The sequence below is a fragment of the Glycomyces sp. TRM65418 genome (assembly GCF_019710475.1).
Classification (GTDB): Bacteria; Actinomycetota; Actinomycetes; order Mycobacteriales; family Micromonosporaceae; genus Glycomyces.
Map to the genome: position 1 here is coordinate 1 of NZ_JAJFAX010000001.1, position 114,899 is coordinate 114,899.

Below are 114,899 nucleotides of genomic sequence, written 5' to 3' on the forward strand. Positions count from 1 at the left end.
CCGGAGGGACTGAGGACGAGGAAGATGACGACCGCCAATGCGGCCGCAGCCAATGCTGACAACGGTTTCAGACGGCGGGTCGAGGAAGGTCGCATGTTCGCTCCGTGATGGGTGTGTCCGGTGAGCCGCCGCGCGGCGGGGCCTCGGAGCCGGCGGCGCGACCGTGCCGGGCCGGCCGATCCGACTCCGTCGATACATCGAATTATATCGATGCAATGACCGGTTCAGCCTAGCGCTGAACGCCCCCGAAATCAACGCCTTCCCAACGAGAATCCACGCAACGAAACAACGAGCGACCCTATGCGCGCCCAGCGACAGCGCTTACACTGGGAGCCTATAAGTTTATATATGTAGATCTATGAACGTTTCTGTGGCGGGCCGCCGCCCGCCTTCGCTCGTCCCCCACCGCACCATCGGGAGTCCCCCATGCCATCTCGCATCCGTCGGCGCCTCTCGGGCCTGGCCGTAGCGGCGGCGCTCGCGCTGACCGCCGTCTTCTTCGCCGCCCCGCCCGCTCAGGCCGCCATCGACACGAACACCTGGTACACCATCGAATCGCGGCACTCCGGGCTCGTCCTGGACATCGCGAACGCCTCCACGCAGCCCGGCGCGGCGTTGATCCAGCAGACCCGCAGCACCGCCGCGAGCCAGCAGTTCCGCTTCATCGACGCCGGCGGCGGCTACTACCGCATCCAGGCCCGCCACTCCGGCCACGTGCTCGACGTGTCCGGGCACAGCACGGCCAACGGCGCCGACATCGTCCAATGGAACGACCTCAACGGCGCCAACCAGCAATGGCGGCTCACCGAGAACGCCGACGGGTACCACTCGATCGTCAGCCGCTCCTCCGGCAAGGCCCTCGACGTCTGGGAGCGCTCGACCGCTCCCGGGGCGAGGGTGTCCCAGTACACGGCGAACGGCGGGACGAACCAGCAGTGGCGCCTGACGCCGGCCGGCGGCTCCAGCGGCGCCGAACCCTACGGTTACCTGTTCGCCTACATGCTCGGCGAAGGCAGCGCCAACGGCGAGCAGGTGTACTTCGCGCTGAGCCGGGGCGACAACCCGCTCGCCTACGACGCGCTCAACGGCGGCCGTCCCGTCGCGACCTCCACGGTGGGCGAGCGCGGGGCCCGCGACCCGTTCATCGTGCAGCACCCGAACACCGGCCGGTACTACATGATCGCCACCGATCTGAAGATCTACGGCAACGGCGACTGGGACCGGGCCCAGCGCCACGGGAGCCGCTCCCTGGTCGTGTGGGAGTCGAGCGACCTGATCACCTGGACCTCCTCGCGCCTGGCGCAGGTCTCGCCGCCCGCGGCGGGCAACACCTGGGCGCCCGAGGCGTACTGGGACCCGGCCCGCAACGCCTTCGTCGTCTACTGGGCCTCGAAGCTGTACGCCGACGCCGACCATTCGGGCAGCTCGTACCACCGGATGATGTACGCGACCACGACCGACTTCCGCACGTTCAGCACGCCGCAGGTGTGGGTCGACAAGGGTTACTCCACGATCGACTCCACGGTGACCCGGGCCGACGGCGTGTACTACCGCTACACCAAGGACGAGCGCAGCGGCACCGCGTGCGGCAAGTTCATCCTCTCCGAGACCTCGACGACCCTGACGAACACGAACTGGGGCTTCCAGCGCGACTGCATCGGCAGCGGCACCGTCAACCAGGGCGAGGGCCCGCTCGTGTTCAAGTCGAACACCGAGAACAAGTGGTACATGTTCATCGATGAGTACGGCGGCCGCGGCTACATTCCGTTCGAGACGACGAACCTGGCCGGGGGCCAGTGGACGCCCTCGTCGAACTACAGCCTGCCGGGGCGTCCGCGCCACGGCATGATCCTGCCGCTGACCGCGGCGCAGTACGACGCACTGCAGAACGCCTACTAGGGCTTTGCCCGGGGAGTGTCCGCGGGGCGGACCCGAGATCGGGTCCGCCCCGCGGTCCGCGCCGTCCGAACGACCGAGCGCTCAGGGGCGTCGTCCCCTCGCATGAGATCGCCGGCGGCTGCGAAGGGCTGGGGGCGCCGGCCTTCGGCGCTCGGTCATCCTTTGCGCAGCAGGGCGTTGCACTCGCGCTGCAGGTCCTCGTCGGCCCACATCGCGTGCTGCGGAGCGGCGTTGGAGCACACCAGGGAGCCACGGGCGTCGACGCCGCCGACCTGGTCCGGACGGCGCACGTGGCGTCGAGCGGCCCCGTCACGCATCTCAGGGACCCGGCGCCGGTGGCGAGCCTGGTCTCGCAGGTCATCGACGCGCTCGACGCCGGCATCACCACTTCGGCGTCGATCCAGGCCACGGGCGCCGCCTGGCACGCGCTCACGCAGGTGATCGCCACCGGTCGGCGCGGGCCCGGGTCGGAGACGAACCCGCTCGAACGCGCCGCCGAGCACCTGCGGGCCACCGCGCCGCGCCGCACCTCGATCACCGCGCTCGCTTCGATGGTCGGGCTGAGCCCGTCGCAGCTCACCGCGCTGTTTCGTGAGCGGCTCGGCGTCACCCCGCTGCAGTTCCAGGTGCAGCTGCGCATGGCCCGCGCCCGGGAGCTCCTCGACGGCACCCGCCTGCCCGTCACCGCCGTAGCCCGCGAGGCCGGCTACGACGACCCGATGTACTTCTCCCGGCAGTTCACCCGCCTCCACGACATGTCCCCGACCGCTTACCGATCCCGGCCGACGGGAACGTGACGACGCGGTCGATTAACTCCACATTGGAGTGTGTATCGGCGATCGGATCGATGCCGACCGGTCAGGTGACCAGGCCGTGGCGGTAGGCGTAGACGACGGCTTGGACCCGGTCGCGCAGGCCCAGTTTGGTCAGGATGCGGGACACGAAGGTCTTCACCGTCTCGGGGCTGATGACCAGGGCCGCGGCGATCTCGCCGTTGGAGCGGCCGTCCGCGATGAGGCGCAGGACCTCCAGTTCCCTCGGCGTCAGGGGATTGTCGGGCGGGGTGCCGTCGGCGGGCCGGATGCGAGCGGCGTACCGGCCGACGAGCGCGCGCGTGACTTCGGGGTCGAGCAGCGCCGCGCCGGTCGCGACGGTGCGGATCCCCTGGAGCAGATGCACTGGGGGCGCGTCCTTGAGCAGGAAGCCGCTCGCCCCGGCGCGCAGCGCCTCGTAGACGTATTCGTCCAGATTGAACGTGGTCAGCACCAGGACCTTGACCGGGTCGGCCACCCCGGCGCCGGCGAGCTTGCGGGTGGCCTCGATGCCGTCGAGCACCGGCATGCGGACGTCCATGAGCACGACGTCGGGGCGCAGGCGCTCGGCCAGGTCGACCGCGGCCTGCCCGTCCCCGCACTCGCCCACCACCGCGAGGTCGGGCTGGGCGTCGACGATCGTCACCAGACCGGTGCGGACGAGCATCTGGTCGTCGCAGACCAGCACCAGGATCGACGCCGTCACGACGGCGTCCCCGCGGGGATGCGCGCCCGCACGACGAATCCGCCGTCCGTGCGCGGACCCGCCTCGAAGTCGCCGCCGAGGAGGTCGACCCGTTCGCGGAGGCCGGCGAGGCCGCGTCCGCTCCCGGCGGCGACCGCGGACGCCGAACCGGGGCCTTCGGTGCTGACTTCCACGGTGATCTCGCTTTCGCGGTGGCGCACGCGCACGGCGGTGGGGGTGCCGTGGGCGTGCTTGAGGGCGTTCGTGAGGGCTTCTTGGACGATTCGGTAGGCCACGAGGTCGGCGCTGCCGGTGGAGACCGGCGGCGTGCCCTCTTCGGCGAACTCCATGGGCTGGCCGGCTCGGCGCGTCTGCTCCACGAGCGTCAGCAGCCTGCCGACCGGCGGGGTGCGCGACTCGCCGCCGTGGTCCGGCTCGAGCAGGTCGAGCAGGTGCCGCAGATCGGTGGTGGCGCGCCTGCCGGTCTCGCCCACGGCCTTCAGCGCCTGGTCGAGGCGGTCGGGCGCGCCGGTCAGGTACCGTGCCGCCTCGGCCTGCACGACCATCGCGGTGACGTGGTGGGTCACGACGTCGTGCAGCTCACGGGCGATGCTCGCCCGTTCGGCGGCACGGGTGGCCGCGGCGACGTGGCGGCGGCGCTCGGCCTCGGCCGCCCGGGTCGAGCGCAGCCAGGCCCCGGTCCCCCATGCGGCGGCGGCCAGGAGGTAGAACACGGCGAAGTCGCCCGGGCTCTCGGTTGAGCCGAGATCGACGAGTGCGAGCGCGACGGCGAGATAGGCGACCGTGAGGAGGGCCGCGGCCGTCCGGCGGTACCGCTCCAAGTGGGCGCCCGCACTGATGAGGGCGATCGCCAGGGTGGTGCCGGCGACGAGGTGGTGGCTGCCGAGCATGGAGACGGCGAACCCGAGCGACACCAGGGCCAGGCAGACCCCCGGCCACCGGCGCCGGACGGCCAGCGGGAGGCACAGGAGGACGAGCACCACGACCGTCATGGGGCCGAACGGGTTCGAGGGCAGATCGCCGACCTGCGTCTCGTGCCCTTCGAGGAAGGGCATGAGCGAGAGGACGGCGAACAGCAGACCGAGTGGGAGGTCCCGGACCGTGACGTCGAGTCGACGCCACCGCTCCGGGAGCCGCCGAAGGGTGTTCACCGGGGCAGTCTAGCGACGGCTTCGGCGCGGGCGGCGCGCCGGAAAGGCACGAGACGGCCGCGCCGCTTCGCCAGCCACAGGAAGACGACGGTCGTCACGATGCCGAACACGACCGCGTAGAGGCTGCCCTCGGGTCCGAAGTCGCCGCCGGAGACGAGCGTCGGGCCGGAGGTGGCCGCGTCGAGGAGGCCCTGCGGGGTGCCGTTGCCGGAGACCTCGGTGCTGAAGATCGCGGAAGCGGCGATGTTCCAGCCGAAGTGGATGCCGATGGGGACCCACAGGTTGCGGGTGGCGATGTAGGCGGCGCCGAGCATGCCGCCGGCCTCGATCGCGATGGCGAGGGCGCCCCACAGGCTCGCGTTGGGGTTGATCAGGTGTATGCCGCCGAACAGGACGCTCGTGACCGCCAAGGCGATCCAGGTCCCCGACCATTGCTCCATGATGCGGAACAGCACGCCGCGGAACAGCAGCTCCTCGGTCACGGCGGCGGCCGCCATGAATCCGAGCAGGCCGATCATGGCCTCGGGATCGCCGATGCCGTCCACTTTGTAGTGACCGAGGAAGGCGATGTTGAGGATGACGAGGCCGAAGAGCACCATGCCGAACAGCGTTCCCCAACCCGTCTTGACGACCGCGCCGTCCCGGCCGAGCTCGGTGACCGCGCGGCGCTCGGTGAGACGGACGATCCACCGGTAGACGATCACCGAGAGCACGGCCGTGGCGAGGCCGGTCGCGAGGGCCGCCCACTGGCGGTCCTCGAACGCCACCATGGCCAGCCCGCCGACGAGCGTGATCACCATGACCGCCAAGAATTGCCATACCAGTCTCATGCACATTTCCTTCCCGGATCCGCGGCGGGGGCGCCGCGGCTGGGAGGAACGCTACGGACGGAACCGGGCGGCGTCGTCCCTGTGAAGTTGACACTTGCGCGTAGCTCGCACGGGGGACGGACCCGGAAAGCACCGCTCCGGCCCGGTCTCGGGCCGCGGGCCGGACTCCGGGCCGCGCACCGCCTCGCGGGCCGAGGCCCGAAGCGACCGGGAGAACCGCGACCGCAGGTCTTGTTTCCCGCCACACATGAGGATATCGTTATCCATCGAAGGATAACGATATCCTCATGGAAGGATCCTTGCGATGATGCAAGTCGAGAGACGTCGGCGACGGCGTCCGTTCGCCCCCCTCACCGCCCTGGCCTTGGCGGTCGGCCTGGTCACGGCGCCCGCCGCGCCCGCTCAGGCCGCAGACTACGAGCACCTGCTCACCGACCACGTGGTGGGGATCAACGAGACCGTCAGCGACGCCGGATTCGTGCACCCCGGCGTGGGCCTCTCCGCCGCGGACCTGCGCAACGCCCAGGAGATGGTCCGTTCCGGCCAAGAGCCGTGGGCCTCCTACTTCGATGCGATGACCCAGGTGCGGCCCTGGGCCGCAGAGGGGTACACCGTGGACAACATGGTCCGCGGCCGACCGGAGGTCCCGGTCACCGCGAACTTCAACGAGGGGACCCTGCGCGGACGCTTCACGCGCGACTCCTTCGGCGTGCTCACCCAGGCCCTCCTGTGGACCATGACCGGCGACGAGATCTACCGCAAGGGCGCGATCATGGGCCTGCGCACCTGGTCCAACATGCACCCCGACGGGTACGCGTACTTCCCCGACGCCCACATCCACACCGGGAAGCCGCTGTCGCAGTTCCTCATGGCCGCCGAGATCGTCCGCGCCACCGATCCGGTCGAGGACGACACGCCCGGGGAGCACGACGGCTACAGCGTCACCTGGACCGCCGAGGACGACGAACGGCTCCTGGGGAACCTGGCGAACCCGATCGTGGAGGTCTTCAACGCCTCCAACGAGCGCTGGATGAACCAGCACAACTTCGGGCTCTACGGCCGCATCGCGACCGCGATCTACGCGGACGACGCCGAGGGCTACGCCAAGGGCGTCGAGTGGTTCACCGTCAACGCCGCCTACGACGGCTACGACAACGGCGCGATGGCCCCGCAGATGCCCTACATCGAGGCCGACCACCCGCTCAACCCGTACGGCGAGGGCTTCGTGCAGGTCCGCGAGATGGGCCGCGACCAGGCGCACGGCGAGTGCAACATCGACAACTTCGCCGCCCTGGCCCGCTTCCTCGACGTGCAGGGCACCGAAGTGGACCCCGACGACGGGACCGTCTCGACCGCCGAGGACGCCGTCACCGCCTACCAGTTCCTCGACAACCGCCTGCTCGAAGGCGCCGACGCGTTCTACGGGTTCATGATGGGCGCCCCCATCCCCTGGGTCGACGAGCGCGACACCGGCGGCACGCTCTCCCAGGCCTACCGGGGCCGGGTGTTCAACCCCCTGTCGGAGCTGTACTACCAGTACCGGTATCGCGAGGGCGTGGACGTCGAGGCGGAGGCGCCGCACCTGGCCGAGCTGCACGAGCGCATGGACGGGCCGTTCTACCACTACGGCACCGGCGTGCAGAACTTCTGGGCCCCCGGCGACAAGAGCGTCGAGTACTGGGTCGCCTTCCCGCCCGAGATCGCCGGGACCGAGCCCGCACCGGTGGAGGCCACCGCGGTCAGTTTCGGCCGCCACGCGCTCCCGCTCGACGACGGCACCGAGATCGTCACCGAGGACGGCGCCGCGTTCGCCCGCGCCACCGCGAGCGAGGACGGCACCACCAGCGCGGTCAGCCGCCTGATGCACCCGGGCGGTTCCCACATGGGGCTGCGGGTGCGGACCGACGGACCGGCCCTGCTCGAAGTGCGGGACAAAGAGGCGCCGTCGGGGCTGAACCCGCTCGAGCCCGAACCGGACACCATCGCCACCGTGGAACTGCCCGATACCGGAGGCGAATGGCGGTACGTGACCTATCCGGCCGCCGGCTCGAACGTGGACTTCTACCGCGTGACCGGCGATGGCGATACCACAGTGGACTTCGATACCGTCGTGTTCAGGGCCGAGAGCGCCCTGACCGCTCCCCGGTTCGAGCAGACCCGGGACCGCTACTACCTCAGGTCCGGCGCGGCTTCCGCGTTCGACCTCGCCGCGGCCGACGAGGGCGGAGGCGTCGCCTACACCGCCGCCGGCCTCCCCGAGGGGGCGTCGCTCGACCCCGGGACCGGGACCCTCGCCTGGACGCCCGCCCCCCGCGATCGGGGCCGATACGACGTCCAGATCGTCGCCGACGACGGCGAGTCCGTCACCGCCCGGACGTTCGAACTGGTGGTGGCCAAGAACCGGCCCAAGATGATCGACGCGGCCGTCGCCGACGGCGTCGACGGGGACGCCGTCTACACCACCGAGACCCGCGAGGCCTTCGAGGCCGCGCTGGCCGCGGCGAGGGACGCGAGCGAGCACGGCACGGATGAGGAGTACCGCGAGGCCTTCGAAGCGCTGCTGGACGCCGTCGACGCGCTCAGACTGCTCAATCCGCGCCTGGCGGACGGGACGTTGGACTACCGGGGCATCGTCACGCCGACGGTGATCACCGCCGGCGCGGTGGAGGCCCTGGCCGACGGCGACAACACCTCGTTCGCCGGCGACCTGCTCGGCACGTTCTTCACCCTCGACTTCGGACCGGATCACCGCGTGACGGCCGAGGCGTTCGATCTCCAGGCCCGGCACGCCTTCCCCACGCGGTACCAGGGAGCGAACGTGTACGGCTCGCTCGACGGCGCGGACTGGACGCTCCTGACCGAGCGTCCGACCGCGAACACCAACGCGATGGAGCGCCTCCCGGTCCTCGCCGAGCACGCGGGCGAGGAGTTCCGCTTCCTGAAGGTCCAGGTCGACGAACCCGGTGAGCCGGTCGGCCACCTCCACATCTTCTCGCTGGCGGAGCTGCGGATCCACGGCGAGCGGTCCGAGGCGGTGAACGACATCGCCGAGGCCTCCCTGGCCTCGGACGACGCCGTCATCGGCATGGTGACGAGCGGCGACACCGTCACCGCGACCTTCACCGGCGACGCGCCGATCAGCGACGTGGAGGTCGCCATCGCCGGGCAGGCCGCCGACGTCACCAGCGAGGACGGTCTGCACTGGACCGCCACTACGGTGCTCGGCGAGGTGACGGGCGGCCGGGAGGCCACCGTGCGCATCGATTACACCGCCGCGGACGGCACCGTCGCCGACACCTTCCACGGCACCACCGACGGGTCGACGCTGTTCGTCTCGGACCAGCGCGACCTCATCGATCTGGCCGCCCTGGGACAGGTCGTCGGCATCGACGGCGCCCCCGCTCCGGAGCTCCAACGGCACGCCGACGCCATGACCGACGGAAACCTGGCCAGCGCCAGCGACGTGCGGGCGATCGGCGGCGAGTACTACCTGATCTGGGACTTCGGAGAGGGCGGGTCCGTCTCGCTCGACCGGGCGGCGCTCCGGCCGCGCCAAGACGGGTACGGCCTCTCCCGCATGTGGAGCCAGGTGCTCGAAGGCTCGAACGACCTGGAGAACTGGACCAGGCTGACCGATCCGAGCCGGCCGACGCTCGACTGGCAGGATCTGCCTTCGCGCGACGACGGCTCCTACCGGTACCTGCGCGTCAGCAACGGCAACATCATCGGCATCGCCGAGCTGCGGCTCTACGGCGACTACCGCGTCTCGGCCGCCGACTCCGGCGGTGAAGCCCTGGAATTCGCCCGCTAGGCGTCATAGGGAAGGGGGGCCGCGACGGACGCGGCCCCCTTTCCGTTCAGACTCGCGCCGGCCCGGGTTCCTCGGTGCCGCTGCGGCCGATCCTCATGCCTGCTTCCAGAGGGTGGCGGGGTCGATCGCGTGCAGGAGCGGTTCGCCGGCGGCCAGGCGTTCGGCCTCCTCGACGATGTACAGGCCCATGCGCGCCAGCTCGTTGCCCTGGGATCCGGCCACGTGCGGGGTGAGGAACACGTTCGGCAGGTCGAACAGGGGCGAGTCGGCCGGGAGGGGTTCGGGCGCGGTCACGTCGAGGACCGCCGAGATCCGGCCCGTCCGGAGTCGGGCCACGAGCGCGTCGGTGTCGACCAGGTTGCCGCGAGCGGTGTTGACGAGCACCGCGCCGTCCTTCATCGCGGCCAGGCGGCCGGCGTCGATCAGGTGGCGGGTCTCGGGGAGGTCGGGGGCGTGGAGCGAGACGATGTCGGACTCGGCCACCAGATCGTCCACTTCGGCCAGACGCACGCCGAGGCGGTCGGCCTCGTCGCGGCGGACGTACGGATCGGCCAGGAGCACGTCGAAGTCGAACGGGCGGAGCAGCTCGATGACGCGGCGGCCGATCCTCGACGCGCCGATCAGGCCCACCGTGCGTCCGAAGTTGCCGGCGTCCGCGTGGTCCCGGCCGATCACGAATCCGCGCTCGGCGCGGAACCGCTCGCGCATGCCGAACAGGCCCTTGCCCGCCATCAGGACGGCGGCGAGCGTGTACTCGGCCACCGGCACCGCGTTGGCCGCCACGGCCGACGCGACCGCGACGCCGCGCTCATGGGCGGCGGCGTCGATCCACTTGACGCTCCCGGCGGCATGGAGGACCGCCCGGAGCTTGGGGGCCGCTTCGAGCACGGCGGCGTCGATCGCCGGCGCGCCCCAGCCGGAGACGATGACCTCGACGTCGCCGAGGCGTGCGGCGACACCGGGTTCGGTGAAGTCCCGCGCCACCAGCTGGGGGTCGATGTCGAGGACGGCGCCGAGTCGGCGCAGGAGCGGTTCGGGGAAGAGCCTGGGAAGGTATTCGGGGCTCATCGCGAACAGCGAGGGGACACGGGCGGTCATGGGAGTCCTTTTTGCCGATAATGAGATAACGTTTTCTAGCATAGGAGTCCCGGTCTCGTTTGTCGAGCCCGGTTCCCGAGCCGGTGCTCGAACGCACCAGCGCCGACCTCGGGTCATGTCATCGCCCGGTCCGACCGCGCAACGCCGCGAACGACGGTTCCGCCAGACCGCCCAGGTGAGCGCGACGCAAATCCATTCTTCCATTGACATGAATAAATGTCAGGGTTATCCTGAACTGTATGGGATATCGATATCCCAGAAATCCAGCGGTGGCGTTCCCCCGGCGTCGCACACCGCGTGACGCAGCAGAGGTGCAGCATGTCCGAACACGACCACACCCCCTCCGGCACTCGCCTGCGGCGACGGCGGCTGCTCGGCGGTTCGATCGCGGCCGGGGGCCTGGCCGCCGCCGGACTCGGCGGTCTCGGCATCGCGGCGGCCCAGAGCGGGAACGCGACCCGAGACGAGCACCCGTCCGCGACTCCGGCTCGGACGGGCCACCCCGCGATGCTCCGCACCCAGGCCGACTTCGACCGCATGAAGGCCAAGGTCCAGGCCCGTCGAGCCCCGTGGATCCAGGGCTGGGAGAAACTGGTCGCCAACGGCCGCTCGCACAGCACCTGGCAGCCCCGCCCCGTCGAAGTGGTCGTCCGCGGCGGCGGCCAAGCGGAGAACTACGCCCAGCTCTTCCTCGACATCGCCGCGGCCTACCAGAACGCGCTGCGTTGGAAGATCACCGGCGACACCGCGCACGGCGACACCGCCCGCGACATCTGCAACGCGTGGTCGCGGACCCTGAAGTCCATCGACCCCACCCACTCCGACTCCCGCCTCGCCTCGGGCATCTACGGGTTCCAGTTCGCCAACGTCGGCGAGCTGCTCCGCGACTACGACGGCTTCGAACTGGGCCGGTTCCAGGACATGCTGCTCGACGTCTTCTACCCGCTGAACAGCGACTTCCTGGTCAGGCACAACAACACCTGCGACAGCCACTACTGGGCCAACTGGGACCTGTGCAACATGGCCTCGATCATGGCCATCGGGATCCTGTGCGACGACCGGACGCAGTTCGACGAGGCGGTGGACTACTTCCACCACGGCGCGGGCAACGGCGCGATCGACCACGCGATCCCCTTCGTCTACGACGGCGGCCTCGCCCAATGGCAGGAGTCCGGCCGCGACCAGGCGCACTCGGTCATGGGCATCGGCCTGATGGCCGCGTTCATGGAGATGGCCTGGAACCAGGGCGTCGACCTGTACTCGGTCAACGACAATGCCTTCGCCAAAGCCGCCGAGTACGTGGCGCGGTACAACCTCGGCCGCGACGTCCCGTTCACCCGGTACAGCTGGGGGCTCGGCGCCAACTGCGACTACCGGGAGCACACCGTGATCTCCTCCAGCGCCCGCGGGGAGCGGCGCCCGGTGTGGGAGATGGTCTACGGCCACTACACCCAGCGGCGGGGATTCGCGATGCCGAACGTGGCCGAGATGGCCGGAAAGGAAAGCCCCGAGGGCGGCGGCGGGGACTACAACCCCAACTCGGGCGGCTATGACGCCTTGGGGTTCGGCACCCTCACCCACGTCCGGCTCCACTGGAACGACATCCCCGACGACCTGACCCCGCTCTGAGGCGGGGCACCGCGCACGGCGCCGGCGTCCGCCGACGCGCCGAACGGCGAGGCCGAGGGCGAAAGGGCCGGTCGTCCCCGACTCGACGACCGGCCCGGCTTCGCCGGCGTTCAGCCCTTGATCGCTCCGGTGAGGACGCCTGAGGTGAAGTAGCGCTGGAGGAACGGGTAGACGAGGAGGATCGGGACCGTGGCGAGCACGATGACCGCCATCTGGAGGGTCACGCCCGGCGGTGCGGGCTGGTCGGGTGAGACCACCGCGCCCGGGATCGCCACGCCCGCGAGCACGTACTGCTGGAGCACGACCTGGATCGGCCACTTCTCGCTGTCGTTGATGTACAGCAGCGCATTGAAGTACGTGTTCCAGTAGCCCACCGCGTAGAACAGGCCCATCACCGCCAGCACCGGCTTCGAGAGCGGCAGGACGATCCGCAGGAAGATCCGCCATTCGCCGGCGCCGTCGATGCGGGCCGCCTCGATGAGCTCCTCGGGCAGGTTCTGGAAGAAGTTCCTGATCACGATCATGTTGAACGCCGAGATCAGTCCCGGGACGATGAGCGACCAGGTGGAGTCGAGCAGGCCCAGGTACTTGATGAGCATGAAGTTCGGGATGATGCCCGCGCCGAAGAACATCGTCGCCAGCACCATGATGAGCACGGCCTTCGCACCCGGGACCTGTCTCGTGCGGGCCAGACCCCAGGCGAGCGTCGAGGTCGCCGCGAGGGACAGGACCGTGCCGACCACGGTGATGAACAGGGAGTTCTGGAGACCCTGGGTCACAGTGCCGCCGTTGAATATCGCGCGGTAGGCGTCGAGCGAGTAGCGGGTCGGGAACACGACGCCGGAGCGGGCCTGCTCCGGAGCGGCGAAGCTCATCGCGATGACGTACACCAGCGGGTAGAGCATCGTGATCACGATCAGGGCGATCACCAATGCCTTGATGCCCCGGACCAGGGGCGAGGGCGGGTTCATCCACGGCGGTCGCCCTCCTTCGGCCTGCCGGGAGCGCGTCATTGTCGTCGTGGCCATCAGAAGATCCCCTCTCCGCCCATCCGCTTGGCGAGCTTGTTCGCGGACAGCACCAGGATGGTGCCGATGACGCCCTTGAGCAGCCCCGCCGCGGTGGCGATGCCCCATTGGCCGCCGAGCACGCCTCGGAAGTACACGAAGGTGTCCAATACCTGGGCCGCGTCCGCGCCGACCATGGGCTGCTGCAGCAGCAGCTGTTCGAAACCGACGGTGAGGATCGAGCCGATGTTGAGGATGAGCAGGAGTGTCGTCACCGGGATCAGCGCGGGGAGGGTCACGTGGCAGGTCCGCTGCCACCCCGACGCCCCGTCGATCGCGGCGGCCTCGTAACGCTCCGAGGGGATCCCCGCGATCGCCGCGAAGAAGATGATGGTCCCCCAGCCGCAGTCCTTCCAGACGTTCTGGGCGACCACGAGGAACTTGAAGGTGTCGGCGTTCGTCATGGCGTCGAAGCCGCCCATCCCCCAGTCCTGCATGAGGCCGGCGACCAGCCCGCCCCCGCCCAAGACCTGCTGCCACACCGAGATGACGATGACCCACGAGAGGAAGTGCGGCAGGTACACGATGGTCTGCACCAGCCGCTTCACGCGCTCGGAGAGCAGCGAGTGCAGCAGGAGCGCGAGCGCGATCGGCGCCGGGAACGCGAACACCAGCTGCAGGAACGCGATGATCAGCGTGTTCCGCAGGGCCGTCAGGACCTCCGGGTCCTGGAAGATGGCCGTGAAGTTCGCGAAGCCGACCCAGGGCGAGCCGTCGATGCCGCGGAACGGCGTGTAGTCCTGGAACGCGACCACGTTGCCGAGCATCGGCACGTACGCGAACACCAGGAAGAAGAGGGCTCCGGGGAGGATGAAGGTGTAGGTCCAGCGCTCGCGCCAGATCCGTTGCCGCAGCGAGAGTCGGCGCCGCGGACGGCGTGGTTCGGGCCCCGGGGCCCGCGAGGCGCGGGTCCCCGGGCCGGCGGCGGTCTGCACGCTCACTTGCCGGCGTCCTTGAGCGCTTGCGTGTACTCGTCGCGCACCATGGTGCCCCCCTGCGACATGAAGTTGTCCACGAAGGACTCCAGGTCGTCGACGCTCTCGCGGCCGGTGATCACGCCGCGTTCGAAGTCGTCCCAGAGCTGCCGGAGCTGGGCGCCCTTCGTCACGAAGGTGTCCGACGCGCCTTCGAGTCCTTCGAGCGGCCGCGCGATCGAGTGCTGCGCCATGGACTCCATGACCTGGACGAACGAGTCGAGCCAGACGCTCTGGTTGGGGTGCACGCGATAGGAGTTGTCACCGCTGGTCACGCCCACGTACTGCACGCCCAGTTCGTTCAGGTCGTCGCCGGTCGGCACCGGGATGCCGTTCGCGTCGAACTCGTAGTGCCGCCCTTCCTGGCCCCAGGCGACGAACAGCGCCTCCTCGGAGCCGAACGGCGCCGAGAGGTAGTCGAGCACGTTGAGGATCTCGGTGAGGCGGTCCTCGTCCTCGGCCGCGGCGGCGGACACGCAGGTCGACTTGCCATAAGGGATGTTGCGCACGACGAGCTGCCCGGAGCCGTCGAAGCCCGGCATGTCGAAGAAGTCGTAGGCCGCTCCCGGGAGGTCCGCCTCCCAGAGCGCGAAACCGTCCGCGCTGACGGCCGTCTCGCCGACCGCCTTGTAGGCCAGCGCCGCCCCGGAGACGATGTCGGCGGGGTTGGTGGTCATGGCGACCGGATCGAACACGCCCTCGGCCCACGCCTGCGCGAGCCAGGTGAGCATCTGCCGGTACCGGTCGGTCGTCGCCGACAGCACGAGCTCGCCGTCGTCGTCGAGCTGCCAGTCGGGGCCGACCTTGAACAGGCGGTACCACATGATCGGGTCGTACTTGTTGACGCCGTAGACCTGCTGGCCGCCGGGGCCCGAGCCGAGCGCGGACACCTCTTTGAGCATGGCGAGCAGCTGGTCGGCGTCGGCGGGGGCGCGTCCCACGGCGGTCTGGTCCACCAGGTCGGTGCGCATGACCGGCAGGTTCGTCAAGGCCCACACGGGGGAGGGGATCTGGTAGATGCGGCCGTCCTTGAGACTGGCCTGCCAGATCTCCTCTTTGCGCGCGGCCAGGTTGGGCCACTTGAGGATGTTGTCGCCCGAGAGGACTTCGGAGAGGTCGGCGAAGGCGCCGTCGCGGATGCCCTGGAGGTTCACCGCAGACTGGTCGTTGACGAAGACCAGGTCGGGGACCTCGCCGGAGGCGAGCATGGTCGCGAACTTCTGGTCGAACACCGGCTGCGGCACGAACTGCGGCTCGAAGCTGACGCCGAGACGCTCGTTGAGTTCGGCCCAGTACTGGTTGCCGTCTTCGAGGGGTTTCGACGGGTCGCCCCACGTGAGCTGGAAGGTGGTGACCTTCCCGCCGGAGCCGGGTTCGCGGTCGACCGACTTGAACCAGGTCTTCGGGTAGTCCGTGTAGACGTGCTCCATGCCGGGCGTCTCGGTGGCGAAATGGGGCTGCACGTCGAGGTCGGGCGCGGGTTGGTACGTGGGCATGTCGTAGTCGCCGCCCGCGGAGCCGCCGGCGCTGCCCGAGCATCCGGCGGCGGTGCTCCCGACGGTGGCGGCCGCGGCTGCGGCGCCCACTGCGCCGAGGAGCCTGCGGCGTGAGAATTCGACCATGAGAGGGGTCCTCCTGATGATGGTGGGATCGGCGCGCCGGATCGAGGGGAGGCGCCAGGGCGGATAACGAAGCAACCGAGCTCGGGTGGACTTCAGTGGGAGAAGGTTATCAGCGACTTCAACGGCGGTCAATGGTGTGACTGAGGAAAGCTCGGCATCGCTAGAGTCCGATGCGTCAGGATTTCATGTAACACCTGTTCAAGACGCTGCATAGAGAGACCTTCGATCGCGAAGGCGATCGACCGCTCTGCCCGATCTATGAGAAAACGTAGATCCCATAGATCGACTCGGCGTCTTTCCTGATTTCCCGATCTCGTATCCTGGGGAGCATGACCTCCTCGAAGCCGTACCGCGCTCCCGTGCTCGCCGACGTCGCCAAGGCGGCGGGGGTGTCGGTGCCGACCGTCTCGCGCGTGCTGAACGGGACGAAATTCGTCGCCCCCGAACTGACGCAGCGAGTGCAGGCGGCCGTGAAGCAGCTCGGATACCGCCCCAACAGCGCGGCTCGCTCACTGCGCTCCAAACAGCGCACCCTCGTCTCGATAGTCGCTGGGGTCACCACGTCGAACTACGGTTACGCCCGCACCATCCAGGGCATCGAGACCGCGGCCCGGACGGCGGGGATGGCCGTGTCGATCGCGGTGGTCGAGTCGGCCGACGACGAGCGGGTGATGCGCGCGATCGACTTGGCGCTGTGCCAGCCCACCGCGGGCGCCGTCGTGCTGGAGTTCGACCTCGCCGGGATCAGAGCCGCCCAGTCGCTGCCCGAGGGCCTGCCGTTCGTCGTCGCGGGAGGCGGATCGGGACGTGCGGACGGCGTCCCGGCCGCGCTCATCGACGAGGAGGCCGCCGGGCGCCAGTTGACGGAGTACCTGCTGCGCCTGGGGCATGAGACCGTCCACCACATCGCCGGTCCGACCCATGGCAAGCGCTCGGGCCGGACCGAGGGCTGGCGCGCCGCCCTGCAGGCGGCCGGCGCGCCGGTCCCCGAGGTCATGCCCGCCGACTGGGACGCGAGGTCGGGCTACCACTGGGGCGAGCGGCTCGTCGGCCGCGACGACGTCACCGCGGTCTTCTGCAGCAACGACGAGATCGCGCTCGGCGCCATGCGGGCGCTGTCCGACCGAGGGCTCGACGTCCCCGGGGACGTCTCAGTGGTCGGCTTCGACGACCAGCCGCTCGTCGGCCTCTGGCGCCCTTCGCTGACCACGGTCGACCAGGACTTCGAGGACCTCGGTTCGCGGGCGTTCCATCTGCTGTCCCGGCTCCTCGACGGAGAGACCGACCTGGAGACCTCGGTGGCGACCCCGCAGCTGGTGGTGCGGGAGTCCACCGCGCCGCCTCGCCGCTGACCGCTCCCCAGGCGCCGTTTTCACCGTGCGGCTCGCCTCGCCGTGGGGGATGCCGATGTGATGATCATTTTTCGAGCATCGTGGACGCCCCGGTCGATGAGGTCGTCGCCCGGCACTGCCGCTCATGATCGCTTCGGGGGATCAGTTCGCCGTCGCGGCTGAGCGAGACGGCGCCCTCATCGTCCGCGCTGGAGCCGCAGGCGATCCGCTCGCGTCTCAGAGCGAGCGGGGCCGCGGGGTCCGGGAGATGTCCTCGTCCTTGGCCTTCCACCTCGGGTAGCCCTTGAGGAGTTGCTCGGTCTTGTACTCCAGGTACGGCATGGCCTCGAGCGGGACGTCGGTGACGTTGCCGGCCCAGGTCACGAAGTCCGGCATGAGCTCCTTGACCGCGCGGACGACCGGGTCGCGCGGCTCGTACTTCGCGGGGAGGTAGCGCTCCAGGAAGACGAACGCGCTGACGGGGCTGACCGAGAAGCCGTTGAAACCGTGGAACCAGCACAGCTCGTCGATCGCCTTCATGTGCGGTTCGTCGAGCTTGCGGCGCCCGCTGACCAGGTACATGAGGAAGGCGCCGTTCCGCAGTCCCTGCTCCTCGTCGGTCGGGGCGATCATCTCGCCGGGGTCCACCTCCATCTGCGGGAGCATGCGCATCCGGGCCTTCCACATCGCACGGACCGCCACGTAGCTGAAGTCGAGCCTCCTCGCATCGCCCTCGACGCAGAAGACGTCCCAGTCGGTGAGGGACCTGCAGGTGCCCTTGTAGACCTCCTCCGGTTTGCACGGGCGCGGCACGTAGAGCCGATCGGTGAAGACCGCGTTCCGCTCCCGGTGCGGACGGAGCAGCTCCTCGATGTCGGGGTGGTGCCCGCACGCGGTGACCATGTCGAAGTGGAAGTCGGAGTAGTCGACCGTGTACGACAGGGCGAAGTCGCCGCTGGGCGCGTGGAAGGACATGAAGTAGGTGCGGCAGTCGCCGTAGACGTCGCCTCCCTCCCAGCACTCGCCCAGGGTCAGCTCCTCGCCGTGCCAGCGGGGTGCGCGGACGCCGAGCCGCTCCAGGCGGTCGAGGGCCTTGATGGCGGCGCGCCGCCCGCCCGGCGTGTCGGCCAGATCGGTCATCGCCGCGAGGCTCGCCGCCGCGTACGCGTCGGCCCGGTTGAGGAAGTACTGCACGGCGACCATCTGCAGCTCGGGCATCGAGACGCCCTGGACTTCGGGGATCGTGGCGTTCACCCACATGTTGCCGAGGAAGGCGGACATGTTGGCTTCGACGGCTATGCGGTTCTCCGGGTCGGGGGTCTGCTCAGCGGGCAGGCCGTCGAGCGTGTCGATCCACCGCTTCCGGACTTCCTCGGTCATCGGCATGGCAGACGTCCCCTTCGGTAAGGCATGCAGACGAGTATGCCCATCGGCACACAGCGTGTTCGACCCGTGCCCGCCGGACGTTCCGCACCGCGTTCCCTCGCCTGGGACCAGGCCCGGAGCCCGGTGAGGCCCGGCTACGCAGGGCGGTGCCGCGCCGTGGCGGCCGACCGGTTTCCCTCCGAATCCCCCCGCGCGCCCCCGCGAAGCGCGACTTCGACGGCCCTGAATCTCCGGCGGTGTGCCATTCAGGTTGTTCCGGCCCGGAGGAGGCGGCTCGGCGAGATAGGATGAAGAGTAGGAGCATCGCGTTTGAACTGTGGGAACGCATGATCCGGTGCGCGTGTTCCAGCGAGTGCGCGCCGTTTTCACACCGCTTTCCCTGACTCGACAGATAGGACTTCATGTGCTGAACCCGACCCCGCACGTCATCGTCTGGCCCGGCCTCGGCGACATTGTGCCCTCTCGCGCACGGGTCTTGCGGGACGCGTTCCGCGGCCAGGGCTACACACTCTCACTCTTCTGCATCGCGACCTGCGACGTGGTCGCCGAGATGACCTCCACCGGCGCCGGCGAGGTCTCGGCCGCCGTGGGGTCGACCGGCGGCTCCAGCGGCTTCGCCACCGCCGACGCCGAAGCCTTCGCAGCCGACGTGGCGAGCTTCATCGAACACGAACACGCGGCGGTCAGCGCCCGACGCTGACCTCGCTCCGGAAGACGAACGCCGACCCGGCCGCTGCGGCGCGAGCCGTCGCCACCGGGGCGGCCCCTCAGCTCGTCCGGACGAGTTCGATCATCGTCGAGGCGTAGTCGGCGGGATTCAGGTCCAGATCGAGGCCGTGCGCGGCCAGGATCGCGCCGTGGTGCACCCGGCCGGTGCGTTCGTCGCGGTACACGGCGTCGGGATCGAGGCCGGCGAGTGCCACCAGCGGGTCGCGGTACCCGAGGCGGCGGGCCCGGCGCCATGCCAGCACCACCACCTTGTCGGCCCGGCTGTACTGCACGCCCGCGACCGTCCCGGCCTTGAGCGGGTGCCTCCTGCCGAGTTGGACGGTCGATCGGATGCGCTTGTAGTCGGCTACCAGCTCGGCGCCGCGTTCGAGTTCCGCCTCCGTCCACGACAGCAGGTCCCCGCCGACGGCGAGCGCGCCGGCCATCGCCACATGGAAGCGGAAGTCGAGCGGGACTTCGCGGCGGGTGAACGGGTTCGGCGAGTCGGTCACCCACGTGCCCATGACCCGGGCGGGCAAGACCTGCGCGAAGCCCTCCTGGATCTCGATCCGGTCCGCGGCGTCGGTGTTGTCGGAGGTCCACACCTGGTCGGTGCGGCGCAGGATGCCGAGGTCGGCGCGGCCCCCGCCCGAGGAGCACGACTCGATCCGCAGGTGCGGATGGTCGGCGCGCAAGCGGTCGATGATCCGGTAGAGGTTGCGGGTGTGCTCGAACCAGAGCCGGTCGGGGTCCTCCTCCCCCGGCCAGCCCGCCTCGGTGAAGGGCCGGTTCATGTCCCACTTGAGGAAGTCGATCTCGTTGACCGTCAGGAGCTCGTCGAGCCAGCGGTGCATCCACTCGGCCACGTCGGGCCGGGCCAGGTTGAGCACCAGCTGGTGGCGGATCTCGGTGCGGCGGCGATGCGGCTGGTGGTAGACCCAGTCAGGGTGCTGCCGGTACAGGTCCGAGTCGGGGTTGACCATCTCGGGTTCGACCCAGATGCCGAACCGCATCCCCGCCTCGTGGACGCGTTTGATCAGGGGGCGCAGTCCGTCGGGGAACCGGTCGGGGTTCGGGGTCCAGTCCCCGAGTCCGGCCCGGTCGTGGACCCGGGCGCCGAACCAGCCGTCGTCCATGACGAACAGCTCGCAGCCCATCGCCGCGGCTCGGGTCGCCAACGCGATCTGGTCCTCCGCGTTGATGTCGAACTCGGTGGCCTCCCACGAGTTGTAGAGGACCGGCCGGACTTCCTCCGGGTGCGGCAGGACGTGTGCGAGCGCGTACGCGTGCCAGGCGGCGGCCGCCCCCGCGAAGCCGTCCTCGGTGTACAGGCCGGCCGATACGGGGGTCTCCAGCCGCTCGCCCGCGCCGAGCTTGCAGGTGATCGGGTCGTGCCCGAAGCCCGTGGAGACCGCGACACGGCCGGTCGGGGCCTTCTCGATCGTCATGCGCCAGGTGCCGCTCCAGGCGAGCACGGCGCTCCAGACGCGGCCGTGCGACTCGCTCGCGGTCCCGTCGTCCAGGGCCGCCCAGGGGTTCGCCTGGTGGCCGGTCATCCCCCGCCGCGAGCCGATGAGGGTCTCGCCGAACGGCAGGGCGGTGCGCGTCAGCTGCGTCTCGGCGCCCCACTCGCCGTGGAGCCGGCTGAGGCGGTAGTCCTCCAGCGCGGGCACCACCCAGGTGGCCGAGTCCGCCCTGATGACCTCGATCGGATCGCCGCCCTGGTTGTGCAGGGTCATCGAGCGTTCGAGGACGTCGGTGTCGGGGAAGGTCCGGTAGTGGACGCGCGCTTCGAGCCCGTAGTGGGCGTCGGTGAAGACGAGTGTCAGTTCCCGATCGGTCGCGACGTCCTCGGTGAAGGCGAACTCCAGGTCGCGGGTGCCGTCGGGGAAGCGCACCTGCAGGCCGGTGGGGCCGAAGCGCAGTGCGGAGGCCGGGTTGAAGTCGAGCACCGCGTCCCTGCCGTCGGTGAGCGACCGACCGGTGGGCTCGGGCAGCGACAGCAGTGTGACGGCCTGTTCGCGGGTGAGCCTCGGTCCCCAGTGGAGTCCGTGGAGTCGGTCGTCGTCGTCCAGGGCCACGACATAGCTGGTGTGGGGCGTGTCGATGGTCCAGAGGCGGGGTTCGCGCGCTGGCATGCAGCGTCCTTCCAAGGGTGTCGGCGGTGCGGTTTCCGTGCCGAGAGCCCGCCCCGAGGGTGGGGCGGGCTCTCGGCGGCGATCGTCAGTTCAGGAGCGGTGCGATTTCGAAGTGGTCGAAGTCCGCAGTGCGGCCTTGGCGGTCGCCGATCTCGGTGTGCAGACCGGGGTTGCCGATCTCGATGGTGTTGGCGCCCGCTTCGAGCTCGACGATGAGCGGGTAGGACCAGAAGTCGTTCCAGCTCCAGGTGCCTCGCATGGGCACGGTGCGGACCGCGTCGCCGTTCACGGTGAACTGGGCGTAGCGGGAGATGATGTCGATGTTGTAGTCGTGGTTGCCGCTGCGCTCGTCGTTGGCGTAGTGGACGAGCAGCAGGTGGGGCCCGGCCTCTTCGGCCTCGACGGTGAGCGTCGCGGTGTTGCCCTCGCCGCCGCCGACGCCGGTGACGGTCCGGCCGCCGGTGGCCCACTCGTTGTCGGTGAGTCGGGCGGTGCCGGCCAGTTCGACGTCGTCGGCCGCGATCTGCGTGAAGCCGTCGTCGCCGCCGTCGCCGGTGACGGTGAGGCCGTGCACGTGGAGGCTGCGGCGGCCGTCGGCGGCGACCGCGATGCGGTTGATCCCCTCGTGGAGGGCGAGGGTCTGCCCGGCGGTGCCGTCGAAGGCCGCCAGGTCGAAGGCGGCGTTCTCGCCGTGCGGGCCGACCAGGGTCAGGTCGCCCTTGCCGTCGGCGTCCACGGCCACTTCGTAGTAGCCGTCGGCGGGCGCGTAGACGTCGAAGACGACCTGTTCGTCGCCGCGGACCACGACGCCTTCGTGGCGGCCGTACCGGTAGTCGACGTCCCCTTCGGTGCGGGCGAGGACGGCCGGATAGGTGTGGGCGTCCACGGTGGCGGGCGTGAGGTCGATCTTGTCGAGTCCGGCCTCGCCGTAAGCGGTCCCGGCCTCGGGATCGGATTTGGCGAGCGCGAGGATGTTCTCACCGGCTTCGAGTTCGACTTGGAGGATGACCTGGCCGCGCGAGCCCCACTGCATGGTCGACGGGTAGGTGACCGTGGCGGCGGGTCCGCCGTTGACGGTGAGGAACTGCTCGGTCGGCGAGGCGCCTTCGGCGAGGTTGCGGCCGTAGGTGTTGCCGTAGGTGACGGTGAGGTCGTAGGTCCCGGCCTCGGGGACGTCGACGGTGAAGGCGACGCGGCTGTCGGCCCGGTTGAGCGATCCGACGCTCTTGCCGCCGGAGGCGGGGAACGCGAACGCGTTGGTGGCGCTGCCCTCGTTGTAGACGGTGCCGGCGGTGATCGCGGCGTCCTCGGCCTCCCAGGTGCCGGTCCACGGCAGGTCGACCGAGTCGGCCCTGCCCGTGCCCGGGGTGAGGGTGATCCAGTAGGCGGACATGGGGTCGAGGTCGCTCAGATCGACACTGGCCGCGCCGTTCCGGTCGGGGCGCAGGGCGACCCGGTCGATGACCTGCGGCGCGGGCGAGGAGCCCTCGTTGCCGGTCCAGGCGATCTCATGGACGGTCGCGGTGACCTTCCTGCCCAGGTCCAGCCCGGTGACGTCGACGGTGGTGTCGCCGGAACCGCCGCCGAGCAGGATCTGCGCCTGGTCCTTGGCCGCGTCGAACGTGGCGATGCCCTGCAGGGTGTCCACGGTGTTGTCCTGCGGCGGGGTGACCAGCGCGGTCTGGCCGGTCATCTGCGAGTAGGTCTTCAGGAACCACCAGCCGCCGTTGGGGACGTTGGTCTGCGGGGCGTTGCCGGAGAAGCCGCCCGCCGCGGTCCAGTAGGCCATGTCGGCGAGGGCGTCGGTGTCCTCGAACATGGCGGCCCACTGCACCATCTGGCCGGGCATCCCGAAGTCGCGGTTGTTGCCGTACTCGTTGATGTTGATCGGGCGCGGCTCGACGCCGAACTCGGCCTCGAGCGCGCGGTAATGCGCTTCGTTGCCCGCGTAGTGGCGCAGCGAGTCCGGTGAGAGCTCATGCCAGGTGATGACGTCGGGCACGGTGCCGGCTTCGGCGACGTGCGCCATGAAGTCGCGCATGAACCGGGCGTCGTAGTGGGACTCGTTGGGGCCGGCGATGGGCGTGTCGGGGGCGATCTCGCGGAGGCGCTCGTAGGCGAGGTCCCAGTCGCGGAAGAAGCGCGCCGTCGCGCCCTCGTAGTCGGCGCCTCGGTGGTACCAGATCCAGTCGGGCTCGTTGAACGGCACGTAGACGAGCCGGTCGGCGTGCTCGGAGGCCTCCATGATCGGCACCATCTCCTCGATTTCGGCGAGGTAGGCGTCGATGCCGTCGTTCTGGTACGGCCAGTCGGGATACCAGTCCTGGAGGTTGACGAAGGCGTCGCCGCCGTCGTGTTCGGCGAGCGCCGCGAGCACGTCGTCGGCGTCGCCGTTGGGGTGCTGGGTCCCGCCGGTCGGCTTGGCGGCCATGGAGGCGACGTGGAGGGGGTCGAGCAGGTTGTCGCCGGGCACGCCGGACTCGGAGATCCCGTACAGGGAGCCGATCGCGCCGTGGGTCGGCTCGCCCGTCAGTTGTCCGAAGTCGACGGACAGGACGGGGGTGTCCCGGGCTTGGGCGGGCGCGGCGGCGAGGCCGGCGAGCAGCCCGGTCGCGGCCGTGGCCGCGAGGCCTCTGCGGAGGAGTGGATGCATTGCAACCCTTTCAATAATCGTCGTTGCGGAGGTCCGGAGGTCTCCCGGACGATGAGCTCGGGTGACCGCCAGATGGGTCGAGGGCGTTCGCCGCCTTCGAGCTTGTCGCGGAGCAGCTCGAAGGCGCCGCGGCCGACGCCGCGGAAGTCGAGGTCGACGGTGGTCAGCGGCGGGACGTGGTAGGCGGCCAGGGGGCTGTCGTCGAAGCCGACGACGCTCAGGTCGGCGGGGACGGAGCGGCCGGCGCGGTGCGCGGCGTACAGCACGCCGAAGGCGAGATCGTCGTTGCCGCACAGGATGGCGGTGACGTCCGGGTCGGCGACCAGTTCGATCGCGGCCTCGTAGGCGGAGGCCACGGTCCATCCCGAGGGGACGACCGGAGGCGCCTCGATGCCGGCTTCGGCCAGGGCGGCCGCCCAACCCGCCTGGCGGCTGGCCTTGGAGGGGATGGCGAGGTAGTGGACCGTGGCGTGGCCCATGTCGAGCAGGTACTTCGTGGCGCGGGCGGCGACGGTGCGGTCGTCGAGCGAGACGAGCCAGTCGGACGCGGGCTGCTCGACGCCGAGGTGCTCGCCGCCGGTCGCCACGGTGGCGTGCGCCTGCGTCTTCTGCAGCGCCTGCATGGCGTTGGCCGTCGTCTCGTCGTGCGCGATGACGATGGCCGGGGCGCCGTCGTGCGGGAGCCGGGCCAGGATGTCGGAGTCGGAGTAGGTCTCGTCGGGGTCCAGGACCGAGATGAGGATCGTGAACCCGGCGGCCCGGGCGGCGTCCTCGATGCCGCGGAGCGTCTCGGCGGTCCCGTACAGGGAGGTGTCGGTGGTGAGGACGGTGACCGACCGCACGGCGCCGCCGGCGAGGGCCCGCGCCGAGCGGTTGGGCCGGTAGCCCAGCTCGCTGATCGCGGCCTTGACCTTGGCACGGGTGGCGTCGGCGACCATCGGCGCGTCGTTGATGACCCGCGAGACGGTCTGGTGGGACACCCCTGCCCGCTTGGCCACGTCGAAGATGCTGACGGACTTGGGTTCGGCTGCGCTCATGGCGGTCGGTCACCTTTCGTTCGGGTACGGCTATTCGGCGTTGGCGATCTCCACGACCGCCTCGGCCGCCTCCTGGGCGTCCTTCTGGCCCAGCCACACCTGATTGAACTCGTCGAGCGCGGCCGTGCCGAACGCGGCGTCGTTCATCGAGAGCGGGTAGCCGATGGTGGTGCCTTCGGCGGCGGTCTGGAAGCCGGTGACGTCGATGCCCTGTTCGGCCCAGTAGTCGGCGAAGCCCTCGTTGAGGGAGGACACCCCCGGCCACACCGAACCCATTTCAGTGGCGATGGCCTGGACCTCTTCGGAACCGAGGAACTTCACGAGCTCCCAGGCCTCGTCGGGGTGCTCGGTCCCCGCGTAGATCGCGTTGGACAGGCCGTTGATGACGCTGCCGGAGCCGGCGGGACCGGAGGGGTTGTCGGCCACCGCCCACGTGCCCGGTTCCAGGCCGTCGCGGTAGAAGCTGAGCATCCACGAGCCGTCGAGCGTGGTGGCGGCCTGACCGGGGACCACGTAGTCGCCGGGGATGCCGCCGTTGGGCTGGTTGGTCGACTCGGCGGGCACGGCCACATGCCACCGGTTGTAGAGGTCGGCGGTGAACTGGATGGCCTCGACGCACTCGGGGGCGTCGATGGCGTAGTCGCCCCACGGCTCGGTCTGGAGCGAGCAGCCGTTCTGGACCGCGTAGTTCCACCAGTCGGTCTGGCCGGTGGACGAGGCCATCGCCGTCCCGTACTGGACCACGTTCTCGGGGTCGAAGTCGGGGCTGAGGGCGTTGTCGCCGTCGGCGTCGACGGTCAGCTTCTGCAGGAACTCCACATAGGTGCCGCCGTCGACCGGATTCCATTCGAGGTCGTTCACGGTGGCCGGGTCGATCCCGGCCGCTTCGAGCGCGTCGAGGCGGTAGACCATGGCGATCGAGTCCCAGTCCTTCGGCAGGCCGTACTGGTCGTCCTCGAACCGCCACGAGTCGTAGAGGTTCTCGGGGTAGATCGAGGGGTCGACGCCGTCCTCCTCGATGAAGTCGGTGAGGGGCAGCAGCACGCCGTTGTCGGCGTAGGTCGGGAAGCGGGACACGTGGTTCCAGAACACGTCCGGGGCGTTCTCGGCCGCGAACTGGCTGTCGAGGCCGGGCCAGTAGTCGTCCCAGGGGTTCTGCTCCAGCTCCACCTCGATGTCGGGGTGGTCCTCGTTGAAGGCCGCGATCATGGCCTCCAGCGCGGGCCGCTGGTTGTCGTCCCAGAAGGCGTAGCGCAGCGTCACCGCTCCGTCGTCGTCACCGCCGCAGGCGGCGGCGACGGGGAGGGCGAGCGCGAGGGCGGCGAGGGCCGCGGTGCGCGTCTTGTTCATCCTTCTTGCCTTTCATGGTCGAGAGGTCGGTCGAGCGGTGCCGGCGTCACTTCATGCCGCTGAGGGCGATGGAGCGGACGATGTGGCGCTGGAAGATCAGGAAGACGACGACCAGCGGGAGGAGCGCCATGGTGGAGGCGGCCAGGATGAGGTGGTACTCCTGGTTGAACTGGGACTGCATCTGCGCGATGCCGCGCGTGATGACCTTCGTCGACTCCGAGTGGGTGATGATCAGGGGCCACAGGAGGTTGTTCCAGGTGTTGACGAAGCTGATGATCGCGAGCGTCCCGAGGATCGGCTTGGCCATGGGGACCATGACGCGCCACAGGATCGTGAACGTCCCGGCGCCGTCGATGCGGGCCGCGTCCTCGATCGAGACGGGGATGGTCTTGAAGTACTGCCGGACCAGGAACACCCCGTACGGCATGAGGAAGCCGAACACGAACGGCAGGATCAGACCCACGTGCGTGTCCACCAGGCCCAGTTCGCGCACGATGATGAAGGTGGGCACCAGCGTCACGATCTGCGGCACCATCAAGGTCGCGATGTAGGCCCAGAAGAGCTGGTCGCGGCAGGGGAAGTCGAGGCGGGCGAAGGCGTACGCGGCGAGGGTGGAGAACACCAGCTGCCCGACGGTGACCGCGACCGCGACGACGCATGAGTTGAGCACGAACGTGGCGAAGTCGTAGCGACTCCAGACCTCGGCGAAGTTCGTCAGGATCGGGCTCGCCGGCGGCGCCCAGGGGTCGGAGGTCAGGATCTCCTGCTTGGACTTGAACGCGGCGTTCACGGTCATGAGGTACGGCCCGAGCGAGAGCAGGGCGCCGGCCAGGAGCACCAGGTAGAGCGGGATCTTCTTCATCGGAGGCCCTTAGCTGAAGTCGTAGACGGTGCGCTTGCGGAAGAACGAGACCTGCGCCAGGGTGATGAGCGCGATGATCGCGAAGAGGATCACGGCGAGCATCGAGGCGTACCCGGCGTTGCGCTGGGTGAAGGACTCCAGGTAGATCTGGTAGTTCAGCGTCGCGGTGGAGCCGGCCGGACCGCCCGCGGTCATGACGTGGATGGTGTCGAAGACCTGGAACGAGCCGATGACGCTGGTGATGAGCACGAACAGCATCGACGGGCGCAGCAGCGGCAGCGTGATCTTGAAGAACCGGTACGGCGCGGAGGCGCCGTCCACATCGGCCGCCTCGTAGAGCTGCGCGGGGATGGCCTGGAGGCCGGCGAGGAAGAACAGCATGGTGTAGCCCGTGTACTGCCAGACGTTGACCGAGGCGATCACCGGCATGGCCCAGGCCGAGTCGGTCAGCCAGGACGCGCCGTCGACGCCGAACACCTCGAGGAACCGGTTGAGCGCCCCGTAGGCCGGGTCGAAGACCCATCGCCAGATGACGCCCAGGGCGACGGGCATCGCCATCCACGGCAGCACGTAGATCACGCGGAAGGCGTTGCGGGCCTTGACTTTGGAGTTGACCGCCAGTGCCAATGCGAGGGCGAGCACGGTCTGGGCGGGGATGTTGAGCAGGACGTAGTAGAAGGTGTTGCCGATCGACTGGAGCGCCCGCTCGTCGCCCGCCAGCTCCCGGTAGTTCTCGAGGCCGATGAACTCGGGGTCGGACAGCAGGTTCCAGTCGTAGAAGCTCAGGGCGACCACCACCACGATCGGCGCGATGAGGAAGACCGTGAAGCCGAGGATGCTCGGGGCGAGCATCCCGTAGGCCTCCAGCGCGGTCCGCGGATGCCACCGCCGCACCCCGCGCGGCGGCTGTCGGGGAGCGCTCACCGGCCTGGGGGCCGGCTCGGTGTCGAGAAGGGTTCGCATGGCACCTGGCTTGTCGAGTCGGGATCGGGGATGCGAGGAATGTTAGCGCTCACGGCGATCGTGAGTCAAGACCTGCGGAAAATATCTTCATTCATCGATTCATAGCAGCTGAAATAGCTGGTCAGTATGAACTATCGGAACCGAAAATCAGGTGCAGATCACTTGAGCGATGCGTACTGCCCGTTCGACGCTGAATTTCCGTTAGCGCTCACAGTTCAGGGACCATCCTCGACACGCAGCCCTCGATGACCGCGAACCCTCCGTCCGCCCGGCCCCGGCGCGCTGCGACCGGTCGAGGCCGGCGAGTGCCCGGACGTGCCCGACTCGTCGACCACGCCGGGAACCCGGTTGGGACTGTGGAACCGCAACGGCGGCGCCGACCGGCAATGGAATCTCTCGTGAGGACCGCCCCGTGACCGACCGGTTCGGCGACACGCTCCAGGCCAGAGGCGCGGACCTCTGGCCTGGAGGCAGGTCGATCCCTTGAGGACGATCCTATGTGAGCCCTCGCGGTCAGCGGGCGGAGACGGCGGGGGCTCGGGCGACCGCGATGCGCGGGGCGAGCGCACTCGACGGGTCGACGTCGGGCAGGAGCTGCGCGCCGTCGAGCGGCTGCGACTCGCCGATCGCCACCTCGGCGCCGGGCAGGTCGACGCGGACCTCCGCGGCGAAGGCCTCGGCGAGACGCCGCGCGCCGAAGACGCCGCCGAGCCCGCGGACCTGCGGCACGGCGGCGTCCGCTTCACCGGTGCGGTGCAGCCCGGCGAGCGCGGACAGCGCGAGTTCGCGTCCCGCGTTCGCCAGGATCGTGTCGGCGACCGTGTCGCCCTCGACGGCGGCGACCGCCACCGCACGGGCGTACGCGGCGATGCGGCTGACCCTGTCCTCGTCGGCCTGGAGCTCGAGATACGCGCGCTCCAAGTCCGGGAAGTCGGCCCGCACCGCCGAAGTGAGCGCGGTCGGCTCGCCCCGGCCGTCGTGGGCGCGCATCACGGCGTCGAGCGCGGCCCGGCCGATCCAGAATCCGCTCCCGGCGTCACCGATGAGATGGCCCCAGCCGTCGATCCGGGCCACGTTCGTGCGCCCCACGGCGAGCGTGACCACGCCGGTGCCCGCCGCGACGACCACCCCGCTGCCGGTGCCGAGGGCGCCGAGGAACGCCGTGACCGAGTCGTGAGCGATGTGGACGGACACCACGCCGTGCCGCTCGGTCGCATCGAGCAGCCGCTGCGCCGCCGCGGCGCCGGATTCGAGGCCCGAGACGCCGAGCGCCAGCCGCTCGAAGGCCCGCCCCTCGGCGATCGCGGCCTCGACGACCGCGGCGAGTTGGGGCGCGAGCGGCCGGTCGGTGCGGATGCCGGGGGCGGTCCACTCGGCGGGCGCGGGGCCGCCGATGTGGCGGATCTTGATGTCGGTCTGGCCGGCGTCGAGCACCAGCGTCCGGGTCGCTCCGGTCACGAAGCGGTCCTTTCACGGTAGTGGCGGGCCATGAGGTCGCCCGCCGGTTTGCCGTAGGGGCAGTAGTCGTCGTTCACGGCGGCGTCGGCCGCGGCGTACAGGCGCGGCGGCCAGTCCCAGAGCATGAAGCCGCGCATCCAGGGTCGGCGCTCGCAGGCGTCGAACATGGCGCGGTAGTAGCGCAGCTGCTCCTCCCCCGACGGGAAGCCGGGGAGGCTCCAGTCGTTGGGCCTGGCCGGGGAGCCGGTGCGGGAGGGGCAGCCGGCCTCCATGAAGAAGAACGGCTTGTCCGCCGCGGCGACGACCTGCTCGATCCGGTCGAGTTCGGCCTCCCAGCGGTCGATCGGGTAGTACCCGCTGGAGCTGATCACGTCGACCGCGTCCCACCAGCGGACGTGGTCCTCCTGGTATTTGTCGCAGTTGTACGTCACCAGTCCCGAGTAGACCTCCCGGACGGCCGCGATGAGCGAGCGCCAGTCCTCTTCGCGTGAGTCGGCGCGGACCATTTCACATCCGACGCAGAGCATCTCGCAGCCCTCGGCTTCGGCGATGCGGGCCGCGTGGAGGAGGAACTCCCGGTACGAGACGAACCACTCCGCCCAGCTCGGCTCGCCCGGGACGTCCCAGTCGAAGAAGCCGATGTAGGCGCGCCAGGTGCCGTCGCCGACGTTGACGACCGGCTTGAGGCACACCTTGAGGCCGTGCGCTTTCGCTTCCCTGATGGCCCAGACGATCTCGTCGTCGGTCACGGTGGGCGCCTCGCGGAACGGCACCTCGGTGGACTGGGCGGTGTCCTGGACGGCCGCGTAGGCGAGCGCGGTCCAGTTCACGCCGTGCTCGGCCATGGCGCGCATGGAGTCGGCGGCGGCGGGCCTCGCCCAGGTGCCGCGGACACCGGTCCAGCCCCATGTCATTCCGGCGATGAAGGGATCGGCGCGCAGATCGGTGCGGATGGGGGGAAGTGTCATTTCACGGCTCCGGAAGTGAGGCCCTTGTAGATCCAGCGTTGCAGGAACAGGAAGGCGATCAGGGTCGGCACGATGACGATCAGGGTGCCGGCCGAGATGACCTCCCACTGCGCGCCGAACGGCCCCTTGAAGCGGAACAGGGAGGTGGAGATGAGGCCTTCGGACGGCAGGTACAGGAAGGGCGCGTAGAACTCGTTGTAGATCGCGATGCCCTTGATGATCACGACCGTGGCGATGGCCGGTTTGAGCAGCGGCAGGACGATGCGCCAGTAGATGGTCCAGCGGTTCGCGCCGTCGATCATCGCGGCCTCGTCGAGCGAATTGGGGATCGCCTGCATGAACTGGATGAACAGGTAGATCGCGATGATGTCGGTGCCCATGAACAGCAGGATGAGCGCGGCCTTCGTGTCGTACAGGCCCATGCCGTTGATGACCTGGAACGTCGCCACCTGGCTGGTGACGCCGGGGATGAGCGTGGCGATGAGGAAGAGCCCGAAGACGAGCCTCTTGCCGCGGAACTCGAACCGGTCGAGTCCGTAGGCGGCCATGGTGCCGATGAAGATCGTGCCGGCGAGCGAGACGGTGAGGACGATCGCGGTGTTGGCGAAGCCTTCGAGCATCTTGCCGCTGTCGAAGGCGGTCACGAAGTTCGCGAAGTTGAACCAGTTCGACGGGGGCGTGAGCGCGCTCGTCGAGCCGTACTCGGTCGGCGTCTTGAGGCTCGCGAACAGGACCGTCACGAGCGGCACGAGGGTGACGACCGCGGCGATGACCAGGCTGAGGTACTTGGCGGTGCCGACGGTGACCCGCTGGATCCGCGCCCCGGGTCTGGGAACACTGTGGATGGTGGTCATGTCAGGTCCACCTTCTCGTCGGGGAAGAGCTTGCGCTGCACGAAGGTCACCGCGAGCACGATCGCCAGGAGCACGATCGCCATCGCGGAGGCGATGCCGACCTGCCGGTGGGTGAACGCGGTCTGGATGGTCTGGATGACGAACGTGGACGTGCCGTTCGCGCCGCCGGTCATGATGAACGGGATCTCGAACACGCTGAGCGAGCCCGCGATCGACAGGACGAAGCACAGTCCGAGGATGCGGCGGATGCCGGGCAGGATGATCGCCCAGAACTGCTGCCACTTGTTGGCGCCGTCGAGTTCGGCGGCCTCGTAGATGTCGCTCGGGATGGACTGGATCGCGCCGAGGAACAGCACGAAGTTCATGCCCATGTACCGCCACACGCTGGTGCCCGCGAGGGACCAGTTGGCGATGTCGGGGTCGCCGACCCATTGGGGAGGGTCGGCCAGCCCGAACCAGGACAGGACCGTGTCGAGGGTCCCGTCCGGCTGGAACAGGTACAGGAACACGAACCCGATGGCGACGCCGTTGATGAGGTAGGGGAAGAACAGCACCCCGCGGAAGAAGTTCTTGAACCGGGTGTTGAAGCTCAGGATCGTCGCGAAGTACAGCGCGAGTCCGATCTGGATGAACGAGGCGCCGAAGTAGTAGAGGCTGACGTAGAAGACCTCGAAGATGCGCGGATCGGTGAAGACGCGGACGTAGTTGTCGGCGCCGACGTAATTCAGGTCCTGGTCGAGCCCGTCCCAGTCGGTGACGCTGAAGTAGAGGAGGTTCGCCGCCGGCCAGTAGGTCAGCAGGACCAGCAGTGCCACCGCCGCCGCGATGAACAGGTACGGGGTGAGCCGCCGCAGGATCCGCCGCCGCCGGGCGGCCCCGGAGGGCCGCTGGACGCGGCCCTCCGGGTGGAAGCGGTCGACTGCGACGTCCACTGCCGTGGAGTCCTTGATCGCCATGATTGCTGCTCCGTCGTCCTCGATCAGCCCGCGAGCCGTTCGACCGACGCGCCCCAGCGCTCGTTCAGATCGGCGAAGAAGCTCTCCTTGTCGCCGTCGGCGGCGCCGCGGGCGACGTCGACCAGCTCCTGGCGGTAGATGTTCCCGAACAGGTCCACCTGCGAGTCGCTCGACACCTCGTTGAGCAGGCCCTCTTCACCGGCGGGGGCGGGGTTCATCTCCATGAGCTGTACGCCCGCCTCCTCGAGCCCGGCGAGGTTCTCGGGCAGCGGCGCGGACGCCATGGTGGAGATCATGGCCTCGTTCTCCGCGAAGCCGGACTCCTCGATGAACCACTGGATCCAGGCCCAGGCCGCGGCCTTGGACTCGGAGTGGCGGCTGATGCCGAGGTTGTAGTCGCCGGCGATGACCGAGTACTGGGCGCCGTCGACGTTCGAGGGGAACGCCATGTAGCCGATGTCGTCGGCGGAGGCGCCGTTCGCCTCGGCGGCGTCCTGGAACTGGGAGATCGCCCACGAACCGAGGGTCATCGCGCCGATCTTCCCGGTCGCGAGGTCCACCTTGGACTGCTCCCAGTTCGTGGTGAGCGGGTCCTCCTCGGTGAGGCCGGCCGCGACCGCGTCGTAGAGCAGGCCGTCGATCGCGTACATGTCCTTGCCCTCGGACCACGGGGCCGGGTCCTCGGCCATCTCACTGGCGGCGTCGGGGTTCGCGGTGACGCCGCCGAGGTTCCCGAAGGACTGGCCGAGGGGCCAGCCGTCCTTGTAGTTGGTGTACATCGGGATCGCGTCGGTCCCGTCCTTCACCTGCTGGAGCGCGGCGAGGAACGCCTCGGGGGTGGTCGGGAGGGCGGTGACGCCCGCCTCCTCGAACACCCGCTTGTTGTAGAGGACGCCGTTGGCGTTGCCGCCGATGGCCAGTCCGTACTGCGTCCCGTCGTACGAGGCGCCGTTCAGGAACCGGTGCGTCTCCGCGAAGTCGGCCTTCTCGCCGATCGGTTCCAGGAACTGCTCGAACTGGTCGGGCTGGACCGAGGCCGGGATGCCGATGACGTCGCCGTAGTTGTCGGTGGTGAGGCGGGTCTGCATCTCGCCCGCGTAGTCGGTGATGGCCTCGACTTCGACCGAGACGTCGGGGTATTGCTCCTCGAACGCCGCGATGTACTCGTCGAACTGGCCGTTCTCGACGAGGTCGGTGCGCCACGTGATGATCGTGAGATCGCCCGCCACCTCGCCGTCGATCGTGTTGGAGGGGTCGTCGTCCGCAGCTCCGCCGGTGCAACCGCTCAGTGCGATCGCGGCGGCGGCGAAGGTCGCGACACCGGCCAATGCCTTCTTGGTCATTCGGGGACTCCTTGTCCGGTTCAACTCTGAACTGGCTCCGCTCGGCCGTTTCAGCGGAGCCTGAGGCGAAGATTAAGTGATGAACCGGTTAAGAACAAGTGCGATGTCAACGTTGTCCTGTCCCCGGACAACGGCGAAGATGGATACATATGAGCCATTGACCTGCGATTTAGCGATCTGCAGCGTCTCGGTCATTTTCATGAATGTCCCATCGGATGCCGACGATGGACATGGCGCCAGAAGACGAGATAGCCTCCTATGAGACCTCGAGGAGGAACTATGCCGGTTCAGCAGCGGGCGACGCTTGCGGACGTGGCGCGCCTGGCGGGGGTGAGCACGAAGACCGTGTCGCGCGTGTACGCCAATCGCGAGATGGTCGCGCCGGCGACGGTGGATGCGGTGCTGGTCGCGGCGAAGCGCCTGCGGTTCCGGCCGAACTCGCTCGCCCGCGCGCTGCGGCGCGGCGGGTCGGCGAACGTCTTCGGCTTCGTCATGGGCGAGCTGGGGAACCCGTTCTATTACGGCGTGGCCGCCGGCATCGAGGAGGAGCTGTCCCGGAGGGGCTACGCGCTCCTGGTCGCCACCACCGCCGATTCGCCGGACGGCGAGGAACGCGTCGCCGACGCCCTCCTCGCACAGCGGATCGGGGCGCTGCTCATCATCCCCGTCGCCGAAGACCAGTCCTATATGGAAGGCGAGCGGCACCTCGGCACGCCGGTCATCGCGATCGACCGGCCGGCGCGCAACCTCGTGGCCGACTCGATCGTCCTCGCGAACCGCCAAGGCGTCTTCGAGGCCGTGAGCCGGCTGCTGGCGCTCGGCCACCGCCGCATCGGCTACGCGTGCAATCCGGCCTCGGTCTACACGCAGGCCGAGCGGGTGCGCGGCTACCGGGAGGCGATGGCCGCGCACGGCATCGCCGACACCGCCCGGTGGGAGCGCCTCGTCGACGACCCCGCGACCGCTCCCGAACGGATCGTGGCCGACCTCCTCGCCGCCGAGGACGCGCCGACGGCGCTGATCACCGGCAACAACCGCATGACCGTCGGTGCGCTGCGCGCCCTGGGCGACCTGGGGGTCCCCGACGGACCGGCCCTGATCGGCTTCGACGACTTCGACACCGCCGACGTGCTCGGCGTCAGCGTCATCGCCTATGACCCGGTCGACCTCGGCCGCAAGGCGGCACGGCTCGCCCTCGAGCGCATCGAGGACCCGACCGGCTTCACGAGGCAGATCGAACTGCCCACGAGAATCGTCGAACGAGGCTCAGGCGAACGCCCCGGTCCCTGACCGGCCTCGCGCAGGGCGCTCACCGAACCGACGGCCTTCGGCGAGGCGATTCGCCGGTCCCTCTCGTGACCGGCCTCCGCGGATGCCGTTCAGGGCTTGGTGTCGCCGGTCCCCGGGCGGGTACCCGAAGCCGTCATGAACGCCGACCTGCTGCATTCGACCGGCGTGTTCGCGTATGCGATCGCGCTCGCGCCGGCGGTCGCGCACGCCGCCGAGATGCCGAGGAAACTGCCGATGTCCGAAGAGGACTACTTTGCCGTCCAACGCCTGTACAAGGGGTGGGCACTGTTCGGGATCGCTGAGGCGGCGGCACTCGTGGCGGCGGCCCTGCTCGCGGTCGATCAAATCGGTACCGCCCGGTTCATGCCCGCGCTCTTCGCGGTGCTGGCGTCCATTGCGGCGCTCGCGGTCTTCTTCACGTTCGTCCTCCCGGCGAATACGGCCACACGGGACTGGACCGTGTCGACGGAGCACTGGGAGCGGCAGCGCCGGCGCTGGGAGTACGGCCATGCGGCGCGTGGCGCGGTCCTGCTGGCCGGACTGGTCTTCCTCCTGTTCGCGCGATAGGAACGGGTGGCGGCGCACGCCGGTCGTCGCCGAGCCGGCCAGTCCGGTTCGGTCACGCCTCCTGAGGCTCCGGCGCTCTCGTCCGCCGCACCGTGTCGATGTAGCGAGCGATGGCGTCGCGGCTGCGCGTCAGTGTCTCGATCCGTTCGGACATGCTGTCGCGCTCCCGCTCCAGGAGGCCGAGCGTCTCCGGCGTCGCCCCCAGCACGTGGATGGCCCCGGGCTGCTTCAGGCACGGGAGGACCTGCTTGACCACCCGCGTCGGCATCCCGGCGTCGAGCAGCCCCCGGATCTGGAGCGCTCGGTCCACGCTCTGCTCGTCGTACTCCCGGTAGCCGTTCGGCGAGCGGGCGGGGATGAGCATCCCGGTCTCCTCGTAGTAGCGCAGCATCCGGCGGGGGATGCCGGTCCGCTCCGACAGCACTCCGATTCGCATATGCGCCACCTCACTCGACCAGGACTTGACCTTCACATCAATGTGACGGTTGGAAGGTACTGGATATGACGACAACGCATACCGATCGCATTCCCGATCCGGCGCAGTCACCGGAACGGGAGCGCCTCCCGGTCCTGCCGCTGCTGGCCCTGACCACGGCCGCGTTCATGGGGATCCTCACCGAAGCGCTGCCGGCCGGCGTCCTCCCCGAGATGGCCGCGAGCCTCTCGGTGAGCGAGTCGGCGGCCGGGCAGACCCTCACGGTCTACGCCATCGCCACCGGCCTCTCGGCCATCCCGGTCGTGGCGGGCACGGCGTCCTGGCCGCGGCGGCGGCTGCTGCTCACCGCCGTCCTGACGTTCGCGGTCGCGAACCTCGTCACCGCCATCTCGGACTCCTACCCGCTGACCATGGCGTTCCGGCTCTTCGCCGGCGTGGCGGCGGCGGTCGTATGGGCCGGGCTCGTCGGCTACGCCCGCCGACTCGCTCCGCCGCGCCTCCAGGGACGAGCGATCGCGATGACGATGGCGGGCGTGCCGCTGGCCCTGTCGCTCGGCATTCCCTTGGGGACCTTCCTCGGCGACCTCTTCGGGTGGCGCCTGACCTTCGGCCTGGCCGCACTGATCTCGGCGCTCCTGATGGTCTGGGTCCGCCTCTCGGTACCCGAGTTCCCGGGGCGGCCGCGGGGCGAGCGCGAGCCGATCCTCGCGGCGCTCAGGCTCCCCGGCGTCACCGCGGTGCTGTTCACCGTGGCCGCATACGTGCTGGCCCACAACATCCTCTACACCTATATCGCCGCGTTCCTCGACGCGAACGGCATGGACGCCCAGCGGGACGTGGTGCTGCTGGTCTTCGGCATCGCGTCGGTGGTGAGCATCTTCGTGACGGGAGCGCTGGTGGATCAGCGGCTGCGGCTCCTCACGATCGCCGGTTCGGGCCTGTTCCTGGTCGCGGCGGGGATGCTCACCGTGCTCGCGGGCGAGCCGTTCACGCTGTACCTCGCGATCATCCTGTGGGGCCTGGGCTGGGGCGGCGCGACCACGCTGCTCCAGACGGCCGTCACGGACGCCGGCGGCGAACGGGGGCAGGCGCTCCTGGTGACCACCTGGAACTCGTCCATGGCCGGCGGCGGCGCGGTCGGCGGCCTCATGCTGAGCATGTTCGGCCCGCAGTCCTTCCCGTGGGGCGCGGTCCTGCTCATGATCCCGGCGGTGGTGGTCGTCATCGGCGCCCGTACGCACGCGTTCCCCGCCGAGCGCCCCGGCCTGGAGGGTCCCGTTTATACACAATAGACATTGAGTGCACCGGGTCCGAGTCGCTGCTCCTCCACCGCCGCGCGGACCCGGTGCCGCTGGACTCGTCCAGGGCGGCCGTGCCCGCGAGACCGAGGGGTGGCGCCGTGAGGCGCCGCGCTTATCATTAATACATTAAATTTAAGCTCTCAAGAATAAGTGGCGGCCGGCCCGAGGGCGCGGCCGCCGCAGCCCCCGACCCTGAAGGAACAGCGTGAACACCGACACCTGGACGGTCCTCCGACGCGAGGGCGTCGCCCTGGTCATCGCCCACCGGGACTCCGGCCTGCCGGCCGTGCTCCACTGGGGACGCGACCTCGGTCCGCTCGAGGCCGGCGACCTCGACGCGCTCGACCGGGCCGCCAGCCGCCAGACGAGGGGCGGCACCCTCGACGCCGCGTGGCGACTGCCCCTCGTGCCGCAGGAGTCGGACGGCTGGTCGGGTCGGCCGGGCCTCCTCGCCACCCGCGACGGCCGACCGCTCTTCCCCCGCTGGGAGACCGCGGTGGAACAGGACGGCGAGGCGCGGATCCGCATCGAGGCGACCGACAGGAGCGCGGGCCTCACCCTGCGCACCCGACTCGAGATCGGCGCGGGCGGACTCGTCCTGCTCGAGCATGAGCTGCGCAACGACGGCCCCGCCACGGTCGACGTGGACTGGCTGGAGGCGACCCTCCCGGTGCCCAAGGCGGCCGACCACCTGACCGCGTTCTCCGGCCGCTGGACGCGCGAGAAGTCGCCGCTCACGACCCCGATGCCGCGCGGGGCCACCGTCCGCGAGTCGCGGCGGGGCCGCGGCGGCCACGACGCGCCCTGGGTCACCCTCGCCTCCGTCGGCGCGCCGCGCAACCGCGGCGGCGAGGTTTGGGCGGTGCACCTGGGCTGGAGCGCCGACGTCCGCCACCGCACCGACCGCGTCACCGAGCACCTCACCCTGCTGGGCGCCGGAGAGCTGACCCGCCCGGGCGAGATCAGGCTCGCGCCCGGCGGGTCCTACCGGACGCCCACCGCGTACTTCTCCTGGTCCGCAACGGGACTCGACGGCGTCGCCGACCGGTTCCACACCTGGATGCGCGCCCGCCCGCACCACCCGGACACCCCCCGACCGCTCGTGCTCAACACCTGGGAGGCGGTCTACTTCGACCACGACCCCGCCCGCCTGGAAGCGCTCGCCCGCAAGGCCGCGGACATCGGCGTGGAACGGTTCGTGCTCGACGACGGCTGGTTCCTCGGCCGGCGCGACGACACGGCCGGCCTGGGCGACTGGGAGGTCGACGCCGCGGTCTGGCCGGACGGCCTCGAACCGCTGGCCCGACTCGTCCACTCCCTGGGCATGCAGTTGGGCCTGTGGTTCGAGCCCGAGATGGCCAACCTCGACTCCGACCTCGCCCGCGCCCATCCGGACTGGCTGCTCGCGAACCCGGCGTCCGTGCCGGCGCCCGAGGGACTCTCCTTCCGCAGCCAGTACGTGCTCGACCTGGCGAACCCCGAGGCGTTCGAGCACGTCCGCCGACAGATGTCCGCACTGGTCGAACGGCTCGGCGTCGACTTCATCAAGTGGGACCACAACCGCGACCTCGTCGAACCGGTCCACGCGGGCGCGCCGGGGACGCACGCGCAGACGCTCGCGGCCCACCGCCTGATCGAGCGGCTCAAAGCCGACCACCCGGGGCTGGAGATCGAGTCCTGCTCCTCCGGCGGCGCCCGCACCGACCTCGGGATGCTCGAGCGGACCGATCGGGTGTGGGCCTCGGACTCCAACGACCCCGTCGAACGCCAGGACATCCAGCGCTGGACGGAGCTCGTGCTCCCGCCCGAGCTGATCGGCGCGCACGTCGGCCCCTCCCCCGCCCACTCCTCCGGGCGGTCCACGGCGCTCTTCTACCGCATCGCGACCTCCCTGCAGGGATCGGCCGGATTCGAGTGGGACCTCCTCTCCTGCACGGACGAGGAGACCGACCGGATCAAGGCGTTCGCCGCCCTCTACAAGGAACTGCGGGGCCTGCTCCACACCGGCACGGTGGTCCACCCCGAGGTCGCGGACCCGGCGCTGCGCGTCCGCGGCGTCGTGGCCCCCGACCGGTCGGCGGCAGTGTTCACCGTCGCCACCGTGGGCTCGCCGGAGGAGGCGCTCGCCGAGCGGCTGCGGTTCGACGGCCTCGCCCCCGAACGGCGCTACGCCGTGCGCGTGCGCGACGAGATCGGTGCCGCGCAGTGGGGCTGGATCACGCCGGCGTGGCTGAGCGGGGAACCGGTGGTGCTCCCGGGCCGGGTGCTGGCCGAGGCGGGTCTGCAGCTGCCGACCCTGTGGCCGGCCCAGGCGTTCGTGCTGCACCTGACCGCCGCCTGACGCGACCGGGGCGGCGGAGCGACGGTTCTCGGCCGGGAAGCCGCCCCAGTAAGGTGAACCGGCCGCTCGAGGGGACATCCAGTGAGGAGACCGCTGTGCGATCGTTCGGATCGGAGACGCGCGTGCCGACGCTGTCCGCGGTGCTCGACCTCATCCGGGAGCGGTCCGGGGTCAGCCGCGTCGAGCTGGCCGAGGCCACCGGCCTGACCCAGGCCACCATGACGCACGCCGTCCGCAAGCTCATCGCCCTCGGCTTCGTGCACGAGGTCGGAACCGCCGCCTCCGGCCGGGGCACCCCGCGGCGCCTCCTCGCGCTCCGGCCCGAGGCCTGCCGCATGATCGGCGTCCAGTTCGACCGGTTCGCGGCCGTGGGCGTGGTCGTCGACCTGGCCGGGCGCGTCATGGTGCAGCGCGCGTTCCCGGCCCCCGGCGAGCGCCCGCCGGACGAGGTCGTCCCGGAGTTCGCCGGGCACGTGCGGTCCATGCTGGAGTCCGCCGGCGTCGCCCCCTCCGAAGTGCTCGGCATCGGCCTCGCCACCTACGGGCCGCAGGACCGCGACGAGGGCGTCCTGCTCACGCCGCAGCCGAGCCCCGAGTGGCGGGGGTACCCGCTCGCGGCGACGCTGTCCGAGGCGACGGGGCTGCCCGTGGCCGTCGAGAACGACGCCACCGCCGCGGGCATCGGGGTCCACACGCTGGGGAGCGCGTCGTCCAGCTTCGCCGTGGTCTTCATGTCGGGCGGCATCGGCTCCGGCCTCATCCTCGACGGGTTCCCCTACCGCGGCGTCACGTCGAACGGGCTGGAGCTCGGGCACATCTCCGTCGACGCCGCGGGAGCGCGATGCTCCTGCGGCAACTGGGGCTGCCTCGACACCGTCGCCGGTCCCATGGCGGTCGTCGAGCAGGCGCGGCGCGACCGCGAACTGACCGCGCGGCTCGGACTCGGAGGGGACCGGCTCGCCGACTTCAAGGCCGTCGGGCGCGCGGCCGCCGCCGGAGACGCGGCCGCGGCCGCGCTCATCGAGTCCTCCATGCGGACGATGGGGGTGGCGACCGTGACCTTGGTGAACCTGTTCGACGTCGGCAGGGTCGTGCTGGCGGGGAACGCCTTCACCGATGCCGGCGCGATCTACCGGGACGGCTTGCAGCAGATCCTGAACGAGGCGGTGTTCATGCGCCACGTCCACAGCGTGCGGGTGGATCTCGCCGACGACGTCTCCCGTGCCGCGGCCGTGGGCGCCGCCATCGTGGTGCTGCGCAACCTGCTCGAATCCCCGAACCTCGGCGACCGGGCGGCCGTCCGGTAGCGCCGCGGTCCGGTGGGAGTCGATGCGGGCGGCGATGTGCGGGCATGAGGGAGGCGCGGCTCGCGGGTCCCCGGTCGCGGCGTCGGCGACGAGCCCTCGGAGAGCCGCTCGTTACGCCGCCGCGAACTCCCGCTGCCGCTTGGCGTCGCGCGTCATCGCCTTGGCCCATGAGGTCAGGACGACCATCATCACCAGGATCACGACGAACATGCAGCGTTCCACCAGCCCGATCGCCATGCCCGCGAACTTGTCGGTGCCGCTGCGGGTGGCGAAGACGACCACGAACGGGATCAGCGCCAGCGACTCGGCCGCCGCGAGCATGCCGACGGCGCGCGCGCGTCCATTCCAGAGCGGGTCGGCACGGTACCGACGCCACAGCACGACGGCCAGGAGGTACTGGCTGACGCACGTGACGATGGTGCACACCTGATGCAGGTTGCCCGACCAGGTGGCGGTCGCCCCCGCGGGGTCCTTGAGGAAGACGGTCAGGCCGAGCAGGCTCGCGCAGGAGACCGCGAAGAGGGCGGTCGTGGTCCGGTCGCGAAGCAGTCCGCTGCGCGCCATGACCATCCCGGCGAGCGCGGCCGCAGCGTTGGCGCTCAACAGGGCCAGCACGTAGGCCACGCCGATGCCGCTGTCCTGCAACGGATACTCCGAGAGCAATTGGTATACCGGGTCGACGCCGCCCGACCGCGGCAGGAGGTGCAGGGCGACCAGCGTCGCGACACCGAACCCGCCCAGCGCTGCGGCCGCCTGCACCGTCCCGACCGTCCCGCCTCCCGGCAAACGCACGTTGTCCATTTCCCAAACGGTATGCGGCCACCGCCGCGCCGCAAAGAGGCCACTGGGTGAACATTCGGTGGGGCCTGCCCTCCCACCGCGAGCGTTCGCCCTGTTGCGCAAGACGGGCGCTTCCCCGAGCGAGCGAGGCGCATCCCGGCCGAGGCGGCGAGCGCAGTCATGAGCCCGCCGACGCTCTACGGCCGCAGCCGATCACGAGTCCCGTGCGGACGGCGTTCTGGCGGTACGGTGGAAGGCGACACCCGACGACCAGAGATCTGGACTCGCCATGCTCGACCCCTTCACCGACGCCCCCATTCCGCCCCAGGGAGACCGACCCCCGGAGAACGGCATCGGCACGACCGCGCTCGTCTTCGGACTGATCGCGTTCGCGCTCCTGTGGGTGCCCATGCTCTACCTCTACACCTGGCCCGTCTGCCTGCTGGCCGTCATCTTCGGCGCCGTCGGCCTCCACCGGGCCCGCACCGGCCTCGCCACCAACCGCAGCACCGCGGCCGGCGGGTTCTTCAGCGGGCTCGGCTCGCTGATCGTCATGGCCCTGGCCACGATCATCATCCTCTCGGACGGCCCGCTCCCGCTCCCCTGACGCGCCGCGCCACCACCCGGCCCTCGACCGACGCAACCGCGTCGACCACGCCAACACGGCGGCATGCCGGCACTGCGCCCAGCGGTCCCGCCGGGCATACGCCGAGGCCGAAAGGTCGGCGACCGCTCCGTACGGCGTCGGCACCGTCCGGCGCCCCTGCGACGAGATCGACCGCACCGCCGCCACTGCGGTCAGCAGCAGCCGTCGAGGAAGGCTCGGAGACGGTCGAGCACAGCCCCGATCCGGTCCTTGTCCGCACGGTAGTACACCGTCTTCGCCTCCCGGCGACTGACGAGCAGTCCCCCGTCCTTGAGCTGTGCGAGCTGCTGGGAGGCGGTGGACTGGCCGATCTGGAGCCGCTCGGCGACCTCGCCGACGCTCAACTCGGCGCCGCCCGCGAACTGGAGCATCACCTGCTGGCGGGCTTCGCTCGCCAGGGCCTTCAGGAACCGGCCCGTCGCCTCGTCGGGCAGGGGCGGATTCGGATCGGTCGATGCGGTCGCCATGGGTCCAGCCTAACTTCATATCGTCATTTCATTAAATCGCGAAATGACGATATGATGCTGGCATGGACCTCATCGACACCCTCGTCATCGGCGCCGGCCAGTCCGGTCTCGCCGCCGCCCACGCCCTCCGCGAACGGGGCATCGAACCGGTCGTCCTCGAAGCCGGGGACGCCCCGACCGGAGCGTGGCCCGCGTACTACGAATCGCTCACCTTGTTCTCCCCCGCCCGCTACTCCGCCCTGCCCGGCATGGCCTTCCCCGGCGACCCCGATCGCCACCCCCACCGCGACGAGGTCGTCGCCTACCTGACCGCATACGCGGGGCGGCTCGACGCCGATGTCCGCACCGGCCACCGCGTCCGATCGGTCGAGCACCGCGACGGCGTCTTCACCGCCGAGCTCGCCGACGGCCGGACCCTGCACGCCCGCGCCGTCGTCGCCGCGACCGGCGGCTTCACCAATCCCTACCGGCCCGCCCTGCCCGGCCTCGACTCCTTCGCCGGGACCGTCCTCCACGCCGCCGAGTACCGGCGGCCCGAACCGTTCGCCGGACGACGGGTGGTCGTCGTGGGCGGCGGTAACTCCGCCGTCCAGATCGCCGCCGAACTCGCCGAGCACGCCCGCGTCACCATCGCCACTCGAAGGGGACTCCGGTTCGCGCCTCAGCGGCCCTTCGGGCGGGACCTGCACTTCTGGTACACCGTCACCGGTCTCGACATCGCTCCCGTAGGCCGCTTCCTGGCGCACCCGCCGACCGTCCCGGTCCTGGACACCGGCCGCTACCGCGCCGCCATCGCCGCCGGGCGACCCGACCACCGACCCATGTTCGCCGCCCTCGAGGCCGATCGGGTCCACTGGCGAGACGGCGGCAGCGAGAGGGTCGACGCGGTCATCCTCGCCACCGGTTACCGCCCCGCCCTCGACTACCTCACCGGCCTCGACGTCCTCGGCACCGCAGGGCGCCCCCGCCACCGGGGCGGCCTCGCCACCGGCCTACCCGGTCTGGCATTCGTCGGGCTCGAATGGCAGCGCAGCCTCTCCTCTGCCAGCATCAGAGGCGTCGGCCGCGACGCCGACCGCATCGCCCGACACCTGGCATCGCTCGTGTCCCACGCCCCCAACGGAACCGGATAGACCCGAATCGCGCCTCCCGAGACGGTCAGCACGCCCCCACACCGCGCCGCATGCTCGCCGCCCTCCGGATCGGGCGGCGGACGGACCGGACGCATCCAGGGCCGCCCCCAGAAGGCGTCCTCGGCCTCCTGGTCTGCCGAGAAGAGCCGCACCTCGGCGATCTTGCCGTCTTCGACGCGGAGGACGTCGATGCCGCCCATCGCCATCGAGGCGCCCTCGCGCGTGCCGGAGAAGTGGACCGGGAACGCGGCCAAGTCGCCGTTGGCCATCGATCCGCCGGTGAACCCGAGCGCGAACGCGCCGGCGGTGAGCGCCATCTGACCGCCGCTCATCGCCGAGGGCCGGCGCACCGTCCTTGAGGCCGGCGAAGCGGTGGCCACCTGGCCGGTGCCACGCGATGTCGGGGGCGAAGAGGCCGGTGGCGGCGGGGATGTCGCCCGAAGGCGGCAGCCTCCTGACCAGCACCTGAATCGGCCTCCGCTCATGCGCGACGGCCCGTGCCGCCGGCCAGTCGTCGCTTCGCCCGGTTCGAACCTGCCCCGCAGGGCCGCGGCGATCCGCTCGAGGAAGGACATCCGGATCGTCCTCGCCGCTGCGTTCGAGCAAGGCCGCCATCCGACCGTGCGGCTCGCACCGAACCGTCTACGGTGAACCGCTTAGAGGTACGTGAGCGGCAAGAAGACCGCGACATAGGCGAGCAGCGTGAGCGCCGCACCGACTGCCAGGGTGCGCATCCGTTCGCCGCGCGCGGCCAGGAGCGGCACGGCGAGCGCGACCGCGGCGCACGCCCACGCCTGGGCCGGATAGTGCAGCACGGCCGCGTAGTGGACGCCCTCCGCGCCGAAGACGCCGGCGAGCGCACCCAGACCGGCCGAACGGTGCCATACGGTCCGACCCCGCCGCCACCACGCCGCCGCGACCGCGAACAGCGGACCGGCGACACAGGCGATGGCCGTCCAAATGACCGGCCAGCCCAGCAGCGAGACGAGGTCGTCGTGCCGCGCGAGGACGGCGTACCCGTAGTACCCGGCGACCAGTCCTATCTCGACGCACAGGCCCGCTGCGGCGAGAGTCGGCAGCCGGCACCGCCCGACCAGCGCGGCTCCGACCGCGAAGGCCACCGTGGCCCAGACGGCCCCGGAGTTCGCGATCTGGTTCCACGCGCCGGGCAGCCAGCCCTGGGCGAGATTGGTGAGCACCCCCAAGAGCAGTCCGGCGGTCAATGAGGCCACCGGCGCGGTCAGTGGAGCAGTCGTGTTCGGGGTCGTGTCGGTCATCGCCCCATTCTCACCTCTCCGACCAAGGACTGCTTACGGGGTATGTACCCAGAGGGTCGGCATCACCCAGGACGAGTCGGTCCGGAGCGGTCAGGTCGGCGGCAGGGATCCGGAACCTCCGTGGCCACCGCCCGTGCCCGAGACCGGATCGTCGACCGAGGGCGGTCGCGGTCGGTCCGGCGTGGACGACCGGACGCGACGCCTGCGCCCCCGGTGCTGCGACACCGGCTCTACGGACGGTTCGGGTCCACGAACCCCGTGCCCCAGTGCGGCATGTAGCCGTAGTAGCCGTAGACATTCGTCAGATACGATTCGTCGGGCTCGGGCATCAGCTCGGGGTCGTAGCCCGGGCCGGAGGCGACGTGCTCGCGCTCCTTGTCGATGTACACGTGGTCCTCGTCGACGCGCGTGACCGCGTTCACGGGCACCAGGACCTGCTGCTTCCCCATGCCGAGGAAGCCGCCGGAGCCGACCTCCAGGAACCGGACCTTGCGGTCGGATCGGTCGATGAGCAGGCCGTCGACCTTGCCGGTCTCGTCCCCGTTCGCATCGACGACGGTGCGGCCGCGTACGTCGTCGTCCTCGTTGGCGACCGTCAGCTCGGAGTCGCCGAGCCGGACCAGTGTCCTCGTCTCGTCAGCCATAGTGATCTCCCGTCTTCTCGGTCCCTTTTGATAAGCGTGGATACCCGCCCCGCACGGGGATACACCGTCGAGGCGAGGGAACGGCCCGGCTCCCCGGACTCCTGCATCGCGAAACGCCCGCCTAGGCCCGAGACCGCGCTCCCCTCGATGTGAGCGGACCACCGGGCGGCCCGTTCGGCCGGGGCTGATCCGGCCCGGCAACGGCCGTGCGGCAGCCGACGACCCACTGCCCGGTTCGAATCCACGAATAACCCGTGGCGCGTCCGTGACCGTCCCGATACCCTCCCGACATGCCTGACCTCGAAGACCACTTCAGCGGCGACCGCGCCGCCGGATACGACCAGAGCTCCGCCGAGATGTTCACGCCGGCCCGGGTGGACCCGGTGGTCGATGTACTGGCCGAGCTGGCCGGAGACGGCCGCGCGCTCGAATTCGCCTCGGGCACCGGTCGAATCGCCTTGCCGCTCGCAGCGCGCGGCGTTCCCGTCAGCGGCATCGATCTGTCCCCGGACATGACCGCGCAGCTGCGGGCCAAACCCGGCGGCGAGGCCGTCGACGTCACCATCGGCGATATCGCCACCACCCGCCTGGCCGGTGACTTCCGCGTGGTCTACCTGGTGTTCAACACCATCGGGAATCTGACCACACAGGACGCCCAGGTCGCGTGCTTCGAGAACGCCGCGGCCCACCTCGAACCCGGCGGTTGCTTCGTCATCGAGACGGGCGTGCCGCAGCTGCGGCGCCTGCCGCCCGGGCAGCGGGCGGTCCCCTTCTCGACCGAACCGGGCGGCTGGGCCTACGACCTCTACGACTGCGCCGTACAAGCGATGAGCTCCAACTACGTGACGGTCCTCGACGACGGCACCGGACGCTCGCGATCAATCCCGTTCCGCTACGTCTGGCCGTCCGAGCTCGATCTGATGGCGCGCATCGCCGGGATGCGCCTACGACACCGCTGGGCCGACTGGAGCGGCGCGCCGTTCACCCACGACAGCGAAGCGCACGTCTCCATCTGGGAGCAGTCCCGCTGAAAGCGCTGAGGGCCCCAGCAGCACACCGCAGGCGATCGATACCTCGATCCGGTCGCCCACCGAGGGCGAGGCGCGTGCCGCGCCGTCGGATGGCATCCGGTCTACGGTGCCGCCGCGAGCACGCGTTGTCAGACCCGCGGGAGACACTGCGGGAACCGACAATGCGAAGGAGCACCGATGCACCTGCAGGGGAAGAACGCCGTCGTCTACGCCGCCGCCGGCCACATGGGAGGCGCCGTCGCACGCGCCTTCGCACGGGAGGGCGCACGGGTGTTCTTGACCGGACGCACCCTCGAGACCCTCGACGCCCTCGCCGAGGAGATCCGCGCCGCGGGCGGACTCGCGGAGACGGGCGTCGTGGATGCGATGGACCGAGACGCGGTCGACGCCCACGCCTCTCGGGTGGTCGAGGAGGCGGGGAGTCTCGACCTCTCCTTCAACGCCGTGACCGTCCGTGCGGTGCAGGACCTCCCCCTCACGGAGATCACCCTCGACGACTTCATGCTGCCGATCGTCGATGCCGCCACGACCCACTTCATCACCGCCACCGCAGCGGCGCGGAACATGGTGCGCCAGGGCTCGGGCGTGATCATCCTGCTGTCCGCCACCTCCGCGAAGGAGTCGCGCCATGAGATGGGCGGCTTCAACGTCGCCTGCGCCGGCGTCGAAGCGCTCGTGCGCGGCCTCGCCGGGGAGGTGGGCCGCCATGGCGTGCGCGTGGTCGGCATCCGCCCGAACTTCACTCCCGAGACCGCCGACCTCGCCGACGCCGATGTGCCGCAGTTGGTCACGGACACGCTCCTCGGCCGGCTCCCGCGCCTGGCCGAGGTGGGCGGCACCGCCGCGTACCTGGCCTCCGACGCCGCCGGTGCGATCACCGGCGTGACACTGAACCTCAGCTGCGGCGCCATCATCGACTGACCCGCGGGCGGCGCCCGCGACCCTGCGAGCCCGCCCCGACCGCCGAACCGGCGGCCCTCGCCGAGAGTCCCCACCGACACGGGAGCCTCCGCGCGCCGTGGCCGGGCCGGGAGCCGTACGACTCCCGGCCCGGCGTTCACGAGGCTCCTGCGCACTGGGCGTCGCCGGTGGGGACCACCTCCTCAGCGGCGACGACACCATTCGGGCCGCACAGAGGCGCTGCACTCGGTCGGCCCGACCCGCAGGTGTCGTGCCACAGGCGGAGCGGCGGTGATTCGTCTTCGCGCTTCAACGCGAAACCGCCTGGGGCGGAGACGAACTCGGAGTCGCCCGGTTGCTTTGCATACAGTCCGTCAGGACGATGTCGGTTCTCGGTGCTGCTGTTGAGCTCTCGCCGGGTCGATGCCAGTGGGTCATGGCCAAGGTCTTCGAGCACGAACCCAAGATCATCGACCCGGACGCGCCCTCGGCCATCTCCTAGCACGGCAGGTGTCATTCGTCGGGCTGCAAGCAGCGGCCGTGCGCCGAAGGCTCAGCGAGGGGTGGACTCGTCCAGGCGTGTGCTCGCCCGGACGATCAGGCGCCCGGGCAGCACCACGTCCCCCGCGGGCTCGGGCGCGAGCGCCATCTCCAGTGCCGCCCTTCCCGCCTCGCCGAAGGGAAGCGCCACAGTTGTCAGTCCTGGGGTGACGTCGCGTGCGAGCGGGATGTCGTCGACCCCGGAGAGGGCGATGTCCGCCGGGACGTCGACGCCCAAGCGCCTGAACTCGTTCAAAGCGCCGATCGCGAGCACGTCGTTGCCGGCGAGCACGAGATCGGGCCGCGGGCGCGCCTGCGCGATCCGGCGCGCCGCGTCCCTGCCGCCGTCCCGGGTGATGTCGCAATGCTCGACCATTACCGAGCCCGGTTCGAAGCCCCGCTCGGACAGGCCGCGCAGGAACCCCTCGGCGCGGCTCCCGAGCGCCGGATGCCGCGGGGTGGTCAGCACGGCGGCGCGGCGACGACCGAGCCCGCCCATGTAGCGGCCCATGGCCCTTCCCAGCTCGAAGTCGTCGAAGCGGACCGCCGGGAACGGCGTGTCGTGCTCGCCGATGAAGACGACGCCGCATCCGTCCGCGCGGAAGCGCTCCAGTTCGGGGAGGATCCGCTCGCTCGGCACATCGGCGAAGCTGGCGCTGGTCACGACCAGCGCGCGGGGCCGCAGCCCGCGCAGCACCTCGAGCGCCCGCTGGTGCGCGGCCGCGCCGCTGCCGGCGCCGGTGATGCTGACCAGCGCGCCGCGTTCCCGGCCCGCGGCCTCCATCCCGGCGGCGATCGCCGCCAGCGACGCGGTCCTGGGATCGCTCGCGAGCAGCACGACCGCCGTCCGCCGTCCCCGCAGCGCCCGAGCGGCCTGGTTCGAGACGTAGCCGAGGGACTCCGCCGCGGCGAGGACGCGCGCCGAGAGCCGCTCGCTCACGCGGAGGTCACCGCCGTTGAGCACGCGGGACGCGGTGGAGGGCGAGACCCCGGCCGCCTGAGCGACGTCACGCAGTGTCGCCTGCTGATACGATCGCCGCACAAGTCCTCCAGTGTCGAACGCGGCCTCGGATGCGCAGGCCCGCACCGAGCACGGGCGAACGATCGAGGAGCGGGGCGGCGCACCCCGAGATGCGCCCGATGCCAGGATGCCATGGTGACCATCGATCCCACCGACGACCAGTCCCCCGGCGTCCAGGCGCGACCGTCGACGGTCACCCTCCGCGATGTCGCCGACGCGGCCGGCGTCTCCAAGGCCTCCGCGTCCCGGGCCCTCGACCCGGCCGCCCCCTACGTGTCGTCCGGTCTGCGGGCGCGCGTCCTCGATGCCGCCAGGCGGCTCGGCTATCGCCCGAACGCGTCGGCGCGGGCCACGACCACGGGGGCGACCGCGATGGTGGCCGTGCTCGTCTCCGACATCCGCGACCCGTACAACGCCGAGATCGTGCACGGCGTGATCGGGCAGGCGGGCGAGTCCGGGCTCGTGGCCACCTTCGCCGGGACGGACCACGCCATCGACGACGAGATCCGGGTCGTGCGCATGATGCGCAGCCTGCGGCCGCACGCCATGATCCTGACCGGCGCGCGCAGCGGCTCCACGGTCTCGCGGGCGTCGCTCGAGGAGGAGTTGGCGCGCTACACGCGAGAGGGCGGTCGGGTGGTGATCGCCGGCGACGACGAGCTGCCCTTCGACACCGCGGTCGTCCCGCGACGGCAGGGCGCGTCGGACCTCGTCGCCGCGCTGTTCCGCCTCGGGTACCGGTCGCCCGCCCTGATCCGGCCCGACCACGACTCGGCGGCGGCGCGCCAGTGGGAGGACGGCATCGTCGAGGCCGCCCGCCGCCTGGGGATGCGGATCGGGGAGGGCGCCGTGGTGCGGGCGCCGATGACCAGGGACGGCGGGTACGGCGCGGTCGGGCGCCTGATCGAGCGCGGGGCGGAGCGCCGGGACGTGGTCCTCGCCGCCACCGATGCGATGGCCATCGGCGCGATGAGCGCGATGCGCGACGCGGGTCTGACTCCCGGCAGCGGCATCGGTGTGGCCGGGTTCGACGACGTCGTCGGGACCGAGGACGTCACACCGGCGCTGACCAGCGTGGACCTCGCCCTTGCGAAGGTCGGCGCCGCCGCGGTGGAGCTCGCCTTGACCGCATCCGGCGCCGAACGCCGAAGGATCGCGTTCGAGCCCCGGGTCGTGCTTCGGGGCACCACGCCCGTTCGGCTCGGCTGACGCGACGACGGCGACCTGGGGCGGGTGCTCCCGGTCGCCGCCGTCGTCCCGATGGACGTGTCAGAGGGCCTTGCGCACGGCCGCCGCCAGGTCCGGGGCCGCGTCCTCGCCGGCGTCGGCGATGCCGACCCCGTACCGGAACCGGACCGTCGCTCCATCGGGGACCGTGAGCTCCTCGCTGAAGAACGGCGCGGGGTTGAGGCAGGCGAACTCCTCGCTGCGGGCGAACCACTGCGGCGGGTGGTGCGGGTTCTCGGCATCGTCGACCATGAGCACCAGCGAGGTGGCGTCCACGTCGTCATGGCGTCCGACGAAGCCCATCCACTCGTGGCGCCGGCCCCGCACGTCGTCGCCGGAGCCGGAGCCGTCGGCGGTGACGAGCCGGCCGCCGGTGAAGGAGCGCGGCCCGCGCCAGAACAGGCCGCCGTACCCGGCGTTCTCGCGTCCCTTCGTGGTCGGCGAGCCGATCGCGATGTCCTGTCCGGACACATTGCGGAGTTCGGTGGTGAAGCTGAGGAACCACGACTCGGGGGCGAGGATCTTCGCGCCGATCCGCCGGGTCTCGGAGAACCGGGTGTCGCCGGACTGGGTGATCCAGTCGAGTTCGTGCGCGAGCGAGACGGTGCCGTCGTCGGTGTGGATGCCGGTGAACCGGCGGTGCGCCTGGGTGCCGTTGTTGTCCTTCTGGACGTAGAACCGCCCGTGGACGTAGGTGGGGCCGCCCCAGAAGTTCTCCTCCCCCACGTGCGGCAGGGAGAGCGCGATGCCCTTGTGCCACACGTGGTCCCAGGGGCGGTAGAGGCTCACCCGGTGTCCGGAGCGGGTGCGGATCGGGTGCAGGTACGGCTTGGGCGACTCCAATTGCGGGGAGTCGGGCCGGTAGACGTAGCGGAAGAGCTCGGTGTCGCCGTCGATGACGGCGAGGGCGGTGCCGATGTCGTGTCGGATGTCGAGGTGGCTCATGCGGTCGTCTTCCCCTTGATCGGCGCCCACGGGGCGGCGCCGCCGTCCATGCTGCGGGCGAACGGGTGCGAGCCGGTGATCTCCCCGGCCGCCACGGGACGGCCTTGGAAGGCGGCGGCGTACGTGGCGGCGGCGAACTCCATCGTTCGGCGCGCCTCGGCGAGGGTGACGCCCGGCTCGGTCCCGGCCGCGAGCGCGTCGACGACGGCAGCGATCTGGAGGCGGTGGCCGCTCTCCTCGTCGGTCTGGTCGGCCGCGTTCCACCGGTCGGCGAGGTCCTCGTGCCCGGGCGCCGGCGTGAAGCGCCAGTCGGCGTCCCGGTAGCCGTAGAGGTGTTCGAGCTCGACGGTGGCGTGCTCGAAGTCGAAGCGGAGCCGGGAGGCCTCCCGGGGGGAGACCACCGAGTTGACCACCGTGGCCATGGCCCCGTTCTTGAAGCGGTCCAAGGCCATCGAGACGTCCTCGGTGTTCGTGGGGCGTGAGAGGCGCCCGGCGAGGGCGGTGATCTCGGCCCAGGGGCCGAGGATCGACAGGAGCAGGTCGAACTGGTGGATGCCGTGGCCCATGGTCGGTCCGCCGCCCTCGACCTCCCACCGTCCCCGCCAGGGGACGTCGAAGTAGGCGTCGTCGCGGTACCAGAGGGTCTCGCAGGTGGCCACGAGGGGCCGGCCGAGCGCCCCGGCGGCGGCGAGCCGCCGCAGGCGGACCGCGGCGGGGCCGTAGCGGTGCTGGAAGACCGTGAGCACCGGCGTCCCGGTGGCGGCCTGGACGTCGGCGAGCTCGTCCATTTCGGCCAGACTGAGCGCGGTCGGCTTCTCGACGAGCACTGGGACGCCCGCCCGCATCGCCGCGATCGCGAGCGGCACGTGCGTCTGGGGCGGCGTGCAGACGTGCACCAGGTCGAGGCGCTCCTTCTCCAGCATGGCCGCGGCGTCGCCGTATACCGCCGGCACCGGGAACCTGCCGGTGAACGCCGCGGCGCGGTCCGGGTCGATCTCGGCGACGGCCGCCAGCTCGGCGCGGCCGTGCAGGCCGGTCAGGGCATGGGCGTGGGCGTGCGCGATGGCGCCGGTGCCGATGATGCCGCATCGGATCGGGGAGGTGTGAACAGGCATGGTGCCTTCTCTGCTCGGAGCGCCGGCTAGGCGGCGGCGTCGATTTCGGTCTTGAGTTCGTCGATGAAGGCTTCGGCGGCCTCCTGCGGTGTGCGCTCGCCGAACAGGACTTCCTGGGTGTAGCGCTGGATCATCGGGTCGAAGCCGCTGCCGCCGTTCGGGGTGACCGCCACGGCGGGCCCGGTCGCGGCCGACTCGAGGTAGTCGACGGCCATCCGCCCGCCCTCGTCGAGGTCGGCCGCGACGTGCTCGCGCATGGCCGGGTTCGCCGGGATGCCGCGCTCGGTGCCGAGGATGTCGGCGGCGGCCTCGTGGTTGACCAGGAAGTCCACCAAGGTCGCGGCCTCGGCCGGGTGCTCGCTCTGGGAGGAGATCGCCCAGTACATCGACGGTTTGACGAAGTTCGCGGCGGCCTCGGCGTTGCCGGGCAGCTGCAGCAGCCGCAGATCGGCGCCGCCGGCGGCGAGCAGGGGCGTGATCTGGGTGTTGTAGGCGAATCCCATGGCGATCTTGCCGGTGGCCAGGCTGCCGCCTTCGATGCCGGCGCCCTGGCTCTCGACGGACTGGGCCGGGCTCTCGACGCCGCCGGACTCGACGAGGGCGAGGTTGTACTCCCACAGGGAGGCCAGCACCGTCGGGTCGAGGGTGACCTCGCCGTCCTCGCTGTAGACCTCGTTGCCGTGCAGGCGCGCCCAGTACCGGATGCTGCCCGCGTCGGTGCCGCCGGTGACGCTGGAGCCGTTGACGGCCCCGCCGCTCTTCTCGGTGAGCTCGTCGGCGACCGCGGCGTAGTCGTCCCAGGTCCAGGTGTCGTCGGGCAGCTCGACGCCGTACTGGGCGAAGAGGTCGGCGTTGACCACGCACGCGAGCATGCCCGCGCCGATCGGGATCGCGTACTGCGTGCCGTCGATCCGGCCTGCCGCGAGGGTCGCCTCCTCGAAGGCCGACGTGTCGAGGTAGTCGCTCGCGTCGGCGAGGTCGAGCAGGGTGCCGCGGTCGCCGTATGAGGCGAGGTAGAGCTCGTCCATCTGGATCACGTCGGGCGAGTCGTTCGCGGCGGTGGTGGTCGCCAGGGCGTCCCAGTACCCGGCCCAGTCCTTGAACTCGCCCTTGACGGTGATGTTCGGGTGTTCGGACTCGAATGCGGCGATCGCCTGGTCGGTCAGCTCGGCGCGGGTGTCCGCGCCCCACCAGGTCAGGCGGAGGGTGACCGGTTCATCGCTGAGTTCCATGTCCCCGCCCCCGGCGGTGCCGCAGGCGGCCAGGCCGGGCAGGGCCACGGCGGAGGCGCCGATTCCTCTGAGGATGAGTCTGCGTTGCATCGTGCTGCTCCTTTGTGAAGGGTTGAAGGGTTGAAGGGTTGAAGGGTCGGTGTCACTTGCCGCCGGTCGTGGCGATGCCCCTGAGCAGGAATCGCTGCCCGAACAGGAACACCAGGAAGATCGGGACGAGGGAGACCACGCTCATGGCGAGCGCGGCGCCCCAGTTCGTGCCCGCCTGGGCGTCGACGAAGGCGCGCAGCGCGAGCGGGACGGTGTAGAGGTCGGGGTCGGTCAGGTAGATCAGCTGGGAGAAGAAGTCGTTCCAGGTCCAGATGAAGGTGAAGATGGCGGTGGTGGCGAGCGCGGGCACCATGAGCGGCAGGATCACCTGGGCGAAGATGCGCGGGTGGCCCGCACCGTCGATGCGGGCGGCCTCGTCCAGTTCGATGGGGATGCCGCGGATGAACTGGACCATGAGGAACACGAAGAACGCGTCGGTGGCCAGCAGTTTCGGCACGATGAGCGGCAGGAAGGTGTTGACCCAGCCGAGCTGGGAGAACAGCACGTACTGCGGGACGATGATGACGTGGATGGGCAGCATGATCGTGAGGAGCATGATGGCGAACCACCAGCGTTTGCCGCTGAACTCGAGGCGGGCGAAGGCGTAGGCCGCCATCGAGCACGAGATGAGGTTGCCGATGATGGCGCCCAGGACGACGATCGAGGAGTTGACCAGATAGACGCTGAACGGGTCGGCGAAGGCGTTCCAGCCTTCGGCGTAGTTCCCGGTCTCCAGGTCGTTCAACAGCAGACTGGGGTCCCGGAAGATGACGTCGTTCGGCCGCAGCGAGCTGACGACCATCCACAGCACCGGATAGAGCATCACCAGTGCGCACAGGATGAGCACGGCGTGCTTGAGGATCGAGCGGATGGACGGGCCGCTTCCGCGGGCCCGTCGACGATCGGCCGGGTCGGGCCGGCTCGGCGCGGCGGTGGGGGCGGTCGGGGCGACGGTGTCAGTCATTGTAGAAGACCCAATACTTGGAGGCCCAGAAGTTGATCGCGGTGAACGCGCCGATGACGAGCAGCAGCAGCCAGGCCAGGGCCGAGGCGTAACCCATGTCGAAGTTCCCGAACCCGCGCTGGTACAGGTACAGCGTGTAGAACAGGGTCGAGTCGGCCGGGCCGCCGGTGCCGCCGGAGACGATGAACGCCTGGGTGAACGACTGGAACGCGTGGATGATCTGCAGGACCAGGTTGAAGAAGATGATCGGGGTCAAGAGCGGCAGGGTCACCGACAGGAACTGGCGCCAGCGGCTCGCCCCGTCGGCCGAGGCCGCTTCGTAGTACATGGCCGGGATCTGCCGCAGCCCCGCCAGGAAGATCACCATCGGTGAACCGAACGTCCACACGTTCAGCGTGATCAGCGTGCCCAGCGCCGTCTCCGGTTCGGAGATCCAGCCGCGTCCTTCGATGCCGAGGAGCCCCAGGCCGTCGTTGAACAGGCCGTCGGCGCCGAACACCATCCGCCACAGGACCGCGATGGCGACGCTGGCGCCCAGCAGTGAGGGCAGGTAGAACATCGAGCGGTAGAACGCCAGGCCGCGCACGCCGCGGTCGAGCACGATGGCCAGGGCCAGGGCGAGGGACAGCTGGGCCGGGACGGACACCAGGACGTAGGTGAAGGTGACGCCGAGGGACCGGTGCAGGCGCTCGTCCCCGAGCATCCGGCTGAAGTTCTCCAGCCCGGAGAACTCCGCGGGCTGCAGCAGGTTGTAGTCGGTGAAGCTCAGGATCAGCGATGCGAGCATCGGCCCCAGCGTGATGACGAACAGTCCGAGGAACCACGGCAGCAGGAAGAGGAAGGCGGTCTTGTTCTGCCGCTTGGCCGTCGAACCGTGCTTGCCCAGATGGCGCAGTTCCGTGGTCGCGCTCATGAGCCCGCCTCCGGCGGGCGCGCGACGCCCCTGCCTCGGGCGATGTGGGGACCGGGCATTGGCGCTCCTTCACGTCGAAAATAGTGATCGTTCACCATTGCAGGTTCGACCTAAGATAGTGAACGATCACTCGTGTGTCAAGATGAAGACTGCGATCATCGAGAGGAAAAAGCGGATGACCGAACGCTCCACCGCGACGAGACGACCGACGATCAAGGAGGTGGCGCGCCTGGCCGGGGTCTCCCACCAGACGGTCTCCCGCTACCTGCGCTCCCGGAACGGCCTGAAGCCCGACACGCTCGCCCGCATCGACGCGGCCGTCAGCGAGCTGAACTACCGCCCGAACCTGGTCGCGAGGTCGATGCGGACCCGCCGGACCGGCCGACTGGCGATCCTCCTGCCGACCGTGGCCTTCAACCCGGCACGAATGCTGCACGGCGCGACCGAGGCCGCCCACGAGGGCGGCTTCTCCGTCGAGGTCGTCAGCGTCATCGGCGACACCGGGACCAGGACCGAGCGGATGCTCGAGATCGCCGGCACCGGGCAGGTCGAGGGCATCCTGGCACTGGCCCCGCTCTCCCCCGGCTTCGAGGACCACCTGCCCCACGGAGAGACGATCGTCGTCGCACCCGACTTCGACGACGAGATGCGCGGCATCGGCGAGCTGGCCGACGCGTCGCCGCTGGTCGAGCTCATGGAGGGCCTGGTCGAGTTCGGGCACCGCCGGTTCTTGCACGTGGCCGGAAACCTCCAGTTCGCCTCGGCACGGGCCAGGAAGGCCGCGTACCTCGAGACGATCGAACGGCTCGGACTGGAGTCCGCCGGCGCCGTCGACGGCGACTGGTCGGGCAAGTCCGGGTACGACGCCGTGCATTCGCTTCCGGACGAGGCGCTGCCGACGGCCGTCGTCGCCGCCAACGACGTCGTGGCCGCGGGGGCGATCCGCGCCCTGATCGACCGGGGCCTGGACGTTCCCGGACAGGTCAGCGTCACGGGCTGGGACAACAACGAGGTGTGCCAATACCTGCCGCCGGCTTTGACCAGCGTCGAGGTCGACTTGGAGAGCCTGGGCCGCAACGCCATGCTGAGCCTGATCAAATCGATCTCGGGCCGCGATCTCGAACCCCCGCCGGGCCCTCTGCAGCGCGTCGTCTGGCGCGAGTCGACCGGCCCGGCGCACCGCTGAGACCCCCTTTCGACCGGTCGGGAAACCGCTGCGGCCGGAGCGCGCGGGCCCGTTCGACGCGCGCTCGCACGCCGAGGCAACGCGCAGGCGGTGCGTTACGAAAACGTGACATGAATATAGATGCATGTAAATTGACAGATTCTGGAACCGTTGTCATCCTGAAGTCCGACAGCATGGACCGCCGCCCGTCCACGTCGGCGGCGCGTGTCCCCCGCCCACCGCCTGCCGTCCGCATGCGCCGTCGGCAGGACGTTCCTCAAAGGAGACTCGCATGGCATTCGACCCCGAACGCGTCAGACTCGGCCGCCGCGGCCTGCTCGCGGGCGGCGGCGCCCTCGCCTTGTCGGCACTCGTGGCCGCCCCCGCGTCCGCGGCCGAGACGCCCCCGAACCCGCTGGAGAAGCCCGGGTGGATCCTCGACCGGCACGACGAGTTCAACGGCGCCCTCGACCCCGACCTGTGGATCCCGAGGTACCTGGAGTCCCGGACCACCGTCGAGCGCGCCACGGCCCGGTACGGGTTCCGCAACAACGCCCTCGTCCTGCGCATCGACGACGACCAGCCCACCTACTACCACGACGACCCGATGAAGGTCTCGAGCATCCAGACGGGGCAGCGGACGAACCTGCACAAGGACAACCGCTTCGACCACGCGATCCCCACGGACATGAAGTACACGCCCCAGTACGGCTACTTCGAGATCCGCGCGAAGAGCTCCGCCAGGAGCGGGATCCACACCGCGTTCTGGCTGACGGGCCGCCAGGACACGTGGGAGCAGCGCGGGGAGGTCGACATCGTGGAGCACGCGGGCGTCCACGGCACGAGCCGCTTCAACTGGAACCTGTTCGAATGGTCGGACCCGAACCTCTCGACGCGCACCGAACAGGTCGGCGTCGGGTTCGACATGACCACCGAAATGCACCTGTACGCCCTCGAGTGGACCCCGACTCAGCTCAAGCTGTACATCGACAACGTGCTGACGCGGACCATCGACCAGTCGCTCCAGTACCCGGCGGTGTTCTACCTCGGCATCTACGAGCACGCCGGCTGGACCGGCACGGTCGACCCCGGCGACCGCCGGCCCAAGGAGCTCGTCGTCGACTACTTCCGCGCCTACAAGCGCGCGGCCGGCGACCCGCAGAGCGGGCAGACCTACCGGATCCGCAACGTCGCGACCGGCCGGTACCTCGACTCCGGGGCCGTCGGCGCGGTCACCCTGGAACCCGGGAGCGCCTACGACGACCAGCTGTGGACGCTCACCGAGCGGCAGACCGGGTACTGGACGATCGACAACGTCCGCGAGGGCCGCGGCCACCTCGACACCGACCCGGACGGCAAGGTCATCTGGAGCACCGAGCGGGTCGGCGACGACACGCTCTGGGCGGTCACGCCCGTGTCCGGCGGGTTCCGGATCGACAACAAGCAGAGCGGGCGCGGTTACCTGTACGGGTCGGGCGGCTCGGTCGGCTGGAACACGGGCGCGGCGGACGCGAACACCGTCTGGGCGCTCGAACGGCGGTAGCGAACCCCGGCGATCGACTCGGCCCGCGAAGTGCAGTATCCGTATCGGCGCCCCTCCCGCGGGACCGGCGATGCGACGTTCTCGCCGCCGGTCTCCTGCCGGTGGTTCGCCGGTGTTCTGCCTGGTGTTCGGCGTCTCATCTCGAAACGATGGTTTCAAGGCATATCGGACCGCGGTCCCCGTGCAATTCCGGCTGATCAGAGCAATTCGTCCAGCCTCGTCCGGTGCGTCTTTCACGACCCTGCAAGAAGAAGGGAACATTCATGACCATCCGATCGAGATGGTGGGCGTCGCTGGCGGCGGCGTTCGCAATGGTACTCGCAGCGGGTCTCGGTGTCGCCGAGCCCGCGACGGCCGGCCCGGGCAGCGGCGATCTCGCGGCCGCCGACGCCTCCGAGTACGGTGCGGTGCTGGACGTTCAGTACGAGTCGCAGCCGGACGGCTACGTCCGGACCACCGAGTACGAGAACGCCTCCGTGACCGAGTTTCAGATCGCCTCGTGCCAGATCACGGTGTCCGCGAACAAGCCCGCCAAGTACGGTTCGCAGATTCGCGGCTCAGGAAACATGAGGCTTTCGTCCGGTTGCAGCGGCGCCTGGGAGGTCCTGCTGCATGTGCAGATCTATTCCATCGAATGGATTTCGCAAAGGACGCTTCGACACACGGTGTACGCACCCTACTCCGCGTCCTTCAGTACCGGCGCGGACTGCAAAAGGGGCCAATGGAGAACCGAGATCATCGTCCAGCGCGGAGGCCAAGACGCGGCCTCGAGAAGCAACGTCCTGAACGTGACCTCGTGCTGACGAGCGGAGAGGAGAAGACCATGAAGTACCGACGATGGATCGCCAAGGTAGCCGTGGCCCTGATGGTGTTCGGCGCCGGGGCGCTCGCCGCGATCGTACCGGCATCGCACGGCGCCGCCGCGCCGGCCGAATCCGCCGCCGCCTGTTCAGTGACCACTGGTATCAACGGGCCGACCAAGAACGGGACGATCGTCACCGTGCACTTCCGCATCAAAGTGGAGGGCTGCGCCGGGCAGTACTGGACGGAGTACAGCAACATCGCCGGGCCCGGGGCGTCGGACAACGGCCGAACGGTGACCTATCGCGGGGATCGCAATTACGTAGCCACCATGTCGGTGCCCTGCCGGACCGGCACCTACAACGTCTATCTGCAAGTCATCGGCGAAAGCTTCGATTCGTTCAGGGAGACGTCGAAATACATTCGGTGCTGACCTCAGCGCGTGAAGGCCGTTGATGTCGGTCCTCTCATGCGAAGCGACGCCGAAAGTAGGTGAGTGAGCGGGCACGGTCCTCAGCGGCATTCGGCAGGATGCGCCATCCTGCCGGCCGCCCGACCGTGCCCGTGCTCAGTGCCCCTCCAGCGATCGAGGCGGCAGGCGCGTCCGACCCGCACGGCCTCGCGCCGGTCTTTCCCGGCTCGAGGCAGGAGGACGTCTCGCAGTGGATCGGTTCGATGTCCTCGGCTCGGCGCGGGCGGTCCGGTCGAATGCCTTGGCGACGGTGTCGTCGACGCGGTGCTTCCCGGCCCAGCCCGTCTGATCGATCAGTCACCGCTATAGACGACCGATCCACAAGCACCCTGACCGCAGTCCGCCTCGATTCGCACCGCCACGACGCCACCCGCGCCGCGAACTCGCTTCGCCACCTGGGACGATGCCGCCGGGTCGTGCGGAAACGCGGGCCGGAGGCGGTGCCGTTCAAGCGGTTCCCGGTTCCCGCCGTTCCGTTGCGGCGGTGGCGGCCGCCTCGGGGACGCCGCAGTAGGCGAAGCCCTCGGCGGCCAGGCGCAGGTACCGTCGGGCGGCGGCCGTGTCGCCCTTCAGGCGGTGGACCTCGGCCAGGCCGCGCTGGGCCCGGGCCCGTTCGTAGGTGTCCTCATGGGACTCGGCGAGGGACGCCGCCAGCTCGAGTTGAGCGGTCGCGGGCTCGATGTCCCCCAAGGCGAGGTGCGCGCGGCCGAGGCCGTTGCGGGCCGATCGTTCGAGCGAGGGATCCGCCAGTTTCACCGCGTACTCGACGGCCCGGCTGAAGTGGGCGGCGGCCTCTGCACCGCGGCCCAGGAGCAGCAGGTCCTCGCCGAGCTCGATGAGCGTCGCGGTCACATCGGCGGTGACGCCCTCTCCCCGATACCCCTGGAGGCACGCGGTGTGGACGGCCACGGCCCTCGCCGCATCGCCGCGCTCGCGGAGCAGGACCCCGCGGAACGCCTCGATGCGGATGCGGTTGTGGTCGTCGCCCGAGTCCAGCCGGCGTTCGGCCGCGTCGAGGCACCGCTCGACCTCCGCGAAGCGTCCGAGCCGCAGCAGCGGCACGACCATGTTCGTCCGGATGAGCGCGGCGGCCGCCGCGTCCGCGGCCTGCTCCGCCTGGATCAGCGCGGCCTCGTGCACCTCCACCGATTCGGCGAACCGCCCCCACCGCCGGTGCAGGATGCCGATGTTCGCCAAGGTCAACGCCGCGTCGCCGATCTCGCCCAGGTCGCGCTTGAGCGCGACGGACCGTTCGAGGCAGCGGATCGCCTCCCGGTGCCGGCCCACCGCCAGCAGCTGCCGCCCCGCATCGCCGAGCGTGAAGGCCTCCTTCCGGCCGTCACCGGTGCGGCGGGCGATGTCCAGCGCGATCCGGTTGACGGTGGCGTGCGCGCCGATGTCGGAGTCGTGCACGAAGAAGGCGTTGAACGCCGTGGCGAGATGCCAGGCTTCGTCGAGTCGCCCGGCCTGGTCCGCCGCGGTCACGGCGGCCTCCAGGTTGCCGCGTTCGGACTGGAACCACGACAGGGCGCCGGGCTGGTCCGCGAAGCCGGGAAGGCCGGCGTCGTGCGCGGCGGCGCCGTCGGCGAATCGGCGCTTGTTCGGGTGGAGCCGGGCGGCCGCCTGGTAGGCGCAGTGCAGGTAGACGCCGAGCAGTCGAACGAAGGCGGCGTCCCGGTCGCCTCGGGCCTCTTCGAGTCCCGCAAGGCGCGCCGCGAACAGCCGCACCAGGTCGTGGAGCCGGTACCGTCCGGACGATCGGCTCTCCGCCAAGTGAACGTCCACGAGGGACTCGAGCATGGCCGATGCCCGCTCGGCCCCGACCTCGCACAGCGCGGCGGCGGCGTGGGCGTTCACCTCGTCGCCGGGGACCAGGCTCAGGCGTCGCAGCAGGCGCTGCTGGGCGGCGTCGAGTTCGCGGTATGAGGCGCGCAGGGCCGCCGCGACGCCGCGATGGCCCATGTCGAGCTCGTCGAGCAGCCGGTCCTCATCGGCGAGTCGCTCCAGCAGATCCGAAGCCTGCCACAATGGACGGCTGCGCAGTCGTGCCGCCGCCAGCCCCATCGCCAACGGCAGTCGGCCGCACCGCTCGGCGACCGCGACGGCCTCCGCCGCGGTGACCCTGCCGTCAGTGGCGGCGCCGATCATCGCCACGGCCTCGCGCTGCGACAGTGGTTCCAGCGCCACCGAATACGCCCCCGCGAGCGCCGAGAGGTCGCGGCGGCTCGTCGCCACGATGAGGCTGTCGGGCATCCCCGGCAGGAGCGCTTCCACCTGCTCGGCGCTCGCCGCGTTGTCGAGCACCATGAGGACGCGGCGGCCGGCCAGGGCGCTGCGGTAGCGGGCGGTGAGTTCGTCGAGGTCGCTCGGGAGCTTCTGACCGCTCACGTCGAGGCTGCGCAGCACCCGCGTCAGCAGCGTCTTCAGGTCGGGGCGCGGTCCGGCGGCGTGCGTGAAGCCGTGGAGGTCGACGAACAGCTGGCCGTCGGGGTATCGCGGGGCGAGCGCATGGGCGGCCCGCACCGCCAGGGAGGTCTTGCCCACGCCGGCCATGCCGTGCACCACGACGGCGGCGACGCCGGAGTCGACCGCGGCCAGCAGCGCGTTCAGTTGCGGTTCGCGGCCGGCGAACCCGGCAAGGGTCCGCGGCAGTTCCCGGGGCACCGTGGCGGTCAGATCCGTCGGCGCCGTCAGCGTGGCCCGGTCGGCCTCGGTCAGCCCGAGCGCTTCGAAGAGCAGACGCAGCGTCCGCGGCTGCGGCCGCACCTTGCCGAGTTCGATGTCCCGGATCGTGCGGATGCCGACCCCCGCCTTGGCCGCGAGCTCCTCTTGCGTCATCATCGCCTGTTTTCGGAGTGGCCGCAGGTTGCCGCTGGCCTCGGAGACGCGATCAGGCATTCCCCAATGGTAGGTCGGCGCGACCACGCGGCGGTCGAAGCGGGGCGGCGTCAGGCGAGATCGGAGGCCGGAGGCGGGCGTCGCGCCCGTCACGAAAGGGCGGCCGGACCCTCGACGGCGGCGCGGCCCTGCTCATTGCCCACGGAGGAGCCCCAACTCCTCGAAGGTCGAGCGGCTCCATGCGAGGGCATCGTCCAAGGTGCGCCATTGCGATTCAAGGTCGTCGAGGTACGGGAAGACATACGGGTCGGTCACGCCGGGCGGCAGATCGGAGGCTTTGCAGGAGAACGGGCCTTCGCCGTAGGACTCCAGGATCAGGCTTTGGACGAAACCGACCTCCTGGGCGTCCAGGACCGAGAACCACAGGCGGCGCAACATCGCCGGGTGGGCGACTGCGAAACAGAGGCGGCCGATGTCGAGCGGTTCACCGGCGGCGATGACGCGGGCGACTGCGGAGAAGCGGCCCGTGTCCGGGAGACTCGCGGCGTAGCCGCTCCAGATCTCCACGCTGTGGCCGACCTCGATGATCGCCGAGCACAGGGCCGCGAGCGCGAGGCCTCGGTTGGTGACGTAATGGTGCGGGGTGCGGCTCGCATACGTCGCGGGGACCAGGAAGGTGACGACGCGGCCGCGCACCGAAGTACTGCGGGGGACGGCGTCGACCATGCATTCGGGGACACCCGAGAGATAGACGCCGACATCGACTTCGCTGCCGGTGACGTCCCAGTTCGGTTCCAGGGCGGTGACGTTGCGGCTCAGACCCGCCCGTTCGCGGAGTTCGCCGACGGTGACGTCGGTGTCGGGGAGGTCGACGTGCCAGCCGTCCACGCCGAGCGCTTGCGCCTCTTCGAACGTGGCCCCAGCCCACTCGGACCCGGCGTTGCGACCGGAGCCGTAGGTGACCGACGGCGGCCGCTGGGACGCTTCGAGGAACTCCTGCCATGAGTAGAACGGCTCGATGATCGACATCTACTTCGCCCCGAGCGCGTTCCGATGCGAGTCCGAGAGTCCTCTGAAGACTCGCCATGCCATGACCTGCTCGAGGGTGGCGCCCGCTTCGAGGAGCTTCGCGCCGTCGATGCTCGCGCGCGGAGAGAAGACCACCGGCAGGTGCTTGCGCTCCGCGATGCCTCTGAGCCGCTGCACCTCCTTGAGGAGCTGCTTCACCTCACTCGGCTTCGAAGGCGCGTGGGCGTGCGCCAGCCGCCGTTCGAGCTTCGTGTCGATCGGGACCTCGATCATCGTGAACCTGTCCAATGTGGCTGCGTCGAGGGTCTGCCGCCCCACGTACCGCTGGTCCCCTCCGGTGCCGAACGTGTTCGCCGTCGCCACCAGGTGGAAGTCCGGATGCGCGGTCACCATCTTGTCCGCGAACGCGCAGACTCGCAGGGCCAGTGCCTGGTTCAACTCCCCCAGCAGGCCGGGGTGTCCGTTGTCGAGTTCGTCGAGCAGCATGACCCCTCCGTCCTCGAATGCGCGGCGGAACGGCGTGCCGTGGTAGTTCCCGTGGGCGTCGTAGTAGCCGAACACCTTGCTCATCGGCGTGGTCGGGCCGAGCGAGAGCGCGTGGAAGCTGAGTCCGAGGCCTTCGGCGGCCTGCTTGGCGAGCATGGATTTCCCAGTGCCGGCCGGGCCGACGAGCAGCACGTGACAGTGCGCGCGCAGCGCCAGCAGCAGTTCCGGGAGCGTTCGGTGGGCCGCGCCCTCGATGTTGATCGGCCGCGGCGCTTCGGGCAGGAGCACCTGTACCGGCTCCGGCAGCAGGCCCGGCAGCTGCGACTCGATCTCGGCTCGCACGAGGACGGCGAGTTTCTCGACCAGTTCGGCGCGGGTCTCCTCGATCTCCGCGAAGTAGTCGCGCCTGGTCCGCTCCAGCAGCTCCTCGTGCTCCTCGCGCTCCCGCGCGATCCGGCTCTCGTGTTCGTCTTGCACCCGCGCAATCTGGCGCTCCTGCTCATCGGTCCACGCGGTCGTCTCGATCTCGACCATCTTCTGGATCGTCCGGTGGGGCACTGACAGCAGGCCCCTGGTCGCCTTCGCCGCGGCCTTCTCCGCGAGCTCCTCGATCTCCCGGTCACGGCGGTCGATCTGCTGCTTCGCGACCTCGTACGCGATGCGCACGATCTCGCTGCGGGTCTTCTCCTGCACGGGACGCTCCGTCTCGTAGGGGGACGAGTTGCCGTCCATTTGTACCGGCGACCGCCTGGGAGGGGTCCCGCCGTCGCCGTTCGCGTGGTGGCCGGCGGCCGAGCGGATTGAAGCTCGCCCCTTTGCGTCGGCTCCCGCTTTGAGCCGCTGTTCCCGATCAGGAGCGGGCCCATCACTCGTAGAGGTTCCCCGGCCTCCAGCACGTCGTCGGCCAACCGAGTGCGGTCGTCCCGGGGATGCCGCTCGACGGCTTCGCCGACGACGACCCGTTCCTCGAATTCGGTCTCGACGGGGCCGGTGTAGGTCTGGTCAACAGCATCACCACAGCAAAGGAGGTGCTCGACTCGTGCGTGCGGCCCGACGCAAAAACCAACGGATGCCGCGATGGCAATGTGCTTCAATGCGACCGATCATCCGCGTTGGCTCCACTCCTGCCCGGGCGGCGCAGTCGGGTCGGGAACGGTCCGATCCTCCACACGCGCATCGAGCGGCGCCAGCAGCCGTCGCAGCTCTCGAGCCGATCGTGTCGGCAGGCGGTGCAGCGCGACCTCCAGCGTTTCCCTGGGACGCGGGCAACAGCAGTCCAAGGAGCAGCCCGCTACACCATTGCGAAGGGAGCGGCTGGGAGCATGGGCGATGCGCCGCCATTCTTGGAACGCAGTCCCGAACCGGCCGGGCCAGGAGCCGGCGTCACGGTCTTCGAGTCGACGCAGTGCCGCATTGAGCGACCCGGAGGCGCCCGGGACCTGTGGTGCATGCCGTCGGTACCAGGAACGCTCGCGTCGCCGCTGGCTCGCGCGGACGCGCGCAGGAGACCTACGCGGCATCGCCCTTTCGGTTGATCGTCATGGAACCAGTATGCCCAACGAACCCATTCAAGGCGATCGACCGCACCGCGACCCCGACCCTGTAGGCGCCGAACCCCGGTGGAGTGTCCGAACCCGGCCGGCCGGCGACTTGGCATCCTCAGCACCTGAGCCGAACCGCCAGTGGCGAAACCTATGTCGAGGATGCGCTCGTGCGAGAGGTTCGCGAGGAGGTCGAGACGCAGGCGGCGCGGCACGCGTGCGGCAATGTCATCACCGTGACTCCGTATCCTGAAGGACCCGACGTCCGACCTCGCATCCGGACCGTGTGGGCGACGGGACCGCCGGTTCCGGCCGCCTTCGCCGGACCCCGTCGGGGCGGTCGCGTCGATACCATCGACACCATGCCCGAGTCGATCGAACGGTTGAACAAGGAACTGGCCGAAGCGAGAGAGCTGTTGCACCGCAAGCAGCACCACGAGCGGGTGCTGGTCAGGACCGAGCGGCAGGTGGCGTCCGCCGAAGCGGCACTGAAGCTCGCCGAAGAGCGAGCGGCCGTCGAGCAGAAGGATGTCGACCGGCTGGAGCGAGTGTCTTTCGGAGCATTGTGGGCCATGGTCATCGGCTCCCGGGAGGAACGACTCGACATCGAGCGGGCCGAAGCGGCCGCCGCGCGGATCCGAGTGCAGCAGGAGCGGGCGCGAGTCCGCTGGCTGGTCCAGGACCGAGCGTCGCTCGAGACCGCCGGAGCCGAATTCGAGGGCGCGGAGGAGCGGTTCCGCGAACTGCTGGCGGACAAGGAGCGGGCCGTGCTCGTGCTGGGTCTGCCCGCAGGCGGCGAACTGGAGGAGATCGCGGATCAGACGGCCGACCTGCGCGCCGAGCGGCGCGAACTCAAGGAGGCCTGCGACGCCGGGCGGCGGGCGCTGGAACGGGTCAACGAGATCGGGCGCCTGCTCAGCAGCGCCGGCACCGCCTCCGGCTGGGACCTGCTCGGCGGCGGCGAGCTGGTCAGCCAGTTCAAGTACGACAAGCTCGACTCGGCGGGCCGCGCCGTGGCCTACGCGCAGCGGGCGCTCGACGCGTTCAGCCGCGAACTGGTCGACGTCGGTGTCGAGCAGCGCCACCGCGCCCCCGCGATCCCGAACAACTGGCTGACCGATGTGCTGTTCGACAACTTCCTGACCGATGCGGTGCGCAACGGGCAGATCCGGGACGCCACCGAGCGGTTCAGGGCCATCCGCGACTCGGTCCAGACGACGATCCGGTCACTGCAGGAACGGGACGCGGAGGCCGAGCGCAGTCTCGTCCGGCTGCAGACCCGCAGGGAAGCGCTGCTTGTCGAGGACTGATCCGTCGGCGACGTGCCCGGCCCTCGGTCAGCGCAAAATCGGGAACCGCCGGACGAGACCGATCCGCCGCCAGGGGCGGCCGAGCCCCCACCGGTCGCCGGCATCAGTGAAGATGAAGGCGATCAGTATGGCCGCGTAGATGAAATGCGGGTCGACGATCGGGTTGGTCTCGGAGGGGACCAGCGAGGCCCACAAGGCGGCCATGAGGATCGCACCGCCGATAGCCGCCAAGCGCAGGACGACGCCGAGGGTGAGCGCGATGCCGAGTCCGCCCATGGCGGTCATGAACAGCCAGTCGGCCCAGATCTCCCCGGCCACGGCGCTGTAGGCGCCGCCTACGTCGTCGGAGAAGAAGGCCGCGGTGGGGCTGCCGCCGTCGATCCACCCCCGGTCCGCGGGGGTGTTGTAGCCGAGGCCGAACGTTTTGTCGAGGAAGGACCACAGGAACACCCAGCCCAGGGCGAGGCGCACGAAAGCGAGGGTGCGGGGCGGGCGGGCCTCTGCGGTCGGGGTCGGGGTCTCGGTGGTCGGTGCGGTGGTCGAAGCGTTGCTGGCCATGCTTCATCCCTTCGGGGGTCAGGGACGACGGCGGAGATCGGGCGAGGCGGCACTTCAGGGTGTGCTGATCCGCGAAGAGGGATCCATCGTCGACGGTTGCGGTAGAAGCGCTCCCACCATAGCATGTGGACACCGTCCGGCAATCGCCCGGTTCTCGGCGCCGCGGCCCGGTCGAAGCGGCGTACCTCGAAGCGGTAGCCGCCTTCGCTGAGGACGCCGGCATCGACAGCCTGGTCACCCAGGAGCCGGAGGCCGCAGGATTCGGCTACTTCGGTGCAGAGCCGGCAGGGCCCGGCCATGGACTGGCCGGAACCCTCCCGCCAGACCTGAGCGGCTACCACGACGGTGCGGAGGTCGCTCTCACCGCCGGGCTGGAACTGGTCCGGGCAATGCTCCGTGACAGCGGTCTATGGCGCCGACTGGAGGTAGCGGGATCGTTCGCCGTGCATGTCGGCTGGGACCAATACGTCTATGTCAGCACCAACGCATTGGCCCGCGCACTCGGACTGTTCCCCGAACGCCTCCCCTTACGATGCCGCCCTCGACGAGCACGACTGCGAGCAACGCCCCGCCGACGACGAGTTCTGGACCCGACTCAAGTGGTCCGTCGCCACAGGCCCGGCCGTGATCCTGGAAGAGCGCTCCGTCGACAACCCGTGCAGCATTCGTCGCCGCCTCCGGCGCCACGCAGAAGGATCTCGCACGCGAGAACGGCATCAGCATCCGCAGCGTCAAACGCCCGATCCGTGCCGTCCGGGGCGAAGAACCGTTGCAGCCGCAGCTCCGGTCACGTCCGCCGCTCCGACTTGAGTTTCACCCTGTGGCGCTGAACGGACCCAAAGCCGGAACGTCGTCATGCCCGAGAGCCGAAGGCGTGCAGGAAGGTGTCGATCGCAGCGGTCGCGACCTGCCGCATCTCGGCGGCCGAAAGGCGACGCGTGCCCCATTCGGCGCGGGCTTCGAGCGGGCCGGTGAGGAGCGCGCTCAGCTGCTCCACGGCCGCGTCCGGGTCGGTGATCCGCAGTCGCCCGGCGAGCGCGAGCCGCGCGAGCCGGTCGGCGAGGGCCTGCCGGACACGCGCGGAGGCGCGGACCTGCACGATCTCCAGCAGGTCCGGCAGGTGCGCGAGTTCCGCGTACAGCAGCCGCCGCAGCGCCCAGGACTGCTCGTCGCAGTAGCACTGGATCAGGCGGAAGCCGACGTCTTCGAGGAGTTCGCGCGGGTCGCCGCCGGAGTCGACGAGACGTTCAACGGCGGCGAGGTTCTTGGCGGTGGCCTCCTCGGCGCTGGCCGCGATGGCTTCGCGCAACAGGGTCTCCTTGTCGCCGAAGTGGTTGTAGACCGTGGCCTTAGCGACTCCGGCTTCGGCGGCGACCTCGTCGACGCCCGCCTGCGCGTAACCGCGCCGGGCGAACACGTCGAACGCGGCGGCAAGGATCGCCTGCCGCTTGTCCATGCGGCCCCGAGGGGCCGCGCGTCCCGTCTGCTTCGCCGCCGCACTCATGCGCCCAGCGTAGACGACCTCCCATTGCTTTGGACTCACGGGTCTGTTTTCCTGTCCGCTCGAGTATGCAATACTCGCAAGATCAATGATTTAGACTCATCAGTCTAGTTTGATGGGAGCTCATGTGTCCTCAACTGGGAACGACCGCCTCGACGCAGCGCTGCTGCGGCTGGTCGGGGTGATCCTGCTCGGCGGCGTCCTCGGCCTGCTCAGCAGCACCATGGTCACCGTCGGCCTCGACCTGCTCGCCGCGGAGTTCGACGCCTCCCTCGCCACCATCGGCTGGGCCTCGACCGGCTTCCTGCTGGCCGTCACCATCGCCATCCCGTTCACCACCTGGGCCGTCGACCGGTACGGCGGCAGGCGGATGTGGCTGATCGGCCTCGCGCTCTTCGCCGCCGCCTCGCTCGCGGCCGGATTCGCTTGGGACGCCGGCAGCCTCGTCGCGTTTCGGATCCTCCAGGGCTTCGGCGCGGGGATCTTGGACCCGCTCGTGCTGATCCTGCTGGCCCGCGCCGCCGGGCCCGCCCGGGCCGGTCGGGTCATGGGGCTCATGGGCGTGGTCCTGTCCCTGGGGCCCGTCGTCGGCCCGATCTTCGGCGGCGCAGTCCTCGAACGGCTCGACTGGCCCTGGATGTTCCACCTGAGCGTCCTCATCGCCGCCGTCGTGTTCGCCCTGTCGTCGAAGGTGCTTCCCGCCGATCCGCCGCGAGAGGCCGAACAGTCGCAACCGCGGCTCGACGTCATCGGGATGGCACTCATCGGCCCCGGCGTGGCCGCGCTCATACTGGCCGCCTCGCAGTCCGCCGAGCACTCGGCGTTCACCGTCTGGCAGACGCTCCTGCCGCTCGCGGCCGGCGCGGTCCTGCTTGCGGTGTATGCGTTCCGGGCGCTGCAACCCGGCAGCCACCCGCTGATCGACCTGCGGATGTTCGCGAACCCGGGTTTCAGCGCCAGCGTCACCATCATGGGGCTCACCGGAGTCGTGATGTACGCCAGTCTGATCGCCCTGCCGCTGTACTACCAGCAGGCGCACGGCTCCACCGTCCTCGCGGCAGGGCTTCTCGTCGCCCCCTTCGGGCTCGGCGGCACCGTCTCGATGCCGCTGGCCGGGTGGATCTCCGACCGGATCGGCAGCCGCAGTCTCGCCCGCGCCGGAGCGATCGTCCTGCTGGCCTGCGCGATCGGACTGACCCGCCTCGACACCGACACGCCCCTGGTGTGGCCGGTGGCCGCGACGCTCACCATGGGTCTCGCGAGCGGCTTCGTCAGCGCCCCGACGATGGGATCGCTGTACCGAACCCTGCCTGCCTCGCGAGTGGCCCAAGGGAGCTCGGTGCTCTACATGCTCAACCAGCTCGGCGGCTCGATCGGCATCGCCGTCGTGGCGCTCATCCTGTCGGTCGCGACCGAGGCCGTCGGCGGCTTCCAGGGCGTGTACTGGTTCCTGGCGGTCGTCCTCGCGGCCATCCTGGCGGCCACCTGGTTCCTGCCGGGCGATTACCCGCCGTCGAACGCCGAACCCCGCGTGAAGTCCGCGGCCGGAGCGGTCCAGTCATGAAGACCATCGTGATCACCGGCGGCACCGACGGCATCGGCGCGGGACTCGCCCGGCACTATCTCGCACAAGGCGACACGGTCGTCGCGATCGGCCGCGACGCGGCCAAAGGGGCGGCGCTGACCCGGCTCGGCGCGCACTTCATCGGCGCCGACCTGAGTCTGGTCGCCGAAAACCAGCGGGTGGTCGACCTGCTCGCGTCCCGCTTCGAGGCGATCGACGCGCTCATTTTGTGCGCCAGGTACTTCCGCTCGCACCGGCACGAAACGCCCGAGGGGTTCGAGGCCTGCTTCGCGCTGGAATACCTCAGCCGGTTCCTGCTGAGCCACCAGCTGCTCGACCGCTTGGAATCAGCTCCCGCCCCCGTCGTCTTGAACGTCTCCGGTCCTGGAGCGCCCAAACCCGAGATCCGTTGGGAGGACCCCGGTTTCCGCCGCGGCTATTCCGGGATGGAGGCCCAGTTCCACGCCGGGAGGGCCAACGACCTCCTCGGACTCTCCTTCGCCGCCGAGCATCCGGACGCCCGGACCAGGTACGTCCTGGTGAACCCCGGCAGCGTCGCCTCCAACTTCGCGGGGGAATTCGACCCCGATACGGCGGCGATCGTCCAGCGCATGAAGCGGACCGCGACCCCGGTCGACCGGATCGTGCCGCACCTCGCCGCCCTCGTAGACGCACCGCCTGCCGCTCCGGTGAGCGCCTTCGTGATCGACCGGCGTGTCGATCCCCGAATGAGCGGAGCCGACGACCGCGCGGCAGTCCGCCTCCACCGGCTCACGACCAGGCTGCTGCGTCCCTGACTCCCCCACACCGGTTCGACGGCGGGAAGCACACCTGCGGCGACCTCACCGCGCCAACCGGAAGCGCCGCTACTTCTACATATGCATACGAAAACACCGGGAACATGTTTCATGTTCCCGGTGTCCGTCTGTCGGGCTGACAGGACTTGAACCTGCGACCCCTTGACCCCCAGTCAAGTGCGCTACCAAGCTGCGCCACAGCCCGTTTTCCGCCGCGTTGTCCGCAGCGGTGACAACTTTAGCCTACCGGCTCGGGGACCTCTGAGGCGAGGTCCCCTCTGTGAGCCGGGCTATTTGCGCTTGTCCTTCTTGCGTGATTCGCGGGGTTTGACCACCAGCTCGATGGGCGTGCCCGGGAAGCCGAAGTCCTCGCGCAGGCGGCGCTGGATGAACTTCAGGTACTGCTTCTCGAACGGCGCGTTCGTGAAGAGGATGAAGCGCGGCGGCTCGATGCCGGCCTGGGTCGCGTAGATGACCTTCGGGGCCTTGTTCGCCCGCGTGGGGTGCGGCGTGGCGGCCTGGAGGGCGCTGATCCACTGGTTCAGCTCGCCGGTGGTGATGCGCTGTCCCCAGCCCTGCAGGGCCTCGCGCAGCGCCCGGGCGATCTTCTCCACGGCGCGGCCGGTCATGGCCGAGACGTTCACGCGCGGGGCCCAGGCGACCTGGCCCAGCTCGCGGTCGATCTCCTTCTCCAGGTAGTACCTGCGGTCCTCATCGACCAGGTCCCACTTGTTGAACACCAGGACCATGGCCCTTCCGGACTCGGTCACCTGGGTCAGCACGCGCTGGTCCTGCTCGCTGACGGGCTCCGAGGCGTCGAGCATCACCAGGGCCACCTCGGCGGCCTCTACGGCGGCTTCGGTCCGCAAGGCCGCGTAGTACTCGGTGCCCGAGGCGAACTTGACGCGCTTGCGCAGGCCCGCGGTGTCGACCAGGACCCAGTCCTCGCCGTCGATCTCGACGAGGGAGTCGACGGGGTCGACGGTGGTGCCCGCGACGTTGTCGACCACCGCGCGCTCTTCGCCGGCGATCCGGTTGAGCAGGCTCGACTTGCCCACGTTCGGGCGGCCCACGAGGGCCACCTTGCGCGGCCCGCGCTCCTTGAGCGCCCCGGTGGGCTCCTCGGGGAACGACCACACGATCTTGTCGAGCAGGTCGCCCGAGTTGCGACCGTGCAGCGCCGAGATCGGGAACGGCTCGCCCAGGCCCAGGCTCCACAGCTCGTGGATCTCGACCTCCTGGCGCTCCGAGTCGACCTTGTTGGCGACCAGGATGACCGGCTTGCGGGTCGAGCGCAGGACGCGCACGGCCGCCTCGTCGGCGTCCGTGGGGCCCACTCGGGAGTCGACCACGAACACGATCACGTCCGCGGTGCGCATCGCCAGCTCGGCCTGCATGGCGATGGACTTCGCCATGCCCTCCGCATCAGGGTCCCAGCCGCCCGTGTCGACCAGGCTGAACGCCCGCCCGGCCCATTCGGCGTCGTACGCCACCCGGTCGCGGGTCACGCCGGGCTCGTCCTGCACCACCGCGGCGCGGCGGCCCAGGATGCGGTTCACCAGGGTCGACTTGCCCACGTTGGGGCGTCCCACCACGGCCACCGTCGGGACCGGACCTCGCGCTTCGTCGTCGTCCGGGTCGTTCCAGCCAGCGCCGTCGAAATCGGCCTGGGTCACTTCACTCATCAATGTCCCTGTTGCTCAGCAATGCCAGAATCTTGGCCACTACCTCCACGATCGGTAGCGTCGTGGAGTCGATCACCACGGCCCCCTCGGGGGCTTCCAGGGGTTTGGTGGTCTTGGAGTCGGCGGTGTCCCGCCGCTCGATGTCCTGCTTGGTCGCGTGCTCGTCGGCGCCCATCTCGGCCGCGCGGCGCTTGGCGCGCTCGACCGGGTCGGCGGTGAGGTAGACCTTGACGTCGGCGTCGGGGGCGACCACCGAGACGATGTCGCGGCCCTCGACCACGATGCCGCGCTTGGCTTCGGCGATGATCCGCCGCTGCTCCTCGATGAGGAACTTCCGCACCGCCTTGTTCCCGGCCACCGCCGAGACCGCCTGGGTGACGTCGTCGCCGCGGATCGCCAGGCCGGCGTCCTCGCCGTCGACGCGGGTGAACGGGTCCTCCGGGGCGGTGCCGAACTCGAGCTTCGCGTTCTTCACCGTCTTGGTGACCTGCGCGGCCTGCGAGGGGTCGACGCCGGCGTTGAGGACCGCCAGCGTCGCGGCGCGGTACATCGCGCCGGTGTCGAGGTACGCGGCCTCGATCGCGGTGGCGAGGGTCTTGGCCACGGTCGACTTCCCGGCCCCCGACGGGCCGTCGATGGCGACGACCGGTCCGCTCTTCTGCTCAGGCACTGTCGGCTCCGTTCTTCAACTGCAAACCCAGCAAACCTACATCATTGCGGGTTACCGGGGGTTATAGGTGGATCGGCATCGATGTCGGAGGGCTCAGCGCTCGACCACGCGGGCGCCCATGGGCCACAGCGCCAGGGGGATCATCTTCCAGTTCGCCACGGCCAGCGGGATGCCGATGATCGTGATCGCCTGGAGGAAGCCGGTCACCAGGTGGGTGAGCGCCAGTTCCCAGCCGAAGAGGATGAGCCACAGGAGGTTCCCCAGGAGGGAGAAGCATCCCGCGGACCGGTCGTACTCGACGGTGCGCCCGAAGGGCCACAGCACGTATCCCGCCAGCCGCATGTTCGCGATCCCGAAGGGGATCGTCACGATGAAGATGCAGAACAGGAGGCCGGCGAAGAAGTAGCCGATCGCGAGCCAGAGCCCGGCCAGCACGAACCAGATCACGTTCAGAATGGTTGACATGCCGAAACCCTAACCGGGCCGCGCCCTTCCTGTCGGTACAGCAGGCTGGTGCCTCTGCCGGGCTAGAGCCCGACTTCGCGGAACAGCTCCCCCACCTCGTTGGGGGTGAGGCGGCGGAGGGTCCCCGGTTTGAGGTTCCGCAGCTTGACCGGCCCGATCTCGGTGCGCACGAGGCGCGAGACGTGGTGGTCGACCGCGTCCATGAGCCGCCTCACAATGTGCTTGCGGCCTTCGTGGATGGTGATCTCGATCAACGACTGCCCGGCGTGCTCGTCGATGATCTTGAGCTTGTCGGCCTTCGCGATGCCGTCTTCGAGCTCGACGCCCTTGAGCAGCTTGTTCCAGGTGGCCTTGTCCATGATGCCGGCGACCTGCGCACGGTAGACCTTCGCGAGGCCGTGCGAGGGGTGCATGATGCGGTTGGCGAGCTCACCGTCGTTGGTGAGCAGCAGCAGGCCCTCGGAGTCGGTGTCGAGCCGGCCGACGTGGAACACGCGCTGGTCGATGCCCTTGGCGAACTCGGCGAGGGACGGGCGGCCCTCCTCGTCGTCCATGGTCGAGATGATGCCGCGCGGCTTGTTGATCGCGAAGTACACCATGTCGACGTCGGTCACGACCCGCTTGCCGGAGACGTGGATGACGTCCTTCTGCGGGTCCACGCGCTGGCCGAGGCGGGCGGGTTCGCCGTTGACCTTGACCTTGCCGCGGGAGATCAGGTCCTCGGCGGCCCGGCGGGAGGCGATCCCGGCCTGCGACAGCACTTTTTGCAGGCGAATGCCCTCTGCGTCAGCGTTGTTCATCTTCCTCGATATCCGTCACGTCGTCGGGCAGGAACGGAGCCAGCTCGGGGAGCTGGTCGACCGAGTCCAGCCCGATCTTCTCCAGGAACAGGGTGGTGGTGCGGTAGAGCGTCGCCGTGGAGTCCGGGTCGGTCCCGCACTCCTCGACCAGGCCGCGCGCCAGCAGCGTGCGGATGACGCCGTCGCAGTTGACCCCCCGGATGGCCGAGATGCGGCCCCGGGTGACCGGCTGGCGGTAGGCCACCACGGCAAGCGTCTCCAGGGCCGCCTTGGTGAGGCGGGCGGAGGCGCCGTCGGTGACGAACCGCTCCACGTACGGGGCGTATTCGGCCCGGCTGTAGAAGCGCCAGCCGCCGGCTTGGCGACGCAGATCGAAACCACGTCCGTCACCAGTGTATTCGGCGCTCAATCGGCCGAGCTCCTCGCGCACCTGTGAACGTGGCCGGTCCAATACCGAGGACAGGAAGTCCTCGGTCAGGGGCTCCTCGGCGATCATGAGGATCGCCTCCAGGACCGCGCCGAGGTCGACGTCCTCGGGGACGGGGATCGAGTCGGAGGCCGGGTCGTCGGCGTCGTCGGGATCCTCGGGCTCGGGCTTGGCGCTGACGGCCCGCGCGTACTCGTCGGTGTCGTCGACGGGCTCGTCCGCGGGCGTGTCGGGCCGGACGGGCGCGTCCTCGGGCGGCCGCGGGCCGTCTTCGCGGCGCTGCCAGGGCGGGCGCCATTCGGCCACCTCGTCGGCGCGCAGATGCTCACTCATTCGTCGTCTCCTCCCCCGTCTCCGGCGTTCCGGCGTATTCGTCGACCTGGATCTCCGCGGCGGCGACGTCGGCGCCGCCGAGCCAGCGCACGGTGAGTTCGCCGAGCGCCTGCATCTGTTCGAAGCCGACCAGGGCCTCCCGGTAGAGCTCCAGCAGCGCGAGGAACCGGGCGACCACTTCGAGGTGGGATTCGCAGTCGGAGGTGAGGGCCCGGAAGGTCGCGGCCTGGACGCGTTGGAGGCGGCGCGAGAGGATCACGGCGTGCTCGCGCACGGAGACGCGCTGCATGTGGACGTGGTCGGTGCCGACCACCGGTGGCGGTTTGGGCCTCATGGCCTTGCCCGCGAGGCGGGCGAGGTCCTCGGGGGTGAGGTCGAGGACGAGTTCGGGGAGGAGGCCTTTGAAGTGCTCTTCGAGGCCGACGTTGCGCGGGACGCGGGTCGCGGCGGACTCGACGAGCCCGGCGAGCGCCCCGGCGGCCTCCTTGTAGGCCTTGTACTGGAGGAGCCGCGCGAAGAGGAGGTCGCGGGCTTCGAGGAGGGCGAGGTCCTCCTCGTCGTCGACGACGGTGCCGGGCAGGAGGCGAGCGGTCTTGAGGTCGAGGAGGGTGGCGGCGACGAGCAGGAACTCGGAGGTCTCCTCCAGGTTCCAGGAGTCGTCGAGGCCGGTGACGTACGCGATGAACTCGGAGGCGACCTCGTGGAGGGCGATCTCGGTGACGTCGAGCTTGTGCTTGCCGATGAGCTGCAGCAGCAGGTCGAAGGGCCCCTCGAAGTTGTCGAGCCGGACGTGGAAGCCGCTCGCGGCCTCCTCCGGTTCGCCCTCCCGCAGGGTCGGGAGCTCGGGCGGCTGCTGGTCGGTCACGCAGGCAAGCTTAGACGGGGCTCCCGAGGGCCACGAGGTGAACTACGGGTTTCCTGTGCCGGTACGCGATCGGGGTCCTGTTTGTCGATGCGCTATTTGTCGGTGGCGGCGATGAGCTCACGGGCGAGTTGGCGGTAGGCGCGGGCGCCCGAGGAGGCGGGGGCCCAGGTGGTGATGGGCTCGCCGGCGACCGTGGTCTCGGGGAAGCGCACCGTGCGGGTGATGACGGTGGAGAACACCTTGTCGCCGAAGGCCTCGACGACGCGCTGGAGCACCTGGCGCGAGTGCGTGGTGCGCGAGTCGTACATGGTCGCGAGGATGCCGTCGAGTTCGAGGTCGTAGTTGAGGCGTTCGCGGACCTTGTCGACGGTGTCGAGCAGCAGGGCCACACCGCGCAGCGAGAAGAACTCGCATTCGAGCGGGACGAGGACCGAGTGCGCGGCGGTGAGCGCGTTGATCGTCAAGAGCCCCAAGGACGGCTGGCAGTCGATGAGGATGTAGTCGAAGTCGGGGATCACCGGGCGCAGCACGCGGGCGAGGGTCTGCTCGCGGGCGACCTCGTTGACGAGCTGGATCTCGGCGGCGGAGAGGTCGATGTTGGCCGGGAGGAGGCGAAGGCCCGCGACGTTCGTCTTGACCATGACGTCGTCGATGTCGACGTCGTCCTGCATGAGGAGGTTGTAGACCGTGAGGTCGAGCGTGTGCGGGTTGGTGCCGAAGCCGACCGACAGGGCCCCTTGGGGGTCGAAGTCGACCATGAGCACCTTGCGGCCGTACTCGGCAAGGGCCGCACCGAGGTTGATGGTCGTGGTCGTCTTGCCGACCCCGCCCTTCTGGTTGGCCATGGCGATCACGCGGGCCGGGCCGTGGCGCTCCAGCGGCTGGGGCTGCGGGATCTCGCGCTTGTTCGTGTACGTCTCGGGGTCGGGCGAGGACAGATCCTCCGTGCCGTCAGCGGGAGGCATCTGCGCGGCGCCTCGCAAGGCCGCCCATTTGTCGTTGCTGTCCACACTGCTCATTTCTTCGCGCCTCCGGGTGCGAGGTCGACACCGGGTGCCGGGCGTCTCACCGATTTGCCTGTCAAAGCCGACTGTACGTCAGTGTATCGAGGCTGTCGACGGCTTGGGAGACTCCGAGGCACCCGGCGTGAGTTCGCCCGCTGTGCGGTGGGGGCGTTGCGACCTGACGGGACGTCAGTTCTCTGCGAGCACCTGCTCGATGGGTTTGAGCGGCAGATGGTGCGTGAGCGCGACGGGCTCGTTGACGACGTGGCCGCCGAACGTGTTCAGGCCTCGCGCGAGCGCCGGGTCGGCCTTCAGGGCGTCGGCCCAGCCGAGGTTGGCGAGTTTCATGACGTACGGCAGGGTCGCGTTGGTGAGGGCGTACGTGGAGGTGTTCGGCACGGCCCCGGGCATGTTCGCGACGCAGTAGAAGAGCTTGCCCCCGTGGGTGAACGTGGGGTCGTCGTGCGTCGTGGGCTTGGAGTGCGCGAAACACCCGCCCTGGTCGATCGCGATGTCGACGAGGACCGCGCCCTCCTTCATGTCGGCGAGCACGTCGTCGTCGACCACCATGGGGGCCTTGGCTCCCGGGACGAGGACGGCGCCGATGACGAGGTCGGCCTCGCGGCAGGCGCGCTTGACCTCGAAGCGGTTGGAGACGATGGTGCGCAGGCGGCCCTGGTAGAGGTCGTCGGCGGCGTTGAGCTTGCCGATGTTGAGGTCGAGGAGCTCCACGTCGGCCCGCATGCCGACGGCGATGGCGGCGGCGTTCATGCCGGAGACGCCCGCGCCGATGATGACCACGCGCGCGGGCGCGGTCCCGGGGACGCCGCCCATGAGGGTGCCGCGGCCGCCTTCGGGCCGCTGGAGGTGGTACGCGCCGGCCTGGACGGCGAGGCGTCCGGCCACTTCGCTCATGGGGGCCAGGAGCGGGAGCCGCCCCTCGGCGGTCTGCACGGTCTCGTAGGCGATGCCGGTGACGTGGCGCTCCAGGAGCGCCTCGGTGCATTCGGCGCTCGCGGCGAGGTGGAGGTAGGTGAAGAGGGTCTGGCCGGGCCGCATCCGGTGGAACTCACCGTGGACCGGCTCCTTGACCTTGAGGACGAGCTCGCCTGCGGCCCAAGTGGCGTCGGCGTCGGGGCAGATGGCGGCCCCGGCGGCGCGGTAGTCCTCGTCGGTGATGGCCGAGCCGAGGCCGGCGCCGGTCTCGATCGCGACGTCGTGGCCGGCGGCGACGAGCTCGTGGACCCCGGCGGGGGTGAGCGCGACGCGGTACTCGTTGTTCTTGATCTCGCGGGGGACGGCGACTTTCACGTTACGGGTTCCTTCCGAAGCGTTGTGCCAGTTCGGGGCCGGTCGGCATCCCGCACGGGCAGTCTAGGACGCGGAGTGCCCGAATACCCGCATTCCTTGTGGGTCAGCAGTTCGGACGGCGTCGTCGCCGTGATCGTAAGTCAGGCCCGCCGCACGGCGGCGCGGCGGGCGCTGGTTGTTCGGTAACACGGCAGCGTGCGGCCTATCGGCGGTCGAGGTGCAGCCGGGTGAGGGTCAGGGCGAGGGCGCAGACGCCGTTGCGGATCTCGCCGTCGGCGACCGCGGCGAGGGCCTTGTCGAGGTCCCACCAGACGAACTCGATGTGGGTCTCCTCGTCGGTGCGCTCGTGGCGCTCGGCCTCGGCCACCGGGGTGAGGCCGGTGGCGAGGAAGTAGTGGATGACCTCGTTGGAGATGCCCGGGCTGGTGTAGAACTCGCCGAGCTTGACCATCTCGGCCGCCTGGAGGTCGGCCTCTTCGGCGAGTTCGCGCCGGGCGCAGTCGGCGGGGTCCTCGTCCGCGACGTCGCGGATCCCGGCCGGGAGCTCCCACAGGTGCTCCTTGGCGGGCACCCGGTACTGGCGGATGAGGCCGACCCGGCCCTGCTCGTCGAGGGGGACCGCGACGACCGCGCCGAGGTGGACGAGGAACTCGCGTCGGGCGGTGCCGCCGCCGGGCATCGCGACGGTCTCGGCGGTCAGGTCGTAGGCCCAGCCGCGGTGGATGATTTCGCTGTCGAGAACTCGGTAGTCATGCACGGCGACCACACTAGTCCGCTCCGGTTACGGGGTCAGGTCTCTCCGGCGGCGTCCTTGAGGCGCCGCAGGATCCCGTCGACGACCTCGCGGCCCGGGAGCGGCACGCCGGTCACCGCGGAGAGGAACAGGCCGTCGCCGACGAGGCGGACGATCTCGGCGGTGACCGGATCCTCGATCTGCTCGTGGATGAGCGCGGCCCAGCCGTCGAAGATGAAGAGCACGTCCGCCTTGGCGGTCTCGGAGAGCTCGTCCTTGCCGCGCATGGCGGTGAACAGCGCCCAGAGCCCGGCCGCCGACTCGGGCGTCTCGACTTCGGAGACGCGCAGGAACGTCTCGACCACGCCGGTGGCGCGGGCCTTGGCGATGTTCGCCTCCTCCTGGAGCCGGAAGCGGCGGGCGAGGCCGTCGTAGAGGTCGGACTTCGACTTGAAGTGGTAGAGCAGGCCGCCCTTGGAGACGTCGGCCTCGGCGGCCACCTTCTCCAGCGTCACGCCCGAGCTGCCCTCGTCGACGAGGATGCGCTGGAGCGCGTTGAGGATCCGATCACGGGTGGTGATCTCGGGCTCGTTCATGTTCCCTCCCGGTGACAACTGTACCGTCCGGACGGTACAGTCGGTTGGTCGGTGCGTCCAGCACCGGATTCGGCGTCGCTTGCGAGCCATGGATCGACCCGTCGGAAAGAGTGAACCAATGACCACCACGCTGCGCGCGCCCGAGGGGCGCCGTCCCCGTATCAGCGCCAAGCAGGGGTGGGCGCTCGCGGTGCTGGTGCTCCCCGTGCTCCTCATCTCCGTCGACATGACCGTGCTCGGCTTCGCCGTGCCGTTCCTGTCCGAGGACCTCGGGCCCACCGGCTCGCAGCTGCTGTGGATCGTCGACGTGTACGGCTTCGTGCTCGCCGGACTCCTGGTCACCATGGGCTCCCTCGGCGACCGCCTGGGCCGCCGCAAGCTCCTCGTCGTCGGCTCGGCCGCGTTCGCCGCCGCGAGCGTCCTCGCCGCGTACGCCCCCAACGCGGAGGCGCTCATCGCCGCGCGGGCGCTGCTCGGCGTCGCCGGCGCCACACTCATGCCGACCACGCTGGCGCTCATGCGGAACCTGTTCACCGACGACCGCCAGCGCCGCTTCGCGATCGCGATCTGGGCGTCCGGGTTCTCCGCGGGCGCGGCGGCCGGGCCGATCGTCGGCGGCTGGCTGCTCGAGCACTTCTGGTGGGGCTCGGTGTTCCTCATGGCCGCGCCGGTGTCGCTCGCGGTCGTGCTGGCCGCGCCGTTCCTGCTGCCGGAGTCCAAGAACCCGGACCCGGGCACGCTCGACCTGCTCAGCGTCGCCCTGTCGTTCCTGGGAATGTTCCCGTTCGTGTACGGGGTCAAGACGATCGCCGAGCACGGCCTGTCCTGGACGGCCGTCGTCGCGCTCGTGGCCGGCCTGGCGTTCGCGTCGGCGTTCGTCGCACGGCAGCGGCGCCTCGAGCACCCGCTGCTCGACATGGAGCTGTTCCGGCTGCGGCGCTTCAGCGCGTCGCTGGCGACGAACTTCACGATCGTGTTCGCGCTGATCTCGGCGCTGTTCCTGCTGACGCAGTACCTCCAGCTGGTGCTCGGCCTCTCCCCCATGCAGGCGGGCCTGCTGCTCCTGCCGGGCATGGCGATCTCGGTCGTCACCGGGCTCGTCGCGGTGCGCCTGTCGGAGCGGATCGGCATGGTGCGCACCATCGTCGGCGGCCTGGTGTTCGTGGTCGCCGGGTTCGCGGCGATGCCGTTCATCGGCGTGGATTCGGGAGCGGCGGTCGTCGCGGTCGCGTTCGCGCTCATCGGCGGCGGCTCGGGGCTCGCGCAGACGGTCACCAACGACGCGATCCTCGCGGCGGCCCCGGCCGACCGCGCGGGCGCGGCCTCGGCGATCTCCGAGACCGCGTACGAGCTGGGCGGCGCGATGGGCGTGGCCCTGATGGGCTCGCTGGCGACCGGGATCTACCGGGCCGAGCTGGGCGACGCCCCGGACGCGGCGGCCGAGACCCTCGGCGAGGCCGCGCACGTGGCCGCGACGCTCCCGGCCGAGGCCGGGGAGGCGCTCATGACGGCCGCGCGGACCGCGTTCACCGACGGCCTGCGCACCGTGGCCGTCGTCGCGGCGGTCCTGGTCCTCATCGCCACCGTGGCGGTCGGCCGGGCCCTGCGCGAGAAGGCCGATCCGAACTGATCGGACACGGCGGCGGGCGGGCCGAGCCGCCGTTCGCGTCCGCTGCAGCGACGGCGAGAGGCGGCGCCCGGAAGGGCGCCGCCTCTCGCCGTCTTCGCTGGTGCGTCTACACCGCTTCGATGTCGAGGCGCTCGGCCGCCTGGCGCTTGAGCGCGGCCTCGACGAGGCCCGCGAACAGCGGGTGCGGCCGGGTCGGGCGGGACTTGAGCTCCGGGTGGGCCTGGGTCGCCACGTAGTACGGGTGGATGTCGCGGTCGAGTTCGATGAACTCGACGAGGCGCCCGTCGGGCGAGAGGCCCGAGATCACGAACCCGGACTTCTGCAGCTGGTCGCGGTAGGCGTTGTTGACCTCGTAGCGGTGCCGGTGGCGCTCGTTGACCTCGGTCGCGCCGTACACCTCGGCGACGATGGAGCCCTCGGCGAGCTTGGCCGGGTAGGTGCCCAGGCGCATCGTGCCGCCCATGTCGCCGCGGCCGGCGACGATGTCGGTCTGGTCGGCCATCGTGGAGATGACCAGGTGCTCGGCCTCGCGGTCGAACTCCTCGGAGTCGGCGCCGACGAGCCCGGCGACCTCGCGCATGCCCTCGATCGCCATGCAGTGCAGCCCGAGGCACAGGCCCAGGGTCGGGACGAGGCGGGTGCGGGCCCACGTGAGCGCCTGGATCTTGCCCGCCACGCCCCGGTTGCCGAAGCCGCCGGGGACGACCACGGCGTCCACGCCCGCGAGGGCCTTGGCGGTGGTCTCGGCGCTGCCGCACTCGTCGGAGACGACCCAGCGGACGTTCACCTTGGCGCGGTGGGCGAACCCGGCCGCGTGCAGGGCCTCGACCACGGACTTGTAGGCGTCGGGCAGCTCGACGTACTTGCCGACGATCGCGACCTCGACGGTGGCGCTCGGGTGGTGGACCCGGTCGAGCAGATCGTCCCAGGCGGACCAGTCCACGTCGCGGAACGGCAGGTCGAGCCTGCGGACCACGTAGGCGTCCAATCCCTCGGTGTGGAGGGTCTTGGGGATCTCGTAGATCGACTTCGAGTCGGGGGCCGAGACCACCGCTTCGTCGTCCACGTCGCAGAACCCGGCGATCTTCTGCTTGAGCCCGTCCGGCAGCGGCCGGTCGGAGCGGCAGACGATCGCGTCGGGCTGGATGCCGATGCTGCGCAGCTGCGCCACCGAGTGCTGCGTCGGCTTGGTCTTCATCTCCGAGGAGGCCGCGAGATACGGCACCAGGGAGACGTGCAGGAAGAAGCAGTGGTCGCGGCCGATGTCGTGCCGGAACTGGCGGATCGCCTCCAGGAACGGCAGCGACTCGATGTCGCCCACGGTGCCGCCGACCTCGGTGATCACCACGTCCGGGACGCGCCCGGTCTCGGGGTCCGGGTCGGCCATGGCCGCGAGGCGGGCCTTGATCTCGTTGGTGATGTGCGGGATGACCTGGACGGTCGCGCCGAGGTAGTCGCCGCGGCGCTCCTTGGCGATGACGTCGGAGTACACCTGGCCGGTGGTCACGTTGGCGTGCTTGGAGAGGTTCCGGTCGAGGAACCGCTCGTAGTTGCCGATGTCGAGGTCGGTCTCGCCGCCGTCGTCGGTGACGAAGACCTCGCCGTGCTCGTACGGGTTCATGGTGCCGGGATCGACGTTGAGATAGGGGTCGATCTTCTGCATCACCACGTACAGGCCGCGCGCGGTCAGCAGATTGCCGAGACTGGCTGCGGTCATGCCCTTCCCGAGGGCCGAAGTGACCCCACCGGTGACGAAGAGGTGCTTCGTGGAACGGATCTGACCATTAGCGGCGCTGGCCAAAGCGAACTCCCGTGGTTATATCGCCGATCAGCCGTTTCAGGAAAACAGCCGGTGAATCACATCATCCACGGGATTCCACACTAACACTTTCACCGTCGTTTTCCTCATCGACCCACGACGGTGCGTCGACGATCATGTCGGAGTACTGGCCGTCCTTGACGTGCGCGCGGGCCAGGACGCGGTGACTCATGATGACCGCCAGCGGAACCATCACCGCGAGGGCCGCGCCGAGGCTCATGAGGCCCTTGCCGAGCAGGAGGCCCGCGATGGCGGCCCCGGCGACCGCGGCCGAGAACGCGGCGCGCAGCGGCGGGTACAGGCCGAACGCGCGGCGCAGCCCGCCGCCGGGGCGCAGCAGCACGAGCCAGCAGTAGGCCCCGGCCATGACCGTGAGCACGCTCAGCGGCGAGGTGAAGGCGGCCACGATGTTCGAGCCGACGCCGGAGGCGATGACCCCGTTCGTGTCGCCGACGATGTCGCCGAGGAACGAGCCGAGCTCGCCCCGTTCGGCCGCGGGACGCCGGAAGTCGATCCACGAGAGGCCGAACAGCACCGCGACCCCGGCGAGGCCCGACCACACGAAGCGGGGGAAGGTGACCCAGCCGCCGGTGGCGAGCGCCGCCGCGAGGCAGGTGCCGACGATGATGGCGACGGCCGCCGGGACGGAGTCGCCGAGGAACCCGACGGAGACGATGAAGACGCCGAGGCAGCCGATGCCGGCCATGACCGGGGACTGGTAGCGGCGGGGCGCCCGCCAGGCCGTGGCGGCGGCGAGCAGCCACAGCGAGGCGATGAACATGCCGGTGGCGACCGGCCCGAGTTCGTTCGACGCGGAGTCGGCCACCGTGTAGTCGCCGAGGAGGGTCCCGAGCGGGTCCTCGGCGTGGGTGAGCATCGCGAGCAGCGTGACGGCGATGCCGAAGACCGAGACCGAGACCATGAGGCTCGCGGGCCCGTGGCGTCCGGGCACGGCGATCGCGACGAACGCGCACGCGACCGCGATGGCGAGCGCCGTGAGCGGCCCGACCAGGCCCGGATGCGCGGTGGACCACCATCCGAAGAAGTCCGCGAGGATCCCGGCGGCCCCGAACAGGGCGCACACGAGGGCCGAGACGATGTTGAGCCGCATGAGCCACAGCGGCGGCGGCTTCACGCCGGGCTGCCCGGCGCGGCGCAGCAGGTGCAGCAGCGGCCAGGCGACGAAGGTGAGGGCGAGGAAGAGGACGACCTGGAGCCACTGCGTGGCGGGCGCGGCGACGTCGGCGGCCATGAGCCGGGTGTCGGTGTCGTCGAAGACCGCTTGGCGGGCCGCATACGAGAGCGAGTCGCCGGAGGCCCCGGCCGCCGCGCCGGTCACCGCGTCGGGCAGCGGCGCGTCGAGCAGGGTGAGGACGGTCGCGGTCAGGTCCGTGAGCCTGAGGTAGCCGGGCCGTTCGGCGGGCAGGTCGAGCAGGTTGTGCCCGTCCTGGTCGCCGAAGTGCGCGACCGTGGCGAGGAGGCGGTCGGGCTCCTCCACCTGGCCGATGCCGGTGACGATGAGCGCCGAGTCGCCGCCGCGGGCGTCTTGGAGCGCGCCGACGGTGTCGTCGAGGTTGGCGAGCGCGGCGGTGCGCGCGGCGCTCGCGGTCGGGAGGACGCCGCCGTCGACGACGGTGAGCGGGCATTCGCCGAGCACGGCGGTCAGGGCGGCGCCGTCGAGCGGCACGGTCGGCGCGTACTCGACGCGGCCGACCGAGTTCGCGGCCGCGTACGCCGCGCCGGGCCCGACGGCGGTCGCGCAGGAGGTGCCGGCGGCGAGCATGCCGAGTTCGGTGCCCTGCTCGAGGTCGCGGTTGAGCGCGACGAGGTCGGTCATGTCGCCGACGGTGGCGGCGGCGTCGGTGACGGTGATGAGGTCGTCGGTGACCGGGAGGCATTCGCTGGGCCGGCCGTAGGGGTCGCTGACGGCGGGCGCGCCCGCCGAGAAGGTGAGCCAGCCGTCGAGGGCGCAGGTGAAGTTCCGCCCCGAGTTCGTGTTCAGCTCGGCGAGCGACCCGTGCTCGGCGAGCGCCGCCAGGTTCGGCGTCGTGTCGGCGTCGATGTCGGTCCAGGTGAGCCCGGCGACGCCGAGGACGACCACTGAGGACACCGTCTCGGGGAGCTGCTCCTCGGAGTCGTCGGGCAGCAGCTGGAAGGCCGCCAGGGCGGCGAGGACGGCCACGGCGAACCAGGCCCCGATGGGGCCCAGGTTGCGGGTGACGCTGCGGACGAGGGCCTTGCGGGCCTTGCGGACGTGGCGCCCGGCATCGAGGTTTCGCGACACGGCGGGGCTATCTTCCCGTCAGTTCCAGGTAGAGCGCGTCGAGCGAGTCGAGCATCTGGGCCTCGTCGGGCCAGGTGGCGGCGCGGGCGAGGGCGGCTGCGGCGTAGGACGCGAGGCGGTCGGGGTCGCCGAGGAGTCCGCGCACGGTCTGGTCGAGGCCGTCGACGTCGCCGACTTCGACGTAGAGCGCGGCGTCGCCCACGAGTTCGGGGATGCCGCCGGTGCGGGTGGTGACGAGCGGGACGCCCGCTTGCAGGACCTCCTGGGCGAACAGCTGGCGCGCCTCCCACTGGCTGGTGACGACGGCGAGGTCGGCGGCGGCGAGGAGGTCGCCGACGTCGGTGCGGTGGCCGAGGAGGCGCACGTCCGCCCCGGCGGCGTCGATGAGTCCCTGCAGCCGTCCGCGTTCGGGCCCGTCCCCGGCGATGACGACCACAGGGGACGGTTCGAGCGCCGTCCAGCGGCTCGCGGCCGCGATGAGGGTGTCGTAGTCCTTCTGCGGGTGGAGGCGGCCGACGGAGAGCAGGAGCGGGCGGTCGCCGATGCCCAGTTCGGTGCGGATCGCGTCCGGGCTGCCCAGGGCCGGGCGGGGCGGGGCGGCGACGGGGGCGAGCCGGGCGTCGCGCGCGCCGAGGGCCACGAGGTGCTCGTGCAGGTCCGAGGAGGCCGCGAGGGCCACGTCGACGCCGCGGGCGAGGCGCCGCTCGAGCTGGTCGGAGACGCGGCGTTTGACGCCGGACGTGATGAGCTGGTTGTGCCAGGTGGTCACCAGGGCCGCGCCCGAGGGGCGGGCGGCGAGGGCGGTGAGCCCGGCGGTGAGGCCGTGGGCGTGCACGAGGTCGACGCCGCGGCCGGTGATGCCGCGCAGGGCGTTGCGGACGCCCCACCACGCGAGCGGCAGCTCAGGCGAGGGCTTGGCGGTGATCGGCGCGGACGCGAAGCGGGCGCCTCGGGCGCGGAAGCTGAAGCGCTCCTCGGTCTCGGGCGGGCCGACGACCAGGACCGCGTCCCCGCGTTCGACGAGGCCCGCGGCGAGCGAGGCGACATGCGTCCCGATGCCGCCGGTCGAGGGTCCGAGCACCAGGGCGATGCGGCGTTGGCTCACTTGTCTGCTCCACTGGGTTCGTCGGGTCCGTGTTCGTCGGAGGCGGGTTCGTCGGGTTCTTCGGACGCTCGGATTATGCCAGCGCGTCGCAGCACCGGGCGCACGACACCGGCGCCGCCGATGAGCGCGGCGAGCCCGAGGTAGACGACGGCGGTGGCGGCGCCGACGACGACGCCCTGGAAGAGGGCGGTGTAGAAGGTGTCGGCGTGCCCCCACAGGTAGATGAGTTCGCGGGCGGCGAGGACGGCGCCGATCGCGGCGCCGACGGCGGCGAGCGCCGCCCGCGGAAACCCGGCGAGGCTGGCCGCGCCGGTGTGGCGGGCGACGGCGAGCGTGAGGGCGAGGCCGATGACGGTCATGCCGATGGACCAGGCGATCGCGAGCGCGAGCGTGCGGTCCGCGACCGGCAGGGCGTTGGAGAGAACGACGGCGGCGAGGGCCCCTGCGGCCCATCCGATCGACGTGGCCCCGGCGGCGTACTTGTTGCGGCCGATGGCGTACAGGCCGCGGGAGTAGATCGCGAAGACCGAGTAGCCGAACAGCCCGAAGGCGAGGCCGGTGAGGGTGGCCTGAAGTTGCGACTGCGTGCCCTCGCCGGTGTCGGAGGAGACCGAGGAGAGCACGGTGCCGATGGGTTCGGCGAGACCGGCGAGCGCGGCGACGCCGAGGCCGGAGAGCAGGAGGACGGCGCGGCCGGTCTGGGAGAGACGGCGCTGGTAGCGCTCGTGTTCGCCGAGGGAGAAGGCCTCGGCGAGGATCGGGTACGCGGCGGTGGCGAGCGGGACGGCGAGCACGGCCCAAGGCAGCAGGAAGAACGTCTGCGAGACGGTGAAGATCGCCGTGGCCCCTGGGACTTCTCCTCTGGCGTCGTTGGCGAGCCTGATGAGCAGCGCCTGGCACAGCTGCTGCGCGCCGACCGTGATCATCCCTGCGATGGCGAGGGATTTCAGGCCGGCGGCGATGCTGGTCTCCAACCGCCAGGCCGGGCGGAGTCTGAGGCGGAGTCCTCGCAGCGGGAAGACGAGGCAGCCGGCCAGGACGGCGACGCCGCAGGTGGTGCCCAGCCCGAGCAGGAAGACTTCGCTGTGTGAGACCTGGTCGGCCTTGAACGTTCGACCGGAGACCAATCCGTAGACGACGTAGACGCCGGCCATGACGACGCTGGAGAGGAGCGGGGCGAGAGCGGGCCAGGCGAAACGGCGGTGGGACTGGAGGATGCCGGTGAGGACGACTGCGACGCCGTAGAGCGGCAGCTGCGGCGCGAAGAGGATGAGCATCTCCGTGGCCACGTCGGCCGTCGCGGCGGAGTTCGGGTCTTCGGGCATGAGCAGCAGGATGATCGGCCGCGCGAAGATCGCAAGCAGGATGCCCACGGGGAGCAGGATGGTCAGCGACCAGGTCAGCAGGGCCGAGGCGATGTGGCTGACCTGTTTGGGGTCGTTGCGTGCGAGCGGGGCGGCCAGGAGCGGGATCACGAGCGCGGCGAGCGCTCCCCCGGCGACGAGTTCGAAGATGATGTTGGGGATGTTGTTCGCGGTCTGGTAGGCGGTGCCGAGGGTGCCCAGGCCGATGGCCCACGTGAAGACCATGGTGCGGCCGAATCCGGCCAGGCGGGAGGCGACGGTGATCGCACCGATGACCGAGGCGGCACGACCGACTTCGCGTCGGGTCTCGGTCAAGACTTCGTCCGACCCAGCTCGTCCAATTGGCGCAGCACGGGCGTCTCGGCGATGACCTTCGTGAAGCTCCACTTCTCGGAGGCGGCGATGAGGGCGGCGACGCCCGCGAGGGCGACGTGGCGGCCGACCATGCCGGTCCGGGCGATGAACGACAGGCCGAGGAGCGCGCCGAGGGCGTTCGCTCCCCCGTCGCCGAGCATGGTCTTGCCGTCGAGGTCGTCGGCCATCGCGGCTCCCGCGGCCGCGGAGACCGCGAGCGCGGTGTGGGCGCCACCCGCGGCGGTGGGGCGCTGGACCTTGCCTTCTTTGGCGGGGCGCGCCAGGGGCGTCGAGGCGAGGGTGACGACCTTGAGCGCGCGGCCGGGCCGCAGGTCGAACAGGTTGATGACGTTGGCGGCGCCGGCGATGACGCCGCCGCCGACGCCGACGTTCCAGAGCCGGCGCGCCCAGTGGCGGCGCGGGTCGGTGAGTTCGCCGTTGGCGAGGTCGACGAGGGCGGCCGAGGCGATCCCGGCGGTGGAGATGCCGAGGATCTTGACGAGTCCGGCGCTCATGCGTCCCTTGAGGAGCGCGCCGACGTGGCCTTTGAAGCCCTTGGCCTTCTCGCCCTTGGCGTCGGCCATGTCGTCGTAGAGGCCGACCGCGCCGGCGGTGAGCCCGGCGGTCGCTGCCGCGGCGGCGTAGGCCGGGGAGTTCGCGCCGAGCACGGCTCCCGCGGTGGCGCCCACGGTGATTCCGGGGCCTTCGGCCAGGGTCACGATGTCGCCCTTGTGGTTGACGCGTTCCAGGTCGGCCGCCCACTTGGAGCGTCGTACGGCGCTGATCGCGGCGATCGTGCCGCCCGCGGCGAGGCCTCCGATGAACGCCCGCCCTACCGTGCGCTTTAGCTGGCTCATGGCCGCGATACTAGGCCGCCTCGGGAAGCAGGTCTGAAGCGCCCTCCCCGATACCGAGATGGTTGACGACGTTGTTGTTCACGAAGTCCGCGAGGGCGGCGACGGCGGCGATCTGACCCTGGGGGGTCCCGGCGGTGTCGACTGTGGCGATGGTCTCGGTGTACTCGGCGCGGAGGGTCGCGATCGGGTTGCCGTCGCCGGTGGAGGTCGTGGCGGCGTACACCGTGGGGTCGTCGGCGGCGAACGCGTTGGCGAAGGCGACCATGCCGGCGTTGCGGTCCTCGGCGTCGGAGTCGGTGGAGCCGGGCCCGGCGAGGATGAGGACGCCGTCGGCGACGCCCGTGGGCGCGGTCTCGACGGTGAGCATGGACATCCCGTTGAGGCCGGCGGTGACGGTGGTGATGTCGCCCGGGGCGATCTCGACGGTCGCGCCGTCGGCCTCGCCGGTCATGACGGCCGCGAGCACGTAGCTCATCGCGGTCGCGCCGTCGTAGGTGACGGGGGGCTGCAGGGTGTCGGGGGTGGTCCGCTCGACGAGGTCGCCGAGGGCGTCGGTGTTGGCGGGGTCGAAGAAGTCGTCGAGGACCGAGATGCGGCCGGTGACGGTGGCCCCGGAGTAGCCGAGCATCTCGACCGCGCCGTCGACCACCGCGGTGTCGGCGCCGGGGAGGGCGACGACGACGATGCTCTTGCCGGTGAGCGTGTCGGCCAGGTAGGCGGGAGCGATCTCGGCCGCGAAGGCCTGGTCCTCACCGAGCTGGTCTTCGAGCTCCTTGACCTCGGCGCGCAGCTGCTCGTTGCCGTCGCGCAGACTCTGGATGGTCTGCTGGAACGCCTCCAAGGCGGGCCCGTTGAGCGCGGCGGTGCCCAGGATGAGGCCCACGGTGAGGGCGAGGAACACCGCGGTGAGGCTCACCAGGTGGTAGCGGAAGTTGATCACGAGAACAGCCTTTGGATCTGGAAGAGCACGCCGTCCCACCAGTCGGCGATGACGTCGACGAACGAGCGTCCGACGGTGGAGATGGCGACGGCGGTGGCCATGGCGGCGAGGCCGGAGACGATCAGCAGGAGCAGGGCGGAGATCGACATGTCCTGGCGGTACAGGCGCGAGACGCCCTTGGCGTCCACGAGCTTCCCGCCGACGCGCAGGCGGGTGAGGAAGGTCGAGGCCATGCCGCCGCGTCCCTTGTCGAGGAACTCGACCATGGTGACGTGGGTGCCGACGGCGCAGATGAGCTCGGCGCCCTTCTCGTCGGCCATGAGCATGGCGATGTCCTCGGACGTGGCGGCGGCGGGGAACGGGATCGCGGGGACCCCGAGGCGGTCCATGCGCTCCATGCCGGGGGCGCGCCCGTCGGCGTAGGCGTGGACGACGATCTCCGCGCCGCAGCGCAGGGCGTCGTCGGAGACCGAGTCCATGTCGCCGACGATCATGTCGGGCGTGTAGCCGGCCTCCAGGAGCGCGTCCGCGCCGCCGTCGACGCCGACGAGCACGGGCTTGAACTCGCGGATGTAGGGCCGCAGGACGTCGATGTCCTCTTTGTAGTTGTAGCCGCGGATCACGATGAGGGCGTGGCGGCCGTTGAACGAGGTCCGCACGTCGGGCACGCCCACGCCGTCGAGCAGGAGGTCCCGCTCGCGCTTGAGGTACTCCATCGTGTTGGCCGCGAAGGCCTCCAGTTGGACCGACAGGCCCTCCTTGGCGGCCTCCATGTCGGCGGCCACGGAGTCCTCGGTCTGGACCTCGCCCTCGCCGATCAGGGTGTCGCCCAGGTAGATCCGGCCGCCGTCGACGGCGACGGTCTTGCCTTCGCGGACCTTGTCGAAGATCTCCTCGCCGACGCCGTCGACGAGGATGATCCCGGCCTTGACGAGCACTTCGGGACCGAGGTTCGGGTAACGGCCGGAGATCGACTTGGCGGCGTTCACGACCACGGGCACGCCGGTGCCGACGAGGGTGTCGGCGGCGACCCGGTCGAGGTCGACGTGGTCGATGATCGCAATGTCGCCGGGTTCGAGCCGGCCGCACAGCCGCTTGGTGCGGCGGTCGAGTCGGGCGGTGCCGACGAGTCGACCCTCGGAGGAGTCGCCCTCCGAGTTCCGCCCGGGCAAACGCAAGCTAGGTACACGCATCGTGCATCATCATGCCATCCGATCGCGCGCGCCGAGGCGACGGCGCGCCGCTACGACCCGCATGTGCGGGTCCACTGTCAGGCCTTCATCTTCGCAGCCTCGGCCAGCAGCTCTTCAGCGTGGGCCACCCCCAGGTGGGAGTCGGGCATCCCGGCGAGCATGCGAGCAAGCTCACGCGCCCGTTCGGCGTCGTCCACGACGCGCACCCCGGAGACCGTGACCGCGCCGGACGTGTCCTTCGACACCACGAGGTGGCGGTCGGCGAACGCGGCCACCTGCGGCAGGTGCGTGACGACCAGGACCTGGTGGCGGCGGGCGAGCTTGGCGAGGCAGCGGCCGATCTCGACGGCGGCGCGGCCGCCGACCCCCGCGTCGACCTCGTCGAAGACCAGGACCGGCGGGCCGCCGATCTCGGCGAAGACCACTTCGATCGCGAGCATGACGCGGGAGAGCTCACCGCCGGAAGCGCCTTTGTGGAGGGCCGCGGGCTGCGATCCCGGGTGGGGCCGCAGCAGCAGTTCGACCTCGTCGGCGCCGTCCTCGGTCGCGCCGGAGACCGCCGTCTCCACGGCCAGGTCGAGGCCGCCGCGCCCGGCAGGACGCGGCTCGACCGCGGCCGAGACCTCGGCGTGCGGCATCGCGAGGTTCTTGAGCTCGGCGGAGACCGCCGCGGAGAAGCGCTCGGCGGCGGCGCGGCGCGAGGCGCGCAGCTGGGCGGCCAGCTCGGCGGCGCGGGCGGTCAGCTCCGCGTGCTGGGACTCCAGTTCCACCACGCGCTCGTCGGAGACGTCGAGCTCCACCAGGCGCTTCTGGGCGTTCTGGGCCCAGGCCAGCACGCCGGGGAGGTCCTCGGCGTACTTGCGGTACAGGGTCTTCAGAGCCGCCTGGCGCTGGTAGATCTCCTCCAGCCGCTGCGGGTCGGCCGCGAGGTCGTCGAGGTAGGAGGACAGGTCCACGGCCGCCTCGGCGAGGAGGGCGCCGGCCTCGGCGAGCCGCTCGGCGAACTCGGCGAGCTTGGGGTCGGAGTGGGCGTCGTGCTCCAGGGCGCGCGCGGCGGCCCCGACGATGTCGGTCGCGCCGCCGTCGCCGGTGGTCGGGTCGCCGGTGATCGCGCCGTGCGCGGTGGCGGCGGCCAGGCGCAGGGCCTCGGCGTTCTCCAGGCGGCGGGCCTCTTCGGCGAGTTCGGCGTCCTCGCCCTCCTGCGGGTCGACGGCGGCGATCTCGTCGACGCCCAGGCGGAGCATGTCGGCCTCGCGGGCCATCTCGCGGGCGCTGGTGCGGAGGCGGGACAGCTCGGCGGTGCACGCGCCGAGCTCGGTGTAGACGGCGCGGTAGGCGTCGAGGATCTTGCCGTGGTCGGCCCCGGCGAAGCGGTCGAGCGCGGCCCGCTGCTCGGCGGGCTGGAGCAGGCGCATCTGGTCGGCCTGGCCGTGCACCGAGATGGCGAGCTCGCCGAGTTCGGCGAGGACGCCCACGGGTGCTCCACGGCCGCCGACCCAGGCCTTCGAGCGGCCCTCCGAGGACACCGAGCGCGCCAGGAGCAGCTCGCCGTCCTCCAGGTCGGCGCCCGCCTCGATGGCGCGTTCACGCAGTTCGAGGGCGGCCTCGCCCACGGCGAAGCGGCCCTCGACAAGGGCTCGGTCCGCGCCGAGGGGGGCGCGGGAGGCACGACCGCCGAACAGCAACCCCAGACCGGCGACGACCATGGTCTTCCCGGCCCCGGTCTCACCGGTGATACAGGTCAGACCGGAAGCGAGCGGCAAGGTGGCGTCAGCGATCACGCCCAGGTTCTGGATGCGAAGCTCCTCCAACACGCCTCGAAGCCTATCCCCTTGGTCCGACAACCGCCGCTCGGCGCGAACTAGATTCTGCCGTGACGCCAACCGTCAACGGGCAGCGAGAGTTTCGACACCAGCCGGGACGCGAACGGCTGGCCCGACATGCGCACCAGCTTCACCGGCCGCTTCGAGCGGCGGATCGTGACGGTCCCTCCCGCGGTCAACCGCGTGAGCTCCTTGCCGTCGGCGATGAGCGCCCCCTCCGTGCCGACCGACTCGACGCCGATGCGGATCTCCGAAGAGGAGTGCACGACCATGGGCTTGGCGAACAGCGCGTGCGCGTTCATGGGCACGACGACCAGGGCGTCCACATCGGGCCAGACGACCGGGCCGCCCGCGGACATCGCGTGCGCGGTCGAACCGGTCGGCGAGGCGACCACGACCCCGTCGGCGCCGTAGCGGGAGATCCGGGTGCCGTCGATCTCGATGAAGACCTCCAGCATGCGGGCGGGCTCGGCTTTTTCGACCGCGATGTCGTTGAAGGCCCAGGAGTTCCTCGGCTCGCCGTCGGTGCCGACGGCCTCGACCGCCAGCGCGGTGCGCTCCTCGACGGTGTACTCGCCGTCGAGCAGGCGGGTGACCACGGTCTCCAGTTCGCCGGTCTCGGCCTCGGCGAGGAAGCCGACCTTGCCGAAGTTGACGCCGAGCAGCGGGACGTCGGCCTCGGCGGCCATCTTGGCCGAGCGCAGCACGGTGCCGTCGCCGCCGAGGGCGAGCACGAGGTCGGCGGTGGCGCTGGTCGCCTCGTGGTCGATCACGAGCGCGTCGGGCTGCAGGAGCGAGCGGACTTCGCCGCTGAGGATCCGCACCGCCACGCCGGCGCCGCGCAGCGCGGCGGCGAGCTTCTCGGCGAGTTCGGCGACGTCCTTCCGGAGCGGATGGGTGACCACCAAGACGCGGCTCGGCTTCTGCTGCGACCCCACTCGCGCTCCTTCACTGACGGCTTCAGGGCCTCGAACTGTACTCCAGGCGGGCTTACCCGCCGTATCGGAGAGCATACCGAGGATAACGGTTGCAGCAGGCGGATCCCGGCGGCCGAGCGCCGAGCCGACCGCCGGCCGGTTTCGCCCGCTCTGCGGCCTGTCCAGATGGGTTCCATTGGGGCACAATGTGTCCCAAACACCACTCGATCACATTGGAGCACCGCATGGCAACTCGCCGACAGATCCTCGGCTACTCGGCCCTCACCGCCGCCGCGGCGGCCGGACTCGCCACGGTCGGCCCGCGGGCCGCCGCCGCGGCCGGCGCGCACGTCCCCGCCATCGTCGTCGGCTCCGGCTACGGCGCCGCCGTCTCGGCCCTGCGCCTCGGCGAGGCCGGCGTCGAGACCCTCGTCCTGGAGATGGGGCGCCTGTGGAACGAGCCTGGAGAGGACGGCAAGGTCTTCTGCACCATGACCGCCCCCGACGAGCGGAGCATGTGGTTCAAGCGCCGCACCGAAGCGCCCCTGTCGACCCTGCTGTGGCTCGACGTCGTCAACCGGGACATCGACCCCTACCCGGGCGTGCTCGACCGCGTCAACTACGAGGACATGTCCGTCTACGTCGGTCGCGGCGTCGGCGGCGGCTCGCTCGTCAACGGCGGCATGGCCGTCGTCCCGCGCCGCGACTACTTCGCGGAGGTCCTCCCCGGCGTCGACGCGGACGAGATGTTCGACCGGTACTTCCCGCTCGCGCAAGCCGAACTCCAGGTCAACACCATCGACCCCGACTTCTACGCCTCCACCCCGTACTACCGGTTCAGCCGCGTCGCCGCCGCCCAGGCCGAGGCCGCCGGGCTCAAGACCGTCTTCGTCCCCGACGTCTACGACTTCGCCCACATGGAGCGCGAAGCGGCCGGGACCGCGCCCAAGTCGGCCCTGGCCGGCGAGGTCATCTACGGCAACAACCACGGCAAGATGAGCCTCGACAAGACCTACCTGGCGTCGGCGCTGGCCACGGGCAAGGTCACCATCGCCGCCCGCCACCAGGTGCGCGCCGTCGAACGGGACGCCGACGGGAACTACGCGCTGACGGTCGAGCACCGCGACGACGCGAACGAGCTCATCGAGACCAAGCGGTACACCTGCCGCCACCTGTTCCTCGGCGCCGGGAGCCTCGGCACCACCGAACTGCTCCTGCGCGCCCGCGACACCGGCGCGCTCCCCGACCTCGACGAGGCCGTCGGCTCCGGCTGGGGGCCCAACGGCAACGTCATGACCGCCCGCGCGAACCAGCCCTGGCACCCCACCGGCCTCAAGCAGTCCACGATTCCCGTGATGGGCATCGACGACTGGGACAACCCCGAGGCGAGGGTCTTCGCCGAGCTCGCGCCGCTCCCGGCCGGGATCGAGACGTGGATCAGCCTCTACCTGGCGATCACCGACAACCCCGAGCGCGGCCATTTCACGTACGACGCCGCCACCGACTCGGCCCGGCTCCACTGGAGCGCCGAGCAGTCGCGGCCGAGCACCGAGGCCGCGAAGTCGATGTTCGACCGCATCAACAGGAAGCACGGCACCTCGTACCGCTACGACCTGTTCGGCGACGACCGGGCCTTCGCGGACGACTTCTGCTACCACCCGCTCGGCGGCTGCGTGCTCGGCGAGGCCACCGACGCGTACGGGCGGCTCAACGGCTACGACCGCCTCTACGTCACCGACTCCTCGCTCATCCCCGGGTCGCTCGGGGTGAACCCGCTGGTCACGATCACGGCGCTGGCCGAGCGGAACCTGGAGGCGATCATCGCCGCGGACTTCTAAGCCGTGACGCCGCAGGCCGCGTCGACCTCGGCGCGGCCGACGGGCTCACCGCCGTGGACCATGCGGCAGAAGAACTCGACGTTCCCCTTCGGGCCGGGCAGCGGGCTGGCGACCACGCCGGTGGTGGTCCAGCCGAGCCGTCCGGCCTTCTCGATCACGCCCCACACGGCGTCGGCCCGCCGCGCCGGGTCGGCCACGACCCCGCCGGCGCCGACCTGGCCCTTGCCGACCTCGAACTGCGGCTTGACCATCGGCAGCATCATGCCTTCGGGTTTCGTGCACGCCGCCAGCGCGGGCAGGACGAGTTCGAGGGAGATGAACGAGAGGTCGCCGACGGTGAGGTCCACGGGCCCGCCGAGCTGCCCGGGGGTGAGGTGGCGGACGTTGGTGCGGTCGTGGACGACGACGCGCTCGTCGGTCTGGAGCTTCCAGGCGAGCTGGCCGTAGCCGACGTCGACGGCGAGGACTTCGGCCGCGCCGCGGCGCACGAGGACGTCGGTGAAGCCGCCGGTGGAGGCTCCGGCGTCGAGGACGCGCAGGCCCTTGGGGTCGACGTCGAACGCGTCGAGGGCCCCGATGAGCTTGTGGGCGCCGCGGGAGACGTAGTCGTCCACGTCGCCGACGAGGCGGATGGAGTCGTCGCCGGTGACGCTCGTGGCGGCCTTGGTGGCGGGGACGCCGCGCAGGTGGACGCGGCCGGCCGCGATGAGTTCGCGGGCGTGCTCGCGGGAGCGGGCGATCTTGCGGCGCACGAGTTCGGCGTCGAGTCGGTAGCGCGTCGGCATGGCGCGGTGGCGGGCTTTCTACTGGGTTGTCGGTCGGCCCGCGGCTTCGCCGGGCGCCGGGCGGTCGATAGCGGCGTCAGACGTCGTCGACGTTGCTGAGGATCTCGGAGAGGCGCTGCTGGACGCCTTCGAAGACGCTGACGTGGTCGGTGACGGGCAGGTCGGGCAGGGCTTCGAGTCGGCCGAGAGCCTCCTCGACCGCGCCTTGGTAGTCGTCGGCTTCGATGACCGGGTCCTGGGGTTTCAGGCGGTCGGCGAGGGCCCCCGGGTTCGGCGTGTCGGTCATGCGTCCTACTCCCGGCCGTTCGGCCCCGTCGCGCCGGCGCCGGGCGCGGGACGCTGCGGTTCCTCGTCGTCGGTCGGCTCCGCGCCGGCAGGGCCGGGCGCGGGACGCTGCGGTTCCTCGCCGTCCGGCTCGGCGCCGGCGCCGGGCGCGGGACGCTCGAGGTCCCCCTCGTCGGGCTCGGCGGCGGCTCCCGGTGCGGGGCGCTCCAGTCCCTCGTCGTCGGGCTCGGCGGCGGCGCGCGCCTCGGCTTCGGCGAGGCGGAGGCGCAGGTCGCGGATCTGCTCTTCGGAGTGCTCGAGGCGGAGGTTGAGGTCTTCGAGGTCGGCCTGGGTCGCGACGCCGATGCGCGTGAGGCTCGCGTCGAACTCGGCGCGGATGAGGCGGCCGATGTCGGAGGCGGTGCGCGTGCCGTGCTCGCGCGCCTGCTCGGCCCCGGATTTGAGGCCCTCGGTGCCCGCGCGCAGGTCCTCGCGGACCTTCCCGGCGAAGTGGCGGGCGCGGCGGGCGGGGCCGGCCAGGCTCATGAAGGTGTCGAAGTAGGTGCGGGCGGAGTCCGTCATGGGGTCCCACTCCTTCCAGAGTCTGCCAAGTTCGCGGACGGCGTCCAGGCTTGGCGGTGGTTGCGAGCCATATATTGGTCCTGCGGTCAACGGTACTGCCAAGCTACCCGTGACCGGCCTCGACCGAGCGGCCGTACTGGCCGGTAACATTTCCGAAGGGCGCGACGCCGCGTCCCCGCCGACCGAAACAGGAGGGCCCATGGCCACCATCGACGAATGCCGGACCGCGCTCGAGCAGTTCGCAGCCAACCTCGCCTCGAACCCGAAGTCGGTGAAGAAGCTCACCGGCTTCCAGCGCAGCCTCGCCGCGGACATCACCGACCTCGGCGTGTCCTTCAACGGGAAATTCGAGCAGGGCAAGCTGGTCGACATCACCGACGGCGACAACCCCGACGCGGACATCCGCATGATCGTCGGCTCCGACGATCTCGTCAAGCTCGTCGCCGGGGAACTCGACTTCATGAAGGCCTTCACCTCGGGGCAGGTCAAGATCAAGGCGAACATGATGGACCTCATGAAGCTGCGGGGCGTCCTGTAGGGCGCTGAACGGCGCGCTCACGCCTTCGGTTCGCACAGGGCCGCTTGCAGTTCGTGCTGCACGTAGGGTGCGCGGGCGCGGGCCGTGAGGCTCGTCCCGCGCCCTTCCGCCTCCCGAAGGTCAAATGCCTCCCGGTCGGACGCAACGGCATCCAGGGCACGTTGTAATCTCTGCCCAGCCGATCAAGCACAGTCGAGTGCTTCGGAGCTCAGAGAACTACCCGGGAGGACCGTATGGCCACTGTTGACGAATGCCGCAATGTGCTGGAGAAGATGGCGGGCAAGGTCGCCAAGAAGTCCGGTGAGTTCGACCTCGAGGACAGCTTCGAACGCACGCTGGCCGTGGAGATCACCGACCTGGGCCAGACGTTCAGCGCCAAGCTCGCGGGCGGCAAGCTGACCGACCTGCTCGACGGCGACGCCCCCGACGCCGAGGTCCGCGTCCTGATCGCCTCCGACGACCTGATCGCCCTGTCGAAGAAGGAACTCAAGCCCGCCAAGGCGTTCCTGACCGGCAAGATCAAGGTCAAGGCCTCCATGAAGGACCTCGCGAAGCTGCGCAAGGCCCTCAAGGTCGACTAGCCCTCACCAAGTCGCAACACCCCGAGGCGTGGCGGCCCGCAAGCCCGACGCCTCAACAGACGAGGAAGCCCGGACTGCCGCAGTCCGGGCTTCTTGCTCGTCCGCCGGCGTCGGCGGCGACTGGCAACCGTAAGTTCGCCAAGAGTTTCTCCGCGGCCGCGCCGACCGGGATCGGGGGACGCGCGGGGTCGTAGCCGGCCATATCGGCCGCGGCCCAGCTCAGTTCGCACAGCGCCCGCCAGGCGTCCAGTTCGGCGCCCTGGCCGCTGAGGCGGATGTCCTCGCCGTCCAGGGCCGCCGTCCAACCGCCGCAGTCGACGCGGTTCACCGCCTCGTTCCAGTCGGGCGCGGGGTGCGGCTCGGTCAGCGCGGCGAGGCTCCAGCCGAGGTAGGTCGGCCGCTGCTCGGGCGCCAGCGCCAGCGCCAGGCGCGGCGAGGCCACGCCGGTGAAGACCAGCAGCGAGTCGAGCCCGGCCCGGTTGGCGCCCTCGATGTCCGAGTCGGGGCGGTCGCCGACCATGATCGCCCGGCCGCCCGGCCGGCGCGCCAAGGCGGCCTGGTAGATCGGCTGCTCGGGCTTCCCTGCCACGAAGTCGGGGCCGCGCCCGAGCGCGGTCGCCACCGCGCCCACGAGCGCGCCCGTACCCGGCAGCGGACCGTCCGGGGTGGGCAGCGTCGCGTCCAGATTCGAAGTGGCCCAGTAGGCGCCGTTGCGGACCGCGATCGTCAAGTCCGCGAGCGAGCGCCAGGTGGTCTCCGGGGTGATGCCGAAGGCCGCCGCCTGGGCGGTCTTCGGATCCTCCACGGGTTCGAGCCCCACGTCGGCCACGGCGGCGCGGAGGGCCGGGGAACCGGCCACGAGGACCGTGCCGCCCTTGCCGATCCGCTCCAGGATGCCGGAGGCGACCACCTGCGCGGAGGTGAGCACCTCCCCCGGCTCGGCGGGGATGTCCATGCCGCGCAGCGCCTCGGCCACGGTCTCGGGACTGCGGGAGGCGTTGTTGGTGACGAACACCGGTTCGCAGTCGAGGCCCGGAAGGGCCGCGATGGTCGCGGCCGCTTCCGGGATCGGCTGGCTGAGCAGGTAGACGACGCCGTCGAGGTCGAGCAGCGCCAGGTCATAGGCGCCGGCGAGTGCCTCAGGGGCGCCTTTCAGTCGGGTCATGGGACTCCTCAGCGTCGGGGGCCGCTTCGTCTTTCGGAGAGGCGGTCGCGGCACTCACGTCGCCCTTGACGTCGGCCTCCGGCTCCTCGTCCGCTTCTTCGCCTTCGTCGTCGAGGTCCTCGTCGTCTTCACCTTCGAAGTCGTCGTCCTCATCGTCCTCGTCGAAGTCGTCGTCTTCGTCGATCGCGTCGGCTTCGCCCTCGGTGTGAGCGTCGGTCTGCGGATCGCGGTCGTCGTCCGAGTCCTCGTCGTCCTCGAAGTCGTCCTCATCGTCGTCGAACTCGTCGTCTTCGTCGTACTCCTCGACGACGATGCCCTCGAGTTCGAGCAGCCGCTCGGCGGCGCCGGTCTCGCCGGTCTCGTCGGCCGCGACGGCCTTCGAGAGCCATTCGCGGGCCTCGTCCTCGCGGCCGTCGGCCAGCAGGCCCTCGGCGTAGGCGTAGCGCAGACGCGCGACCCACGGTTCCGTCTTCGGCGAGTTGAGGCCGCCGACCTTGAGCATCGCGGTCGCGGCCTCGCCCATGCCCATGTCCCGGCGGGCTCCGGAGGCCACGATGAGCAGCTCGACCCGGACTTCGGGGTCGACGCTCTCGTCGCTGCCGTACTCGCGGTAGAGGTCGATCGCGCGCTCGGGATGCCCCAGGGCTCGTTCGCAGTCGGCGATGAGCGCCACGTGGTCGTGCGTGCCGCCGAGGCGCTGCGCGGCGCGCAGCTCGTTGACGGCGAGCTGCCACTCCTCGGCACCGTAGGCGGCCACACCGGTGACCTCGCGGACGATGGCCACGCGGGAGGCTTTGCGGCGGGCGTAGCGGGCCTGTTCGAGCGCGCCTTCCACGTCGTCCTCGGCCAGGAGGGCCGCGGCGGCGATGAGACGGTTGCCGACGGCCTCCGCGAGCTGCTTGTTCAGGCTGCGGAGACCGGCCTTGGTCTCCTTGTCGAGCTGGTCGAAGCCGTACTCGAGACCCTCGGGCAGGTCGGGCGCCTCGTCGGACTCGCCCATGCGGATCGGGCCCTCGTGGCCGGCCTCGCGCTCTTCGAGCGGACGCAGGTTGTCCTTGCCCCGGCGTTCCTTGCCGTCGCGGCCGAAGCGGTCGTCGCCCCGGTCCTCGAAGCGGCGAGGGCCGCGGTCGTCACGGTCGGAGCGGCGCGGGCCTCCCCGGTCGTCGCGCTTGTAACCGCCGCTGCGGCCGTCGCCGTCGCGGCGCGGGCGGTCGCTGTCACGGCGCGGCCGGTCGTCACGGTTGCCTTCGAAACGACGCGGACGGTCGTCGCCCTCGCGGCGGGGCCGGTCGTCGCGGTCGCCCTCGAACCGGCGGGGGCCGCGGTCGTCGCGGTTGAAGCTGCGCTGGCCGCCGCGGTCGTCGCGGTTGTAGCCACCGCGGCTGTCGCCGTCGCGGCGCGGGCGGTCGTCACGGTTGCCTTCAAAGCGACGCGGTCCGCGGTCGTCACCCTCGCGGCGCGGCCGGTCGTCACGGTTGAAGCTGCGCTGGCCGCCCCGGTCGTCGCGGTTGTACCCGCCGCCGCGGTTGTCGCGGTAGCCGCCGGAGCGGCCGTCGCCGTCGCGACGCGGGCGGTCGTCACGGTTGCCTTCAAAGCGACGCGGTCCGCGGTCGTCACCCTCGCGGCGCGGCCGGTCATCGCGGTTGAAGCTGCGCTGGCCGCCCCGGTCGTCGCGGTTGTACCCGCCGCCGCGGTTGTCGCGGTAGCCGCCGGAGCGGCCGTCGCCGTCGCGACGCGGGCGGTCGTCGTAGCGGCGCGGCCCACGGTCGTCGCGGTTGTAGCCGCCGCGGCTGTCACCGTCGCGGCGGGGCCGGTCGTCACGGTTGTACCCGCCACCGCGGTTGTCACGGTAACCGCCGGAGCGGCCGTCGCCATCGCGACGCGGGCGGTCGTCGCGGTTGTACCCGCCACCGCGGTTGTCACGGTAACCGCCGCTGCGGCCGTCGCCGTCGCGGCGGGGCCGGTCGTCGCGGTTGTAGCCGCCGCGGTTGTCACGGTAACCGCCGGAGCGGCCGTCGCCATCGCGACGCGGGCGGTCGTCACGGTTGTAACCGCCGCGGCTGTCGCCGTCGCGGCGCGGGCGGTCGTCACGGTTGCCTTCAAAGCGGCGCGGGCGGTCGTCGCCGTCGCGACGCGGGCGGTCGTCGCGGCCTTCACTGCGGCCGTAGCCGCCCCGGCGTTCTCCGCCCCGGTCGTCGCGGTTGTAGCCGCCTCGGCCCGAACGGTCGCCGTAGCCGCCGCCCTCGCGACGGCCGTAGCCGCCTCGTCGGTCATCTTCACCCTTGCGGGCGCGGCCGTCTTCAGCCACTAAATTCTCCCCCTCTATTCACCGCGACAAAACCAACCAAGTGTATGCCTCAGCTGACGACCTCGAACCCGGCGACGGTCTTCTTGCCGCGCCGGATCACTCCGTACTTGCCGTGGAGCAGGTCAGAGGGGTCGACGACCGTGCCGGGATCGCTCACCCGCACGTTGTTCAGGTAGGCCCCGCCCTCCTTCGCCGCGCGACGGGCCTCGCCCAGGCTCGCGACCACGCCGGACTCCTTCATCGCCTCGGCCACGGTGATGCCGGGCTTGGTGATCTCGGCCAGGCCGGCCTCCGCCAGCGCCGCGCGCAGCGTCGGTTCGGGCAGGTCCGCGAGCTCCCCGCGACCGAACAGTGCCTGGGAGGCGGCGATGACGTGCGCGGTCTCCTCCTCGCCGTGCAGCAGCGCGGTCAGCTCCTCGGCGAGGGCCTTCTGCGCGAGGCGCGCGGCGGGCTTCTCCGCGGTGGCCCGCTCCAGTTCCTCGATCTCCTCGTGCGACTTGAACGAGAAGTACTTGAGGTAGCGCACCACGTCGGCGTCGCCGGCATTGATCCAGAACTGGTAGAACGCGTACGGACTGGTCAGCTCGGGGTCGAGCCAGACCGCGCCGCCCTCGGTCTTGCCGAACTTGGTGCCGTCCGCCTTGGTCACGAGGGGGGTGACGAAGGCGTGCACGTGCTCGCCCGCGCGGCGGCGGATGTAGTCGACGCCTGCGGTGATGTTGCCCCACTGGTCCGATCCTCCGAACTGGAGGGTGCAGCCGTGGCGGCGGTGCAGCTCGAAGAAGTCGTTCGACTGGAGGAGCTGGTAGGAGAACTCGGTGAAGGAGATGCCGGACTCCAGGCGGGCCTTGACGACCTCGCGCGCGAGCATCTTCGAGACCGGGAAGTGCTTGCCGACGTCGCGCAGGAAGTCGATGACGTTCAGCTCGGAGGTCCAGTCGAGGTTGTTCACCGCGACCGCGCCGTTCTCGCCGTCGTAGGAGACGAAGGGCGCGAGCTGGGCGCGGATCTTCTCGACCCAGCCGGCGACGGTCTCGGGCGAGTTCAGGGTGCGTTCGGCGGTCTCCTTGGGGTCGCCGATCTGGCCGGTCGCGCCGCCCACGAGCAGCAGCGGGCGCAGCCCGGCGAGCTGCAGGCGGCGGGCGGTGAGCACCTGCATGAGGTGGCCGACGTGCAGGCTGACGGCCGTGGGGTCGAAGCCCACGTAGAAGGTCACCTGACCGGCGTCGATGTGCTCGCGGATCGCATCGGTGCCGGTCGAGTCCTGGATGAGGCCGCGCCAGGCGAAGTCGTCGAGAATATGCACGGCTTCATTGTGCCTTAGCGGCCGAAACGCTTTTCGCGGTCGCCGCCGTCACGTGGTCCGGCTCAACCGCGCCGCCGCGCGGGGCCCGACCCGCGGTCAGGCGTTCGCCGGGCGGCCCGTCTGACCCAGCGCGAGCGCGACCTCGATCTGGACGCGCAGCTCCAGTGCGGCGGCGATCTTCGACGCCTGCTTGGTGGGGCCGGTGCCCTCGGCCGCGACGGCGTCGCCGGTGCCGCGCATGCGGCCTTCGGCGCGGCAGATGAAGGTCCGCTCGTGCGCGGGCCCCTCGGTCGTGAAATCCCAGGCGAGGCGTTCGACGACGCCTCGGGCGGCGTAGATCTGGACGGCTTCGGCGGGGTTGACGGCGGCGTCGACGAGGAGCTTGCGCGAGGGTTCGGCGCGGGGCGCCGCGTCGGCGTCGCCCGAGGGGTCGGGGAGGCCGGCGAGGTGGGCGACGAGGGCCAGCGCGGCCTGGTTCCGGGCGTCTTTCTTGCTGCGCTGCAGGCGCTTGGGGGATTCGATCGCTTCGCCGTCGCAGTGGATGGCGACCTGGGCGGCGAAGAGCGGGCCTTCGTAGCCGGGGGCGTCCTCGACGGTCCACCGGACGTGCGTGTCGTTGCTGACCGGGCCGCCGAGGCGGTCCTGGAGGTAGACGTTGACGATCGACTGGGCCTGCTGGGGCTCGCGGGCGAGCTGCCGGTTCATGCGCTCGCGCAGCGGCGCGAACTCGCCCTGCCCGTAGAGGTAGACCGAGGCGAACTCGCGGAGCTGGAGTTCGCGGCGGTCGAAGCGGCGGGCGGCGTCCTCGGCGAGTCCGGCGGGGGTCTCGCCGCGTTCGATCGCGTATTGGAGGACGCGGGCGAACTGCTTGTAGGGCAGGGCGGCGAAGTCGGCGGCCTCCATCTGCCGCGCGGTCTGCTCGTGGGCCTTCTGCTTGAAGTACTCGGCCTTGGCACGGCGTTCCTCCTCGACGCGTTCGTTGACGTGCGTCGCGATGGCGCTCAGGTCGTCGAAGGCGTAGGGGCTGGGGTGGCCGAGGGCGGCCGCGAGGAGGATCCGCTGGGTGACCAGGTCGGGGTAGCGGCGGATGGGGCTGGTGGCGTGGGTGTACGCGGGCAGTTGGAGGCCGTGGTGGCCGTGGACGGTGGGCGCGTAGGTGGCGGCGCGGGCGATCATGCGCATACGGGTGCGGAGCATCTCGAAGGCGGCGTTGTCGCCGGTGGCGGCGATCGAGTCGAGTTCGTCGCGCAGTTCGGCGGGGTCGCCGGCGACGGCGGCGAGGCGGTGGTTGCGGAACAGGATCGGCAGGTCCCGGCTGACGGCCCACGCGGCGATCTGCGCGTTGGCGGCGATCATGAACTCCTGCACGATGATGTAGCCGGAGTTGCGTTCGGCGCTGTCGAGGCGGACGAGCTGGCCCTCCTCGTTGGTGGCGAAGCCGGAGAGCAGGTCGTAGAAGGCGAGGGCGCCGGCGTTGCGGCGGGCGGCGAGCATGGTCTGGGCGAAGCGCAGGGCGAGCGCGAGGGTGCCGTGGAGGGGGTGGGCGGGGTCGCCCGCGGCGGCCGCGGCCTCGCCGTGGGCCATGGCCCAGGAGCGGGTGAGGCGGCCGGGGCCGATCTCGGCGGTGATGACGCGTCCGGCGGCGTCGAGTCGCAAGTGGACCACGAAGGTGTCGTTGGCCCGGTCGGGTTCGAGCGAGGCGGCCTCGACGACCGGCGCGGGGAGCATGTGCTTGGTGTGGTCGGTGCGGTAGCGGGTGTGGACGCGGCGGTGGGCCTCGGTGTCGGCGCGGCCGCCGGTGCGGACGTGGTCGGCCACGCGGGCGATGTGGACCCAGACGTCGAAGCCGTCGCCGTCGGCCTCGATCCAGATGGCGTCGTCGCGGTCGACGGTGGTCGCGGCGTCGATCATGATCCCGGTTTCGGCTGGGTTGTAGTCGGCCAACTGCGCTCCTTCGTGGTCCAGCCGCAATGGTAACCGCAGCCACATGTTCGCTCGCCGGACGCCGCGGGGCGCGTCGCGGGCCGGGCGTTCACATGGTGAACACCCGGCCCGGTCGTGATCGGACGGCGGTGTCGGTCAGGGGCGCAGGTCCCAGGTCTCCAGGCGCCCGCACATGCCCCATTTGCGGGCGGGGTCGCCGCCGCTGCCGACGTGCGAGTCGCACAGGTGGGTCGCGTCGGCCTCGGCGAGGGCGTCCAGGTGGGCGCCGGTGGCGTCGGCCTGGGCCTTCGGCCCGTCGGCCCACAGCTGCCGCCAGGTGGCGGTGCGGTGGGCGACGAGCTGAGCGGCCTTGTCCCACAAGGGTTTCATGGCCGCGGGACCTTCGGCCTCGACGCGTTCGCGCAGGGCGAGGTAGCCCTCGACGGCGAGGTCGCGGCGGGCCCGGGCGGCCTCGCCGCGTTCGGTCTCCGTGAGGTCGGGCGCGGCCGGTGCGGCGGCGGCCGCCTGGTACGCCTCCGGGTCGGCGAGGGTCGCCTCGGGGAAGGTGAACACGGCGTCCCCGGCTTCGGGGATGCCCGCGTTCTGCATGACCACCACGAGTTCGAGGTCGCCCGAGATGTTCACGATCCGGTGGACCGTCCCGGGGGCGAACCACAGGACGGTCCCGCGGGCGAGGTCGCGGCGCTCGTAGCCGTTCCCCGAGAGGGTCTCGACCGCTCCGGCGCCGGCGGTGACCACGTAGCCCTCGGTGGAGGCGGTGTGCAGGTGCGGGCTGCCTCCCGCCTGCCCGTCCGCGGTGGGCCAGTCGTAGGCGGTGACGATGGAGACGGCGGTGCCGCCGGGGAAGCCGCTCATCGCTACCCCAGCCGGCCCAGTTCGGCGGCGGCGAGCGCGGCGGTCTTGGCCGCGCCTTCGACGCCGGTGTCGCCGTTGCAGATCGCGACGGCGTGGCGGAGCGTCACGGTGTCGCCGGGGGCCATCGGCAGCTCGGTGTCGAAGAACGGCGCGGGGCAGACCGCGGCGAACGGGGTCGAGCGGACGAACCACTTGACGGGCGCGCCGGGGTTCTCGGGGTGGTCGGTGAAGACCAGGGTCGAGGCGGCGTCGACGGAATCGTGCGCGCCGCGGAAGGCCAGCCAGTCCCCGCGAACGCCCATGAGCTCGTCGCCGCCCTCGCCGTCGGCGGTGTAGACGCGGCCCTCGGTGAAGGAGCGCGGTCCGCGCCAGAAGAGGCCGCCGTAGCCGGCGTTCTCGCGGCCCTCGGTGGTGGGGCTGCCCATGACGACCGTGTCGTCGGTGTCGTTGGTGAACGCGGTCGAGAACGAGAGGACCCACGTGTCGTCGGTGAGGACGGTGACGGCGAAGGCGCGCCGCTCGGAGAAGAAGTGGCGGCCTCCCTGGGTGATCCAGTCGAGGCGCTCGACCGCCTTGACGCCGTCCGCGTTCGCGTCGAGCTCGGTGAACTCTTGGTGGACCATGGAGCCGTCGTTCTGCTCGTCGACGTAGCCGAGGCCGCGGCGGAAGGTGCGCCCGCCCCAGAAGTTCTCGGGGCCGGCGTTCGGCAGCGACAGCGCGATGCCCTTGTGCCACACGTGGTCGTGCGGGCGGTACAGGCTCACCTGGTGCCCGGCGAGGTCGCGCAGCGGCTCGAAGTAGGGGCGGGGTGATTCGAACTGGTCGTTGTCGGGTCGGTAGACGTAGCGCAGGATCTCCAGGTCGCCCTTGGCGATCGAGAGCGCGGTGCCATTGTCGTCGAGTCGCAGCGTCATCGGTGTTCTCTCCACTCTTGGTTCGGGAAGGGCGTCACTTGCGGTCGGGCCAGGGGGCGCCTGAGCCGTCCATGCGCTGGTAGAACGGCGAGGTCGGGTCGATCTCCCCGGCGCGGACGCGCGCACCGGTGAAGGCGGAGGCGTAGATCGCGGCGAGGAGTTCGAGGGTGCGGCGGGCGTCCTCGATGCCGACCGGCGGGGCGGTCTTGCCGTCGAGGGCGTCGGCGATGCGGGTGAACTGGGCGCCGTGGCCGGAGGCCTGGCCGCGCGGTTCGCCGTCCCAGGCGCGCTTGATCTCCTCGGCGGCGGACTCGAGCGGGTGGATCGACCAGTGGTCGTCGCCGTAGCCGTAGAGGTGGTCGAGCTCGACGGTGGCGTTGTCGAAGTCGAGGCGGATCTGCGAGACCTCGCGCGGGCTGAGCAGCGAGTTGGTGATGACGACCGAGGCGCCGGACTCGAGGGTGACGATCGCGTGGGAGACGTCCTCGGTGTTGGTGTCGCGGCGGTGGCGGTGCGCGGTGGCGACCACTTCGGACCAGGGGCCGACGAGGGAGAGCAGCGTGTCGATCTGGTGGATGCCGTGGCCCATGGTGGGGCCGCCGCCCTCGGTCTCCCAGCGTCCGCGCCATTCGACCGCGAAGTACTCGGGGGCGCGGAACCAGAGGGTGTCGCACTTGCCGACGGCGAGCTTGCCGAGCACGCCGGAGGCCATCATGTTGCGGACCCGCTCGGCGGCCGAGCCGAAGCGGTGCTGCGAGATGAGCGCGAAGTCGGCCGTCGAGGCGGCCGCGGCGGCGGCGATCCGGTCGAACTCGGCGAGACTCAGGGCCGCGGGCTTCTCGCAGACGACGCCGACGCCGGCTTCGAGTGCGGCGATCGCCCCGGGAGCGTGGGCCACCGGCGGCGTGCAGAGGTCGACGAGGTCGAGCGTCTCGGCGGCGAGGAGCTCCTCGATCGAGGCGTAGCCGTTCGCGACGCCGAACCGCTCCCGGAACGCGTCGAGGCGGTCGGTGTCGGGGTCGACGGCCGCGACGAGGTCGATGCGGCCTTCGCAGTGCCGACGCAGCTCTTCGGCGTGCAGGTGGGCGATGCCGCCGGTGCCGACGACGGCGAGGCGGTAGGGGGAGGACACAGTGGACTCCTTCTCCGGGGAGGATCTGTAAACGCTTTCCGGCTTCGCTGACAATACTAGCCGAGGACCGATTCGACAGTGACCTGGGTCTCCAACGCACGGGTTCCCGGCTCCAGGCGGCGGGTGCCCGTCACCTCGACCTCGACGGCGCCGGCCACGTCGGCGGCCGACCGGGCCAGGCGCAGTTCGAGCCGACCGGCCTCGACGACCCAGCCGCCGTCGCCGCCGACGAACGCGGCGAGCTCGACCGGCATCGCGAAGCGGACCTCGCGGGCCTCGCCGGGGCCGAGGTCGAGCCGGGCGAAGCCGACCAGGCGCTGCACGGGCCGGACCACGGAGGCCACCGGGTCGTGGAGGTACAGCTGCACGACCTCGGAGCCGTGCCGGTCACCGGCGTTGCGCACGCGCACGGCGGTCTCGACGGCCCCTTCCGGACCGACCTCCGGCCCGGAGAGCAGCCTCGGCGCGTCCCAGGCGAACTCGGTGTAGGACAGGCCGTGCCCGAAGACGTAGCGGGGCGTGGGATCGACCGTGGAGACCGAGGAGCGGCGGGCCAGTTCGGGCCCGAGGTAGGTGGCGGGGGGCGAGTCCGGGCGTGCCGGGACCCCCGCGGGCAGGCGCCCTGCGGGCTCGGCCGCGCCCGTCAGCACGGCGCTGATCGCGCCCGCGCCCTCCTGGCCGGGCAGGAAGGCCTGCACGATCGCCGCGGCCCGGTCGGGGGCCGTGCCGAGCGCGTACGGGCGGCCGGAGATCACGACGACCACGGTGGGGGTGCCCGAGTCGAGGACCGCTTCGAGCAGTTCCGCCTGGCGGCCCGGCAGGGCGTGGGAGGGCGCGTCGCAGCCCTCGCCGGAGGTGCCGCGGCCGAAGAGGCCCGAGCGGTCGCCGACGGCGACGACGGCGAGGTCGGCCGCGGCGGCGGCGTTCGCGGCGGCGGCGATCTCCTCGTCCGCGGCGTCGAGGACGGTGCCCCCGGCGACGTGCTCGACGGCCGCGCCGGGCAGCGAGGCGGCGAGCGACCGGGCGAGCGTGTCGATGGCGACGCCCATGTCGACGTGCGGGTACGGGTCGTCGGGGTCGAGCTCGTCGGCGTCGTTGCGGCCGTGGTGGTTGGGGAAGGCGTAGCAGCCGAGCATGACGGCCTTGTCGTCGGCGACCGGGCCGACCAGGGCGATCCGGCCCGGCTCGCCGCGCAGCGGCAGCGTGCCGTCGTTCGACAGCAGCACGATCGACCTGCGGGCCACCTGGGCCGCGAGCGCGCGGGCCTCGGGCGGGTCGAGGTCGATGGGCCCGTCGGCCTCGGCGACCTCCTCGAGCAGGCCGAGACTGATCTTCTGGGTCAGGACGCGTTCGACGGCGCGGTCGACCGCGTCCTCCTCGATCTGCCCGGCGGCCACCGCGTCGCGCAGGGGCGCGCCGTAGCAGTCCACACTGGGCAGTTCGACGTCGAGGCCGCTCCCCAGGGCCAGCACGGCGGCGTGCGAGCGGTCGGCGGCGACGCCGTGGAGGGAGTTCAGGAAGTTGACGCCGAAGTAGTCGGAGACGATGGTGCCCTCGAAGCCCCACTCGTCGCGCAGGATGCCGGTGAGCAGGCGGGGGTTGGCGTGGGCGGGGACGCCGTCGTTGGCCGCGTAGGAGGGCATGACGGAGCCGGCGCGGCCGATGCGCACGGCCATCTCGAAGGGGGTCAGATAGGTCTCGGCGAACTGCCGGTCGCCCATGAAGACCGGTCCGAAGTTGCGGGCGGCGTGTGAGGCGGAGTAGCCGGCGAAGTGCTTGAGGGTGGCGATGATCCCGGCGTCCTGGAGGCCCGCCACATAAGCGGTGCCGAGGATCCCGGTGAGGTAGGGGTCCTCCCCCATCGTCTCCTCGGTGCGGCCCCAACGGGAGTCGGCGACGACGTCGAGGACGGGGGCGAGTCCCTGATGGACGCCGACCGCGCGCATGGAGGCGCCGATCTGCCGGGCCATGGCGCCCACGAGTTCGGGGTCGAAGGTCGCGCCCCAGGCGAGCGCGGTCGGGAAGATCGTGGCGCCGCGGGCCATGAAGCCGGTGAGGCACTCCTCGTGGGCGAGGGCGGCGATGCCGAAACGGCTGGAGGAGCGGATGCGGCGCTGGAGCGAGGCGAGGTTGGCGGCGCCTTCGGCGGCGTCCACGGGGGCCGAGCCGAAGGGGCGCGTCAGCTGGCCCAGTCCGTGCGCGACGGCCTCGTCCTCGGTGACGCCGCCGGTCTGCTCGCTCTGATGCGGGGCCATGTCGCCGGCGTCGGCGTCGACCCCCCGCCACAGGCTCGACAGCTGCGCGCACTTCTCTTCGAGGGTCATCCGCTTGACCAGACCGGCGGCCCTCTCGGCCGCTTCCGCGGGGGTGTCGGTGTCCATGCTGCTCCACTCAAGCGGCCCGAGGCACAGGCAGTGCTGATGCCGGCCGATAGTTTCTGAAACTTTTCTGATCGTTTTCGATACAGGTTCGCACACCATAACATTGATGACGGCCTACTTCTAGCGGCAATTTGCGCGTGGGATGCGTTTGCCCGGACTCGCGAAACAAGGCCTTCTCTCGAAACTTTCGGACGGAATCCGGGATGCCGGAGCCACCGCTATAGGATGTCCTGGCTACATTTGAATGAACGACCAGGAGGACCCTTGAGCGAAGCCGAACACGGGCGCATCACGATCCGCGCCATCGCCGACGAGGCCGGCGTCAGCGTGCCGACGGTCTCGCGCGTCATCAACGGCCGCTCGGACGTCGCCCCCGAGACCCGCAAACGCGTTGAGGACCTCCTCAACGAGCGCGGCTACCAGCGCCGCCGCTCCACGCGCGTCGCCAGCCGGGCGCGACTGGTCGACCTGGTCTTCAACGAACTCGACAGCCCCTGGGCCGTGGAGATCATCCGCGGCGTCGAGGACGCCGCCCACGCCGCGGGCGTGGGCACCGTCGTCTCGGCCGTGCACCGCCGCCGGGCCTCCACCGAGCAGTGGCTGGACAACCTCCGGACGAGGGCCTCGGACGGCGTGATCCTGGTCGTCTCCCAGCTCGCCTCGCCGATCCTGGAGCAGCTGCGGCACCTGGGCGTGCCGCTGGTCATCCTCGACCCCTCGGGCGGGCCCACCATGGACGCCCCGGCGATCGGCGCGACCAACTGGGCGGGCGGCCTGGCCGCGACCGAACACCTGATCTCCTTGGGCCACCGCAAGATCGGCTTCATCCACGGCCCCAAGCACGTCCTGTGCTCCCGGGCCCGCTTCGACGGCTACCGGGCCGCGCTGGAGGCGGGCGGCATCGAGTACGACCCGGGCATGGTCTACAACGGCGACTTCTACCACCAGTCGGGCTTCGACGCGGCGCGGTCGCTGCTGGCCCTGCCCGAGCCCCCGACGGCGATCTTCGCGTCCTCCGACCAGATGGCCTTCGGCGCGTACGAGGCGATCCGCCAGGCCGGCCTGCGCATCCCGCAGGAGATCAGCGTCGTCGGCTTCGACGACCTCCCCGAGTCGCGCTGGACCTCCCCGCCCCTGACGACGGTGCGCCAACCGCTCGCCGAGATGGGCGCGCTGGCGGCCAGGACGGTCCTGGAGATGGCCACCGGCAACGAGATCGACTCCCCGCGGCTCGAACTCGCCACCGAACTCGTGGTCAGGGAGTCCACCGCCCGGCTGACCCGCTGAGCGTCCCGGCGCCGGTCCCGCGGGATCAGGCGCCGGGGATGCCGTCGTTCGCCAAGGGGACCGGCGCGGCCTCGACCTCCGTCACCCTGCCCACGTTCACGTGGTAGGTGGTGCCCTCGTAGTCCTGGACGCCGCCGGTGATCGTCGCGATGCCGACCGTCTGGTAGCCGGCGTGGTTGTCGTCGCTGTAACCCAACGGGACGATGCCGTTGCCGAGGATCTCGCCCGACTCGACCGCGGCCACCAGGGACTCGCGGGTCGGGTCCTCGCCCGCGGCGGCGAGGGCCTCGGCGAACAGGTAGCCGACGCTCATGCCGAAGACGGTGTTGCCGGTGAACGGCGCGCCGTCGTTGTACTCCTCGTTGATCCGCTCGAACAGCGCGACCCACTCCCCGTCAGGACTGAACGGCAGGTAGTTGACGCTCACCATGCCCTCCAGCAGGGCCGGTCCGGTCTCCTCCCCCAGGTACTGCACCAGCGTCGGGTAGTCGGCGCCCGAGGAGGAGACGTACCACTGCGGGAACCACTCCATCTGCGCGGCCGTGCCGACCGCCATCGCGGTGAACCCGTTGATGGTGCCGAGGATGTTGACCTCGCACTCGGCCTCCATGAGCTTGAGGATGCTGCCGGTGAGGTCATCGCTCGAGGTCGAGTACAGCTGGATCTCGCTGATCGCGTTGCCGCCCACGACGGTCTCGACGCCTTCGAGGATGCCCTGCCCGTAGTCGTCGTCCTGCCCGAGGACGCAGATCTTCGCGTCCGGCTGCTGATCGACCGCGTACTGGGCCAGCGCGGCGCCCTCGGTCACGTACTCGGCGTTGAAGCCGAAGGTGTTGGGGTAGACGTGGGGCTGGTTCCAGACGCGCGAGCCCGAGGAGATGAACAGGTCGGGCACGCCCTCGTCGTCGAGGTAATCGAGCACCGCCGAGTGCGTGGGAGTCCCCAGGCCGTTGACGATGGCGAAGACCTCGTCCTCCTCGACCAGCTCGGCCACCGTCTCCTGCGTCTTGACCGGGTCGTAGGCGTCGTCCCTGACGAGGTACTGGATGCGGCGCCCGTTGATGCCGCCGTTGTCGTTGACGTACTCGAAGTAGGCCGCGGTGGCCGCCGAGATCGCCGCGTACCCGGCCGCGGCCGGACCGGTCAAAGGCTGGTGGGTGCCGATCGTGACCGTCGTATCGGTGACGCCGGGCGTCGCCTCCTCGCTGGGCCCCGAGCAGGCCACGAGCGTCATCGACGCCACCGTGGCCAGGACCGCCACGGCCGACGCTGTTGCGGGGGTGCGCATGCCGTTCACCTCGATGTTGTTCGCCGCCGACAGGACGCGCAGTGCTGCGTGCGCGCAGGGGTGAAGCGAAATGCTACGTGCATTCGGCGGCCCGCGGGGTCCGTCGACCTGCCGGAACAACATACGTCACATCGAGGAGCGCCGATATGTCAGGCGCTGAGGAGAGCCGTCCCGTGCGTGGCCGTATCGCGGTTTGCGGTACGGCCGGGCGTTCGGGGCGGCATCGTCGCTCTCTCAGGCGTTGGGGGCGACCTCGGTGCCCGCGCCGCGTTTGCGGGGTTTCACCGCTTCCCGGACCGCTTCGGGGACCGCGTCGAGACCGAGGGGCACGAGACCGGCGTCGGCGATGAGGGCGAGATCGTCCTTCGCGGCCTGGCCCTCACTGGTCAGGTAGTCCCCGAGGAAGATCGAGTTCACGATCTGCAGCGCCACACCCTGCATCTGCCGCAAGTGGACCTCGCGGCCGGCCGCGAGGCGGACCTCCGCCGCGGGGTTGGCCAGGCGCACCATCGCGAGGATGCGCAGGCACCGGCGCGGATCGAGCTCCCACTTGCCCTCCAGCGGCGTGCCCTCGAAGGGCAGCAGGAAGTTCACCGGAATCGAGTCCACATCGAGCCCCCGCAGACCCAGCGCGACCGACACCAGGTCGGCGTCCGACTCCCCCATCCCCGCGATGAGACCCGAGCAGGGCGAGAGTCCCGCGCCGTGCGCGGCGTTCACCGTGTCCACCCGGTCGGCGAAGGTGTGCGTCGAGCAGATCTCGGCGTACGAGTCCTCCGAGGTGTTCAGATTGTGGTTGTAGGCGTCCGCGCCGAGCCCGGCGAGGCGCTCGGCCTGGCCCTCCTTGAGCAGCCCCAGGCACGCGCACACCTCGACCCCCGGCGCGGCGTTCTTCACCGCCGCGATCGTCTTGCCCACCCGCTCGACGTCCATATCGGTCGGACCGCGTCCGCTCGCGACCAGGCACACCCGCGAGGCCCCGCCCGCGACCCCGGCCGCGGCCTGCTCGGCCGCCTGCTCGGGGCTCAGCCACGTGTACTTGAGGACGTCGGCCTTCGAGCCGAGGCGCTGGGAGCAGTAGTTGCAGTCCTCCGGGCACAGCCCGCTCTTGAGGTTCACGAGGTAGTTGAGCTTGACCGTGTTCCCGAAGTGGCGGAAGCGAAGCCGGGCGGCGGCGG

Annotated in this window: 97 protein-coding genes and 1 tRNA gene (1 of these 98 running past the window's edge); 30 read left to right on the forward strand and 68 right to left on the reverse strand. The window is 70.6% G+C overall.

Annotation, left to right across the window (positions count from 1 at the left end; translation table 11 throughout):
• Window positions 1–426 precede the first annotated feature (426 nt).
• Window positions 427–1,899, forward strand: a complete 1,473-nt coding sequence (locus K3N28_RS00005; RefSeq protein WP_228090423.1) for an RICIN domain-containing protein — start codon at window positions 427–429, stop codon at window positions 1,897–1,899.
• Window positions 1,900–2,054: 155 nt separating this feature from the next.
• On the opposite strand, the gene K3N28_RS00010 is transcribed toward K3N28_RS00005, so the two are convergent.
• On the reverse strand, window positions 2,055–2,216 hold the full coding sequence (locus tag K3N28_RS00010) for a hypothetical protein (RefSeq protein ID WP_228090424.1): 162 nt from the start codon (window positions 2,214–2,216) through the stop codon (window positions 2,055–2,057).
• An 18-nt stretch (window positions 2,217–2,234) separates the two neighbouring features.
• Between K3N28_RS00010 and K3N28_RS00015 the strand changes: the two genes are divergently transcribed.
• Complete coding sequence (locus K3N28_RS00015) at window positions 2,235–2,696, forward strand: AraC family transcriptional regulator (protein WP_228090425.1); 462 nt, start codon at window positions 2,235–2,237, stop codon at window positions 2,694–2,696.
• Window positions 2,697–2,757: 61 nt separating this feature from the next.
• Here the strand turns inward: K3N28_RS00015 and K3N28_RS00020 are convergent, their stop codons facing one another.
• The 3 genes from K3N28_RS00020 to K3N28_RS00030 are packed head-to-tail and all read right to left on the reverse strand — an operon-like array spanning window position 2,758 to window position 5,398.
• Entirely contained in the window at window positions 2,758–3,417 is a 660-nt protein-coding gene (locus K3N28_RS00020) for a response regulator transcription factor (RefSeq protein ID WP_228090426.1), read from the reverse strand.
• Window positions 3,414–4,568 carry a sensor histidine kinase gene (locus tag K3N28_RS00025; protein WP_228090427.1) on the reverse strand — a complete coding sequence of 385 codons (1,155 nt, stop codon included), beginning with the start codon at window positions 4,566–4,568 and terminating at the stop codon, window positions 3,414–3,416. Before K3N28_RS00025 ends, K3N28_RS00020 begins: the two co-directional genes overlap by 4 nt.
• Complete coding sequence (locus K3N28_RS00030; RefSeq protein WP_228090428.1) at window positions 4,565–5,398, reverse strand: CPBP family intramembrane glutamic endopeptidase; 834 nt, start codon at window positions 5,396–5,398, stop codon at window positions 4,565–4,567. Before K3N28_RS00030 ends, K3N28_RS00025 begins: the two co-directional genes overlap by 4 nt.
• A gap of 304 nt (window positions 5,399–5,702) precedes the next feature.
• Here K3N28_RS00030 and K3N28_RS00035 point away from each other — a divergent pair, with 304 nt between their 5' ends.
• Window positions 5,703–9,209, forward strand: coding sequence for a putative Ig domain-containing protein (locus K3N28_RS00035; protein ID WP_228090429.1), 3,507 nt, complete (start codon window positions 5,703–5,705; stop codon window positions 9,207–9,209).
• A gap of 93 nt (window positions 9,210–9,302) precedes the next feature.
• Here the strand turns inward: K3N28_RS00035 and K3N28_RS00040 are convergent, their stop codons facing one another.
• Complete coding sequence (locus tag K3N28_RS00040) at window positions 9,303–10,307, reverse strand: hydroxyacid dehydrogenase (RefSeq protein WP_228090430.1); 1,005 nt, start codon at window positions 10,305–10,307, stop codon at window positions 9,303–9,305.
• A gap of 318 nt (window positions 10,308–10,625) precedes the next feature.
• Between K3N28_RS00040 and K3N28_RS00045 the strand changes: the two genes are divergently transcribed.
• On the forward strand, window positions 10,626–11,936 hold the full coding sequence (locus K3N28_RS00045; protein ID WP_228090431.1) for an alginate lyase family protein: 1,311 nt from the start codon (window positions 10,626–10,628) through the stop codon (window positions 11,934–11,936).
• 110 nt (window positions 11,937–12,046) lie between these two features.
• Here the strand turns inward: K3N28_RS00045 and K3N28_RS00050 are convergent, their stop codons facing one another.
• The 3 genes from K3N28_RS00050 to K3N28_RS00060 are packed head-to-tail and all read right to left on the reverse strand — an operon-like array spanning window position 12,047 to window position 15,599.
• On the reverse strand, window positions 12,047–12,964 hold the full coding sequence (locus K3N28_RS00050) for a carbohydrate ABC transporter permease (RefSeq protein ID WP_228090432.1): 918 nt from the start codon (window positions 12,962–12,964) through the stop codon (window positions 12,047–12,049).
• Entirely contained in the window at window positions 12,964–13,944 is a 981-nt protein-coding gene (locus K3N28_RS00055) for a sugar ABC transporter permease (RefSeq protein WP_228090433.1), read from the reverse strand. Before K3N28_RS00055 ends, K3N28_RS00050 begins: the two co-directional genes overlap by 1 nt.
• Window positions 13,941–15,599, reverse strand: a complete 1,659-nt coding sequence (locus K3N28_RS00060) for an extracellular solute-binding protein (protein ID WP_228090434.1) — start codon at window positions 15,597–15,599, stop codon at window positions 13,941–13,943. Before K3N28_RS00060 ends, K3N28_RS00055 begins: the two co-directional genes overlap by 4 nt.
• Window positions 15,600–15,928: 329 nt before the next feature.
• Here K3N28_RS00060 and K3N28_RS00065 point away from each other — a divergent pair, with 329 nt between their 5' ends.
• The gene (locus tag K3N28_RS00065) at window positions 15,929–16,951 is read left to right on the forward strand and encodes a LacI family DNA-binding transcriptional regulator (protein ID WP_228090435.1); all 1,023 of its coding nucleotides are present in this window, start codon (window positions 15,929–15,931) and stop codon (window positions 16,949–16,951) included.
• Between the two features lie 216 nt (window positions 16,952–17,167).
• On the opposite strand, the gene K3N28_RS00070 is transcribed toward K3N28_RS00065, so the two are convergent.
• A complete protein-coding gene (locus tag K3N28_RS00070; protein WP_228090436.1) occupies window positions 17,168–18,316 on the reverse strand; it encodes a hypothetical protein in 1,149 nt (382 codons plus the stop codon).
• A 403-nt stretch (window positions 18,317–18,719) separates the two neighbouring features.
• Here K3N28_RS00070 and K3N28_RS00075 point away from each other — a divergent pair, with 403 nt between their 5' ends.
• Complete coding sequence (locus K3N28_RS00075) at window positions 18,720–19,016, forward strand: hypothetical protein (protein ID WP_228090437.1); 297 nt, start codon at window positions 18,720–18,722, stop codon at window positions 19,014–19,016.
• 67 nt (window positions 19,017–19,083) lie between these two features.
• Here the strand turns inward: K3N28_RS00075 and K3N28_RS00080 are convergent, their stop codons facing one another.
• The 10 genes from K3N28_RS00080 to K3N28_RS00130 form a co-directional block, all read right to left on the reverse strand.
• On the reverse strand, window positions 19,084–21,162 hold the full coding sequence (locus K3N28_RS00080) for an alpha-galactosidase (RefSeq protein ID WP_228090438.1): 2,079 nt from the start codon (window positions 21,160–21,162) through the stop codon (window positions 19,084–19,086).
• Between the two features lie 2,529 nt (window positions 21,163–23,691).
• Window positions 23,692–24,852: a LacI family DNA-binding transcriptional regulator gene (locus K3N28_RS00090; RefSeq protein WP_228090439.1), complete on the reverse strand. Its 1,161-nt coding sequence runs from the start codon at window positions 24,850–24,852 to the stop codon at window positions 23,692–23,694.
• A gap of 30 nt (window positions 24,853–24,882) precedes the next feature.
• Window positions 24,883–26,202 (reverse strand): sugar ABC transporter substrate-binding protein, encoded by a 1,320-nt coding sequence (locus tag K3N28_RS00095; RefSeq protein WP_228090440.1) that lies wholly within the window; start codon window positions 26,200–26,202, stop codon window positions 24,883–24,885.
• Between the two features lie 46 nt (window positions 26,203–26,248).
• A complete protein-coding gene (locus K3N28_RS00100; protein ID WP_228090441.1) occupies window positions 26,249–27,064 on the reverse strand; it encodes a carbohydrate ABC transporter permease in 816 nt (271 codons plus the stop codon).
• 9 nt (window positions 27,065–27,073) lie between these two features.
• Complete coding sequence (locus K3N28_RS00105; protein ID WP_228090442.1) at window positions 27,074–28,027, reverse strand: carbohydrate ABC transporter permease; 954 nt, start codon at window positions 28,025–28,027, stop codon at window positions 27,074–27,076.
• A 513-nt stretch (window positions 28,028–28,540) separates the two neighbouring features.
• Window positions 28,541–29,485 carry a BadF/BadG/BcrA/BcrD ATPase family protein gene (locus tag K3N28_RS00110; protein ID WP_228090443.1) on the reverse strand — a complete coding sequence of 315 codons (945 nt, stop codon included), beginning with the start codon at window positions 29,483–29,485 and terminating at the stop codon, window positions 28,541–28,543.
• Window positions 29,482–30,453, reverse strand: a complete 972-nt coding sequence (locus K3N28_RS00115; RefSeq protein WP_228090444.1) for a hypothetical protein — start codon at window positions 30,451–30,453, stop codon at window positions 29,482–29,484. The genes K3N28_RS00110 and K3N28_RS00115 overlap by 4 nt, the downstream gene beginning before the upstream one ends.
• Window positions 30,450–31,307: a carbohydrate ABC transporter permease gene (locus tag K3N28_RS00120; protein WP_228090445.1), complete on the reverse strand. Its 858-nt coding sequence runs from the start codon at window positions 31,305–31,307 to the stop codon at window positions 30,450–30,452. Before K3N28_RS00120 ends, K3N28_RS00115 begins: the two co-directional genes overlap by 4 nt.
• Window positions 31,304–32,263, reverse strand: coding sequence for a carbohydrate ABC transporter permease (locus K3N28_RS00125; RefSeq protein WP_228090446.1), 960 nt, complete (start codon window positions 32,261–32,263; stop codon window positions 31,304–31,306). Before K3N28_RS00125 ends, K3N28_RS00120 begins: the two co-directional genes overlap by 4 nt.
• 23 nt (window positions 32,264–32,286) lie before the next feature.
• On the reverse strand, window positions 32,287–33,606 hold the full coding sequence (locus K3N28_RS00130) for an ABC transporter substrate-binding protein (RefSeq protein ID WP_228090447.1): 1,320 nt from the start codon (window positions 33,604–33,606) through the stop codon (window positions 32,287–32,289).
• A gap of 279 nt (window positions 33,607–33,885) precedes the next feature.
• Between K3N28_RS00130 and K3N28_RS00135 the strand changes: the two genes are divergently transcribed.
• Both K3N28_RS00135 and K3N28_RS00140 read left to right on the forward strand, forming a co-directional pair.
• The gene (locus K3N28_RS00135; protein WP_228090448.1) at window positions 33,886–34,896 is read left to right on the forward strand and encodes a LacI family DNA-binding transcriptional regulator; all 1,011 of its coding nucleotides are present in this window, start codon (window positions 33,886–33,888) and stop codon (window positions 34,894–34,896) included.
• A 135-nt stretch (window positions 34,897–35,031) separates the two neighbouring features.
• Window positions 35,032–35,463 (forward strand): DUF1772 domain-containing protein, encoded by a 432-nt coding sequence (locus tag K3N28_RS00140; protein WP_228090449.1) that lies wholly within the window; start codon window positions 35,032–35,034, stop codon window positions 35,461–35,463.
• A gap of 52 nt (window positions 35,464–35,515) precedes the next feature.
• Here K3N28_RS00140 and K3N28_RS00145 read toward each other — a convergent pair whose 3' ends face one another.
• Entirely contained in the window at window positions 35,516–35,899 is a 384-nt protein-coding gene (locus tag K3N28_RS00145) for a MerR family transcriptional regulator (protein ID WP_228090450.1), read from the reverse strand.
• Window positions 35,900–35,964: 65 nt separating this feature from the next.
• On the opposite strand from K3N28_RS00145, the gene K3N28_RS00150 reads away from it, so the two are divergent.
• From K3N28_RS00150 to K3N28_RS00160, 3 genes are all read left to right on the forward strand, one after another.
• On the forward strand, window positions 35,965–37,191 hold the full coding sequence (locus K3N28_RS00150) for an MFS transporter (RefSeq protein WP_228090451.1): 1,227 nt from the start codon (window positions 35,965–35,967) through the stop codon (window positions 37,189–37,191).
• Window positions 37,192–37,405: 214 nt separating this feature from the next.
• The gene (locus tag K3N28_RS00155) at window positions 37,406–39,541 is read left to right on the forward strand and encodes an alpha-galactosidase (protein WP_228090452.1); all 2,136 of its coding nucleotides are present in this window, start codon (window positions 37,406–37,408) and stop codon (window positions 39,539–39,541) included.
• Window positions 39,542–39,636: 95 nt separating this feature from the next.
• Entirely contained in the window at window positions 39,637–40,848 is a 1,212-nt protein-coding gene (locus K3N28_RS00160) for an ROK family transcriptional regulator (protein ID WP_228090453.1), read from the forward strand.
• A 111-nt stretch (window positions 40,849–40,959) separates the two neighbouring features.
• On the opposite strand, the gene K3N28_RS00165 is transcribed toward K3N28_RS00160, so the two are convergent.
• Window positions 40,960–41,649: a DUF998 domain-containing protein gene (locus tag K3N28_RS00165; protein WP_228090454.1), complete on the reverse strand. Its 690-nt coding sequence runs from the start codon at window positions 41,647–41,649 to the stop codon at window positions 40,960–40,962.
• A gap of 268 nt (window positions 41,650–41,917) precedes the next feature.
• On the opposite strand from K3N28_RS00165, the gene K3N28_RS00170 reads away from it, so the two are divergent.
• Window positions 41,918–42,235 carry a hypothetical protein gene (locus tag K3N28_RS00170; protein WP_228090455.1) on the forward strand — a complete coding sequence of 106 codons (318 nt, stop codon included), beginning with the start codon at window positions 41,918–41,920 and terminating at the stop codon, window positions 42,233–42,235.
• A gap of 191 nt (window positions 42,236–42,426) precedes the next feature.
• Here the strand turns inward: K3N28_RS00170 and K3N28_RS00175 are convergent, their stop codons facing one another.
• Complete coding sequence (locus tag K3N28_RS00175; protein ID WP_228090456.1) at window positions 42,427–42,741, reverse strand: helix-turn-helix transcriptional regulator; 315 nt, start codon at window positions 42,739–42,741, stop codon at window positions 42,427–42,429.
• Between the two features lie 62 nt (window positions 42,742–42,803).
• Between K3N28_RS00175 and K3N28_RS00180 the strand changes: the two genes are divergently transcribed.
• Window positions 42,804–43,874, forward strand: a complete 1,071-nt coding sequence (locus tag K3N28_RS00180) for an NAD(P)/FAD-dependent oxidoreductase (protein WP_228090457.1) — start codon at window positions 42,804–42,806, stop codon at window positions 43,872–43,874.
• A 189-nt stretch (window positions 43,875–44,063) separates the two neighbouring features.
• A complete protein-coding gene (locus K3N28_RS23215; protein ID WP_255640241.1) occupies window positions 44,064–44,195 on the forward strand; it encodes a hypothetical protein in 132 nt (43 codons plus the stop codon).
• Between the two features lie 335 nt (window positions 44,196–44,530).
• On the opposite strand, the gene K3N28_RS00185 is transcribed toward K3N28_RS23215, so the two are convergent.
• Complete coding sequence (locus K3N28_RS00185) at window positions 44,531–45,151, reverse strand: DUF6518 family protein (RefSeq protein ID WP_228090458.1); 621 nt, start codon at window positions 45,149–45,151, stop codon at window positions 44,531–44,533.
• 230 nt (window positions 45,152–45,381) lie between these two features.
• Window positions 45,382–45,795: a PRC-barrel domain-containing protein gene (locus tag K3N28_RS00190; RefSeq protein ID WP_228090459.1), complete on the reverse strand. Its 414-nt coding sequence runs from the start codon at window positions 45,793–45,795 to the stop codon at window positions 45,382–45,384.
• 290 nt (window positions 45,796–46,085) lie between these two features.
• Here K3N28_RS00190 and K3N28_RS00195 point away from each other — a divergent pair, with 290 nt between their 5' ends.
• Together K3N28_RS00195 and K3N28_RS00200 are read left to right on the forward strand one after the other, a co-directional pair.
• Entirely contained in the window at window positions 46,086–46,826 is a 741-nt protein-coding gene (locus tag K3N28_RS00195; RefSeq protein ID WP_228090460.1) for a class I SAM-dependent methyltransferase, read from the forward strand.
• 177 nt (window positions 46,827–47,003) lie between these two features.
• Window positions 47,004–47,747, forward strand: a complete 744-nt coding sequence (locus tag K3N28_RS00200; RefSeq protein ID WP_228090461.1) for an SDR family NAD(P)-dependent oxidoreductase — start codon at window positions 47,004–47,006, stop codon at window positions 47,745–47,747.
• Window positions 47,748–48,279: 532 nt separating this feature from the next.
• On the opposite strand, the gene K3N28_RS00205 is transcribed toward K3N28_RS00200, so the two are convergent.
• Entirely contained in the window at window positions 48,280–49,308 is a 1,029-nt protein-coding gene (locus tag K3N28_RS00205) for a LacI family DNA-binding transcriptional regulator (protein WP_228090462.1), read from the reverse strand.
• A 111-nt stretch (window positions 49,309–49,419) separates the two neighbouring features.
• On the opposite strand from K3N28_RS00205, the gene K3N28_RS00210 reads away from it, so the two are divergent.
• A complete protein-coding gene (locus tag K3N28_RS00210; protein ID WP_228090463.1) occupies window positions 49,420–50,496 on the forward strand; it encodes a LacI family DNA-binding transcriptional regulator in 1,077 nt (358 codons plus the stop codon).
• Between the two features lie 60 nt (window positions 50,497–50,556).
• Here the strand turns inward: K3N28_RS00210 and K3N28_RS00215 are convergent, their stop codons facing one another.
• From K3N28_RS00215 to K3N28_RS00235, 5 genes are read right to left on the reverse strand one after another with little or no spacing between them, the layout of a single operon-like run.
• Window positions 50,557–51,459, reverse strand: a complete 903-nt coding sequence (locus K3N28_RS00215) for a PmoA family protein (protein ID WP_228090464.1) — start codon at window positions 51,457–51,459, stop codon at window positions 50,557–50,559.
• Window positions 51,456–52,574 (reverse strand): Gfo/Idh/MocA family protein, encoded by a 1,119-nt coding sequence (locus K3N28_RS00220; protein ID WP_228090465.1) that lies wholly within the window; start codon window positions 52,572–52,574, stop codon window positions 51,456–51,458. The genes K3N28_RS00215 and K3N28_RS00220 overlap by 4 nt, the downstream gene beginning before the upstream one ends.
• Before the next feature lie 26 nt (window positions 52,575–52,600).
• Entirely contained in the window at window positions 52,601–53,896 is a 1,296-nt protein-coding gene (locus K3N28_RS00225; RefSeq protein ID WP_228090466.1) for an ABC transporter substrate-binding protein, read from the reverse strand.
• Between the two features lie 52 nt (window positions 53,897–53,948).
• Entirely contained in the window at window positions 53,949–54,860 is a 912-nt protein-coding gene (locus K3N28_RS00230) for a carbohydrate ABC transporter permease (RefSeq protein ID WP_228090467.1), read from the reverse strand.
• Window positions 54,853–55,773 (reverse strand): carbohydrate ABC transporter permease, encoded by a 921-nt coding sequence (locus K3N28_RS00235; protein WP_228090468.1) that lies wholly within the window; start codon window positions 55,771–55,773, stop codon window positions 54,853–54,855. Before K3N28_RS00235 ends, K3N28_RS00230 begins: the two co-directional genes overlap by 8 nt.
• Before the next feature lie 175 nt (window positions 55,774–55,948).
• On the opposite strand from K3N28_RS00235, the gene K3N28_RS00240 reads away from it, so the two are divergent.
• The 4 genes from K3N28_RS00240 to K3N28_RS00255 all read left to right on the forward strand — a co-directional run bounded on the left by K3N28_RS00240 (window position 55,949) and on the right by K3N28_RS00255 (window position 59,715).
• Window positions 55,949–56,959: a LacI family DNA-binding transcriptional regulator gene (locus K3N28_RS00240; protein ID WP_228090469.1), complete on the forward strand. Its 1,011-nt coding sequence runs from the start codon at window positions 55,949–55,951 to the stop codon at window positions 56,957–56,959.
• A 271-nt stretch (window positions 56,960–57,230) separates the two neighbouring features.
• Window positions 57,231–58,481 carry a family 16 glycosylhydrolase gene (locus K3N28_RS00245; protein WP_228090470.1) on the forward strand — a complete coding sequence of 417 codons (1,251 nt, stop codon included), beginning with the start codon at window positions 57,231–57,233 and terminating at the stop codon, window positions 58,479–58,481.
• A 263-nt stretch (window positions 58,482–58,744) separates the two neighbouring features.
• Window positions 58,745–59,284, forward strand: coding sequence for a hypothetical protein (locus tag K3N28_RS00250; protein ID WP_228090471.1), 540 nt, complete (start codon window positions 58,745–58,747; stop codon window positions 59,282–59,284).
• Between the two features lie 20 nt (window positions 59,285–59,304).
• Window positions 59,305–59,715: a hypothetical protein gene (locus K3N28_RS00255; RefSeq protein WP_228090472.1), complete on the forward strand. Its 411-nt coding sequence runs from the start codon at window positions 59,305–59,307 to the stop codon at window positions 59,713–59,715.
• Window positions 59,716–60,201: 486 nt separating this feature from the next.
• Here K3N28_RS00255 and K3N28_RS00260 read toward each other — a convergent pair whose 3' ends face one another.
• The 3 genes from K3N28_RS00260 to K3N28_RS00270 form a co-directional block, all read right to left on the reverse strand.
• Complete coding sequence (locus K3N28_RS00260) at window positions 60,202–62,652, reverse strand: helix-turn-helix domain-containing protein (protein WP_228090473.1); 2,451 nt, start codon at window positions 62,650–62,652, stop codon at window positions 60,202–60,204.
• A gap of 132 nt (window positions 62,653–62,784) precedes the next feature.
• The gene (locus K3N28_RS00265) at window positions 62,785–63,621 is read right to left on the reverse strand and encodes a hypothetical protein (RefSeq protein ID WP_228090474.1); all 837 of its coding nucleotides are present in this window, start codon (window positions 63,619–63,621) and stop codon (window positions 62,785–62,787) included.
• Window positions 63,622–64,800, reverse strand: coding sequence for an AAA family ATPase (locus tag K3N28_RS00270; protein ID WP_228090475.1), 1,179 nt, complete (start codon window positions 64,798–64,800; stop codon window positions 63,622–63,624).
• 931 nt (window positions 64,801–65,731) lie between these two features.
• On the opposite strand from K3N28_RS00270, the gene K3N28_RS00275 reads away from it, so the two are divergent.
• The gene (locus K3N28_RS00275) at window positions 65,732–66,958 is read left to right on the forward strand and encodes a hypothetical protein (RefSeq protein WP_228090476.1); all 1,227 of its coding nucleotides are present in this window, start codon (window positions 65,732–65,734) and stop codon (window positions 66,956–66,958) included.
• A 27-nt stretch (window positions 66,959–66,985) separates the two neighbouring features.
• Here K3N28_RS00275 and K3N28_RS00280 read toward each other — a convergent pair whose 3' ends face one another.
• Both K3N28_RS00280 and K3N28_RS00285 read right to left on the reverse strand, forming a co-directional pair.
• Complete coding sequence (locus K3N28_RS00280) at window positions 66,986–67,516, reverse strand: hypothetical protein (protein ID WP_228090477.1); 531 nt, start codon at window positions 67,514–67,516, stop codon at window positions 66,986–66,988.
• An 853-nt stretch (window positions 67,517–68,369) separates the two neighbouring features.
• Window positions 68,370–69,020 carry a TetR/AcrR family transcriptional regulator gene (locus tag K3N28_RS00285; RefSeq protein ID WP_374209655.1) on the reverse strand — a complete coding sequence of 217 codons (651 nt, stop codon included), beginning with the start codon at window positions 69,018–69,020 and terminating at the stop codon, window positions 68,370–68,372.
• A gap of 124 nt (window positions 69,021–69,144) precedes the next feature.
• Here K3N28_RS00285 and K3N28_RS00290 point away from each other — a divergent pair, with 124 nt between their 5' ends.
• Both K3N28_RS00290 and K3N28_RS00295 read left to right on the forward strand, forming a co-directional pair.
• Window positions 69,145–70,581, forward strand: a complete 1,437-nt coding sequence (locus K3N28_RS00290) for a DHA2 family efflux MFS transporter permease subunit (RefSeq protein ID WP_228090479.1) — start codon at window positions 69,145–69,147, stop codon at window positions 70,579–70,581.
• Window positions 70,578–71,378 (forward strand): SDR family NAD(P)-dependent oxidoreductase, encoded by an 801-nt coding sequence (locus K3N28_RS00295; RefSeq protein WP_228090480.1) that lies wholly within the window; start codon window positions 70,578–70,580, stop codon window positions 71,376–71,378. Before K3N28_RS00290 ends, K3N28_RS00295 begins: the two co-directional genes overlap by 4 nt.
• Window positions 71,379–71,509: 131 nt before the next feature.
• Here the strand turns inward: K3N28_RS00295 and K3N28_RS00300 are convergent.
• The 11 genes from K3N28_RS00300 to K3N28_RS23220 form a co-directional block, all read right to left on the reverse strand.
• Window positions 71,510–71,583, reverse strand: a tRNA-Pro gene (locus K3N28_RS00300).
• Window positions 71,584–71,668: 85 nt separating this feature from the next.
• A complete protein-coding gene (gene der / locus K3N28_RS00305) occupies window positions 71,669–73,063 on the reverse strand; it encodes a ribosome biogenesis GTPase Der (protein ID WP_228090481.1) in 1,395 nt (464 codons plus the stop codon).
• Window positions 73,056–73,733, reverse strand: coding sequence for a (d)CMP kinase (gene cmk, locus K3N28_RS00310; RefSeq protein ID WP_228090482.1), 678 nt, complete (start codon window positions 73,731–73,733; stop codon window positions 73,056–73,058). The genes der and cmk overlap by 8 nt, the downstream gene beginning before the upstream one ends.
• A gap of 93 nt (window positions 73,734–73,826) precedes the next feature.
• A complete protein-coding gene (locus tag K3N28_RS00315; RefSeq protein ID WP_228090483.1) occupies window positions 73,827–74,198 on the reverse strand; it encodes a YccF domain-containing protein in 372 nt (123 codons plus the stop codon).
• A 62-nt stretch (window positions 74,199–74,260) separates the two neighbouring features.
• Complete coding sequence (locus K3N28_RS00320) at window positions 74,261–74,998, reverse strand: pseudouridine synthase (protein WP_228090484.1); 738 nt, start codon at window positions 74,996–74,998, stop codon at window positions 74,261–74,263.
• Entirely contained in the window at window positions 74,985–75,758 is a 774-nt protein-coding gene (scpB, locus tag K3N28_RS00325) for an SMC-Scp complex subunit ScpB (RefSeq protein ID WP_228090485.1), read from the reverse strand. The genes K3N28_RS00320 and scpB overlap by 14 nt, the downstream gene beginning before the upstream one ends.
• On the reverse strand, window positions 75,751–76,623 hold the full coding sequence (locus K3N28_RS00330) for a ScpA family protein (RefSeq protein ID WP_228090486.1): 873 nt from the start codon (window positions 76,621–76,623) through the stop codon (window positions 75,751–75,753). The genes scpB and K3N28_RS00330 overlap by 8 nt, the downstream gene beginning before the upstream one ends.
• 92 nt (window positions 76,624–76,715) lie before the next feature.
• On the reverse strand, window positions 76,716–77,588 hold the full coding sequence (locus K3N28_RS00335; RefSeq protein WP_374209656.1) for a ParA family protein: 873 nt from the start codon (window positions 77,586–77,588) through the stop codon (window positions 76,716–76,718).
• A 228-nt stretch (window positions 77,589–77,816) separates the two neighbouring features.
• Window positions 77,817–78,938 (reverse strand): alanine dehydrogenase, encoded by a 1,122-nt coding sequence (gene ald / locus K3N28_RS00340; protein WP_228090488.1) that lies wholly within the window; start codon window positions 78,936–78,938, stop codon window positions 77,817–77,819.
• 202 nt (window positions 78,939–79,140) lie between these two features.
• Complete coding sequence (locus K3N28_RS00345) at window positions 79,141–79,695, reverse strand: NUDIX domain-containing protein (protein WP_228090489.1); 555 nt, start codon at window positions 79,693–79,695, stop codon at window positions 79,141–79,143.
• A 32-nt stretch (window positions 79,696–79,727) separates the two neighbouring features.
• Entirely contained in the window at window positions 79,728–80,267 is a 540-nt protein-coding gene (locus K3N28_RS23220; RefSeq protein ID WP_255640242.1) for a TetR/AcrR family transcriptional regulator, read from the reverse strand.
• A gap of 118 nt (window positions 80,268–80,385) precedes the next feature.
• On the opposite strand from K3N28_RS23220, the gene K3N28_RS00360 reads away from it, so the two are divergent.
• The gene (locus K3N28_RS00360) at window positions 80,386–81,897 is read left to right on the forward strand and encodes an MFS transporter (RefSeq protein WP_228090490.1); all 1,512 of its coding nucleotides are present in this window, start codon (window positions 80,386–80,388) and stop codon (window positions 81,895–81,897) included.
• A gap of 106 nt (window positions 81,898–82,003) precedes the next feature.
• On the opposite strand, the gene K3N28_RS00365 is transcribed toward K3N28_RS00360, so the two are convergent.
• The 9 genes from K3N28_RS00365 to K3N28_RS00405 all read right to left on the reverse strand — a co-directional run bounded on the left by K3N28_RS00365 (window position 82,004) and on the right by K3N28_RS00405 (window position 94,574).
• Window positions 82,004–83,614 carry a CTP synthase gene (locus tag K3N28_RS00365; RefSeq protein ID WP_374209633.1) on the reverse strand — a complete coding sequence of 537 codons (1,611 nt, stop codon included), beginning with the start codon at window positions 83,612–83,614 and terminating at the stop codon, window positions 82,004–82,006.
• Between the two features lie 145 nt (window positions 83,615–83,759).
• Complete coding sequence (locus tag K3N28_RS00370) at window positions 83,760–86,000, reverse strand: hypothetical protein (RefSeq protein ID WP_228090492.1); 2,241 nt, start codon at window positions 85,998–86,000, stop codon at window positions 83,760–83,762.
• Window positions 86,001–86,007: 7 nt separating this feature from the next.
• Complete coding sequence (locus K3N28_RS00375; RefSeq protein WP_228090493.1) at window positions 86,008–87,105, reverse strand: glycosyltransferase family 4 protein; 1,098 nt, start codon at window positions 87,103–87,105, stop codon at window positions 86,008–86,010.
• Window positions 87,102–88,784 carry a murein biosynthesis integral membrane protein MurJ gene (gene murJ, locus K3N28_RS00380; RefSeq protein ID WP_228090494.1) on the reverse strand — a complete coding sequence of 561 codons (1,683 nt, stop codon included), beginning with the start codon at window positions 88,782–88,784 and terminating at the stop codon, window positions 87,102–87,104. Before murJ ends, K3N28_RS00375 begins: the two co-directional genes overlap by 4 nt.
• A complete protein-coding gene (locus tag K3N28_RS00385; protein ID WP_228090495.1) occupies window positions 88,781–89,680 on the reverse strand; it encodes a hypothetical protein in 900 nt (299 codons plus the stop codon). The genes murJ and K3N28_RS00385 overlap by 4 nt, the downstream gene beginning before the upstream one ends.
• A gap of 10 nt (window positions 89,681–89,690) precedes the next feature.
• The gene (locus tag K3N28_RS00390; protein WP_228090496.1) at window positions 89,691–90,620 is read right to left on the reverse strand and encodes a copper transporter; all 930 of its coding nucleotides are present in this window, start codon (window positions 90,618–90,620) and stop codon (window positions 89,691–89,693) included.
• Window positions 90,617–91,798, reverse strand: coding sequence for a putative cytokinetic ring protein SteA (gene steA / locus K3N28_RS00395; protein WP_374209657.1), 1,182 nt, complete (start codon window positions 91,796–91,798; stop codon window positions 90,617–90,619). The genes K3N28_RS00390 and steA overlap by 4 nt, the downstream gene beginning before the upstream one ends.
• Window positions 91,799–91,890: 92 nt before the next feature.
• Window positions 91,891–93,627: a DNA repair protein RecN gene (recN, locus tag K3N28_RS00400; RefSeq protein ID WP_228090498.1), complete on the reverse strand. Its 1,737-nt coding sequence runs from the start codon at window positions 93,625–93,627 to the stop codon at window positions 91,891–91,893.
• Window positions 93,628–93,674: 47 nt separating this feature from the next.
• Window positions 93,675–94,574, reverse strand: coding sequence for an NAD kinase (locus K3N28_RS00405; protein ID WP_228090499.1), 900 nt, complete (start codon window positions 94,572–94,574; stop codon window positions 93,675–93,677).
• Between the two features lie 224 nt (window positions 94,575–94,798).
• Between K3N28_RS00405 and K3N28_RS00410 the strand changes: the two genes are divergently transcribed.
• Window positions 94,799–96,391, forward strand: coding sequence for a GMC oxidoreductase (locus K3N28_RS00410; protein WP_228090500.1), 1,593 nt, complete (start codon window positions 94,799–94,801; stop codon window positions 96,389–96,391).
• Here K3N28_RS00410 and K3N28_RS00415 read toward each other — a convergent pair.
• From K3N28_RS00415 to K3N28_RS00425, 3 genes are all read right to left on the reverse strand, one after another.
• A complete protein-coding gene (locus K3N28_RS00415) occupies window positions 96,388–97,176 on the reverse strand; it encodes a TlyA family RNA methyltransferase (protein ID WP_304608660.1) in 789 nt (262 codons plus the stop codon). The two genes, K3N28_RS00410 and K3N28_RS00415, sit on opposite strands and share 4 nt — an antisense overlap.
• A 76-nt stretch (window positions 97,177–97,252) precedes the next feature.
• Window positions 97,253–97,462, reverse strand: a complete 210-nt coding sequence (locus K3N28_RS00420; RefSeq protein WP_228090501.1) for a hypothetical protein — start codon at window positions 97,460–97,462, stop codon at window positions 97,253–97,255.
• Window positions 97,463–97,467: 5 nt separating this feature from the next.
• Complete coding sequence (locus K3N28_RS00425) at window positions 97,468–98,022, reverse strand: hypothetical protein (protein WP_228090502.1); 555 nt, start codon at window positions 98,020–98,022, stop codon at window positions 97,468–97,470.
• A 199-nt stretch (window positions 98,023–98,221) separates the two neighbouring features.
• On the opposite strand from K3N28_RS00425, the gene K3N28_RS00430 reads away from it, so the two are divergent.
• Both K3N28_RS00430 and K3N28_RS00435 read left to right on the forward strand, forming a co-directional pair.
• Window positions 98,222–98,560, forward strand: coding sequence for an SCP2 sterol-binding domain-containing protein (locus K3N28_RS00430; RefSeq protein WP_228090503.1), 339 nt, complete (start codon window positions 98,222–98,224; stop codon window positions 98,558–98,560).
• A gap of 233 nt (window positions 98,561–98,793) precedes the next feature.
• Window positions 98,794–99,141: an SCP2 sterol-binding domain-containing protein gene (locus K3N28_RS00435; protein ID WP_228090504.1), complete on the forward strand. Its 348-nt coding sequence runs from the start codon at window positions 98,794–98,796 to the stop codon at window positions 99,139–99,141.
• A 52-nt stretch (window positions 99,142–99,193) separates the two neighbouring features.
• Here K3N28_RS00435 and K3N28_RS00440 read toward each other — a convergent pair whose 3' ends face one another.
• Complete coding sequence (locus K3N28_RS00440; RefSeq protein ID WP_228090505.1) at window positions 99,194–100,306, reverse strand: HAD-IIA family hydrolase; 1,113 nt, start codon at window positions 100,304–100,306, stop codon at window positions 99,194–99,196.
• Window positions 100,281–101,306: a hypothetical protein gene (locus tag K3N28_RS00445; protein WP_228090506.1), complete on the reverse strand. Its 1,026-nt coding sequence runs from the start codon at window positions 101,304–101,306 to the stop codon at window positions 100,281–100,283. Before K3N28_RS00445 ends, K3N28_RS00440 begins: the two co-directional genes overlap by 26 nt.
• A gap of 15 nt (window positions 101,307–101,321) precedes the next feature.
• Here K3N28_RS00445 and K3N28_RS00450 point away from each other — a divergent pair, with 15 nt between their 5' ends.
• Window positions 101,322–102,617 (forward strand): hypothetical protein, encoded by a 1,296-nt coding sequence (locus K3N28_RS00450; RefSeq protein ID WP_228090507.1) that lies wholly within the window; start codon window positions 101,322–101,324, stop codon window positions 102,615–102,617.
• A gap of 46 nt (window positions 102,618–102,663) precedes the next feature.
• On the opposite strand, the gene tyrS is transcribed toward K3N28_RS00450, so the two are convergent.
• From tyrS to K3N28_RS00480, 6 genes are all read right to left on the reverse strand, one after another.
• Window positions 102,664–103,920, reverse strand: coding sequence for a tyrosine--tRNA ligase (gene tyrS, locus K3N28_RS00455; protein ID WP_228090508.1), 1,257 nt, complete (start codon window positions 103,918–103,920; stop codon window positions 102,664–102,666).
• Window positions 103,921–104,016: 96 nt separating this feature from the next.
• Complete coding sequence (locus tag K3N28_RS00460; RefSeq protein ID WP_228090509.1) at window positions 104,017–105,864, reverse strand: RNB domain-containing ribonuclease; 1,848 nt, start codon at window positions 105,862–105,864, stop codon at window positions 104,017–104,019.
• 135 nt (window positions 105,865–105,999) lie between these two features.
• Window positions 106,000–106,719: a cupin domain-containing protein gene (locus K3N28_RS00465; protein ID WP_228090510.1), complete on the reverse strand. Its 720-nt coding sequence runs from the start codon at window positions 106,717–106,719 to the stop codon at window positions 106,000–106,002.
• Window positions 106,720–106,721: 2 nt separating this feature from the next.
• Window positions 106,722–107,633, reverse strand: a complete 912-nt coding sequence (locus tag K3N28_RS00470; RefSeq protein WP_228090511.1) for a PmoA family protein — start codon at window positions 107,631–107,633, stop codon at window positions 106,722–106,724.
• Between the two features lie 34 nt (window positions 107,634–107,667).
• Window positions 107,668–108,765: a Gfo/Idh/MocA family protein gene (locus tag K3N28_RS00475; RefSeq protein WP_228090512.1), complete on the reverse strand. Its 1,098-nt coding sequence runs from the start codon at window positions 108,763–108,765 to the stop codon at window positions 107,668–107,670.
• Between the two features lie 56 nt (window positions 108,766–108,821).
• Complete coding sequence (locus K3N28_RS00480) at window positions 108,822–111,146, reverse strand: glycoside hydrolase family 3 N-terminal domain-containing protein (protein ID WP_228090513.1); 2,325 nt, start codon at window positions 111,144–111,146, stop codon at window positions 108,822–108,824.
• 225 nt (window positions 111,147–111,371) lie between these two features.
• Between K3N28_RS00480 and K3N28_RS00485 the strand changes: the two genes are divergently transcribed.
• A complete protein-coding gene (locus tag K3N28_RS00485; RefSeq protein WP_374209634.1) occupies window positions 111,372–112,433 on the forward strand; it encodes a LacI family DNA-binding transcriptional regulator in 1,062 nt (353 codons plus the stop codon).
• 25 nt (window positions 112,434–112,458) lie between these two features.
• Here K3N28_RS00485 and K3N28_RS00490 read toward each other — a convergent pair whose 3' ends face one another.
• Window positions 112,459–113,721 (reverse strand): ABC transporter substrate-binding protein, encoded by a 1,263-nt coding sequence (locus tag K3N28_RS00490; protein WP_228090515.1) that lies wholly within the window; start codon window positions 113,719–113,721, stop codon window positions 112,459–112,461.
• A 234-nt stretch (window positions 113,722–113,955) separates the two neighbouring features.
• Window positions 113,956–114,899, reverse strand: partial view of a biotin synthase BioB gene (bioB, locus tag K3N28_RS00495; protein ID WP_255640243.1) — the 3' portion only. Its footprint extends 124 nt past the window's final position; 944 of the gene's 1,068 nt are visible here — the last part of the coding sequence; its start codon lies off the right edge, out of view; its stop codon occupies window positions 113,956–113,958.

Excerpts from the sequence above, each read along its gene's own strand:
- K3N28_RS00005 (WP_228090423.1), top strand. The coding sequence starts at position 427 with ATGCCATCTCGCATCCGTCGGCGCCTCTCGGGCCTGGCCGTAGCGGCG.
- K3N28_RS00010 (WP_228090424.1), bottom strand. The coding sequence starts at position 2,216 with ATGCGTGACGGGGCCGCTCGACGCCACGTGCGCCGTCCGGACCAGGTC.
- K3N28_RS00030 (WP_228090428.1), bottom strand. The coding sequence starts at position 5,398 with ATGAGACTGGTATGGCAATTCTTGGCGGTCATGGTGATCACGCTCGTC.
- K3N28_RS00035 (WP_228090429.1), top strand. The coding sequence starts at position 5,703 with ATGATGCAAGTCGAGAGACGTCGGCGACGGCGTCCGTTCGCCCCCCTC.
- K3N28_RS00040 (WP_228090430.1), bottom strand. The coding sequence starts at position 10,307 with ATGACCGCCCGTGTCCCCTCGCTGTTCGCGATGAGCCCCGAATACCTT.
- K3N28_RS00045 (WP_228090431.1), top strand. The coding sequence starts at position 10,626 with ATGTCCGAACACGACCACACCCCCTCCGGCACTCGCCTGCGGCGACGG.
- K3N28_RS00050 (WP_228090432.1), bottom strand. The coding sequence starts at position 12,964 with ATGGCCACGACGACAATGACGCGCTCCCGGCAGGCCGAAGGAGGGCGA.
- K3N28_RS00060 (WP_228090434.1), bottom strand. The coding sequence starts at position 15,599 with ATGGTCGAATTCTCACGCCGCAGGCTCCTCGGCGCAGTGGGCGCCGCA.
- K3N28_RS00065 (WP_228090435.1), top strand. The coding sequence starts at position 15,929 with ATGACCTCCTCGAAGCCGTACCGCGCTCCCGTGCTCGCCGACGTCGCC.
- K3N28_RS00070 (WP_228090436.1), bottom strand. The coding sequence starts at position 18,316 with ATGCCGATGACCGAGGAAGTCCGGAAGCGGTGGATCGACACGCTCGAC.
- K3N28_RS00080 (WP_228090438.1), bottom strand. The coding sequence starts at position 21,162 with ATGCCAGCGCGCGAACCCCGCCTCTGGACCATCGACACGCCCCACACC.
- K3N28_RS00090 (WP_228090439.1), bottom strand. The coding sequence starts at position 24,852 with ATGAGCGCAGCCGAACCCAAGTCCGTCAGCATCTTCGACGTGGCCAAG.
- K3N28_RS00095 (WP_228090440.1), bottom strand. The coding sequence starts at position 26,202 with ATGAACAAGACGCGCACCGCGGCCCTCGCCGCCCTCGCGCTCGCCCTC.
- K3N28_RS00100 (WP_228090441.1), bottom strand. The coding sequence starts at position 27,064 with ATGAAGAAGATCCCGCTCTACCTGGTGCTCCTGGCCGGCGCCCTGCTC.
- K3N28_RS00105 (WP_228090442.1), bottom strand. The coding sequence starts at position 28,027 with ATGCGAACCCTTCTCGACACCGAGCCGGCCCCCAGGCCGGTGAGCGCT.
- K3N28_RS00115 (WP_228090444.1), bottom strand. The coding sequence starts at position 30,453 with ATGACACTTCCCCCCATCCGCACCGATCTGCGCGCCGATCCCTTCATC.
- K3N28_RS00120 (WP_228090445.1), bottom strand. The coding sequence starts at position 31,307 with ATGACCACCATCCACAGTGTTCCCAGACCCGGGGCGCGGATCCAGCGG.
- K3N28_RS00125 (WP_228090446.1), bottom strand. The coding sequence starts at position 32,263 with ATGGCGATCAAGGACTCCACGGCAGTGGACGTCGCAGTCGACCGCTTC.
- K3N28_RS00130 (WP_228090447.1), bottom strand. The coding sequence starts at position 33,606 with ATGACCAAGAAGGCATTGGCCGGTGTCGCGACCTTCGCCGCCGCCGCG.
- K3N28_RS00135 (WP_228090448.1), top strand. The coding sequence starts at position 33,886 with ATGCCGGTTCAGCAGCGGGCGACGCTTGCGGACGTGGCGCGCCTGGCG.
- K3N28_RS00140 (WP_228090449.1), top strand. The coding sequence starts at position 35,032 with ATGAACGCCGACCTGCTGCATTCGACCGGCGTGTTCGCGTATGCGATC.
- K3N28_RS00145 (WP_228090450.1), bottom strand. The coding sequence starts at position 35,899 with ATGCGAATCGGAGTGCTGTCGGAGCGGACCGGCATCCCCCGCCGGATG.
- K3N28_RS00150 (WP_228090451.1), top strand. The coding sequence starts at position 35,965 with ATGACGACAACGCATACCGATCGCATTCCCGATCCGGCGCAGTCACCG.
- K3N28_RS00165 (WP_228090454.1), bottom strand. The coding sequence starts at position 41,649 with ATGGACAACGTGCGTTTGCCGGGAGGCGGGACGGTCGGGACGGTGCAG.
- K3N28_RS00170 (WP_228090455.1), top strand. The coding sequence starts at position 41,918 with ATGCTCGACCCCTTCACCGACGCCCCCATTCCGCCCCAGGGAGACCGA.
- K3N28_RS00175 (WP_228090456.1), bottom strand. The coding sequence starts at position 42,741 with ATGGCGACCGCATCGACCGATCCGAATCCGCCCCTGCCCGACGAGGCG.
- K3N28_RS00180 (WP_228090457.1), top strand. The coding sequence starts at position 42,804 with ATGGACCTCATCGACACCCTCGTCATCGGCGCCGGCCAGTCCGGTCTC.
- K3N28_RS23215 (WP_255640241.1), top strand. The coding sequence starts at position 44,064 with ATGCCGCCCATCGCCATCGAGGCGCCCTCGCGCGTGCCGGAGAAGTGG.
- K3N28_RS00185 (WP_228090458.1), bottom strand. The coding sequence starts at position 45,151 with ATGACCGACACGACCCCGAACACGACTGCTCCACTGACCGCGCCGGTG.
- K3N28_RS00190 (WP_228090459.1), bottom strand. The coding sequence starts at position 45,795 with ATGGCTGACGAGACGAGGACACTGGTCCGGCTCGGCGACTCCGAGCTG.
- K3N28_RS00195 (WP_228090460.1), top strand. The coding sequence starts at position 46,086 with ATGCCTGACCTCGAAGACCACTTCAGCGGCGACCGCGCCGCCGGATAC.
- K3N28_RS00200 (WP_228090461.1), top strand. The coding sequence starts at position 47,004 with ATGCACCTGCAGGGGAAGAACGCCGTCGTCTACGCCGCCGCCGGCCAC.
- K3N28_RS00210 (WP_228090463.1), top strand. The coding sequence starts at position 49,420 with ATGGTGACCATCGATCCCACCGACGACCAGTCCCCCGGCGTCCAGGCG.
- K3N28_RS00215 (WP_228090464.1), bottom strand. The coding sequence starts at position 51,459 with ATGAGCCACCTCGACATCCGACACGACATCGGCACCGCCCTCGCCGTC.
- K3N28_RS00220 (WP_228090465.1), bottom strand. The coding sequence starts at position 52,574 with ATGCCTGTTCACACCTCCCCGATCCGATGCGGCATCATCGGCACCGGC.
- K3N28_RS00225 (WP_228090466.1), bottom strand. The coding sequence starts at position 53,896 with ATGCAACGCAGACTCATCCTCAGAGGAATCGGCGCCTCCGCCGTGGCC.
- K3N28_RS00230 (WP_228090467.1), bottom strand. The coding sequence starts at position 54,860 with ATGACTGACACCGTCGCCCCGACCGCCCCCACCGCCGCGCCGAGCCGG.
- K3N28_RS00235 (WP_228090468.1), bottom strand. The coding sequence starts at position 55,773 with ATGAGCGCGACCACGGAACTGCGCCATCTGGGCAAGCACGGTTCGACG.
- K3N28_RS00240 (WP_228090469.1), top strand. The coding sequence starts at position 55,949 with ATGACCGAACGCTCCACCGCGACGAGACGACCGACGATCAAGGAGGTG.
- K3N28_RS00245 (WP_228090470.1), top strand. The coding sequence starts at position 57,231 with ATGGCATTCGACCCCGAACGCGTCAGACTCGGCCGCCGCGGCCTGCTC.
- K3N28_RS00250 (WP_228090471.1), top strand. The coding sequence starts at position 58,745 with ATGACCATCCGATCGAGATGGTGGGCGTCGCTGGCGGCGGCGTTCGCA.
- K3N28_RS00255 (WP_228090472.1), top strand. The coding sequence starts at position 59,305 with ATGAAGTACCGACGATGGATCGCCAAGGTAGCCGTGGCCCTGATGGTG.
- K3N28_RS00260 (WP_228090473.1), bottom strand. The coding sequence starts at position 62,652 with ATGCCTGATCGCGTCTCCGAGGCCAGCGGCAACCTGCGGCCACTCCGA.
- K3N28_RS00265 (WP_228090474.1), bottom strand. The coding sequence starts at position 63,621 with ATGTCGATCATCGAGCCGTTCTACTCATGGCAGGAGTTCCTCGAAGCG.
- K3N28_RS00280 (WP_228090477.1), bottom strand. The coding sequence starts at position 67,516 with ATGGCCAGCAACGCTTCGACCACCGCACCGACCACCGAGACCCCGACC.
- K3N28_RS00285 (WP_374209655.1), bottom strand. The coding sequence starts at position 69,020 with ATGAGTGCGGCGGCGAAGCAGACGGGACGCGCGGCCCCTCGGGGCCGC.
- K3N28_RS00295 (WP_228090480.1), top strand. The coding sequence starts at position 70,578 with ATGAAGACCATCGTGATCACCGGCGGCACCGACGGCATCGGCGCGGGA.
- der (WP_228090481.1), bottom strand. The coding sequence starts at position 73,063 with ATGAGTGAAGTGACCCAGGCCGATTTCGACGGCGCTGGCTGGAACGAC.
- K3N28_RS00315 (WP_228090483.1), bottom strand. The coding sequence starts at position 74,198 with ATGTCAACCATTCTGAACGTGATCTGGTTCGTGCTGGCCGGGCTCTGG.
- K3N28_RS00320 (WP_228090484.1), bottom strand. The coding sequence starts at position 74,998 with ATGAACAACGCTGACGCAGAGGGCATTCGCCTGCAAAAAGTGCTGTCG.
- scpB (WP_228090485.1), bottom strand. The coding sequence starts at position 75,758 with ATGAGTGAGCATCTGCGCGCCGACGAGGTGGCCGAATGGCGCCCGCCC.
- K3N28_RS00335 (WP_374209656.1), bottom strand. The coding sequence starts at position 77,588 with ATGCCTCCCGCTGACGGCACGGAGGATCTGTCCTCGCCCGACCCCGAG.
- K3N28_RS23220 (WP_255640242.1), bottom strand. The coding sequence starts at position 80,267 with ATGAACGAGCCCGAGATCACCACCCGTGATCGGATCCTCAACGCGCTC.
- K3N28_RS00360 (WP_228090490.1), top strand. The coding sequence starts at position 80,386 with ATGACCACCACGCTGCGCGCGCCCGAGGGGCGCCGTCCCCGTATCAGC.
- K3N28_RS00365 (WP_374209633.1), bottom strand. The coding sequence starts at position 83,614 with ATGACCGCAGCCAGTCTCGGCAATCTGCTGACCGCGCGCGGCCTGTAC.
- K3N28_RS00385 (WP_228090495.1), bottom strand. The coding sequence starts at position 89,680 with ATGAGCCAGCTAAAGCGCACGGTAGGGCGGGCGTTCATCGGAGGCCTC.
- K3N28_RS00410 (WP_228090500.1), top strand. The coding sequence starts at position 94,799 with ATGGCAACTCGCCGACAGATCCTCGGCTACTCGGCCCTCACCGCCGCC.
- K3N28_RS00415 (WP_304608660.1), bottom strand. The coding sequence starts at position 97,176 with ATGCCGACGCGCTACCGACTCGACGCCGAACTCGTGCGCCGCAAGATC.
- K3N28_RS00420 (WP_228090501.1), bottom strand. The coding sequence starts at position 97,462 with ATGACCGACACGCCGAACCCGGGGGCCCTCGCCGACCGCCTGAAACCC.
- K3N28_RS00425 (WP_228090502.1), bottom strand. The coding sequence starts at position 98,022 with ATGACGGACTCCGCCCGCACCTACTTCGACACCTTCATGAGCCTGGCC.
- K3N28_RS00430 (WP_228090503.1), top strand. The coding sequence starts at position 98,222 with ATGGCCACCATCGACGAATGCCGGACCGCGCTCGAGCAGTTCGCAGCC.
- K3N28_RS00435 (WP_228090504.1), top strand. The coding sequence starts at position 98,794 with ATGGCCACTGTTGACGAATGCCGCAATGTGCTGGAGAAGATGGCGGGC.
- K3N28_RS00440 (WP_228090505.1), bottom strand. The coding sequence starts at position 100,306 with ATGACCCGACTGAAAGGCGCCCCTGAGGCACTCGCCGGCGCCTATGAC.
- K3N28_RS00445 (WP_228090506.1), bottom strand. The coding sequence starts at position 101,306 with ATGGGCGAGTCCGACGAGGCGCCCGACCTGCCCGAGGGTCTCGAGTAC.
- K3N28_RS00465 (WP_228090510.1), bottom strand. The coding sequence starts at position 106,719 with ATGAGCGGCTTCCCCGGCGGCACCGCCGTCTCCATCGTCACCGCCTAC.
- K3N28_RS00470 (WP_228090511.1), bottom strand. The coding sequence starts at position 107,633 with ATGACGCTGCGACTCGACGACAATGGCACCGCGCTCTCGATCGCCAAG.
- K3N28_RS00480 (WP_228090513.1), bottom strand. The coding sequence starts at position 111,146 with ATGGACACCGACACCCCCGCGGAAGCGGCCGAGAGGGCCGCCGGTCTG.
- K3N28_RS00485 (WP_374209634.1), top strand. The coding sequence starts at position 111,372 with ATGTCCTGGCTACATTTGAATGAACGACCAGGAGGACCCTTGAGCGAA.
- K3N28_RS00490 (WP_228090515.1), bottom strand. The coding sequence starts at position 113,721 with ATGCGCACCCCCGCAACAGCGTCGGCCGTGGCGGTCCTGGCCACGGTG.